The organism is Bradyrhizobium sp. CSS354 (assembly GCF_029051725.1).
Lineage (GTDB): Bacteria > Pseudomonadota > Alphaproteobacteria > Rhizobiales > Xanthobacteraceae > Bradyrhizobium.
Genome location: NZ_JAACFU010000001.1, coordinates 1 through 111,474 on the forward strand (window position 1 = coordinate 1; position 111,474 = coordinate 111,474).

The 111,474-nt window shown below is 64.3% G+C and carries 111 protein-coding genes and 1 pseudogene (1 of these 112 only partly in view); 53 read left to right on the top strand and 59 right to left on the bottom strand.

Annotated elements, in window-relative coordinates; all coding sequences use genetic code 11:
* A partial coding sequence (locus GWG67_RS00005) for a pectate lyase-like adhesive domain-containing protein (protein ID WP_342761008.1) occupies window positions 1-860 on the bottom strand: 860 nt, incomplete at its 3' end.
* 371 nt (window positions 861-1,231) lie between these two features.
* On the opposite strand from GWG67_RS00005, the gene GWG67_RS00010 reads away from it, so the two are divergent.
* Complete coding sequence (locus GWG67_RS00010) at window positions 1,232-2,029, top strand: helix-turn-helix transcriptional regulator (RefSeq protein ID WP_275167137.1); 798 nt, start codon at window positions 1,232-1,234, stop codon at window positions 2,027-2,029.
* 68 nt (window positions 2,030-2,097) lie between these two features.
* Window positions 2,098-2,448: a hypothetical protein gene (locus tag GWG67_RS00015; protein WP_275167138.1), complete on the top strand. Its 351-nt coding sequence runs from the start codon at window positions 2,098-2,100 to the stop codon at window positions 2,446-2,448.
* Between the two features lie 114 nt (window positions 2,449-2,562).
* On the opposite strand, the gene GWG67_RS00020 is transcribed toward GWG67_RS00015, so the two are convergent.
* Window positions 2,563-3,267 carry a GrlR family regulatory protein gene (locus GWG67_RS00020; protein ID WP_275167139.1) on the bottom strand — a complete coding sequence of 235 codons (705 nt, stop codon included), beginning with the start codon at window positions 3,265-3,267 and terminating at the stop codon, window positions 2,563-2,565.
* Window positions 3,268-3,597: 330 nt separating this feature from the next.
* On the opposite strand from GWG67_RS00020, the gene GWG67_RS00025 reads away from it, so the two are divergent.
* Window positions 3,598-4,056, top strand: coding sequence for a hypothetical protein (locus tag GWG67_RS00025; protein ID WP_275167140.1), 459 nt, complete (start codon window positions 3,598-3,600; stop codon window positions 4,054-4,056).
* A gap of 64 nt (window positions 4,057-4,120) precedes the next feature.
* Here GWG67_RS00025 and GWG67_RS00030 read toward each other — a convergent pair whose 3' ends face one another.
* The 4 genes from GWG67_RS00030 to GWG67_RS00045 form a co-directional block, all read right to left on the bottom strand.
* A complete protein-coding gene (locus GWG67_RS00030) occupies window positions 4,121-4,942 on the bottom strand; it encodes a tetratricopeptide repeat protein (protein WP_275167141.1) in 822 nt (273 codons plus the stop codon).
* A 32-nt stretch (window positions 4,943-4,974) separates the two neighbouring features.
* A complete protein-coding gene (locus GWG67_RS00035) occupies window positions 4,975-5,658 on the bottom strand; it encodes a substrate-binding domain-containing protein (protein WP_275167142.1) in 684 nt (227 codons plus the stop codon).
* A gap of 18 nt (window positions 5,659-5,676) precedes the next feature.
* Window positions 5,677-6,378: a GrlR family regulatory protein gene (locus GWG67_RS00040; protein WP_275167143.1), complete on the bottom strand. Its 702-nt coding sequence runs from the start codon at window positions 6,376-6,378 to the stop codon at window positions 5,677-5,679.
* A 194-nt stretch (window positions 6,379-6,572) separates the two neighbouring features.
* A complete protein-coding gene (locus tag GWG67_RS00045) occupies window positions 6,573-7,607 on the bottom strand; it encodes a glutamine synthetase beta-grasp domain-containing protein (protein ID WP_275167144.1) in 1,035 nt (344 codons plus the stop codon).
* A 538-nt stretch (window positions 7,608-8,145) separates the two neighbouring features.
* On the opposite strand from GWG67_RS00045, the gene GWG67_RS00050 reads away from it, so the two are divergent.
* On the top strand, window positions 8,146-8,349 hold the full coding sequence (locus GWG67_RS00050) for a DUF2735 domain-containing protein (RefSeq protein ID WP_007591835.1): 204 nt from the start codon (window positions 8,146-8,148) through the stop codon (window positions 8,347-8,349).
* A 114-nt stretch (window positions 8,350-8,463) separates the two neighbouring features.
* Here the strand turns inward: GWG67_RS00050 and GWG67_RS00055 are convergent, their stop codons facing one another.
* Entirely contained in the window at window positions 8,464-8,769 is a 306-nt protein-coding gene (locus tag GWG67_RS00055; protein WP_275167145.1) for an MliC family protein, read from the bottom strand.
* A 71-nt stretch (window positions 8,770-8,840) separates the two neighbouring features.
* On the opposite strand from GWG67_RS00055, the gene GWG67_RS00060 reads away from it, so the two are divergent.
* A complete protein-coding gene (locus tag GWG67_RS00060; RefSeq protein ID WP_275167146.1) occupies window positions 8,841-9,614 on the top strand; it encodes a tyrosine-protein phosphatase in 774 nt (257 codons plus the stop codon).
* On the opposite strand, the gene GWG67_RS00065 is transcribed toward GWG67_RS00060, so the two are convergent.
* Window positions 9,604-10,347 (bottom strand): SGNH/GDSL hydrolase family protein, encoded by a 744-nt coding sequence (locus tag GWG67_RS00065; protein ID WP_275167147.1) that lies wholly within the window; start codon window positions 10,345-10,347, stop codon window positions 9,604-9,606. The genes GWG67_RS00060 and GWG67_RS00065 overlap by 11 nt on opposite strands.
* A gap of 117 nt (window positions 10,348-10,464) precedes the next feature.
* Between GWG67_RS00065 and GWG67_RS00070 the strand changes: the two genes are divergently transcribed.
* The 3 genes from GWG67_RS00070 (at window position 10,465) to GWG67_RS00080 (ending at window position 12,345) form a co-directional block, all read left to right on the top strand.
* Window positions 10,465-11,145, top strand: coding sequence for an SDR family oxidoreductase (locus GWG67_RS00070; RefSeq protein ID WP_275167148.1), 681 nt, complete (start codon window positions 10,465-10,467; stop codon window positions 11,143-11,145).
* 112 nt (window positions 11,146-11,257) lie between these two features.
* On the top strand, window positions 11,258-11,944 hold the full coding sequence (locus GWG67_RS00075) for a DUF2161 domain-containing phosphodiesterase (RefSeq protein WP_275167149.1): 687 nt from the start codon (window positions 11,258-11,260) through the stop codon (window positions 11,942-11,944).
* Between the two features lie 95 nt (window positions 11,945-12,039).
* Window positions 12,040-12,345: a hypothetical protein gene (locus GWG67_RS00080; protein WP_007591844.1), complete on the top strand. Its 306-nt coding sequence runs from the start codon at window positions 12,040-12,042 to the stop codon at window positions 12,343-12,345.
* Window positions 12,346-12,424: 79 nt separating this feature from the next.
* Here GWG67_RS00080 and GWG67_RS00085 read toward each other — a convergent pair whose 3' ends face one another.
* The 7 genes from GWG67_RS00085 to GWG67_RS00115 all read right to left on the bottom strand — a co-directional run bounded on the left by GWG67_RS00085 (window position 12,425) and on the right by GWG67_RS00115 (window position 18,981).
* Window positions 12,425-13,036, bottom strand: coding sequence for a GNAT family N-acetyltransferase (locus GWG67_RS00085; protein ID WP_275167789.1), 612 nt, complete (start codon window positions 13,034-13,036; stop codon window positions 12,425-12,427).
* A gap of 168 nt (window positions 13,037-13,204) precedes the next feature.
* Complete coding sequence (locus GWG67_RS00090; RefSeq protein ID WP_275167150.1) at window positions 13,205-13,606, bottom strand: PaaI family thioesterase; 402 nt, start codon at window positions 13,604-13,606, stop codon at window positions 13,205-13,207.
* A 171-nt stretch (window positions 13,607-13,777) separates the two neighbouring features.
* A complete protein-coding gene (gene kynU / locus GWG67_RS00095) occupies window positions 13,778-14,980 on the bottom strand; it encodes a kynureninase (RefSeq protein WP_275167151.1) in 1,203 nt (400 codons plus the stop codon).
* A gap of 8 nt (window positions 14,981-14,988) precedes the next feature.
* Window positions 14,989-15,828: a tryptophan 2,3-dioxygenase gene (gene kynA, locus GWG67_RS00100; protein ID WP_027569723.1), complete on the bottom strand. Its 840-nt coding sequence runs from the start codon at window positions 15,826-15,828 to the stop codon at window positions 14,989-14,991.
* Window positions 15,829-15,861: 33 nt separating this feature from the next.
* Window positions 15,862-16,671 (bottom strand): alpha/beta hydrolase, encoded by an 810-nt coding sequence (locus GWG67_RS00105; protein WP_275167152.1) that lies wholly within the window; start codon window positions 16,669-16,671, stop codon window positions 15,862-15,864.
* A gap of 252 nt (window positions 16,672-16,923) precedes the next feature.
* Window positions 16,924-18,201: an ArgE/DapE family deacylase gene (locus GWG67_RS00110; protein ID WP_275167153.1), complete on the bottom strand. Its 1,278-nt coding sequence runs from the start codon at window positions 18,199-18,201 to the stop codon at window positions 16,924-16,926.
* Window positions 18,202-18,255: 54 nt separating this feature from the next.
* The gene (locus tag GWG67_RS00115; RefSeq protein ID WP_275167154.1) at window positions 18,256-18,981 is read right to left on the bottom strand and encodes a pyridoxamine 5'-phosphate oxidase family protein; all 726 of its coding nucleotides are present in this window, start codon (window positions 18,979-18,981) and stop codon (window positions 18,256-18,258) included.
* A 74-nt stretch (window positions 18,982-19,055) separates the two neighbouring features.
* On the opposite strand from GWG67_RS00115, the gene GWG67_RS00120 reads away from it, so the two are divergent.
* Both GWG67_RS00120 and GWG67_RS00125 read left to right on the top strand, forming a co-directional pair.
* Window positions 19,056-20,528: a PLP-dependent aminotransferase family protein gene (locus GWG67_RS00120; protein WP_275167155.1), complete on the top strand. Its 1,473-nt coding sequence runs from the start codon at window positions 19,056-19,058 to the stop codon at window positions 20,526-20,528.
* A 67-nt stretch (window positions 20,529-20,595) separates the two neighbouring features.
* Window positions 20,596-20,844: a DUF6719 family protein gene (locus GWG67_RS00125; protein ID WP_027517580.1), complete on the top strand. Its 249-nt coding sequence runs from the start codon at window positions 20,596-20,598 to the stop codon at window positions 20,842-20,844.
* A gap of 3 nt (window positions 20,845-20,847) precedes the next feature.
* Here GWG67_RS00125 and GWG67_RS00130 read toward each other — a convergent pair whose 3' ends face one another.
* Window positions 20,848-21,210 carry a hypothetical protein gene (locus tag GWG67_RS00130; protein WP_275167156.1) on the bottom strand — a complete coding sequence of 121 codons (363 nt, stop codon included), beginning with the start codon at window positions 21,208-21,210 and terminating at the stop codon, window positions 20,848-20,850.
* 35 nt (window positions 21,211-21,245) lie between these two features.
* Window positions 21,246-21,410 (bottom strand): hypothetical protein, encoded by a 165-nt coding sequence (locus GWG67_RS00135; RefSeq protein ID WP_275167157.1) that lies wholly within the window; start codon window positions 21,408-21,410, stop codon window positions 21,246-21,248.
* Window positions 21,411-21,827: 417 nt separating this feature from the next.
* Here GWG67_RS00135 and GWG67_RS00140 point away from each other — a divergent pair, with 417 nt between their 5' ends.
* Complete coding sequence (locus GWG67_RS00140) at window positions 21,828-22,037, top strand: hypothetical protein (RefSeq protein WP_275167158.1); 210 nt, start codon at window positions 21,828-21,830, stop codon at window positions 22,035-22,037.
* 11 nt (window positions 22,038-22,048) lie between these two features.
* On the opposite strand, the gene GWG67_RS00145 is transcribed toward GWG67_RS00140, so the two are convergent.
* Window positions 22,049-22,597, bottom strand: a complete 549-nt coding sequence (locus GWG67_RS00145) for a CreA family protein (protein ID WP_275167159.1) — start codon at window positions 22,595-22,597, stop codon at window positions 22,049-22,051.
* A gap of 208 nt (window positions 22,598-22,805) precedes the next feature.
* Here GWG67_RS00145 and GWG67_RS00150 point away from each other — a divergent pair, with 208 nt between their 5' ends.
* The 4 genes from GWG67_RS00150 (at window position 22,806) to GWG67_RS00165 (ending at window position 26,821) form a co-directional block, all read left to right on the top strand.
* Window positions 22,806-24,404 carry a L,D-transpeptidase family protein gene (locus GWG67_RS00150; RefSeq protein WP_275167790.1) on the top strand — a complete coding sequence of 533 codons (1,599 nt, stop codon included), beginning with the start codon at window positions 22,806-22,808 and terminating at the stop codon, window positions 24,402-24,404.
* Between the two features lie 91 nt (window positions 24,405-24,495).
* Window positions 24,496-25,065: a glutathione peroxidase gene (locus GWG67_RS00155; protein WP_275167160.1), complete on the top strand. Its 570-nt coding sequence runs from the start codon at window positions 24,496-24,498 to the stop codon at window positions 25,063-25,065.
* A gap of 167 nt (window positions 25,066-25,232) precedes the next feature.
* Window positions 25,233-26,261, top strand: coding sequence for a polysaccharide deacetylase family protein (locus GWG67_RS00160; protein ID WP_275167161.1), 1,029 nt, complete (start codon window positions 25,233-25,235; stop codon window positions 26,259-26,261).
* A gap of 8 nt (window positions 26,262-26,269) precedes the next feature.
* Window positions 26,270-26,821, top strand: a complete 552-nt coding sequence (locus GWG67_RS00165; protein WP_275167162.1) for a dihydrofolate reductase — start codon at window positions 26,270-26,272, stop codon at window positions 26,819-26,821.
* 11 nt (window positions 26,822-26,832) lie between these two features.
* On the opposite strand, the gene GWG67_RS00170 is transcribed toward GWG67_RS00165, so the two are convergent.
* Together GWG67_RS00170 and GWG67_RS00175 are read right to left on the bottom strand one after the other, a co-directional pair.
* On the bottom strand, window positions 26,833-27,285 hold the full coding sequence (locus GWG67_RS00170; protein ID WP_275167163.1) for a DoxX family protein: 453 nt from the start codon (window positions 27,283-27,285) through the stop codon (window positions 26,833-26,835).
* A 259-nt stretch (window positions 27,286-27,544) separates the two neighbouring features.
* Window positions 27,545-29,854: an NADP-dependent malic enzyme gene (locus tag GWG67_RS00175; protein WP_007609425.1), complete on the bottom strand. Its 2,310-nt coding sequence runs from the start codon at window positions 29,852-29,854 to the stop codon at window positions 27,545-27,547.
* A 244-nt stretch (window positions 29,855-30,098) separates the two neighbouring features.
* Here GWG67_RS00175 and GWG67_RS00180 point away from each other — a divergent pair, with 244 nt between their 5' ends.
* On the top strand, window positions 30,099-32,069 hold the full coding sequence (locus GWG67_RS00180; RefSeq protein ID WP_275167164.1) for a hypothetical protein: 1,971 nt from the start codon (window positions 30,099-30,101) through the stop codon (window positions 32,067-32,069).
* Between the two features lie 157 nt (window positions 32,070-32,226).
* Here GWG67_RS00180 and aspS read toward each other — a convergent pair whose 3' ends face one another.
* Complete coding sequence (gene aspS / locus GWG67_RS00185) at window positions 32,227-33,999, bottom strand: aspartate--tRNA ligase (RefSeq protein WP_275167165.1); 1,773 nt, start codon at window positions 33,997-33,999, stop codon at window positions 32,227-32,229.
* 194 nt (window positions 34,000-34,193) lie between these two features.
* Here aspS and GWG67_RS00190 point away from each other — a divergent pair, with 194 nt between their 5' ends.
* From GWG67_RS00190 to rnd, 6 genes are all read left to right on the top strand, one after another.
* A complete protein-coding gene (locus tag GWG67_RS00190) occupies window positions 34,194-35,669 on the top strand; it encodes a YdiU family protein (RefSeq protein ID WP_275167167.1) in 1,476 nt (491 codons plus the stop codon).
* A gap of 168 nt (window positions 35,670-35,837) precedes the next feature.
* The gene (locus tag GWG67_RS00195) at window positions 35,838-36,689 is read left to right on the top strand and encodes a phosphodiesterase (protein WP_275167168.1); all 852 of its coding nucleotides are present in this window, start codon (window positions 35,838-35,840) and stop codon (window positions 36,687-36,689) included.
* A 1-nt stretch (window position 36,690) separates the two neighbouring features.
* Window positions 36,691-37,641 (top strand): carbohydrate ABC transporter permease, encoded by a 951-nt coding sequence (locus GWG67_RS00200; protein ID WP_275167169.1) that lies wholly within the window; start codon window positions 36,691-36,693, stop codon window positions 37,639-37,641.
* Complete coding sequence (locus tag GWG67_RS00205) at window positions 37,638-38,507, top strand: carbohydrate ABC transporter permease (RefSeq protein ID WP_275167170.1); 870 nt, start codon at window positions 37,638-37,640, stop codon at window positions 38,505-38,507. The genes GWG67_RS00200 and GWG67_RS00205 overlap by 4 nt, the downstream gene beginning before the upstream one ends.
* 11 nt (window positions 38,508-38,518) lie before the next feature.
* The gene (locus tag GWG67_RS00210; RefSeq protein WP_275167171.1) at window positions 38,519-39,850 is read left to right on the top strand and encodes an ABC transporter substrate-binding protein; all 1,332 of its coding nucleotides are present in this window, start codon (window positions 38,519-38,521) and stop codon (window positions 39,848-39,850) included.
* Between the two features lie 411 nt (window positions 39,851-40,261).
* Window positions 40,262-41,413, top strand: a complete 1,152-nt coding sequence (gene rnd, locus GWG67_RS00215; RefSeq protein ID WP_007591909.1) for a ribonuclease D — start codon at window positions 40,262-40,264, stop codon at window positions 41,411-41,413.
* Between the two features lie 185 nt (window positions 41,414-41,598).
* Here the strand turns inward: rnd and GWG67_RS00220 are convergent, their stop codons facing one another.
* The 5 genes from GWG67_RS00220 to GWG67_RS00240 all read right to left on the bottom strand — a co-directional run bounded on the left by GWG67_RS00220 (window position 41,599) and on the right by GWG67_RS00240 (window position 45,154).
* Window positions 41,599-42,981 (bottom strand): aspartate aminotransferase family protein, encoded by a 1,383-nt coding sequence (locus GWG67_RS00220; protein WP_275167172.1) that lies wholly within the window; start codon window positions 42,979-42,981, stop codon window positions 41,599-41,601.
* A gap of 158 nt (window positions 42,982-43,139) precedes the next feature.
* A complete protein-coding gene (locus GWG67_RS00225) occupies window positions 43,140-43,310 on the bottom strand; it encodes a hypothetical protein (protein ID WP_275167173.1) in 171 nt (56 codons plus the stop codon).
* A gap of 30 nt (window positions 43,311-43,340) precedes the next feature.
* Complete coding sequence (locus GWG67_RS00230; protein WP_275167174.1) at window positions 43,341-43,904, bottom strand: isochorismatase family protein; 564 nt, start codon at window positions 43,902-43,904, stop codon at window positions 43,341-43,343.
* 25 nt (window positions 43,905-43,929) lie between these two features.
* Window positions 43,930-44,550 carry a GNAT family N-acetyltransferase gene (locus GWG67_RS00235; RefSeq protein WP_275167175.1) on the bottom strand — a complete coding sequence of 207 codons (621 nt, stop codon included), beginning with the start codon at window positions 44,548-44,550 and terminating at the stop codon, window positions 43,930-43,932.
* Window positions 44,537-45,154 carry a hypothetical protein gene (locus GWG67_RS00240; RefSeq protein ID WP_275167176.1) on the bottom strand — a complete coding sequence of 206 codons (618 nt, stop codon included), beginning with the start codon at window positions 45,152-45,154 and terminating at the stop codon, window positions 44,537-44,539. Before GWG67_RS00240 ends, GWG67_RS00235 begins: the two co-directional genes overlap by 14 nt.
* Before the next feature lie 71 nt (window positions 45,155-45,225).
* Here GWG67_RS00240 and GWG67_RS00245 point away from each other — a divergent pair, with 71 nt between their 5' ends.
* A complete protein-coding gene (locus GWG67_RS00245) occupies window positions 45,226-46,266 on the top strand; it encodes a LysR family transcriptional regulator (RefSeq protein ID WP_275167177.1) in 1,041 nt (346 codons plus the stop codon).
* Between the two features lie 78 nt (window positions 46,267-46,344).
* On the opposite strand, the gene GWG67_RS00250 is transcribed toward GWG67_RS00245, so the two are convergent.
* Window positions 46,345-47,487: an autotransporter outer membrane beta-barrel domain-containing protein gene (locus GWG67_RS00250; RefSeq protein ID WP_275167178.1), complete on the bottom strand. Its 1,143-nt coding sequence runs from the start codon at window positions 47,485-47,487 to the stop codon at window positions 46,345-46,347.
* Window positions 47,488-47,865: 378 nt separating this feature from the next.
* On the opposite strand from GWG67_RS00250, the gene GWG67_RS00255 reads away from it, so the two are divergent.
* Window positions 47,866-48,072, top strand: coding sequence for a cold-shock protein (locus GWG67_RS00255; RefSeq protein WP_007591938.1), 207 nt, complete (start codon window positions 47,866-47,868; stop codon window positions 48,070-48,072).
* Window positions 48,073-48,168: 96 nt separating this feature from the next.
* Here GWG67_RS00255 and purN read toward each other — a convergent pair whose 3' ends face one another.
* Window positions 48,169-48,822 carry a phosphoribosylglycinamide formyltransferase gene (gene purN / locus GWG67_RS00260; RefSeq protein WP_275167179.1) on the bottom strand — a complete coding sequence of 218 codons (654 nt, stop codon included), beginning with the start codon at window positions 48,820-48,822 and terminating at the stop codon, window positions 48,169-48,171.
* Between the two features lie 14 nt (window positions 48,823-48,836).
* Window positions 48,837-49,910 (bottom strand): phosphoribosylformylglycinamidine cyclo-ligase, encoded by a 1,074-nt coding sequence (gene purM / locus GWG67_RS00265; protein ID WP_275167180.1) that lies wholly within the window; start codon window positions 49,908-49,910, stop codon window positions 48,837-48,839.
* Between the two features lie 155 nt (window positions 49,911-50,065).
* Here purM and GWG67_RS00270 point away from each other — a divergent pair, with 155 nt between their 5' ends.
* From GWG67_RS00270 to ppx, 4 genes are all read left to right on the top strand, one after another.
* Window positions 50,066-50,608, top strand: coding sequence for a CDP-alcohol phosphatidyltransferase family protein (locus GWG67_RS00270; RefSeq protein ID WP_027569696.1), 543 nt, complete (start codon window positions 50,066-50,068; stop codon window positions 50,606-50,608).
* 93 nt (window positions 50,609-50,701) lie between these two features.
* Entirely contained in the window at window positions 50,702-51,379 is a 678-nt protein-coding gene (locus GWG67_RS00275; RefSeq protein WP_275167181.1) for a DnaA/Hda family protein, read from the top strand.
* Between the two features lie 127 nt (window positions 51,380-51,506).
* Window positions 51,507-53,699 carry an RNA degradosome polyphosphate kinase gene (locus GWG67_RS00280; protein ID WP_275167182.1) on the top strand — a complete coding sequence of 731 codons (2,193 nt, stop codon included), beginning with the start codon at window positions 51,507-51,509 and terminating at the stop codon, window positions 53,697-53,699.
* Window positions 53,700-53,714: 15 nt separating this feature from the next.
* Complete coding sequence (gene ppx / locus GWG67_RS00285) at window positions 53,715-55,217, top strand: exopolyphosphatase (protein WP_275167183.1); 1,503 nt, start codon at window positions 53,715-53,717, stop codon at window positions 55,215-55,217.
* Between the two features lie 5 nt (window positions 55,218-55,222).
* Here the strand turns inward: ppx and GWG67_RS00290 are convergent, their stop codons facing one another.
* The 4 genes from GWG67_RS00290 to ndk all read right to left on the bottom strand — a co-directional run bounded on the left by GWG67_RS00290 (window position 55,223) and on the right by ndk (window position 60,230).
* The gene (locus GWG67_RS00290) at window positions 55,223-56,347 is read right to left on the bottom strand and encodes a PepSY domain-containing protein (protein WP_275167184.1); all 1,125 of its coding nucleotides are present in this window, start codon (window positions 56,345-56,347) and stop codon (window positions 55,223-55,225) included.
* Window position 56,348: 1 nt separating this feature from the next.
* Window positions 56,349-58,280 carry a TonB-dependent siderophore receptor gene (locus tag GWG67_RS00295; protein WP_275167791.1) on the bottom strand — a complete coding sequence of 644 codons (1,932 nt, stop codon included), beginning with the start codon at window positions 58,278-58,280 and terminating at the stop codon, window positions 56,349-56,351.
* Window positions 58,281-58,902: 622 nt separating this feature from the next.
* Window positions 58,903-59,763: a TerC family protein gene (locus GWG67_RS00300; protein ID WP_275167185.1), complete on the bottom strand. Its 861-nt coding sequence runs from the start codon at window positions 59,761-59,763 to the stop codon at window positions 58,903-58,905.
* 44 nt (window positions 59,764-59,807) lie between these two features.
* Window positions 59,808-60,230 carry a nucleoside-diphosphate kinase gene (ndk, locus tag GWG67_RS00305; RefSeq protein ID WP_275167186.1) on the bottom strand — a complete coding sequence of 141 codons (423 nt, stop codon included), beginning with the start codon at window positions 60,228-60,230 and terminating at the stop codon, window positions 59,808-59,810.
* Here ndk and GWG67_RS00310 point away from each other — a divergent pair.
* The 4 genes from GWG67_RS00310 to GWG67_RS00325 all read left to right on the top strand — a co-directional run bounded on the left by GWG67_RS00310 (window position 60,223) and on the right by GWG67_RS00325 (window position 63,138).
* Window positions 60,223-60,399, top strand: coding sequence for a hypothetical protein (locus GWG67_RS00310; protein ID WP_275167187.1), 177 nt, complete (start codon window positions 60,223-60,225; stop codon window positions 60,397-60,399). The genes ndk and GWG67_RS00310 overlap by 8 nt on opposite strands.
* A gap of 140 nt (window positions 60,400-60,539) precedes the next feature.
* Entirely contained in the window at window positions 60,540-60,797 is a 258-nt protein-coding gene (locus GWG67_RS00315; protein ID WP_275167188.1) for a sulfur globule protein precursor, read from the top strand.
* A 232-nt stretch (window positions 60,798-61,029) separates the two neighbouring features.
* The gene (locus tag GWG67_RS00320) at window positions 61,030-61,203 is read left to right on the top strand and encodes a hypothetical protein (RefSeq protein ID WP_247434138.1); all 174 of its coding nucleotides are present in this window, start codon (window positions 61,030-61,032) and stop codon (window positions 61,201-61,203) included.
* A gap of 72 nt (window positions 61,204-61,275) precedes the next feature.
* Entirely contained in the window at window positions 61,276-63,138 is a 1,863-nt protein-coding gene (locus GWG67_RS00325) for an ABC-F family ATP-binding cassette domain-containing protein (RefSeq protein ID WP_275167189.1), read from the top strand.
* 158 nt (window positions 63,139-63,296) lie between these two features.
* On the opposite strand, the gene GWG67_RS00330 is transcribed toward GWG67_RS00325, so the two are convergent.
* From GWG67_RS00330 to GWG67_RS00360, 7 genes are all read right to left on the bottom strand, one after another.
* Window positions 63,297-64,262: a tripartite tricarboxylate transporter substrate-binding protein gene (locus tag GWG67_RS00330; protein WP_275167190.1), complete on the bottom strand. Its 966-nt coding sequence runs from the start codon at window positions 64,260-64,262 to the stop codon at window positions 63,297-63,299.
* 165 nt (window positions 64,263-64,427) lie between these two features.
* The gene (locus tag GWG67_RS00335; RefSeq protein ID WP_275167191.1) at window positions 64,428-65,882 is read right to left on the bottom strand and encodes an HlyD family type I secretion periplasmic adaptor subunit; all 1,455 of its coding nucleotides are present in this window, start codon (window positions 65,880-65,882) and stop codon (window positions 64,428-64,430) included.
* Window positions 65,869-68,001: a type I secretion system permease/ATPase gene (locus GWG67_RS00340; protein WP_275167192.1), complete on the bottom strand. Its 2,133-nt coding sequence runs from the start codon at window positions 67,999-68,001 to the stop codon at window positions 65,869-65,871. Before GWG67_RS00340 ends, GWG67_RS00335 begins: the two co-directional genes overlap by 14 nt.
* A gap of 29 nt (window positions 68,002-68,030) precedes the next feature.
* Window positions 68,031-70,877: a calcium-binding protein gene (locus GWG67_RS00345; protein WP_275167193.1), complete on the bottom strand. Its 2,847-nt coding sequence runs from the start codon at window positions 70,875-70,877 to the stop codon at window positions 68,031-68,033.
* A gap of 439 nt (window positions 70,878-71,316) precedes the next feature.
* On the bottom strand, window positions 71,317-71,808 hold the full coding sequence (locus tag GWG67_RS00350; RefSeq protein WP_275167792.1) for a hypothetical protein: 492 nt from the start codon (window positions 71,806-71,808) through the stop codon (window positions 71,317-71,319).
* Window positions 71,809-71,974: 166 nt separating this feature from the next.
* Window positions 71,975-72,427 carry a DNA polymerase III subunit chi gene (locus GWG67_RS00355; RefSeq protein ID WP_275167194.1) on the bottom strand — a complete coding sequence of 151 codons (453 nt, stop codon included), beginning with the start codon at window positions 72,425-72,427 and terminating at the stop codon, window positions 71,975-71,977.
* A 6-nt stretch (window positions 72,428-72,433) separates the two neighbouring features.
* The gene (locus GWG67_RS00360; protein ID WP_275167195.1) at window positions 72,434-73,933 is read right to left on the bottom strand and encodes a leucyl aminopeptidase; all 1,500 of its coding nucleotides are present in this window, start codon (window positions 73,931-73,933) and stop codon (window positions 72,434-72,436) included.
* Between the two features lie 340 nt (window positions 73,934-74,273).
* Here GWG67_RS00360 and lptF point away from each other — a divergent pair, with 340 nt between their 5' ends.
* From lptF to GWG67_RS00410, 10 genes are all read left to right on the top strand, one after another.
* A complete protein-coding gene (gene lptF, locus GWG67_RS00365) occupies window positions 74,274-75,443 on the top strand; it encodes an LPS export ABC transporter permease LptF (RefSeq protein WP_275167196.1) in 1,170 nt (389 codons plus the stop codon).
* Window positions 75,440-76,537 (top strand): LPS export ABC transporter permease LptG, encoded by a 1,098-nt coding sequence (lptG, locus tag GWG67_RS00370; protein ID WP_275167197.1) that lies wholly within the window; start codon window positions 75,440-75,442, stop codon window positions 76,535-76,537. Before lptF ends, lptG begins: the two co-directional genes overlap by 4 nt.
* Window positions 76,537-79,026 carry an LPS-assembly protein LptD gene (locus tag GWG67_RS00375; protein WP_275167198.1) on the top strand — a complete coding sequence of 830 codons (2,490 nt, stop codon included), beginning with the start codon at window positions 76,537-76,539 and terminating at the stop codon, window positions 79,024-79,026. Before lptG ends, GWG67_RS00375 begins: the two co-directional genes overlap by 1 nt.
* Before the next feature lie 69 nt (window positions 79,027-79,095).
* On the top strand, window positions 79,096-80,022 hold the full coding sequence (locus GWG67_RS00380; RefSeq protein WP_342761009.1) for a peptidylprolyl isomerase: 927 nt from the start codon (window positions 79,096-79,098) through the stop codon (window positions 80,020-80,022).
* Window positions 80,022-81,038, top strand: coding sequence for a 4-hydroxythreonine-4-phosphate dehydrogenase PdxA (gene pdxA / locus GWG67_RS00385; RefSeq protein ID WP_275167199.1), 1,017 nt, complete (start codon window positions 80,022-80,024; stop codon window positions 81,036-81,038). The genes GWG67_RS00380 and pdxA overlap by 1 nt, the downstream gene beginning before the upstream one ends.
* Complete coding sequence (rsmA, locus tag GWG67_RS00390) at window positions 81,035-81,895, top strand: 16S rRNA (adenine(1518)-N(6)/adenine(1519)-N(6))-dimethyltransferase RsmA (RefSeq protein ID WP_275167200.1); 861 nt, start codon at window positions 81,035-81,037, stop codon at window positions 81,893-81,895. Before pdxA ends, rsmA begins: the two co-directional genes overlap by 4 nt.
* Window positions 81,896-81,911: 16 nt before the next feature.
* Complete coding sequence (locus tag GWG67_RS00395; RefSeq protein ID WP_275167201.1) at window positions 81,912-82,970, top strand: alcohol dehydrogenase; 1,059 nt, start codon at window positions 81,912-81,914, stop codon at window positions 82,968-82,970.
* A gap of 160 nt (window positions 82,971-83,130) precedes the next feature.
* Window positions 83,131-83,292, top strand: coding sequence for a Flp family type IVb pilin (locus GWG67_RS00400; protein ID WP_007609340.1), 162 nt, complete (start codon window positions 83,131-83,133; stop codon window positions 83,290-83,292).
* Window positions 83,293-83,365: 73 nt separating this feature from the next.
* On the top strand, window positions 83,366-83,602 hold the full coding sequence (locus tag GWG67_RS00405; RefSeq protein WP_007609339.1) for a hypothetical protein: 237 nt from the start codon (window positions 83,366-83,368) through the stop codon (window positions 83,600-83,602).
* 367 nt (window positions 83,603-83,969) lie between these two features.
* A complete protein-coding gene (locus tag GWG67_RS00410) occupies window positions 83,970-84,722 on the top strand; it encodes a Crp/Fnr family transcriptional regulator (RefSeq protein WP_275167202.1) in 753 nt (250 codons plus the stop codon).
* Here the strand turns inward: GWG67_RS00410 and GWG67_RS00415 are convergent.
* Window positions 84,701-85,438 (bottom strand): Crp/Fnr family transcriptional regulator, encoded by a 738-nt coding sequence (locus tag GWG67_RS00415; RefSeq protein ID WP_275167203.1) that lies wholly within the window; start codon window positions 85,436-85,438, stop codon window positions 84,701-84,703. The genes GWG67_RS00410 and GWG67_RS00415 overlap by 22 nt on opposite strands.
* 157 nt (window positions 85,439-85,595) lie before the next feature.
* Here GWG67_RS00415 and GWG67_RS00420 point away from each other — a divergent pair, with 157 nt between their 5' ends.
* A complete protein-coding gene (locus GWG67_RS00420) occupies window positions 85,596-85,835 on the top strand; it encodes a hypothetical protein (protein WP_275167204.1) in 240 nt (79 codons plus the stop codon).
* A gap of 17 nt (window positions 85,836-85,852) precedes the next feature.
* Entirely contained in the window at window positions 85,853-86,551 is a 699-nt protein-coding gene (locus GWG67_RS00425) for a Crp/Fnr family transcriptional regulator (RefSeq protein WP_275167205.1), read from the top strand.
* 43 nt (window positions 86,552-86,594) lie between these two features.
* On the opposite strand, the gene GWG67_RS00430 is transcribed toward GWG67_RS00425, so the two are convergent.
* Entirely contained in the window at window positions 86,595-86,915 is a 321-nt protein-coding gene (locus GWG67_RS00430) for a low affinity iron permease family protein (RefSeq protein WP_275167206.1), read from the bottom strand.
* Window positions 86,916-86,993: 78 nt separating this feature from the next.
* Complete coding sequence (locus GWG67_RS00435) at window positions 86,994-87,608, bottom strand: cupin (protein WP_275167207.1); 615 nt, start codon at window positions 87,606-87,608, stop codon at window positions 86,994-86,996.
* Between the two features lie 823 nt (window positions 87,609-88,431).
* Here GWG67_RS00435 and GWG67_RS00440 point away from each other — a divergent pair.
* Window positions 88,432-89,625: a hypothetical protein gene (locus tag GWG67_RS00440; protein ID WP_275167208.1), complete on the top strand. Its 1,194-nt coding sequence runs from the start codon at window positions 88,432-88,434 to the stop codon at window positions 89,623-89,625.
* Here GWG67_RS00440 and gmk read toward each other — a convergent pair.
* From gmk to GWG67_RS00485, 9 genes are all read right to left on the bottom strand, one after another.
* Window positions 89,558-90,217, bottom strand: a complete 660-nt coding sequence (gene gmk, locus GWG67_RS00445; RefSeq protein WP_275167209.1) for a guanylate kinase — start codon at window positions 90,215-90,217, stop codon at window positions 89,558-89,560. The two genes, GWG67_RS00440 and gmk, sit on opposite strands and share 68 nt — an antisense overlap.
* 3 nt (window positions 90,218-90,220) lie before the next feature.
* Window positions 90,221-91,108: a YicC/YloC family endoribonuclease gene (locus GWG67_RS00450; RefSeq protein WP_275167210.1), complete on the bottom strand. Its 888-nt coding sequence runs from the start codon at window positions 91,106-91,108 to the stop codon at window positions 90,221-90,223.
* 118 nt (window positions 91,109-91,226) lie between these two features.
* On the bottom strand, window positions 91,227-92,501 hold the full coding sequence (mltG, locus tag GWG67_RS00455) for an endolytic transglycosylase MltG (protein WP_275167211.1): 1,275 nt from the start codon (window positions 92,499-92,501) through the stop codon (window positions 91,227-91,229).
* A gap of 125 nt (window positions 92,502-92,626) precedes the next feature.
* Window positions 92,627-93,892, bottom strand: coding sequence for a beta-ketoacyl-ACP synthase II (gene fabF / locus GWG67_RS00460; RefSeq protein ID WP_275167212.1), 1,266 nt, complete (start codon window positions 93,890-93,892; stop codon window positions 92,627-92,629).
* A 108-nt stretch (window positions 93,893-94,000) separates the two neighbouring features.
* A complete protein-coding gene (locus tag GWG67_RS00465; RefSeq protein WP_006020277.1) occupies window positions 94,001-94,240 on the bottom strand; it encodes an acyl carrier protein in 240 nt (79 codons plus the stop codon).
* Window positions 94,241-94,549: 309 nt separating this feature from the next.
* Window positions 94,550-95,287, bottom strand: a complete 738-nt coding sequence (gene fabG, locus GWG67_RS00470; RefSeq protein WP_007592006.1) for a 3-oxoacyl-[acyl-carrier-protein] reductase — start codon at window positions 95,285-95,287, stop codon at window positions 94,550-94,552.
* Window positions 95,288-95,389: 102 nt separating this feature from the next.
* Window positions 95,390-96,349: an ACP S-malonyltransferase gene (gene fabD, locus GWG67_RS00475; RefSeq protein ID WP_275167213.1), complete on the bottom strand. Its 960-nt coding sequence runs from the start codon at window positions 96,347-96,349 to the stop codon at window positions 95,390-95,392.
* 199 nt (window positions 96,350-96,548) lie between these two features.
* Window positions 96,549-97,574 carry a fatty acid desaturase family protein gene (locus tag GWG67_RS00480; protein WP_275167214.1) on the bottom strand — a complete coding sequence of 342 codons (1,026 nt, stop codon included), beginning with the start codon at window positions 97,572-97,574 and terminating at the stop codon, window positions 96,549-96,551.
* Window positions 97,575-97,587: 13 nt separating this feature from the next.
* Complete coding sequence (locus GWG67_RS00485) at window positions 97,588-98,283, bottom strand: TetR/AcrR family transcriptional regulator C-terminal domain-containing protein (protein ID WP_275167215.1); 696 nt, start codon at window positions 98,281-98,283, stop codon at window positions 97,588-97,590.
* 358 nt (window positions 98,284-98,641) lie between these two features.
* Between GWG67_RS00485 and rpsF the strand changes: the two genes are divergently transcribed.
* From rpsF to rplI, 4 genes are all read left to right on the top strand, one after another.
* Entirely contained in the window at window positions 98,642-99,157 is a 516-nt protein-coding gene (rpsF, locus tag GWG67_RS00490; protein ID WP_275167216.1) for a 30S ribosomal protein S6, read from the top strand.
* Window positions 99,158-99,162: 5 nt separating this feature from the next.
* Complete coding sequence (rpsR, locus tag GWG67_RS00495) at window positions 99,163-99,402, top strand: 30S ribosomal protein S18 (RefSeq protein ID WP_007592020.1); 240 nt, start codon at window positions 99,163-99,165, stop codon at window positions 99,400-99,402.
* A gap of 129 nt (window positions 99,403-99,531) precedes the next feature.
* A complete protein-coding gene (locus GWG67_RS00500; RefSeq protein ID WP_275167217.1) occupies window positions 99,532-100,509 on the top strand; it encodes a hypothetical protein in 978 nt (325 codons plus the stop codon).
* A 63-nt stretch (window positions 100,510-100,572) separates the two neighbouring features.
* Window positions 100,573-101,178 carry a 50S ribosomal protein L9 gene (rplI, locus tag GWG67_RS00505; RefSeq protein ID WP_275167218.1) on the top strand — a complete coding sequence of 202 codons (606 nt, stop codon included), beginning with the start codon at window positions 100,573-100,575 and terminating at the stop codon, window positions 101,176-101,178.
* Between the two features lie 38 nt (window positions 101,179-101,216).
* Here the strand turns inward: rplI and GWG67_RS00510 are convergent, their stop codons facing one another.
* The 3 genes from GWG67_RS00510 to GWG67_RS00520 all read right to left on the bottom strand — a co-directional run bounded on the left by GWG67_RS00510 (window position 101,217) and on the right by GWG67_RS00520 (window position 103,397).
* A complete protein-coding gene (locus GWG67_RS00510; protein WP_275167219.1) occupies window positions 101,217-101,684 on the bottom strand; it encodes a PaaI family thioesterase in 468 nt (155 codons plus the stop codon).
* Window positions 101,685-101,695: 11 nt separating this feature from the next.
* Window positions 101,696-102,292 (bottom strand): TetR/AcrR family transcriptional regulator, encoded by a 597-nt coding sequence (locus GWG67_RS00515; protein WP_275167220.1) that lies wholly within the window; start codon window positions 102,290-102,292, stop codon window positions 101,696-101,698.
* 103 nt (window positions 102,293-102,395) lie between these two features.
* Window positions 102,396-103,397 (bottom strand): hypothetical protein, encoded by a 1,002-nt coding sequence (locus GWG67_RS00520; protein ID WP_275167221.1) that lies wholly within the window; start codon window positions 103,395-103,397, stop codon window positions 102,396-102,398.
* A 280-nt stretch (window positions 103,398-103,677) separates the two neighbouring features.
* Here GWG67_RS00520 and GWG67_RS00525 point away from each other — a divergent pair, with 280 nt between their 5' ends.
* The 3 genes from GWG67_RS00525 to alr all read left to right on the top strand — a co-directional run bounded on the left by GWG67_RS00525 (window position 103,678) and on the right by alr (window position 108,527).
* Window positions 103,678-104,928 carry a cyclopropane-fatty-acyl-phospholipid synthase family protein gene (locus tag GWG67_RS00525; protein ID WP_275167222.1) on the top strand — a complete coding sequence of 417 codons (1,251 nt, stop codon included), beginning with the start codon at window positions 103,678-103,680 and terminating at the stop codon, window positions 104,926-104,928.
* A 758-nt stretch (window positions 104,929-105,686) separates the two neighbouring features.
* Complete coding sequence (locus tag GWG67_RS00530) at window positions 105,687-107,195, top strand: replicative DNA helicase (protein ID WP_275167223.1); 1,509 nt, start codon at window positions 105,687-105,689, stop codon at window positions 107,193-107,195.
* Between the two features lie 51 nt (window positions 107,196-107,246).
* The gene (alr, locus tag GWG67_RS00535) at window positions 107,247-108,527 is read left to right on the top strand and encodes an alanine racemase (protein ID WP_275167794.1); all 1,281 of its coding nucleotides are present in this window, start codon (window positions 107,247-107,249) and stop codon (window positions 108,525-108,527) included.
* Between the two features lie 12 nt (window positions 108,528-108,539).
* On the opposite strand, the gene GWG67_RS00540 is transcribed toward alr, so the two are convergent.
* Window positions 108,540-108,758, bottom strand: a complete 219-nt coding sequence (locus tag GWG67_RS00540) for a hypothetical protein (protein WP_275167224.1) — start codon at window positions 108,756-108,758, stop codon at window positions 108,540-108,542.
* A gap of 40 nt (window positions 108,759-108,798) precedes the next feature.
* On the opposite strand from GWG67_RS00540, the gene GWG67_RS00545 reads away from it, so the two are divergent.
* Window positions 108,799-109,569 carry an exodeoxyribonuclease III gene (locus GWG67_RS00545; protein WP_275167225.1) on the top strand — a complete coding sequence of 257 codons (771 nt, stop codon included), beginning with the start codon at window positions 108,799-108,801 and terminating at the stop codon, window positions 109,567-109,569.
* Between the two features lies 1 nt (window position 109,570).
* Here GWG67_RS00545 and GWG67_RS00550 read toward each other — a convergent pair whose 3' ends face one another.
* The 3 genes and pseudogenes from GWG67_RS00550 to GWG67_RS00560 all read right to left on the bottom strand — a co-directional run.
* Complete coding sequence (locus GWG67_RS00550) at window positions 109,571-110,386, bottom strand: hypothetical protein (RefSeq protein WP_275167226.1); 816 nt, start codon at window positions 110,384-110,386, stop codon at window positions 109,571-109,573.
* 100 nt (window positions 110,387-110,486) lie between these two features.
* Window positions 110,487-110,854: pseudogene (locus GWG67_RS00555) on the bottom strand (GFA family protein).
* Between the two features lie 321 nt (window positions 110,855-111,175).
* Window positions 111,176-111,474, bottom strand: the end of a protein-coding gene (locus tag GWG67_RS00560) for a L,D-transpeptidase (RefSeq protein WP_275167227.1). It continues 568 nt past the right edge of the window; only the last 299 of its 867 coding nucleotides appear in the window; the start codon falls outside the window, past its right edge; the stop codon is at window positions 111,176-111,178.

Genomic DNA, 111,474 nt, shown 5'->3' on the forward strand with positions numbered 1-111,474 from the left:
CCCTGATGGCCCGCTATCGAGTGCCCCCCTGCGCCGCCGCCGCCAAATCCCCCTGTGCCACCTCTGTCGTCCGCAGCGCTATGACCGCCGCCGCCGCCGAATCCGCCTTGGCCATTGCTGAATATAGGACTTCCACCGATCCCGCCGGCGCCTCCATCGCCGGCACCTCCGCCGTTAATGCCACCGGGGGAACCGCCGAAACCTTGTCCGCCACTTGCCGCGCCCACGACAATGCCCGCTCCACCTCCGACCCCTGTGTCGCCATCGGCGCCGCGTCCGACACCGCCACCGGCCCCACCCCCTGCATTGCCGCCGAGACCGCCGCCTCCGCCGCCGGCCGTTCCTGCGCCCGGCACGCCGTCACCGCCGACAGCGCCGGCGCCGCCCGTTGCGTTGTTGCCCGAAAGAACGACGTTGCTCACGGTCACATGGCCGCCGCTCGCCACGAACAGCGCGCCGCCGGCACCGAGTCCGCCAGCGCCGCCCCCGCTACCGAATCCAATGGTGCCCCCATTGCCGCCGAGCGCCTGGGTGTTCTGGATCGTCAGATTGTTGACGGCGACAGTGCCTGCGTAGACAAAGAACCCGCGCTGCACACCACCGCCGTCCAGCCTGAAGCCGCCGCCATTCACCGTGACGTTGCTGGTGGTGTTGAAGGCGCTCAGCGTGTCGGCCGCTGCGCCAGTCAGCGTTATGTTGTTCTGGAAATTGATGACATAACTCGCGCTGGCATTGCTGTCGGCCTGCGCGATCGCCGCCGACAGGCCGGCGCTGTCGGACACATTGATGACCGTCTGGGCGTGCGCACAGGTGCAACCGATCAGGGCATAAGCCGTGCCGCTCAGGAGAGCTGATCGCATTAGAAGCTCGCGGCGCTGTCGACGGGCAGGCAGATTCTTCACTTCATTGCTCCACCGCCGGCACCCTGGCCGGTGGAAGCTGCGAGTGCCGGAATAGCGCCTGAGAGGACGAAGAAAGGGTCGGGCCATCGCCTGTCCGTCCGGCCTTCGCCGGGCCATCTAAGCCGGGCGCGCCCGTCGTCGTACGCATCGCTGATCTCCCAATGTCGCTACGCTGAGAGAATCCGTCTTCCCAGTCACGCCGCCGAATATCGCGCCGCTGGATAGGTCTGAGAACTACCTAGAAAGGTGGTTCGCCGTGCTTTATGTATGCCCGCGCAGGTCGGCGACCTCTGAGGTCGGAGAAACTCTGCACGCGCACTGGGAATGACATGCTTCTCTCCACGGATCCCATCGATCCGCAAAATCAAGAAATCTATGCGCTCTGGGATCAGTTGGCCGACTTCTCGGTTGCCGATGGTGATGCGGCGCTGACCCACCTGATGTCCGCACTGCGAACCATGTTGTCGGCACGCAATGTGCTGTGGGGCGTGGTCGTGCGATTGCCTTCGCCGAAGCGGGCCGATCCCCTGCTCGGCTGGCGTCCGCGCTTCGTCAGGGTGCTGGACCCGATCCCCGCGGTCGCGGCATCCGTGCAGAAGCAGTACGATACGCTCTGGTCCGACGACGTCGACCTGTCGCAGATCCTGTCAATGTCGGGCGATGAGCCGTTCCGCGTCCGCCTGCTGTTCGAAACGCTGCCGCCGGAATGGTTCGAGGGCAAGCACTATCGGCGGCACTATCTGGATGTCGGCTTCGCCGACAGCATTTCCGTGCGCATTGCGCTCAATGACGATTTGAGGATTCGCCTGTTCGTATTTCGTGATGCGCAGCAACCCCGCTTTACGGCACAGGACGGCCAGCGTCTGGGCTTCGTGATGCGCGCCTTGAGATGGTTTCACCGTCAACAATTGCTCAGCCACGGACTGCTCATCGCCAACGCGCCCCTCACACCCGCTGAACGCCGGGTGCTGCTCGGACTGCTCGCCGGGGACACGGAAAAGCAGATCGCACAGAAGCTCGACCAAAGTCCGAACACCACGCATTTCCACGTCAAGTCGATCTACGCCAAGTTCGCTGTGCGCAGTCGCCAGTCGCTCGCCGCGCTGTGGCTCGGCAGGCTGCGATAATGGGCGAGCAAATGTATTGCTGCTCGATTGTTTCGCCGTAGGATGGGAGCACAAGCTGGAGGGGTGAAATGACTTCTTTTCGAAGGTTGGTGATGGGGATGGTCGAAGCAATGGCGGTGCTCTCGATACTTTTCGGCACGATTGTCGGAGGACTTTATGGTGCAGCGTCTGGAGCGGTTTGGTCGAGCATTTTCGGAATTTCTCCCAACGTTGACATCCGGTTGCAAGGCATGGGCCAGGTAGCGACTACTGGAGTCGTGTTCGGGGTTATCATTGGCGCTATTCTAGGATTTGTGGTCTCGTCAACATTTGGAGGCACCGTCTTCTTTTTTGCCCAAATTGAACGGAACACCCGTAGTCCATTGGAAAGAGAACGCTCTGAAGAGCCGACACAATATCGGATCGCCCCGCGCTTCTAAGCATCCGCTGACGACTCAATGTCGTAGTTGGGTCACTTGCCGATATCGGCCCAAGTCGCACGTCAGGCCTGCTCTACCTTCGCAAGCGGACACCCAGAATTCTAAGCAACCGCCCTACGCCCGCCGCATCAGCTTGAGCGAGGCCGCCAGCCGCAGGCTGCGCTTGCCGGCAAGTGCGATGCCTTCGAGCTCACCGCTGTCGGCGGTGCAGGTTCCGGAGAAGCCGATCCCGACCTCGTTGCCGCCGAACACGGGGTTCTCGCCTTTCGCCGGCGTGTGCTCCTGGTTGAGCATCTCGCCCTTCCAGCGGCCGTCCGCCGAGGAATAGGAGCCGAGGTAGTAGAAGAACGCATCTCCGCCCAGGATGCGGCCGTCCATCAGCAGCATGACGCCGGAGAGCCCGGCATCGACGCCGTCGAGCGCGCGCAGATGGATCGCATAGAGCCCGTTCACGACCCCGCCCGGACCAACCGTCCCCTGCGGCGGCAACCCCTCGTCATCGAGCCGCGTGAGATTGGCCCAGAAGCCGGCGCCCGGCATCGTGTCCGCGCTGCCCGCGAGACGGATCTGGTTGCCGACGAGCCGGCCGCGTGCGCCGATCGAGGCGACGTCAGCCCCCATCAGCGGCTGGTAGTTGGGATCGTCGTTATGCCGTTCGGTGATGACTTCGGCGATGATCTCGCCGTCGCGCTCGAAATAGCTTCCGAGATGCGCGAAGGCCGAATTGCCGCCCAGCAGCTTGCCCTCATGCATGCACATGATGCTGCGGCCGAAGGCATCGTTGACGCCGTATTCAACCTTGTAGAGCCCGTCCAGCAACGCAAGTGACCCGCAAAATCAGAAGGAAAGCACGCGCTACCTAGCACCGCCATCGCATCAAGGCCATCGGGCTTTTTCGCGCAGGGCCATTCGCGAAGCCACACCCTGCAATGATGCCATCATGCGCCTGTTTTGCCCGACGGCGCAACCGATTTCGGCATTTCCGTAGGTGGCGATTTCAACAGCATTGCAGAGCTGTGATTTCAACTACTTGGCTACTGTGCATGGGGTTGTTTTTCGACTTTTTGTTTTGGCCGGGTCGCGAACGGCCCTTAGGCACTGACCAAAGCCGGCTTCGAACCCGCCGGCTGAGGCGCACGACAAAGCAGCATGGATCAAATGGAGCCATCAGCCGAGGCGCAGATCGCAACCCTCATCGCAAGCGCGGCGAAGCTGCCGCTGCTCGATGCCGCGTTCGAGCTCTGGCTCCGACGCTATCAGCTGGACTCGATCGAGGGGCGCCCGACCGCCGCAGAGGTCCGCGTCAACCGCACCCTCACGCCGGAGCGGAGCAGCGCGAAGTACCGCCGGGATCGCGACCACGCCCATAAGGGACCGACGTTCGGTTATGTGAAGCGTGCTCATCCCGGCGCCGATGACACTGCGATCAGGCGGGCCATCATCACCGCCGTCAGGTTCGAGGACGCGACCTTCACGCATTTCAGCTGGGACGGCGATTTCTGGGACTGCGTCGTCCGCGCGGTGGCAATGGCCTCCGCGCACTATCCGGATTTTCTCGAGACGAGCTATCGCGACGCCCGCAACAACGTCGCCTACTCCTACAAGTGAAGCTAGAGCATGATCCGGAAAAGTGCGCGGCGGTTTTATAAACCTAAAGCGCGTTCATCGCGCTTTAGAAGCACAGCGTGGTGACGAGCTTGCCCTGCTTGTCCTTGATCGCATAGGGACAGCGCAGCCGCTCCAGCGCCTGCTTGGCATCCTCATCGCCGAGCGCCGCGGCGCGCTCGTAATAGGATTTCGCGGCGTCCTTGTCCTTTGGCCCGCCGCGGCCTTCCTGCGCGAAGGCGCCCATCCGCTCCAGCGCGCCGGGATGGTTTTGCGCCGCCGCCTTCTCGAACAGCGCGCGCGCCGCGGCGTCGTCCTTTGCCCCGCCCGTGCCTTCGGAGAGCATCATGCCGAGCTGATACTGCGCCTCCGCATTGGTCTCGGCGGCCTTGCCGAGCAACGCGCGCGCCTGTGCTGGATCGGCCGGCGCGGCACCGCCGGTGCCGCCGAGCGCGGCGAGATTGCTGATGCCGCGGGGATTGCCGGCCTGTGCCGCCTTCTCGAACAGTTTGCGCGCCTGCGCTTCATCTCTGGCGACGCCGGAGCCGGTGCCGTAGGCCACACCGAGCTCGACCATCGCCGCACTCGATCCCTTGTCGGCGGCCTTGCGCCAGGCAGCCATCGCTTCCGCCGTCTGCCGGTTGGCCGCATAGGCGCGGCCGAGCGCGAACATCGCGCGCCGCGATGATGGCGCAGCCTGCTTGCAGAACTTGATGGCGGTCGCAACGTCGGAGGCCGCAATCTCCGTCACGCCCCTCATATCGGCCGGCTTGTCGGGATCGCTGGGATCGGCGGCGACGCGGTCGCACAGGACGAGATCGGCCGATTGCGCATGCGCCGACAACGGCGCCGCAAGCGTGAGAAGGATGGCAACGAGGAAAGTCCGCATGGACACCACGTTGCGTTGCCGTCCCGGCGAATTCAAGGCTCGAGTCCCGATTGGCGCAGCACCGGGACGACCTCCGGCGATGCCAGATAGCGCAGCAGCCGATCCGCGGCGTCGGCGTGCTCGGCGCTTGTCATCCTGCCGGCGGAGAACACGGCCGGCGTCTGCAGATCGTGCGGAATCGGGCCGACCACCTCGATGCCTTCGACCTGCTTCAGCTCGCTGATCTGCTGCACGGCGAGGTCAGCCTCGCCGCTCACGAGCCGCTCCGCGGTAAAGCCCTGCTCGACGATGGTGGCTTTGGCGTTGATCTCTGCCGCGATCCCCATCTGCGCGATCAACCGGGCGAAATAGACCCCGCTCGCGCCCAGCCGCGAATAGGACACGGACCGCGCCGCGAGCAGCGTGTTGCGCAGCGCGGATACGGTGGCGATGTCGGGATGTGCTTGCCCTGCCCGCACCGCGATGCCGACGAAGGAGCGCGCGAGATCGGCTGCGCTCTCGGCGATCACACGGCCCTCGCCGATCATCTCGTCGAGCCCTTCGCGGGTGAGGATCACGAGATCGACAGCCTCACCGTCGTGCAACCGCTTGAGCAGTGCCAGCGTCGGCGCGAAATCGGCGTCGATGTGGACGCCGGTCGCGGTTTCGTAGGCGGAGGACAGGCTGCGCATCGCGCCCATCAGGCCGAGCGTCGAAAGCATGCGTATTTTTTCCATCAGCGATTCCCGTGGCGATCAGGCGCGGTGCATCAGCTTGAGCGCGGCGGTCAGGCGCAGACTGCGCTTGCCGGCGAGCGCCGTTGCCTCCAGCACCGCCTGCTCGGCATCATAACTGCCGGAGAAGCCGATGCCGACCTCGTGGCCGCCGAAGATCGGATCGTCCTTGGCCGGCGTGTGCTCCTGATTGAGGATCTGGCCCTTCCAGCGCCCGTTGGCGGCGGTGTAGCTGCCGAGATAATAGAACGATGCATCGCCGCCGAGGATGCGGCCCTTGTTGAGCAGCATCACGCCGGTGAGACCGCCGTCGACGCCATCGAGCATGCGCAGATGCACCGAGTAGAGCCCGTCGGCGATGCCGGCCTCGCCGACGCCGCCGGCGATAGGCATCTCGTCTTCGGTGATGGGTGTCATCAACGACTGAAAGGGTACGCCGGGCAGCTCCTTGAGCTCGCCCTTGAAGCGATAGAGATCGCCGTCGGCCCATCCCTTGGCCAGCAGGGTCGCATCGTCCGTGCCCGCCATGGCGCGATAGTTCGGATCGGGGTTGTGGCGGACGGTGTCGATCACGACATCGACGCCTCCTTCGGTCTTCGTGTAGGTGCCGATATGGGCGAAGGCCGAATTGCCGCCGAGCATCTTGCCATTGCCGGCATGCATCACGCTTCGGCCGACCACGTCGCCGAGCTGAAATCTCACCTTGTAGAAGCCTTCAAACACCAGCCGTCCCCGGCCTTGCGCGCACCCAGACGCACTCTATCCCGCTTTCGGCGGCGAAGGACAAGTTTTCCGCCATGAGGTCCGAGGAGTCTCCGCAACGGCTGTCATCAGAATGAAAAATCCGCCGAAGCCTTTCGGCTTCGGCGGATCGAAGTCCAACCCGGGCCAGCCCCCCAGCCCGGGCCGGGAGGATCTTAGGCGGCGGCCTTCTTGTCGGCCGGCACGGAGGCGATCGTCTTCAGGATCTGCGAAGCGATCTGGTATGGGTCGCCCTGCGAGTTCGGACGACGGTCTTCCAGATAGCCCTTGTAACCGTTGTTGACGAAGGAGTGCGGCACGCGGATCGAAGCACCGCGATCGGCAATGCCGTAGCTGAACTTGTTCCAGGGCGCGGTCTCGTGCTTGCCGGTCAGACGCTTGTCGTTGTCCGGGCCGTAGACGGCGATGTGGTCCATCAGGTTCTTGTCGAAGGCCGCCATCAGCGCCTCGAAGTACTCCTTGCCGCCGACCGTACGCATGTACTCGGTCGAGAAGTTGGCGTGCATGCCGGAGCCGTTCCAGTCGGTGTCGCCGAGCGGCTTGCAGTGGAACTCGATGTCGATGCCGTACTTCTCGGTCAGGCGCAGCATCAGGTAGCGGGCCATCCACATTTCGTCAGCGGCCTTCTTGGAGCCTTTGCCGAAGATCTGGAATTCCCACTGGCCCTTCGCGACTTCCGCGTTGATGCCTTCATGGTTGATGCCGGCTGCCAGGCAGAGGTCGAGATGCTCTTCGACGATCTTGCGGGCGACGTCGCCGACGTTCGAGAAGCCGACGCCGGTGTAGTACGGACCCTGCGGGGCCGGATAGCCGGAGGCCGGGAAACCGAGCGGACGGCCGTCCTTGTAGAAGAAGTATTCCTGCTCGAAGCCGAACCAGGCGCCGGAATCGTCGAGGATGGTGGCGCGCTTGTTGGTCGAGTGCGGGGTCTTCCCGTCCGGCATCATGACTTCGCACATCACGAGCACGCCCTTGGTGCGGGCGGCATCCGGGAACACCGCGACCGGCTTCAGCACGCAATCGGAGCTGTGGCCTTCAGCCTGCTGGGTGGAGGAGCCATCGAAGCCCCAGAGCGGAAGCTGCTCGAGCGTCGGGAACGACGCGAATTCCTTGATCTGAGTTTTGCCGCGCAAGTTCGGAGTCGGCGTATATCCGTCGAGCCAGATGTACTCGAGCTTATACTTGGTCATTGAGCCTCTCTGTAGATGATGCGAAAGGTGGGGGCCGCAGGCCCCCGCACGATTGTTTACCCGGCCAACATCGGCCGACCCTTTCCAAGCATTTAACGTGCCAAAAGGCCGCAGCGCGGGAGGTTTTCCACCGCAACCGGCCTCCGCTCCCACCCGGCGGGTCATCCAGTCCGCCGTGCGTCATAGCGGCGCACCTTTGCGTGAAGCTGCACCGCAAAAATCCCGCGGAAAACGCCCGATTCTGGAGCAGGCAGGCTGGCGCCTGAGGTTGCCGACTAAACGCGCATCAACGTCCGGCAATATTCGCCAAGTCTGTGCCCGTCGCCCGCAACCTTCGCAATGGCCCACGCGTTAGCCACCCGACCGCTGCCTTAGAGGAAGCAGAATGCAGTCTGCCTCCAAAATAGGCCAAGGCTGATTTCCTTTTCAGCACTTTGCATTTCGGAATGCACGGCCGATATGGGGATTCCAGTAACCACAAGCCAACGAGTCGGGCGCACCATGGAGGCCCAGCGCTGCGATCTCGGGAGATACCGCAATGATGAACAATGGACTGAGTCACGGATCTGCACAGATCTATCAATTCCCTGTCGGGGGCCGCTCGGCTCTTGGGGGGCGCCGCAACGGTGAGACCCGCCTTCCCGCCAACCACGCCTCGCTCCCCGTGAACGAGACGATTTGCAGCGGCAGCTGGTACCATCAGGAAGCAGTCGATGAAGCCAAGCCGAAATGGGATCGCTGATGCCTGCGTTCGGTTCAATACCGCCGCGCCCTCTCAAGCGTCCGGCGTCAGTTTGAAAAAGGGTCGAAACAACGAAGTTTCGGCCCTTTCTGATTTTTGTGGAAATGCCGCCGTTCAGATGCCCGCGCAGGCCGTGACCGGCCGCTTCAGATGCTTGGTGCTGCCGGTCTTGCCGATCACCAGCGTGATCCCCGCCCCCGAATAGCGCGCGCCGGAGACCGTGATCCGCTTGGCGAGCGTAACAGGCTCGCCGTCGATCTGGAGGAAGGCGCGCTTGTCGGCATCATAAAACCCAACGATGAACTGCGTACCATCGACGCACCGATAGGTCCGGAACGTCTGCGCATCGGCCTGCCGCGCTCCGATCATTGCGCCCGCCAGCATGGCGACCGTCAAAAGAATGGCCTTGTGCCGGCCCATGATCGCCCCCTGTAATAGATCTCAAGGACGCCCGTCGTGCGTCCAATGGAACCATAACGCAAGCTGATCTCATGCAAGACAAGTCCCCGCAAGACAACTCCGGACAAGACGCCCCTGCCCGCCATCTCGCCCTGCAGGGCGCCAGCAATTTTCGCGACCTCGGCGGCTATCCGACCGCAGATGGCCGTACCACGCGCTGGCGGCACATCTTCCGCTCCAACCATCTCGGCCAGCTCACTGCTGCCGATGTCGAGATCGTCCGCGCGCTGGGCGTGCGCAGCGCCTTCGATTTTCGCGGTGTCGAGGAGCGCGCGGCGGGCGTCTGCGTGATCAACGAGATCGCCGTGCATTCGCTGCCGATCGAGCCGACGGTCGTGGCTGCGCTGCGCGGCGAGCTCGCCAGGGGCAGGCTGACCGCGCCGGTCGCGCTCGAGCTCATGCGCGAGTCCTATCGCAATTATGTCCGCCACAACACAGCCAGTTTCCGCACCCTGTTCGGGCATCTCCTGGAGGACCGCGCGCCGCTGGTCATTCACTGCACCGCCGGCAAGGACCGCACCGGCTTTGCCAGCGCGTTGATCCTGCATGCGCTTGGCGTGCCGGATGACGTCATTGCCGAGGACTATCTGCTGACCAACCAGCACTACAAGCGCGATGCGACGGCTGCCACCGATCTGCCCGAAGACGTACGCAATGCCATCGGTAGCGTAGAGGCGTCGTACCTTGCCGCAGCTTTCGAAGCTGTCGGCGCCGAATATGGCGATCTCGAAACCTATCTGCGCGACGGGCTCAAGCTCGGCGCGGCCGAGCGGAGCGCGCTCAAGGAGCGCTATCTCAAGTCGTAATCAGGCATGGGCATCTTTGCGTTGCACCGGTCGCCGTTAGGATCGCCGAACGCAGAGCCCGCGCGACTTGCATGGTGCTCCAGTCGCTCTGGTGCAGCTTCAACTCGTCGTCCGGCGCGAGCAGTTGCTCAAGCGAGGCGTTGTTGTGCTCGTTCCAGTGCCGCATCAGGGCCCAGCGCTGGAACAAATTGACTTTGGCCTCTTGCGCGGCGGCCCGGATGGCCGAGACCATCTTCTCCGAGAGCTTGGCATTGTCGCCGAGCATGGCCGTGACGTATTGCGGGTTGATAAGAATGACATCTGTGGCCGGATGATCGCGCAGGCGGGCCAATCCCTCGGTGATCTTAGCCACCACCTCATCGAAGTCGAATTCGTTGCTGCGAAACACGGCGTTGGTTCCGACCTGCCAGAGCACCAGCGAAGGATTGTCGGCAAAGATGTCGTCTTTGAACCGAGCCACTTCTTGCGGCGCCTCTTCGCCGCCCTTGCCACGGTTGAGCACGTCGATCCGGATGTCCCGATGGGGATCGTCATCCTTGTAGTGCGTTCTCAAATACAACTCGAGCCGCGCAGGATATGCGACGACGTTGCCAAGTCCGGCCGTCGAAGATGACCCCATCGCCACGATGCGCACGGGCCCCCTTCCGCTCAATGCCTTCCTGAAGTTCGGCAGCGGATACTGCAAATCAACGATCGCAGCAGGAAACTCGAGGGTCGGCAAATTGTCGGTCATGAAACAGCCTCCTCCACGATCTAAAGTTGCATCTTAGCCCAATTTGGAGCCGGCCGCCATTGCAAGTCCAATTCGGGCCGCGCAATAGTCGGCGACAGGTGAAGGACGGAGAGTCTCGTGCAGGGAAAAGTCGTTGTGGTGACCGGCGCACTCGGCTCGCTCGGCAAGGTGGTCGCCGAGACCGCACTGGCACGCGGCGCGCGCGTTGCCGGCATCGACCATGCGCCGTCGCAGATCCCCGCGATGCCTGAACGCATCGAGATCGGCGGCGTCGATCTGTCCGACGCAGCACAAGCAAAGACGGCGGTCGAGGCGGCGGCGAAGCATTTCGGCCAGCTCGATGCGCTGATCAACATCGCCGGCGGCTTCGCCTTCGAGATGGTCGGCGACGGCGACGTGAAGACATGGCAGCGCATGCATGCGCTCAACCTGCTGACGGCTCTCAACGCCTCGCACGCGGCGCTGCCGCATCTGGCCGCGTCCAAGGCCGGCCGCATCGTCAATATCGGCGCCATGGGTGCGCTTCAGGCCGGCTCCGGCATGGGCCCCTATGCAGCGTCGAAAGCCGGCGTCCATCGTCTTACCGAGGCGCTGGCGAGCGAGTGGAAAGGCAAGGTGACCGTGAACGCGGTGCTGCCCTCGATCATCGACACCAAGGCCAACCGCGCCGACATGCCAAAAGCCGACTTTGCCAAATGGGTGACACCGCAGGAGCTCGCCGAAGTCATCCTGTTCCTCGCCAGCGATGCCGCCAGCGGCGTCACCGGCGCGCTGATCCCGGTCGGCGGGCGGGTGTAGTCGCATACCGGTTTGCTTGTCTCTGCGCCGGCTCCGATTCTATCGAAGCCAGGAAGGCTCTACACTGCCCGCAACTGATTCCCCGATCGGACGTAACACTCGGAAGCTTTCCTTGGAAACCACGCTCTACCTGCCTGTCAAACGGTTCCTCGAAGAGCTCGGCTTCACGGTCAAGGGCGAGATCGGCGGCTGCGATCTCGTGGGCCTCAGCGCCGGCGATCCGCCGGTGGTGGTGATCGGCGAGCTCAAGCTGAGCTTCAATCTCGAGCTGATCCTTCAGGCGGTCGATCGTGCACCGGCCGGCGACGAGGTCTGGATTGCCGCAAAGATGTCAGTGCGCGGCAAGGGACGCGAGACCGACGCGCGCTATGGCAATCTCTGTCGCCGCCTCGGCTTCGGCATGCTCGGGGTGACCGACCGCGGTCAGGTCGAGGTGCTGGTGAAGCCGCCGTCGGCAGCCCCACGCCGCGAGCCGAAGGTCCGTTCGCGCCTCGTCGCAGAGCATCAGCGCCGCCAAGGCGATCCTGTGCTGGGCGGTAGCACTCGCGCGCCGATCATGACGGCCTATCGGCAGCAGGCGCTGGCTTGCGCATCGGAACTCGCGGCGGGCCCGCGGCGGGTGAGCGAATTGCGCCAACGCTGTCCCGATGCCGGCAAGATCATGCTTAACAATGTGTATGGCTGGTTCGAACGCACCGAGCGGGGGATCTACGGGCTGACGGAAGCGGGCCATGCGGCGCTGAAACGCTGGCCACAACAGCGGGTTGAGGATGTTGCCGGTGTCCCGTCACCACCCTGACATCCAACCCGTGCATAGCTGAGATGCCACACCGATTTCATATTGCAATGCAACATAGACGGCACTAGGTATCCCGGCATCGAAACGAGGCCGTTATGAACGCAGACTGGAATACCAAATATGGCACGCGGCGCGTGCGCCACGATCCGCCGACCCTAGACGAGGCGATCTTCGCCGCCGTCGGCATCACCGACGATCAGGAGCAGCAGGCCGAGATCGCCGCAGCCCTGATGGGCATGCCGCTCGATGTCGTCCAGGCCGAGGTCAAGAAACAGGTTCGCACCAACAGCCGCATCACCTCGACCCGCGTGATCGCCGGCGAACAGGGTGCGCAGCGCTCGGTGGTGGTCGAACGCCGTGTCGTGCGCCGCTTCGGCAACGACAAGCGCACCGGCACCTGACGGCCTAGTTCCCTACATCCAATACAAAAGCGGACCGGTTTTGCCGGTCCGCTTTTTGATTCCAGTCGGCTTTTTCAGGTCAGGCGGCGCGATTGCCATAGATGCTGGAGATGATCTTCCAGCAGGTCGAGTTGAAGCTGATAAGAGCGCGGCCTGCCGTGAATGGCGAGGCCGCGAGATCAGCAAGTTCGTCCTCGGGCGCCTTGGCAAGATCAATCGTACCGGTCGATTCGCCATGACGGAATTGCAGATGCGCCCCGAATTTCCTGGCGAGCGCCCGCATTGCGTGATTCTCGGCGCCGGTGGTGATGCGCAGGCGCTTGTAGCCTTTCCAGCGCGCTTCCGCGATCAGGCGGCTGAACAGCACGGTGCCGACGTTCTGGCGCCGCGCCGAGGCTTCCACGCTGAAGGCGACCTCGGGCAGCGAATCCCCCTCGGGCGGATGCAGCTCGGCCGCACCGCGGACCACGCCGTCGACGATATAGGCGACGATCACAGTGCCGTCCTCGGCACAGCGGGCGGCGTAACGCTCGATAAAACTGTCGTCGAGAAAACCGTTGAAGCGATCGTGCCGGCTTTCGGCATCGAGCCTCAGCAGATGATCGCGCAAAAGCGGCAATTCTTCCTGCTGGCTCAAGGTGCGCACGTAGCCCTGAACGGACTTCGGGCGGTTGGTTACTTCAAGTCCCAAATCTGCTGCGAGTGACAAGTCAAAACTCCTCTTGGTGTCCCTCGAGGAGGCGTTCGAATCCCTAGGCCTCCAATATTGTGCATCGCAACAAACTTTTCAAGACGGGAACCTGCCCAAGTTTCGGGCATTGGAGGCGCCTAATTCGTTAATAAAATCAAGCCCCCGTATTCATACGAGGACCAGCTGGGTCTGCGTCACCACGGCGACCAGCTTGCCGTCCTCGGTCTCCAGCCGAGTGGTCCAGACCTGCGTCCGCCGGCCCCTGTGGATTGGGGTGGCGATCGCGATCACCGTGGTTCCCTCCTTGGCCCCGCCGATGAAGTTGGTCTTGCTCTCGAGCGTGGTCGTACCCTTGGCGTCGTCCGGCAGATTGATCACGGTGGCCGCTGCGCCGACGGAATCCGCCAGCGCCATCACCGCGCCGCCGTGGATGGTGTGATGAAGCGTGCAGAGATCGGGCCTGACCGTCATCCGCGCCACCACGCGATCTTTCCCGGCCTCGACGAACTCGACGCCCTTGAGTTCGGCAAACGGCATCTTCATCGCTTTAAGTTTCTCGAGCGGCGTCATCGGATCTCCTCCCAAATCATTCTGCTCGCAGGGTGAATTGCTCCGCGCGGCAAAGCAATGACGTCCGAGGTAATCAGTGCGAGCGCGGCGAAGCAATCCAGACTCTTTCCGCGGATACATTTCTGGATTGCTTCGCTGCGCTCGCAATGACGGGGGAGACAGCCTTCGACCTCACGTCACCGCATTCACTACCTGATACTCCGGACGCCGCCACACCTCGCCCGCAATCACCTCCTCGATGATCTCGGCTGCCTTCATCACCTCGGCCTCGCCGATATACAGCGGCGTGACGCCAAACCTCATGATGTCAGGCGCGCGGAAATCGCCGATGACGCCACGGGCGATGAGGGCCTGCATCGCGGCGTAGCCGCCGTCGAAGGCGAAGGAGACCTGAGAGCCGCGGCGCTGATGCGTGCGCGGCGTGACGAGCTTCAAGGACGGGCAGCGGCGTTCGACCTCGGCAATCAGGAGATCGCCGAGCGCCAGCGAACGCGCGCGGACTTCCCTGATATCGACGCGATCCCAGATGTCGAGCGAGGCCTCCAACGCCGCCATCGCCAGCACCGGCGGCGTTCCGACGCGCATGCGCTCGACGCCGCCGGCGGCCGCATAGGCAAGCTCGAACGCGAACGGCTTTGCGTGCCCCATCCACCCCGACAAAGCGGCGCGCACGCTGTCGGCATGGCGCGGCGCGACGTAGAGGAAGGCCGGCGCGCCAGGGCCGGCGTTGATGTATTTGTAGGTGCATCCGGCGGCGAAATCAGCGCCGGTGCCGGCAAGGTCAACCGGCAGCGCGCCGGCCGAATGCGCGAGGTCCCACACCGTGACGATGCCGAGCGCATGCGCTGTTGCAGTCAGCTTCGCCATGTCGTGGCGCCGTCCGGTGCGGTAATCGACCTCGGTGATGTAGAGCACCGCGATCTCCTCCGATAACGAAGCCTCGATCTCCTCCGGCGCCACCAGGCGCAATTGATGGCCACGGCCGAGCGTCGCGATCAGGCCTTCAGCCATGTAGAGGTCGGTCGGAAAATTGCCGGTGTCCGACAGGACGATTTTGCGCGATGCGTTCATGTCGAGCGCGGCGGCGAGCGCCTGATAGACCTTGAGCGACAGCGTATCTCCGACCATGACGGAGCCGGCTTCCGCACCGATCAGTCGCGCGATGCGATCGCCGACATGACGCGGCTGGACGTACCAGCCCGCCGTATTCCAGGCGCGGATCAACTCATCGCCCCACTCGGCGGTGATGACGCGGCTGACGCGCTCGGCGACACCAAGCGGCAACGCGCCGAGCGAATTGCCGTCGAGATAGATCACACCGTCCGGCATATGGAACAGCGCTTTGGTGTCGTCGTAGACGCGAAGCTTGGTCATGAAAATCTCTACAGGATCGTGCGCACGCGCCAGAGTTCAGGAAACAGCTCGACCTCCAGCATGCGCTTGAGATAGCTGACGCCACCGGTGCCCCCGGTGCCGCGTTTGAAACCGATGACGCGCTCGACTGTCGTCACATGGTTGAAGCGCCAGCGCCGGAAGTAATCCTCGAAATCGACCAGCTTCTCGGCGAGCTCGTAGAGCATCCAATGCGTTTCCGGCGCTTCGTAGACGATACGCCAGGCCTGCAGCACACCTTCGTTGAAACTGTGAGTCTCGCGAACATCGCGCGCCAGCACGGCCGCGGGCATCTTGAGTCCGTTGCGGTCGGCGAGCCGCAGCACCTCATCATAGAGGCTTGGCGTCGCGAGCTCGGCTTCGAGCAGTTGCGTGGTTTCCAGATCGTGCGCGTGCGGCTTGAGCATGGCGTGGTTGCGGTTGCCGAGCAGGAATTCGATGAGCCGGTATTGCCGCGACTGGAACCCCGAGGACTGGCCAAGCTGCGAGCGGAAGCGCGTATACTCGCTGGGCGTCATGGTGCGCAGCACGTCCCAGGCGCCGTTGAGCTGCTCGAAGATCCGCGACATCCGTGCCAGCATCTTCATCGCAGGCTGCACCTCATCCTTCGCGATCGAACGGCGTGCGGCGCTGAGCTCGTGGATGGCGAGCCGCATCCAGAGTTCGGTGGTCTGATGCTGGATGATGAACAGCATTTCGTCATGGGCTTCCGACAGCGGATGCTGCGCGCCGAGGATCGCGTCCAGCGCCAGATAGTTGCCATAGGACATGCGCCGGGCGAAATCGGTCTCGGCGCCTTCGCTTGCGGGATCGTACTCGCTGGACGTCATGGCAGGCCCTTTCGATCGATCGTTATGGCCTCGTCAGTCGAGGCCGATCAGGCGCGCGGTGATTGGCGACGACGGGTCCTTGAGGGCGTCGATCACGGTGAAATGGTTCAGCCCGGGATCGACGACAAGACGCGTCGGTACGTCGAAGCCAGTCCAGACATTGGCCATCAGATCGGACTGGCGGATGAATTCTGGCCGCTCATTGCCTCCGACCCAGGCGGTCACGGGGGAAGGCCCACGCGGCAGATGCAGCGCTGCGCTTTCCCGCGTCGCCTCCTCCATCGTCATGCGCAGCGTCTCGTTCATCCTGGTCTTGAGCAGCGGACGCAGATCATGCAGGCCGCTGATGGACAGCGTCCCGGCGATGCGGTTGAAGATGGCGGGATCGAGCCGGCTATCATTGCACAGCATGCGCGTGACGAGATGGCCGCCCGCGGAATGGCCGGCGAGCCGGATCGGACCCGCGACGAGAGCGGCCGCCTTGGCGATCGCTGCGGCAATTTCCGTCGTAATGTCGGAGATGCGCGCGGCCGGCGTCAGTGTGTAGCTTGGCAGTGCCACCGTCCAGCCGTGATGGCGCGCGCCTTCGGCAAGATCGGTCCATGTCGATTTGTCGAAGCGCATCCAGTAGCCGCCGTGGACGAACACGACGAGGCCTTTGCTGTCGCCGTCTGGCAGGATCAGGTCGAGGCGCTGGCGCTCGCCGGAGCCATAGGCGATGTCGGCGCGAAACTCCTTCAGCTCGGCACGATAAGCCGCCGCCCGCTCCGCCCATAACGCCGGGATCTTGTCCGAGCCTGGGATATGGGCCGAATTGGCGTAAGCGTCATCCCAATCGCGCATCGCTTCCTCGACGGACTCGGGTCTTGTGCAGCTGGCGCCAGTCTGCCACCGGCGCGGGCGGCATCCTAGTCTTTAGTTTAAGCTTAAAGGATTTGGGGCGCCGCTGGATTGGGCAGGCGGAAGATGGTTCGTTCCCCGGGCGCAGCGCGCGTGAAACGATGCGCTGCTGAACCGGGGTCCAACTGTGCGGTGACGTGGGTCCCGGCTCTGCGGCGCACCGCTTCGCGCTGCGCCGCGTCCGGGACACGAGAGCTACCCCTTCTCGACCCCGCACCAATCCGCGATGAACAGCGCCATCGCCTTGGTCGTCTTCTTCAGCGAGTCCAGATCGACAAATTCATTGAAGCCGTGCATCTCGCCGCCACTCGCGCCGAAGCACAGGCTCGGGATACCGTGATTGAGTCCGTAGAAGCGGGTGTCGGTGAGCGCGGTGAAGACGAGGTCTTCGATTTCGCCGCCATAGACGGTGTTGAAGGCCTTGCCGAACGCCGCCTCAGGCGCGGCGGCGTCGGTCAGCTCATAGCCTTCCGACAAGAAGCCCGACCATTCGACCTTCGGGGGATTGTTGGCGAGGAAGCGGTGGTTGCGCGCGGCAGCAGCAACGCAGGCCATGATCTCTTTCTGGTGATCGGCGATCGACCAGCCCGGCAACACGGCTATCCGGCAATCGACGTCGCACCAGGCCGGCACGCTGGAGGCCCAGTCGCCGCCCTTGATGATCCCGGGATTGAAGTTGATGGGATGGTTCAGCGTCTTGAAGTGACGATCGGCTTTCGCGCGCTCGTTCCACTCGATCTCAAGTTTTTGCAGCGCCTGGATCAAATGATAGGCCGCCATGATTGCGTTCGCGCCGGAGCCGGCGAAGGCGACATGGGTCGGATGGCCCTTCACGCGCAGGCGGAACCAGATCACGCCGACCTGCGAGCGCACCATCTTGCCGCCGGTCGGCTCAGGAATGAAGCAAGCATCGGCACGATAGCCGCGTTGAAGCGTCGAGAGCGCGCCGACGCCGGTGCTTTCTTCCTCGATCACGGACTGGAAGTGAATCCGCGCCGTCGGCCTGAGGCCCGCGGCCTTGATCGCATCGAGCGCAGAGAGCGCTGCGATGGTGCCCGATTTCATGTCGCAGGCGCCGCGACCGAACATCTTGCCGTCCTTGATGACGGGCGAGAATGGCGGGGTATCCCACAGTTCCAGCGGCCCCGCCGGTACCACGTCGCAGTGGCCCTGGAGTATCAGCGATTTGCCCGCCTCGGTTTTGGGCCGGTACGTGCCGACCACAGTGCGCGCCTTCGAAAAATCATGCTCGATGGGTCCGAAGCCGCGCAGATCCTTGAGGTCGTCGACATCGATGTGCCAGTCGTCGACCTCGTAGCCGCGCGCACGCAGGAGGTCGCCGATCATGTCCTGGCATGGCCCCTCCGCCCCGCGGATCGAGGGGATCGCGACGAAATCGCGTGTGGTCGCGAGCTGGGCTTCGAAGCCGGCATCGACGGCGTCAAGAATCCTCTGCTGCGTTTCGGCATTCATCAGGCAACTCCAATCGGGCATTGAGATCATCGATGGAGCGCAAGCTAGCCGATTTCAACCGTCCGGGTACTCTGCAAAATAGGCATCCCGCAATGCATCTTCGAGCAGCCGGCCCCCCGAATAGCCATTCAGTGTCGCCGGCCGGCGCACGCCGTCGAGCAGCCGCGGGCAAGGCTCCGGCGCGCCGAGCACGGTGCGCACCGGGATGCGCTCGGCATAGATCGGCAATGCATAGTCCTCGTCGTCGTCGGCGACACCCTTGGCCCGGACTTTCGCGGAGGCTTCCTCGATCTCCATCGCGATAAAGGAGGTCGCCTTGATCTCCTGCGCATTGCTCGCCCGCAGGCTCGCTGTCCGATCCGGGAAGAAGCGGTCGACCATCGCGATCACCGCGCGCTCTTTCTCTTCGGGATCGGTCACGAGATAGGCGGTGCCGAACGCCATCACGGCGCGGTAATCGGCCGAGTGATTGAACCCGCAGCGCGCCAGGACCAGACTGTCGAGATGGGCGACCGTCAGGCACACACGCTCGCCCCTTGTCTGATTGCGCAGCATGCGGCTGGCGCTCGAGCCGTGCCAGTACAGCTTCGTCCCTTCGCGCCAGAAGAAGGTCGGCGTGCAATAGGGTTGGCCGTCGATCGCGTAGGAGACGTGGCAGAGCATCGAGGAATCCAGGATGCGATGAACGGTGTCGTGATCGTAAAAGCCGCGGTCGTGACGGCGCTTCACCTGGTTGCGCGCGGACGTCGGATAGGAATTTGGGTTCTCGGTCTGGCTCACGGCCGCTCCTGTCGGATTGGAACAATTCCAGGGCAGTTGTAGCCGCGGATTTGGTCTGCGATAGTGCCAATTCCATGCGAAAAATTCCGACCAATTTCGTCCCCTCGCCGGCCAAGGCCGAGCTGCCGCTCGATCTCGCAGGTCCGCACGTCACGGCTGGCGCCTCGTCGGCGCACCGGCTGTACCAGGCGCTGTGCGAGATGATCGTTGCCGGCCTCGTCAAGCCGGGCGAGCCGCTGCCGCCGTCGCGCACGCTGGCCAAACAGACCGGCTTTCGGCGCAATGCCGTCGTCACCGCCTATGAGCGGCTGATCGCCGATGGCTTCGCCGACGCCACCGTCGGCTCTGGCACCTTCGTCGCTGCGCGTATCCCCGCGCGCGCGGCCGAGCCGAAGCGACCAAAGATCAGCGTCGAAACGCCGGGGCAAGGCGCGTTTTCGCTCGGCTGTACCCATATCGACGCGCGCGCAGTACAGCGTTTCCGCGCCTTTGTCGGCCGTCGCATGCGAGCCTTCGGCGCGGAGCATCTGCACTATGGCGACCCCCGCGGCAGCCGCGAGCTGCGTGCGGCGATCGCCGATCATCTGTTGTCGGCGCGGGGCCTGCGCTGCGATCCCGATCAGATCATGCTGACGTCAGGCACGCTGCACGCGCTACGCATCGTGCTGAGCGCGATCCTGAAGCCCAACGACCAGGTCTGGTGCGAGGATCCAGGGTACCCCGCCGCGCGCAAAACCATCGCGCATTGCGGCTATCGTGCCGTGTCCGTTCCCGTCGACGCGCAAGGCATGCGTGTCGCCAGAGGCCGCGCAGCGGCGCCGTCCGCGCGCGCAGCCTATGTGACGCCGTCGCACCAGTTTCCGCTGGGTGTGCAGATGTCGATGCCGCGGCGGCTCGAGCTGCTGGACTGGGCCAGGCAGGCCGACGCCTTCGTGCTGGAAGACGATTACGACAGCGAATTCCGTTACGACGGCGCGCCGCTGATGTCGCTGGCCGGCATCGATCACCTCCAGCGCGTGATCTACATGGGCACGTTCGCCAAGACGTTGTTTCCGGGCTTGCGCATCGGCTATTGCGCCCTGCCCGAGCGCTTGATTGCGGATGTCACCGCGGCGCGGGCCGCGCTCGACCGCTTTCCCGGCACGCTGATGGAGGGTGCGGTGGCCGACATGCTCAATTCCGGCGCGTTCGCGGCGAACCTGAAGCGCGTGCGCAAGCTCTACCGCGAGGCGCGCGACGCGCTGGCCGGGACGCTCGAAGCCGCATCCCACGGCGTGCTGTCGGTGCCGGTCCCATCGCAGGGCCTGCATCTTGTCGCCCGGTTCGATTCCTCGGTCGATCTGGCTGTGGCGGCAGACGCCAAGCAGGCCGCCGGCGCCGAAGGCTGGCTATTGGCCGACACCTATTCACGCGCGCGTCCTCTGCCCGGTTTCGTGCTGGGATTTTCCGGCCACGCGATTCCGAAGCTCGTGGCATCCGCCGAGCGGCTCGCGCGGGAATCGCGAGCGGCCTTGCGTGCGAGGCGCAAGCCGGCCCGGCGGGCATGACGAACGTTCGCTATGAGAATCGGCTGCCGCTTCCTACATTGCGGCATCGATGCTGGGAGCTCACACCATGCTGCTACGCCGTGCGACTTGCCTCTCGCTCCTGATCTTCATCGCACTCGCCGCGACGGCGCGCGCAGGCACGGTCGGACGCGAACAGGACATCGTCGATCTCAAGCTCGGCCAGCGCGTGCAAGTGGACGACGGAACCTGTCCCGCCGGACAGGTCAAGGAAGTCCGCGGCGCCAAGATGACCGACAAGGGCGTCGCACGGACGAGCACCTGCGTGTCGCGGTTTGGTCCGAAATCGAAGCGATGAGCGCTACTTCGCCGGATCGAACATGCATTGCAGGGTCGGCTTGGCGATCTTGGTGAAGGTCGGGCCGATTTCGGTCTGCTTTGAGGCCGGCACCCAGTCGGTCTCGATCGTCGGCACCCCGGTCTCGCTGATGCCCCGCAGCAGGGCCTCGCGGAGATCGCGATCCTCGACGACGGCGGCAGCATGATCGTGCAGGCAGCCGCAGACCTCTTCCGGATGCTCCCATCGTCCGAGCATGCGCGGCGCGCATTGCCTCACGAACTCAGTACGGGGATCGGGTAATCTGGAGGGAGAGCGCACCTGCGCCTGAACGGCACTGATCGTCAGAAAGGATATGAACGCCGCGGCGCAAAAACGAACAAGCATGATGGCCTTTATCGGCTGATTTTTCTTGTTGACGATCAGAAGCGCGCGGCAACCACGATCGCCTGCGGCGCCGGGGTCGTGATCGGCGAGCCGCTGTACTGGAAGGTACCGATGCCCGGGACATTGCCATCCGGCGAGCCTGCGAACGAGGAGCCGGCGAGCACGAAAGCGAAAGCAAGGATGAGGCTGAGCGTGCGCATGGAGTTCTCTCTGAATTCGGTGGCCGGCGTGCGCCGTCGTCGTTGTGAGGTTGATAACCATGGGCGGTTTCGCGCGTGATGCGCCAAAGCCGGAAAATGGTTTCATCTCCGTGAGAATTGTTTCGTCCCGCTCGCGGCGACGACATATTCGACGGAAAATCTCAATCTTTTCAGATGGGTCATGCGGCCACCCAATGTGGCCTGGCAGGTTCCGTGCGAGTTCGGATGCATGCCGGAGCGCTGGCGCCGTCATGATCCCGCCTCACACCCTTCACATGCGTTTTACGTTTTTCTGCTGAAGAGAAGCCGAACGAAGGCTGGGTCCTGTCGAACCGGGGGCGCTTCGACTGCGACCCAAGCTATCGAGACCGAGACGCCCGGGCATCGCCGAGCGCGTTCATGTGAGGAACGGCCATCATGACGGCGCAGAATCGCGCAACGACGCGCGATGCGGACCAACGAACGGACCGCTGGGAGCAACGGCCAGTTCGCAGCAGCGCCAATTCGCCTGGCGAAATGACTCTGCAATCAAGTCGTGGGTTTGAGGCCACGCCGCAGTCATTCGTGCGGCTGACCGGCTCGCATCTTGCAAAACCGCGCGCCAGCCGCGCTGACATCACTGAGTGAACGCAAGCGCGTCACTGAGTGAAAAACTCTCCGCACTTCTGGATGTTGGCGTCCGCCGGTCCCCACGGCATGATCGGCACGGTCGAGGTCGAGTTCTTCGGCGAGCCCTCGATCAGCCTGTCCGAATAGACCATGTAGACCAGCACGTTGCGCTTGGCGTCACAGCCGCGCACGATCTGCATCTTCTTGAAGAACAGCGAGCGGCGCTGGCGGAACATGTCGTCGCCCTGCTCCATTTTGTTCTTGAACTTGATCGGGCCGACCTGACGGCAGGCGAGCGAAATGTCCGAGACCTCTTCGGCAAGGCCCAGCCAGCCCTTGAAGCCGCCCTTCTCCGGTACCGTGAAATGACAGGCCACGCCCTCGACTTCAGGATCGTCGAGGCCGTAGGTCGCAAGCTTGTCGTTCGGGCTCATCCATTTGAACACGGTTGAGCGGCGGAAGATCAGATCCGGCTCGTCCGCGGCGAAGGCGGACGCTGCCGGCACGGTCAGCGCCAGGAGGAATAAAGCGAGGCCTTTCAAGCGGATGCTGGAAAGACTGGGGAAACGAGATGACATGAAGTTCTCCGGTAGCAAGTCCCAGCAATGTAGGCATCGGGCGACCGATCGGGAAGACGACCGGCAAGCCGACACGGCCGCCGTTTACCGCTCCGTGAGGCTTTTTAGCTACGCTTTGGACAAAAGTTGCTGATCGCAGAACCGCCGTGCTGGTGAACGCGTATCCCCTCTGAGAGACTAACACCTGATTTGGATTGTGGATTCGATGATGAACAGCGTGAACGGGTCTGGTTTTTCTGCCAAGCCGGCGCGATTTTGGCAGGTCGCTATTTTGACGGCGGCGGGTGCGATCGGCACGGCGAGCCAGGCGGACGCAGCATTTTATTACTGGACGGATTATTCCGACGGATCGTACGGGCGCCAGGAGCGCCATCCCGAAGTCCCGCGCCAGAAGCCCCAGAAGCGCGGTGCGGCCGGCAAGAAAGACCTCGTTTCCGAAAAAGAAGCGGGCACGAAACCGCAGGGTCCCCTCGTCATCGTCGTCTCGATCGACCGGCAGAAGGTCACGGTCTACGACACCAACGGCGTGTTCGCGGAATCCCCGGTGTCAACGGGCATGAAGGGCCATTCGACGCCGATGGGTGTGTTCAGCGTCATCCAGAAGCACAAATTCCACCACTCCAACATCTATAGCGGCGCGCCGATGCCGTACATGCAGCGGATCACCTGGTCGGGCGTCGCCATGCATGCCGGCGTACTGCCGGGCTATCCGGCCTCGCACGGCTGCATCCGTATGCCGATGGCGTTCGCGGTGAAGATGTGGAACTGGACCAGGATGGGCGCGCGCGTGATCGTTTCGCCCGGTCAGATGTCGCCGCAGAACTTCTCACATCCGCTACTTGCATCGGTGCGCGTGCCGCCGCAACCCGCGGCCAGCCTCGAGCCGCAGACCAATGCCGGCGACAAGGCCGATAAGGTCGCGGCCAATACCGGAGCCGCCGAAGCAAAGCCGGTTGAAACGAAGACCGCCAGCGCGGACGGCGTGCTCGAGCTGCGCTCGTCGGTCGGCCACACCGTGATGTCGGACGTGACCACCGGATATGGCCCGGGCCGCGAGGAGTCCGCGACATCCGCCGACCAGACCGAGACAACGGCAAAGCCCGAGACCAAGACCGCTGAGGCGGCGGACGCGGCCAAGTCTCAGGCCGGAGACGCCGCGCAGCCCGCGAGCACTGAAGCGAAGCCTGTCGAGGCCGCGGAGACGCCGAAATCCGAAACGGCCAAGTCCGAACCCGCGAAGACGCCCGATGCGCCGGCCGTGGCGCCAGCGCAGGCGGCAACGCCCGACGTCAAGAAGGACGAAACCCGCGTTGCCGATCCGGCGCCCGTGGCAAAACCTGACGCGCCCAAGCGGGCGGGCCAGATCGCGGTCTTCATCAGCCGCAAGGATTCCAAGCTCTACGTGCGGCAGAACTTTGCGCCGCTGTTCGAGGTGCCTGTCACGATCGCCGCGAGCGATCGGCCGCTCGGCACGCATGTCTTCACCGCCGAAGTCGACAAGGCCGATTCCAATGCGCTGCATTGGTCGGTGGTGTCCTTGCCCGTGTCCGTCCGCTCTGCCGCGCGCCAAGATGACGGCCGCATGACAGGCCGCCAGCGTGGCGCGGCCGTGATTCCCGTCGCTGCCAAGCCTGTGGTCACGCCGGACAGCCCGGCCGAGGCCCTCGACCGCGTCACGATCCCCGCCGACACGATCGCGAAGATCAACGAAATGCTGACGTCAGGCGGCTCGATCATCGTCTCCGACCAGGGCATCAACCAGGGCGAGACCGGCGAAGGCACCGATTTCATCGTCCGGCTGTACTAACGCGCTTTATCGCGGCAGATAACGCGGTGTTGACGACGCCGCTCGCACCGGAGGGGTAACATCCGCCCGGATCATTTCGGGGGACGCCGTCATGATGAACCGCAGGACCATGCTCATCGCCGCCTTTGCAAGCACGCTGGCGCCGGCGACGCGTGCACTGGCGGATGGCGGCATGAGCCGAATCTCCGCCTACGCCTTCTCTTTCCCGGCATTGTCAGGCGACGACATCCGGCTTGCGGCCTTCACCGGCAAGCCGCTGCTGGTGGTCAACACCGCTTCGCTTTGCGGTTACACGCCGCAATATGCCGGTCTGCAAGAAATTTGGGACGAGTTTCGCGAGCGCGGTCTCACCGTCATTGGCGTGCCCTCCAACGATTTCGGCGGACAGGAGCCCGGCGGCACCAGCGAGATCTCGGAGACCGCCCACCACCAATACGGCGTTACCTTCCCTATTGCGGCCAAGGCCGTCGTCGTCGGTGCAAAGGCGCATCCGTTTTACAGATGGGCGGCAGAGGCACGCCCGCGGGAAGTTCCGCGCTGGAACTTCCACAAATATCTGATCGGCCGGGACGGCTATATTGCCGACGTCTTTACATCCACCGTGGAGCCGGCCGACACGCGGATCAAAACGGCAATCGCCAAGGCTCTGGCCGACACTTGACGCCACACGTCTCCCCAACCCGGTTGGGCACAATTGTGTTGGGGCGCCAAACAGCCGTTGCAATGGCGAGGGCCCACCATCTAGGCTAGGATCGTTAGGGGCAGGATGGTTTTGCCGGAGGCGAAAAGCCGCGGCGGAACAACGGGATCAATCTCGAGGACAACACCATGCGTGTGGCGGCAGGACTGATTTTGGCAAGTGCGATGTCTCTTGCGATGACGGGCGCGGCATGGTCGCAGACCCCGCCTGCAAAGCCCGCTGCCGCGACGCAAGCCCCTCCGGTGGCAACGCCGGCTGCGGCTGCGCCCGCTGCGGCTCCGGCACCCGCTCCTGCAGTAGCGGCCGCCGCGCCGGCGGGTTTCGTCAATCCTCCCCCGCCCAAACAAGCTCCGCAACCCGCCCGCGCAGCCTGCAACACGCCGGGCGCGCTCGGCGTCGCCCGCACTGTCGAGATCGACACCACCGGTGGTCCCGGCTTCGGCTTCGAGCATTTCAAGGAGCTCGATTTCCTGCGCGACCACGAGGTGGTGCTGACCTTCGATGACGGCCCCTGGCCTAAAAACACGCCCGCGGTGCTGAAGGCGCTCGCCGACGAGTGCACCACCGGCATCTTCTTCTCTATCGGCAAGCACGCGACCTACGAGCCGGAGATTCTCAAACAGGTTTACGCGGCCGGCCATACCGTCGGCACCCACACCTGGTCGCACGCCAACCTCAACAACAAGAAGCTCACGGAAGCGCAGCGCAAGGAAGAGATCGAGAAGGGCCTGTCTGCCGTGAAGTGGGCGCTCGGCGGCATTTCGCCCTCGCCGTTCTTCCGCTTCCCGGCGCTCCAGCATCCGCCGGAGATGGTCACCTATCTCGGCAACCGCAACACGGCGATCTTCTCCTGCGACATCGACTCCTTCGACTTCAAGGCTTCGAAACCCGAGAAGGTGGTCGAGACCGTCATGAAGAAGCTGGATACCAAGGGCAAGGGCATCATCCTGATGCACGACTTCCAGAAGCACACTGCGGAGGCCCTGCCCGAATTGCTCAAGCGCCTGAAGGCCGGCGGTTATAAGGTGGTGGCGATGCGCGCCAAGTTCCCGGCCTCGACGCTGCCGGAATACGACCAGGAGCTGCTCAAGGACGTCAAGCTGCCGACGGTGAGCACCCGGCCGGTCAACAGCGTCGTGACGACGGTTTCCGAATAGCCGCGCCGTTGTCCTTTCGGATCGAAGGCTACGTCATCGTCTCCGCGGACGGCATGCTCGCCGACGCTGACCATGTCATGCCCGACAGCCTGAAATTCGAAGGCGACAAGCTGTTCTTCGAACAGGCGCTCGATCGCGCGGCGCTGATCGTGCACGGTCGTCACTCGCACGAGCAGCAGCCGAATTCACCCAAGCGCAAGCGCCTGATCCTGACGCGCAAGATCAAGGCGCTGACCGTCGATCCCGAGATGCCGAACGCGACCTTGTGGAATCCGGATCACGCCAGCTTCGAAGACGCCTGCGCGTTCGCCGATGTCGCTTCCGGCACCGTCGCAATCATCGGCGGGCCCGTCGTGTTCGACATGTTCATGGACCGCTACGACACGTTCTGGCTGTCGGAAGCCCCGCATCTGCGGCTGCCCGGCGGCGAAGGCTGTTTTGTCGAAGTACCGTCGCGTACACCTCGGGAAGTGCTGGCCTCACACGGGATGAAGCCGGGAGCGCCGTATCTGCTCGATGCGGCGCATGACGTGACCGTCACGCCGTGGCGCAGGACGTAGTGGTTTAACCTTCACACGTCCCCGTAGGCTGCCTCCGCCGGACGCGTGACGCGGCCGTAGCCCATGATCATGAACAGCGCGCCGATGATCGACAGATTCTTGAGGGCATCGACCAGCATCTTGCCGTTGTCGGGCGGAACCTGGTTCCAGAAGTCGTAGAACAGGAAGGTCGCGACCGCGAGATAGACGATCATCAGCATCGCGAAGAAGCGCACGCCGAAATTCAGAGCGATCATCACCCCCGCGACGATCTCGAGCACGCCGACCACGATCGCCAGCAGCTGCGGCGTGGTCATGGCCGTCGCCGTCTCGATCTGCTTGGTGTAAGGCGCGATCATGTCCGGCACGACAACCTTGGCGGCGATGAAATCAACCGTCGCCTGCATGGCAAACAGTCTTGCCGCACCCGTGTAGATGAACAGCACGGCGAACAGGATCCGCCCGAAAGTCACGAACGCTGGCATGATCGGCCTCTTTGCTCAGGCTTTTTGAAACCGGATTTTTGGCGAAAGCACTAAGGGATTATGGAGAGTCATTCGCCGGTTTACAAACGGGGAAATGGAAAACTGCGAGCAATTCAAAGTTGGTGGCGCGCTATTCGCTTGGCGCTCCCTAGCGGAATCGAAAAAAGCAGCGACCGCACCGCGCTCGGCGTCATGGCCGGGCACGACGAGCCTGCGGAACGATCGCGGCTCCGAAAGACGCCCAACGTGCCGCCCCGCCTTAGGTAAACAACGTCGGCTGTTGCCGCGACGCGCGCTCCTGCGCTTCCACCACAGCCACCGCGGTCATGTTGAGGATGCCTCGCGCCGTCACCGACGGCGTCAGGATGTGGGCCGGGCGCGCCGGGCCGATCAGGATCGGACCGACCGGCAGCGCGTCCGCCAGCGACTTGATCATCTGATAGGCGACGTTGGCAGTGTCGAGGCTTGGCATGATCATGATGTTGGCCTCGCCCTCAAGGTTGGAGTGCGGCAGCACCATTTTACGCGCAGCGGCCGAGAGCGCGGTGTCGCCCTGCATCTCGCCGTCGGCCTCGAGCTCCGGATGCTTCTCCTTCAGGAGCTGGGTTGCCCGGCGCATCTTGCGCGAGGATTCGGTATCGTAGCTGCCGAAATCCGAATGCGAGACGAAGGCGATCTTCGGCTTGATGTTGAAGCGTTGGACGTGGACCGCTGCGAGCGAGGCGATCTCGGCGAGCTCTTCGGCGCTCGGATTGGGCCGCACCTGGGTATCGGCGATGAAGAAGGCGCCCTTGCTCGTGATCAGCAGCGCCAGCGCCGCATAGTCGCTGATCCCCGGCGTAAACCCGACGATCTCGCGGACATGGCGCAGATGACTCATGTAGCGGCCCTCGACGCCGCAGAGCATGGCATCCGCCTCTCCGCGCACCACTGCGAGCGCCGCGATGACGGTGTTGTTGGTGCGCACCACCGTGCGCGCCGCATCCGGCGTCACGCCGCGGCGGCCGGCGACCTCGACATAGGACTGCACGTAGGAGCGGTAGCGCGGATCGTCCTCGGGATTGACGAGGTCGAAGTCCTTGCCGGCCTTGATCGACAGGCCGAAACGCTTGATGCGCGCCTCGACCACCGAGGGACGTCCGACCAGGATGGGCGTCGCCAGCTTCTCTTCCAGCACCACCTGGGTCGCGCGCAGCACGCGCTCATCCTCGCCTTCGGCGTAGATCACGCGCACCGGCTGGGTCTTGGCCTTGGCGAACATCGGCTTCATGACGAGGCCGGAGCGGAACGCGAAGCGCTCGAGCAGCGCGGTGTACTCGTCGAAATTGGTGATGGGCCGGGTCGCAACGCCCGATTCCATCGCGGCCTTCGCCACCGCCGGCGCGATGCGCAGGATCAACCTCGGATCAAAGGGACTCGGGATCAGCGAGCCCGGGCCAAACCCTTGCGTCTCGCCGGTGTCGAAGCCTTGCGCGACCGCATCGGACGGCGCCTCGCGCGCGAGCTGCGCGATGGCCTCCACGGCCGCGTGCTTCATCTCCTCGTTGATGGCGCTGGCGCCGACGTCGAGCGCGCCGCGGAAGATGAAGGGAAAGCACAGGACATTGTTGACCTGGTTCGGAAAATCGGAGCGGCCGGTGCAGATCATGGCGTCGGGACGCACTTTGCGCGCCTCCTCCGGCATGATCTCCGGCGTCGGGTTCGCGAGCGCCATGATGAGCGGCTTGTCGCCCATCGCCTTGGCCATCTCGGGCTTGAGCACGCCCGGTGCGGACAGGCCGATGAAGATGTCCGCGCCGCCGATCACGTCGGCGAGCGTGCGCTTGTCGGTCTTCTGCGCATAGACCGCCTTCCAACGATCCATGGTGGTGTTGCGGCCTTCGTGCACGAGGCCGTCGATGTCGCAGACCCAGATGTTCTTGCGCTGCGCGCCCATCGACACCAGCAGGTTCAGTGTCGCGAGCGCTGCGGCCCCTGCCCCCGATGCCACGATCTTGACGTCCGACAGGTTCTTGCCGTTGAGGCGCAGCCCGTTGGTGATCGCGGCGGCGACGATGATCGCGGTGCCATGCTGGTCGTCATGAAAGACCGGGATCTTCATGCGCTCCTTGAGCTGCGCCTCGATCTCGAAGCATTCCGGTCCGCGGATGTCCTCGAGATTGATGCCGCCGAAGGTCGGCTCGAGCGCGGCCACCGTCTCGACCACACGCTCGATGGTGTCGGCCGCGATCTCGATGTCGAACACGTCGATGCCGGCGAATTTCTTGAAGAGGACCGCCTTGCCCTCCATCACCGGCTTCGAGGCCAGCGGGCCGATATTGCCGAGGCCGAGCACGGCGGTGCCGTTCGAAACCACGGCGACCAGATTGGAGCGGATTGTCAGCGTCGCCGCTTCCGCGGGGTTCTTGGCGATCTCCATGCAGGCGGCGGCGACGCCCGGCGAATAGGCCAGCGCGAGGTCGCGCTGGTTGGCAAGCGGCTTGCTTGCCTGGATCTCGAGCTTGCCGGGGCGCGGCAGCCGATGATAGGCCAGCGCCGCCTGGTGGAGATCATCAGAATAGGACGACATGCGGTGTCTTGCCTCGCGTTACCGGCCTCAAACTACATTGTCCTGACCGGTCCGCCTTCGGGTGGTATTTCCGGTCATGGAAACGGGATGAAGCACGCCGGGCGCCCCGGTGGCAACATCCGATTGCGGCCCCATCAACAGGGCGCGCGGTCAAATATCTGATAGCGCTAGCTTTCCATGGACCGCGCGTTGCTTTGCGAATATGGCAAGTTGCCTCGTGCAACGCGGGCAACTGGAGCTGGGAATGAAGCGAATCCTGATCGGCCTGATCGTCGTGACCGTGGTCGCCGCGAGCGGATGGTTCGGCTTCAGCTTCTACGCAAAACATCGCGTCACTGCCGAGATCGAGGCGGCGTTCGAGCAGATCCGGGCCAGTGGCGGCAAGGCGAGCCACGGCAAGGTGGCGTTCGATCTGACGAGCCGGACGTTGACGATCGAGGATATCGCGGTTGAGCCTGCCAACCAGCCACAGGCTCATGTCAAGATCGCCGCTATCAAGGGCGTGGGCATTCGTCAGGTCGAAGAGACACGCTTCGCGGCCGACAGCATCGATATCTCGGGCTTCGAGGTCGCGCTGGACGAAATCGGCCCCGCGAAGCTGAAAGTCTTCTACAAGGTGCCGCAGTTGACCATGCGGGATTACGTCGGTCCCATTCATGCTCAGAACGCGCCGACGTCAGGCTCCCTGATCGACATGTACCGTTTCGTGCTCGATCAGTACGCAAACGTGACGGCTTCTTCCATCATAGCGCCGACCCTCGCAGTCGCCTTCGATGCGGGCAAAAGCGCCGGAGGCAGTGGCGAGGTCGCCTATTCGGGTCTTGCGATCCAAAAGCTCGGCCAGGGCAAGATCGCCACGATCAAGGCGGAGCGCGCCAGTTTCACGATCAACGTGCCGCAGCCGGGCAAGGCGGACAAGCTGACCGGCGAGGTGTCCGACATCATCATCAATGATTTCGATTCTACCGCGATGGCCGCCGCGCTCGATCCCCAGAAGGCCAACGACGACAGCTATCATCGTGTCTACGGACAGATGTCCAGCGGCACTTATGTCGTGACGTCGACGCTCGGCATCCGGATGCAGGTCGATGGGATCGCCATCACCGACATCGCGGTGCAACCGTCGAAATTCCGGCCCGCCGAGATCCTGGCGCTGCTGCCGGCGGACAGCTCGGTCCCGCCGACGCCGGCGCAATCGCGCGAGATGATGGAAAAGCTCGCCGGGTTCTATGAAGGCCTTCGCGTCGGCAAGATCGAGATCGGCACCATGTCGATGACGACCCCGCAAGGAACGCCCCGGCTGAGGGCCATCAGATACCAAGAGGGCGAGTTCGCGCTCGAGGGCCTCGATGCGCCGACGCCGCAAGGTCAAATCAAGATGGAGCGCTTCGCACTCAAATCGCTCAGCATCGCGAATTTGATGCGTTGGGCGGCAAGCCTCACCACTCCCGGGCGGGCGCCCTCGCCGGATCAGATGCTCGGGCTGTTCGGCGTGCTCGCAGGCGCGGAGATCAAGGGCGTCACGGCGCCGTTCAAGACCACCAAGAAGCTGGTCACGATCGACACGCTGAGCCTGGACTGGGGGCAGCTGGTCGGCTCGATCCCGAGCAAGGCGCATGTGGTTGCCAAACTTGTCACGCCCACCGATCCTTCCGATCCGAATCAGCTTCCATTGCTAGCCGCCGGCGTCGACAAGCTCGCCATCGACCTCGATCTCGGCGCCGCCTGGACCGAACAGTCCAACAGCTTCGCCCTGACGCCCGCGACCCTCGACATCGGAGGGATCGCAAGAGCGCAACTGCGTATCGGCCTCGGCAACGTACCACGCGAGGTGTTTTCGGCCGATCCCGCCCAGCTCATGGGCCAGGCGGCCCAGATCGAGGCGGGCACGCTCGAATTTTCATTGCGCGACGGCGGCGTCGTCGATCTCGTCGCGGCACAGTTCGCGCGCATGCAGAATGTCAGCCGCGATACCGCACGCCAGGCGCTCGTCGAGAGCATCAAGGCTAAACGCGAGCAAGTTGCTTCCGCCAATCCGGATGCAAACGCGGCCGTGGACGCGATCGCCCGCTTCGTCGAGACACCGGGCCAGACGCTTTCCATCAAGCTGTCCCCGCGCGCCAAGGCACCGCTGATGCAATTGATGCAGCTCTTGCAAACCGACCCACAGAGCGCGCTTGCGCAGTTCAGGATCGAGGCGTCGACGGGGCTGTAGGGCGAGCCGGCCCGCGCACGCCTCACTTGCCGTCATGGCCGGGCTTCTCCCGGCCATCCACGTTCTCTCATGCAATCCTAAAAACGTGGATGCCCGGGACAAGCCCGGGCATGACGAATCCGTGGCCCTCTCCCGCGTGAGAGGAGAGGCGTTGCATTCACTTCTGCGGCAGATTCACCTTCACATGCAGCTCGCGGAGCTGCTTGGGGCTGGGCTCCGACGGTGCGCCCATCAAGAGGTCCATAGCCTGCTGGTTCATCGGGAACAGCGAGATCTCGCGCAGATTGTTGGTGCCGCACAAGAGCATGACGATGCGGTCGACGCCGGCGGCCATGCCGCCATGCGGCGGGGCGCCGTACTGGAAGGCGCGGTACATGCCGCCGAAGCGATCGACGACTTCCTGCTCGCCATAGCCGGCGATCTCGAACGCCTTCACCATCGCTTCCGGCACGTGGTTGCGGATTCCGCCGGAGGCGATCTCGTAGCCGTTGCAGGTGATGTCGTACTGGAACGCCTTGATGGTCAGCGGGTCCTGACCCTTCAGCGCCTCGAGGCCGCCCTGCGGCATCGAGAACGGGTTGTGCGAGAAGTCGACCTTCTTGTCTTCCTCGTTGTACTCGTACATCGGGAAGTCGACGATCCAGGCGAGCTCGAACCGCTCCTTGTCGGTGAGGTTCAACTCCTCGCCGACCTTGTTGCGGGCCAATCCTGAAAACTTCCAGAACTTGTCGGGATCGCCGGCGACGAAGAACGCGGCATCGCCTTCCTTCACGCCGATCTGCGCGCGGATCGCGGCGGTGCGCTCAGCACCGATGTTGTTGGCGAGCGGACCGGCCCCCTCGCCGCCCTCGCGCCACATGATGTAGCCGAGGCCCGGCTGTCCCTCGCCCTGCGCCCAAGAATTCATGCGGTCGCAGAAGGCGCGAGAACCGCCGCCCGGCGCCGGGATCGCCCACACCTGGTTCTTGGGGTCCTCCAACATCCGCGCGAACACCTTGAAGCCGGAGCCGCGGAAGTGTTCGGAGACGTCCTGCATCTCGATCGGGTTGCGCAAGTCCGGCTTGTCGGAGCCGTATTTGCGCAGCGCCTCGGCGAACGGAATGCGGCGCCAGCCCTTGGTCACCGGCTTGCCCTTGGCGAACTCCTCGAACACGCCGGTGATGACAGGCTCCATCGCGGCGAAGACGTCGTCCTGCGTGACAAAGCTCATCTCGACGTCGAGCTGGTAGAACTCGCCCGGCAGACGATCCGCGCGCGGATCCTCGTCGCGGAAGCAGGGCGCGATCTGGAAGTAGCGATCGAAGCCCGACATCATCAGGAGCTGCTTGTACTGCTGCGGCGCCTGCGGCAGTGCATAGAACTTCCCGGGATGAATGCGCGATGGCACCAGGAAGTCGCGCGCGCCCTCCGGCGAGGACGCGGTCAGGATCGGGGTATTGAACTCGAAGAAGCCCTGCCCCTCCATGCGCCTGCGCATCGACTTGATGATTTCGACCCGCGTCATGATGTTCTGGTGCAGCTTCTCGCGACGCAGGTCGAGGAAGCGGTACTTCAGGCGGATGTCTTCAGGGTATTCCTGGTCCCCGAACACCGGCAGCGGCAGGTCGCCGGCCGGGCCCAACACCTCGATCTCGCTGACATAGATCTCGATCTTGCCGGTGGGCAAATCGTCATTGTCGGTGCCTTCGGGACGGCGGCGGACCTTGCCGTCCATCTTGACCACGAATTCCGAGCGCAGCTTCTCGGCCTGCGCAAACGCCGGCGAGTCCGGGTCGACCACGCACTGGGTCAGGCCGTAATGGTCGCGCAGGTCGATGAACAGCACGCCGCCGTGGTCGCGAACGCGATGGACCCAGCCTGACAGGCGGACCGTCTCGCCGATGTTGCTCTCGCGGAGCGCGCCGCATGTATGTGACCGGTAGCGATGCATGGTCGTCCCAAATTCAATGTCGGAGGATCGAATCGAACCGCCGAGACGGCAGGCCCAAAGTTGCGGCAGGGTTTACCCGACGAGGCCGGGTGCGGCAACCAATGGAACGGCCCGTTTTCGGCTGGAAGTGCCCATTTTTGCCCAATCTGGGCTCAAGCCTTTGCCATCAGGCGTTCCACGCCTATCTTGAGGCCATGACAGTCCATTTCCCGTTCCAGAACTCCTATTCGGCGCTGCCCGACAGCTTTTTCGCCCGGGTCGCACCGACGCCGGTGGCGGCGCCCCGGCTGATCAAGCTGAACCGGCCGCTGGCGGTCCAGCTCGGGCTCGATCCAGATGTGCTGGAGACCCCTGAGGGCGCCGAAATCCTGGCGGGCAAGACGGTTCCCGCCGGTGCCGATCCAATCGCCATGGCCTATGCCGGCCACCAGTTCGGACAGTTCGTGCCTCAGCTCGGCGACGGACGGGCGGTGCTGCTCGGCGAAGTCATCGACAAGGATGGCATCCGCCGCGACATCCAACTCAAGGGCTCGGGACCCACCCCGTTCTCCCGCCGCGGCGATGGCCGTGCCGCGCTCGGGCCCGTGCTGCGCGAATATATCGTGAGCGAAGCGATGTTCGCACTGGGCATCCCGACCACGCGCTCACTCGCTGCCGTCGTCACCGGCGAGCACGTCATCCGCGAAACCGCGCTGCCCGGCGCGGTGCTGACCCGCGTCGCCTCGAGCCACATCCGCGTCGGCACCTTCCAGTTCTTCGCGGTCCGCCGCGACACCGACGCCATTCGCCGGCTCGCTGACCATGTGATCGCCCGCCATTATCCGGAGCTATCAGGCGCCGAGCGGCCCTATCACGCGCTGCTGTCCGGCGTGGTCGCGCGCCAGGCCGATCTGGTCGCACGCTGGCTGCTGGTCGGCTTCATCCACGGCGTGATGAACACCGACAACAGCTCCATCTCCGGCGAGACCATCGATTACGGCCCGTGCGCCTTCATGGACGCCTACAACCCTTCGCAGGTGTTTTCCTCGATCGACGAGATGGGCCGCTATGCCTATGCCAACCAGCCGCGCATCGCGCTGTGGAATCTGACGCGGCTGGCCGAATGCCTGCTGCCGCTGTTCTCCGACGATCAGGAAAAGGCGGTCGCCGAGGCCCAGGACATTCTCGGCGCCTTCTCCGACACGTTCAGCAACGCCTATCAGGCGGGCCTGCGCAAGAAAATCGGCCTGTTCACGGAGCGTGACGGCGACGACGCGCTGATCCAGGACCTGCTGGATGCCATGGCCAAGAACCAGGCCGACTTCACCCTCACCTTCCGCAAGCTTGGTGACGCCGCTCGCGATCCGGCTGCCGACGATGCGCGCGCCCAGTTCATGGACCCGGGGGCGTTCGACGAGTGGGCCAGGCGCTGGCACGAGCGCACAGCCCTGGAGCCGCAGAGCGCAGCCGAACGGCAAGCCGCCATGCACGCCGTCAACCCCATCTTCATCCCGCGCAACCACCGCGTCGAGGCCGTGATCCAGGCCGCGGTCAACAACGACGACTACACGCCGTTCGAGGAGCTGGTGAAGGTCTTGGCCAAACCGTTTGGCGACCAGCCGGACTACGCCGCCTACGCCGATCCCCCGCTGCCAGACCAGCGAGTGCTGCAGACATTTTGCGGGACGTAGCGACGAACTCGGTGGGTAGCGTGGATTAGCCGAGGCGTACCGAGCCGAGCTTGTGGACGCCTCGCGCCACCGGAACCGCTGTCATCAAACTGAAACACTCGCGCTCTAACGGCCTGTCAGGGTCGTCTTGCCGGAGGCGCCCACCCTCCAACGATCCTGACAAGCGCCATGCCCTTTAAGTTTATCCACATCACCGACACGCATCTCGCGAACCCCGGGCTGAAGCTGTATGGCCTCGATCCGCGCGCCCGGCTTGACGCTGCGATTGCCGACATCAACAAGCATCATGTCGATGCCGCCTTCGCGGTCGTGACCGGCGACCTCACCCATTGGGGCGAGGCCGAATCCTACGCCAATTTCGCCGACGCAATGGCGGCGTTGAAAATCCCCTACATCGCCATGGTCGGCAATCACGACCGCCGCGTCACCTGCCTCGATAGTCTGAAGTCCGCCCCGCGCGATTCCAACGGTTTCGTGCAGGGCACGCGCACCACCGAGCACGGCCTGTTCGTGTTTCTGGACACGCTGGACGAGACCAGCCACGCCGGTGAGATGTGCGCCAAGCGCCTGGGGTGGCTCGCAAGCACGCTGGCAGCCGCGCCGGCGGACATGCCCTTCGTCGTCTTCATGCATCATCCGCCGTTCCCGGTCGGCGTCCACGCGATGGACGAAATCTCGCTGGCACAGAGCGCCGAGTTCGCCGAGGTGATCGCGCCCTATCGTTCGCGCATCCGCCACCTCTTCTTCGGCCACGTGCACCGGCCGATCTTCGGCAGCTACGGCAAGATCCCATTCTCGACGCTTCGCGGCACCAACCACCAGGTCTGGTTCGAGCTCGACGCTGCCGCGGCCGAGCATCTCGCCAGCCATGAGCCGCCGGCCTACGGCGTGGTGCTGATCGACGGCGAGAACCTGGTCGTGCACAGCCACGACTTCCTCGACACCAGTCTGCGCTTTCCCTTCGAGCCACCGGCGGGAGTGGACGGCCGCGACTATGCGCTCAATTTCCCGGCGCGATGAAATGAGCTTCGCAGAACCCGCGGCTCTCCCGGTCGCGGCCTCGGCGCCGCCGCGCCTGCAGATCCTGAATCGGTTGTCTCACCGCTTCAAAACCTCGCTGCCGGCCTATCTCCTGCTGCTGCCCTCGCTCGTCTTCCTCGCGCTGTTCACCTACGGCGCGATGGGCCGCGTCCTCGTCGACGCGCTCTATCAGCGCGCCACGCCCAGGGCGCCGGTCCGTTTCGTCGGTCTCGACAACATCGCAGCGGTGCTGGCGGACCCCGCCTTCACCGGCGCGGTCGTCAACAATCTCGTCTATGCCGTCGGCACCGCGGTCCCGAGCATCGGACTTGCATTGCTGTTCGCGCTGGCGCTGTCGCGCACCAACGCCGTGACCAGCGTGCTGCGCGCCGCGCTGTTTCTGCCGGTGCTGATTCCGATGGTCGCGGCCTCCGCGCTGTTCCTGTTCATCTTCCTGCCCAATGTCGGACTGCTCGACTATTACATCGGCAGCCTGCTTCCGGTGCTGCCGAACTGGCTCGGCGATTCCGACATCGCGCTTTATGCGATCATGGTCATCACGATCTGGAAGAACGCCGGCTACTACATGCTGTTCTTCCTGGCCGGCCTGCAGGCGGTGCCGGAAGATGTCATGGAAGCCGCCCATCTCGACGGCGCCGGTCCGTACCAGCGGCTGCGCCACATCATCCTCCCCGAGCTCAAGCCCACCTTCCTGTTCGTCACGGTCATCGCCACGCTCAACGCGGTCACGCAGGTCGACCACGTCTTCGTCATGACCAAGGGCGGCCCGTCCAACGCGACCAATCTTGTGCTGTTCTACGTCTACCAGCAGGCGGTCGAACATTACGACATCGGCAAGGCCTCGGCAGCCACACTGCTGACGCTTGCGGCGCTGATGGGCCTCACCGCGCTCTCCTTCCGGACGATGGCAAACCGCGAGGGCGGGTCATGAGGCTGTTCGATCGTCTGTTCAAGGACGTCCCGCTCGCCACGCGCCGCGAGATCACGCCAAAGCTCGGCTTTGCGCTGACCGTGCTGCTCGCGGTGGTCTGGCTGATCCCGTTCCTGTGGATGGGCGTGGCGACGTTGCGCCCGGCATCCGACGGCATCAACCTGATGGCCGAGCTGATGCCGAGCCTGAAGCCGACGCTCGACAACGTCAGGGACGCCTGGGAGATCGGCGATTTCCCGCGCTACACCCTCAACACTATCATCATCTGCACCGGCATCCTGCTGGTGCAGGTCGTCACGATCACGTTGGCGGGCTTCGCCTTTGCCCGGCTCGACTTCGCGGGCAAGACGCTGATCTTCTATCTGTTCCTGATGCAGCTGATGCTGGTGCCTGTGCTGCTGATCGTGCCCAATTTGAGCCTGGTGGCGCAGCTCGGCCTCTACGACACGCTCACCGGCGTGATGATGCCGTTCTTCGCTTCGGCCTTCGGCACCTTCCTGATGCGGCAAGCGTTCGAGGCTATACCGACCGAGCTGGAAGACGCTGCCCTGATCGACGGCGCCAGCCTTCTCCAGCGCATCCGCCACATCTACGTGCCGCTGTCGATGCCGAGCTTTTCGGCCTTCGCCATCATCTCGGTCACCAGCCATTGGAACGACTTCCTGTGGCCTCTGATGGTGATCAACTCGCCGGACAAGCGGCCGCTCACGGTCGGGCTCTCGGTGTTCACCGCGACCGCGGAAGGCACGCAGGCCTGGGGCACCATCGCCGCCGGCACGCTGATGGTGATCGCACCGCTGCTGATCACCTTCCTGATCTTCCAGAAACGCTTCATCAGCTCTTTCGTCACCTCAGGCATCAAATAGGAGATTTCTCGATGCTGTTTTCCCGCAGGCTCATGCTTGGCCTTGCCATCGCAGGCACTTTGGCAAGCGCCCTCACCTTCCCGGCGCTGGCCGAAGGCCCGACCGAGATCGACCTGTTCTTCCCTGTCCCCGTCGACGGCAAGCTGGCCCGCGACATGGGCACCCTGATCAAGGAGTTCAACGAGACCCATCCCGCGATCAAGGCGACCGCCGTCTACACCGGCTCTTATGACGACACGCTGATCAAGACGCGCGCCTCGATCAAGGCCGGCAAGCCGCCGGCTGCCGTGATCATGTCGGCGAACTTCCTGCTCGATATGCAGATCGAGAACGAGCTCACCAATCTCGATCCCTTGATCGCCGCCGACGGCACCACCAAGGAGCAGTTTCTGGGCCAGTTCTTTCCGGCGCTGCAAGGCAACGCGGTGATCAACCGCTCGGTCTACGGCGTGCCATTTCATAATTCGACGCCGCTGCTCTACATCAACGCCGACAAGGCGAAGGATGCGGGCCTCGATCCGAGCAAGCCGCCGCAGACCTGGGCCGAATTGACCGACTGGGCCAAGAAGCTCACCAAGCGCGAGGGTGACAAGGTGACCCAATGGGGCATTGCGATCCCCTGCGCCTACGACTATTGCGGCTGGATGATGGAAACGCTCACCATGACCAATGGCGGGCGCTACTACAACGAGGAGTTCGGCGGCGAGGTCTATTACGACACGCCCTCGATGCTGGGCGCGCTGACCTGGTGGAACGACCTCGTCACCAAGCACAAGGTTCACCCGCCCGGCGCGACGCCCGGCCCTGCCGTCAGCACCTCTTTCATCTCCGGAAATGCCGCGATGATGATGCTCTCGACGGGCTCGCTCACCTATGTGCGCGACAACGCCAAGTTCGCCTACAAGGTCGCCTTCATCCCGCGCAACGTCCGCAACGCCGTGCCGATCGGCGGCGCCTCGCTGATCGTTCCGGCGGGCCAGGAAGCCGACAAGCAGAAGGCCGCCTGGACGCTGATCAAGTGGATGACCTCGCCCGAGAAGAGCGGCTGGTGGAGCCGCGCCACCGGTTATTTCGCCCCTAACATGGCCGCCTACAAGACGCCTGACATGGTCGAATTCCTGAACAAGAACCCGGACGCCAAGACCGCCGTCGAGCAGCTCGACGTCGCAAAACCGTGGTTTGCGACCTACAAGACCGTGCCGGTGCGCAAGACGCTGGAGGACGAGGTCATGCTGGTCCTCAACGGCAAGAAGCAGCCGAAGGAGGCCCTCGTCGCCGCCCAGAAGGCCGCGGACGAGACGCTGAAGCCGTACAATGCGGAGACATCGCTGAAGCTGCCGTAAGGCCGGCGACATCGGCAAGACAAGCCTCGGCGCTCCGTCATGCGGGGCGCCGAATTCGTTGGACGGCCGCCCCCGTTAACCCAGCGTTCACCATCCGGCCCACCCCGGGCGCCGGTAACCACGAGAATTAACAAACCCTCAATTCGCCCCAGACAAGTTTAGCGATGTTTCTGAGGGGTTTTGCCGTGGATCTGTTGGTTTTCGAGTTCCTGGGGCTGGCACTGGTCGCCATGTGCGTGGTCGTGGTGGCGCTGCCTTGTGCGCGCAAACCCTCCCGGCGGGTCCGCTACGAATAGGATTTTCGTCGGAAAATGCGATTCCGGCCCAAATGCAAGGCTCGAATTCGCTTCGAGCCCCTTGACATCACAGCGCTTTCGGCAGAACGGCTGATGGACTTGTCATGGGCCGTTCATGGATTTAATTACCACCACCGCTGACCTTGCGGCTGCCTGCAGCCGGCTGGCCAAGCACCCCGTCATTACCGTCGATACCGAGTTCCTTCGCGAGACCACCTATTACCCGCTGCTGTGCGTGGTGCAGATGGCCAGCGCCGAGGAAGCGATCGTCATCGACACCCTGGCCGCGGGCATCGACCTCAAGCCGTTCTTCGAGCTGATGGCCAATGAGGCCGTGCTGAAGGTGTTCCACGCTGCCCGGCAGGACATCGAGATCATCTGGCATCAGGCGGGCATCATCCCGCACCCGGTGTTCGATACCCAGGTCGCGGCCATGGTGCTCGGCTACGGCGACAGCATCGCCTACGACGCGCTGGTCGAGAAGGTCACCGGACACCGTCCGGACAAGACCCACCGCTTCACCGACTGGTCGCGCCGGCCGCTGACCAAGGAACAGATGCATTATGCGGTGTCCGACGTCACGCATCTGCGCGACGTGTTCGCCGCGCTCGATGCCGACCTCAAGAAGCGCCGCCGCAGCGAATGGGTCTCGATCGAGATGGAGGTCCTGACCTCGCCCAAGACATACGACTTCCACCCCGAGCGCGCCTGGGAACGGCTCAAGACGCGGGTGCGCAAGCCCAAGGACCTCGCGGTCCTGATGGAGGTCGCCGCCTGGCGCGAGCAGGAGGCGCAGAGCCGCGACGTGCCGCGCGGCCGCGTGCTGCGCGACGAGGCCGTCAGCGACATCGCGACCCACGCGCCGAATACGATCGAGAAGCTCGCAAACCTGCGCTCCGTGCCGAAGGGTTTTGAGAAATCCAAATGGGGCGCCGACATCGTCGCCGCCGTCGAGCGTGGTCTGGCGCGCGATCACGCCACGCTGCCGAAGCTGGAAAAGCCGCGCAACAACAACAATGGCGCCGCGATCGTCGAGCTGTTGAAGGTGCTGCTGCGCATGACCGCGGAGCGCCATGCGGTCGCCAGCAAGGTGATTGCGACCGTCGACGATCTCGAGGAGATCGCGGCCGACGACGAGGCCGACGTGCCGGCGCTACGCGGCTGGCGCCGCGAGCTGTTCGGCGAGGCCGCACTGAAACTGAAGCGCGGCGAGCTGGCGCTGGCGGTCGAGAAAGGCCGCGTGATCGGGGTCCAGCGGGCGGAATAGGCCCGATGCCTCCTTGTCGTCATGGCGAAGGCCGGGACCCATACCACGGAATCTATCGTGGCGGGCGGTGGCTGTACCGAACGACCAATCTTCGCCAAACCACTCCCTGTGGTGATGGGGTCCTGGCTTTCGCCAGGACGACACCGAGAGCGCGGCGGATCGCTCCGCCTGCACTGACGTTTCCCTTACGCCGGCGTCAGCTTCGCCACTTCGCCCTTCATGTCGTCCAGCACGCCTGATATCGCCGTAACCAGCTCGTCGATCTGGGCCTTGGTGACGATCAGCGGCGGGCAGATGGCGATGGCGTCGAGCATGTTGCGCGAGATCACGCCGCGCTCCTGCAGCATGCGGCTGGCCATGCCGCCGACGGCGCCCGGCGTTGTCGCTGCGGTCTTGCGCGCCTTGTCGAGTACCAGTTCGATCGCTGCGATCATGCCGACGCCTCGGACTTCGCCGACCAGCGGATGGCTGGTGAGTTCACGCAGCTTGCCTTGCATGTAGCCACCGAGTTCGGCGGCGTGCGCAACCAGGCCCCGCTCCTCGATGATCTTCAAATTCTCCAGCGCAATCGCCGAGCCGACCGGATGGCCGCCCGCGGTGAAACCATGGCCGAGCACGCCGATCTTGTTGCTCTCATCGGCGATCGGTTCGAACATGCGATCGTTCATCATGATGGCCGACAGCGGGAAATAGCTCGAGGTGATCTGCTTGGAGACCACGATCGCGTCGGGCTTGATGCCGTAGGTTTCGCAGCCGAACATCTTGCCGGTGCGGCCGAAGCCGCAGATGACCTCGTCGGCGACCAACAGGATGTCGTACTTGTTCAAAACCTTCTGGATCTTGTCCCAATAGGTTGCCGGCGGCACGATGACGCCGCCCGCGCCCATCACCGGCTCGCCGAAAAACGCCGCGATCGTGTCCGGGCCTTCCTTCTGGATCAGCGCATCGAGCTCTTCGGCTCGCCGCGTCGCGAAGGCTTCCTCGCTCTCGCCGGGTGCACCGTCCTTGTAGAAATGCGGCGAGCCCGTGTGCAGGATGTTCGGGAGCGGCAAGTCGAAAGAGCGGTGGTTGTTCGGCAGGCCGGTGAGGCTGGCGGACGCAATGGTGACGCCGTGATAGGCGCGCATCCGGCTGATCACCTTCTTGCGCTGTGGCTGGCCGAGCGCATTGGAGCGATAGGCAATCAACTTCAGAACGGTGTCGTTGGCCTCCGAGCCGGAATTGGTGAAGAACACCTTGCTCATCGCAACCGGCGCGAGCGCGACCAGCTTCTCGGCGAGATCGATCGAGGGCCCGTGCGATTTGGCGGAGAACGTGTGATAGAACGGCAGCGCCTGCATCTGCTTGTGCGCAGCCTCGACCAGCCGCTTCTCGTTGAAGCCGAGCCCGACGCTCCACAGGCCTGCCATCGCCTCGAAATAGCGCTTGCCCGAGGCGTCGAACACGTAAGGGCCCTCGCCGCGTTCGATCACGAGGGGACCGGCCTGCTGATGGGCGCGCGCGTTGGTATAGGGATGGAGCTGATAGGCCACATCCCGGGCCTCTTGCGAATTGGGTAGCATGGACATTTGCAGGCATCCTTGAAAGCGTCACGTCGCCGGCGCGGCCGGCGTCATCACTCGATGATCCAGCTCCTTGGCTATTGCCACCGCGCAAAACTTGCAACGTCAATCCGTGGGCGGCAAGCGCTCAGCAGCGTTGCACAAAGCCGCACATCGGGAAGCCGTCACGCCGCGCCGTCGTCATTCCCCTCATTAACGGCGGCAGCGGCCTCCCGCACCTCCACCAGTGCCATCGAGAGCAGATACACCGTCGTGGGCAGACCAAGACGGCGCGCCGCCTCGGCGGCATGCGACAGGTCGCTTGCCAGCTCCTCGAGCTGATCTCCCCGTGACAATGTCCCACTCCATCCGTCGATCGCGGCCGCCTACACCGCAACGGCGCCGCTGGTTCTGATCAGTTCGGCGCTGGACTGGATTGTAGCAAAATTCCCGATCACATTCACTACCGCATGCTTGTAGGCGGCAGCATCGCCTGTCCCCGGCTGCCGGCAGGCCACCGCGTCGGCCACTATCTGGTAGCGATGGCTGCGGTGAAACCCGTCGATAGCGGTGGCCAGAATGGTTTCATCCAGGGAAAAGCCCGCGAGCACGCAACGGACATTGCGGATATTGGACATGTAGTCCACAAACCGCGACGAGCTGTAGGCCGACGGCAGCGGGTGCTCGAACGTCATTTCTCCCGGCCGCGGCTTCGCCTCCGCGATCCAATCGGTCAGCCTGGATGCCGGATTGAACCAGGCCGCCTGCGCGATGCGCTTCAGATGCATCACCGGCCAGAGATTGACGCGCCACAGCGTCAGCATTTCCACGCAGCGCGCGGTGGCGTCATCGCCGTCGAGGATGACGTGGCGACGTCCTGGGGTCAGGTATTCGACCTGGAGATCCGCGCAGACCAGGATCGGCGGATCGTCGGTGATGGAAACCAGCATGGTTTTGCGCGCAGCTGCACCAGTTTCAGCGGCCGGCGAGCGCGACGTCCCGCAGCGGCGACGTCACGGCCCGTCCTGCCGAGGCGTCGAGCACGCCCGGCCGGTCCCAATCGCCTTCGGGGCGGATGATCACGTATGGATCGCTGTCCAGGGTAATGGCATCCGGGCCCGGCTCGATCTCCAGCAGCATTTCCGTATAGGAGAAGTCGGAGAAGGTGATCTTGCGATTGTGGCCGAGCGGCTTGGCGCCGAAATGGGCCCAGAAATCGACCAGACGGTCCTGCGCCTGGCCGTAGATCTTGCGAAAGCCCTTGCGCTTCACATAGTCGACGCTCGCCTGTACCAGCTTGAACGAGACGCGCGAGCGCCGATATTGGTGCCGCACCGCAAGCCGTTCCACCTTGGCGAAATCGCCGAAGAACCGCACCCGCAGACAGCCCGCAGGCTCGTTGCCGACATAGCCGATGAAATGCGCGGCGACCATGTCGTTGCCGTCGAACTCCTCATCGAACGGGCAATCCTGCTCGGCGAGATAGACGGCTGAGCGGATCGAGGTGACCAGCATGAGATCGCTGAGATCGCGTGCGAGGCGAACGGTGATGGCGCGGGAATCGGGCTTCGCGAGAGGAATCCTAGTACCGTGCATCTGCAAAACTCCTTGCTTGAATGATCGCGCCGGGCATGCGCATCGGCTGCCGATGCCAGGGCCGCTCGTAGCACCACAGATCGGGTTGGAAGCTTGGAACAGGCTCGAAGCCTGTCGCCTTCATGATGTCGCGTCCGGCCACGGTTGACGGCTGCGCATAGCAATCCGAGTTGCGAAACCTTAGCTGTCTCAGATGAGCCGCGGCTTTGCCGAGACCGGCGACGCCGCGCCCCGTCGCCGCGATCGCCCAGATGTAGATGGCGGAAACGTCCTCGTTCGCGGACGCGAGATGGCGCGTCTCCGGCGCGGTGAGGCAGATCTCGTCGAGCAGCAGCGCATCATGCCCGCGATCGTTGAGAAACAGGAAAGCCATTCCGCCGACGAGGTTGCCCTTCCGGCTGAAAGTCAGGATGCTGTCGGGATCGAAGGCGAAATATTTTGCAAGCTCAGCCGCCCCGATCCGAACGCCCGGCACCAGCCGGTGCGCCAACTGCGAAAGCGCGGCTATTTCGGAAAATTGGGCGCGACGGACGTCGACATCCGGACTGAGCGGCAGCGCGTCGAAATCATGCCTTGCGGCAAACGAGCCCCTTTCCATACCCATGTCACCCCTCTATCGTTCGCGGCTTTCGTGCCCCGCTATGACAAAGAGCTTAGCGGCTGGGGATCAGGCGTATGCAGCAGTTATTGCACCGGGGTGCTGCGATGATGCAGCACCGTGAAGAAGCCCTGGACATGTCCTGGGACGATTTGAAACTGTTTTTAGCTTGCGCAAAATATAAAAGTTTCCGCAACGCCGCCGAAGAGCTCGGGCTCACCTCCACCACCCTGATGCGCAGGATCGACCGGCTCGAAGAGAGCATCGATTGCAAGCTGTTCCTGCGCGACCAGAGCGGGCTCACGCTCAGCGACGAAGGCAGCGCGATGATCGCCGACGTCGCGCACATGGAGCGTCATGCCTTCAACGTGTTCCGGCGTGCCTCGCGATCGTCCAATGACATGTCAGGCACCGTACGCGTCGCGGTGACGGAAGGCCCCGGCAATTTCTGGATCCTGCCGCGACTGATCGACTTCCAAAAGACCTATCGCAAGATCACCGTCGACCTGCGCTGCGCGATGGAACAGGCCGATGTCGCGCGGCTCGAATCCGATATCGCGATCCAGCTCGAGCCACCGACCAATCCCGATCTGATCGTCGCCAAGCTCGGCCGGCTGCACATCTATCCGTTCGTCTCCAAGGAGTACGAAAACCTCTACGGCGTGCCCGCGAGCCTGGCCGAGCTGAAGAACCACCGCATCATCAAGCAGAGCGCCCCGCAGGTCGACGACGGCGCTTATGCCCGCGTACTCGGACTTAAGTCGCTCGAGGGCATCGTCGGGATCAAGACCAATTCCTCGGTCGGCGTGCTCTATGCAGTGGAGCGCGGCGCCGGCATCGGATTCCTGCCGACGGTCTCAATCGCGCTCGGCGCCCCGCTCGTTGCCGTCGATCTCGGCGTCAGCCACCATGCCGATCTCTGGCTCACCTATCACAAGGAGTTCCGCACCTCCGAGCGCCACAAGATCGTGGTCGATTGGCTGAAGAAAATCTTCGATCCCAAGACCCACCCCTGTTTCCGCGACGAGTTCATCCACCCGAACGCGCTTGCGCCGATGATGACGGCCGCGCGCGAGGGCTTTGGATTGACGGGATATGTCGCGGCAATGCCGACCTAAAGCTTGAGCGTGATCTTTTCGGAAAACCGCTTCGCGGTTTTCCGATCCTGCTCTGGGCGGACGTGGGCAGGCTTCGCCTCACCAACGATATTCGAAGCCGACCGTGCCCTGATGCGACGTCAGTTCGTTGCGGAACTTGCCGTCGTAATTGACGTAGAGCCGCGCCGTGTTGGTCAGGCTGAGCGAGGCCGAGGCGCCGGCATCCACGCCGTAGCGGCTCTCGCCGATGCCGGGCACGACAATGCTCTGGGTCCCGAGGCTGACCTGCACCGATCCCAGGTTCTGATGGAAATTGTCGACGAACTTGCCGTAGGCGGACAGGTCCAGGATCTTCTGGTCGAAGATGAAGTAGCGCCCGATCTCGCCCCCGATCATCACACGCGCGCGCGAGAGCGCCGTCGAGCCGACATTGAGTGGATCGAGGCCGCCAACCTCCTGGAATGCGACGCTGGTGGCGCGGACATATTCCAGTGCGCCCTTGGGCACGATGCGCATCTGGTCCTTGGTCCAGTAATAGCTGATCTCGGTCAGCGCGCCGTCGACCGCGGCGCGATAACCCGCGGTCGCAAGTCCCAGACCCGTATCCCGGCTCGAGCGGACCTTGCCGAAGCCGTGCACCAGGGCGAAGGCCCAGGTCCATGGGCCCTTGTCGACCGAGCCGCTGAACCCGAGTTGCGTCAGGTCCAGCGTCGCGGACTGAAGTGCGAGCGGCACGTCGATGTCGGTGTGGCTCTGGTCGACGGAGAAGCCGAGATTGACACCCGGCGCGAGCCGCGCGCCAAGACCTGCGACACCGCCAAACGTCTTCCGCTTGTCGCCGACAAAGTCTCCTTGCGCATCCGTCCGGACCGAGATGCCGTAGCCCTCGAACCAGGTGCGGTAGCGCGGGTCTTCCGTGCTCGCCGACGCGCCCCCGCCGCCGGGATTGGTCCGAAACGCCCGGTTGACACCCCCAGATGCCTGGTTGCCGAGCCGCTCCAGGAAATTCGAGCCGAGATTGAGCGCGCTGTTGCCGGCCGACTGGTCGTAATTGGTCGCGGTCGGCATCGGCGTCGGTGACGGCGTGGGTGTCGGGGTCGGCGTGGGCGTCGGACTTTGTGCAAAACCTGACGTCGTCGACAGCACCATGATGAGCGCAAACGCCACGGCAGCCGCGATCCGGCGGACGCGGTTCAGCCTGATCGCCTGCCGTGTCTCTGAGGGCTGCGACGTGCAGCACATGGCGACAAATCCCGAAGCAAAGGGCGGCGCGCAAAAATGCAACAGGAGCGGCGCACGCGTGCCGCGATTTGTGCCGAACTGTTACTGAGGGTCAACCGGCTGGCGCGTCAAGGCAAAGGCATTGCTTTCGATTGTGGTTCCGCGGCCACAGGTCGCAAATTGCGGACGGGCACTCCGGTCGGGCTCTTGAAATTCGCGCGCGGCTTGCTAACGGGCGATTTTCATGTTGCAATATCGGACACAATCGGAATTGGCCGCTCGACTGTGCGTTTCGCGACATTGAGACTCAAGACTCGAACAGACTACCGGAAGCCCGTTTGTGGCGTGGCACGCGAAAAGCGGCCGCGTCGTTTTTGTATCTAGCGGAGGAGACTGAGGATGCCGCAAAAGGGCACCGTCAAATGGTTCAACCCGACCAAGGGCTATGGGTTCATCAAGCCGAACGGCAGTGACAAGGACGTCTTCGTCCATATCTCCGCCGTCGAGCGCGCCGGACTCTCGACCCTCAATGAAAATCAGGTGGTTGAATACGACCTCGTGGAGAACCGCGGCAAAGCATCCGCGGAGAACCTCAAGGTCTCCTGATTTCTCTCGCGGTCTGCGCAAGAGATCATGACGTTGCCCCCGGCTCTGCCGGGGGTTTTTGTTTGGGATGAGACGTATTCCGAGTGCGATGGCGCTTCACCGCACCAACGGCGCTATCAGAAAATTCTCCGACGGCCCGCCGCCCGCGGTCTTGCAGACATCGCCCTCGATCTGGACCTTGCCGGTCGCGAGCAGGCTCAGTGCTGCGGGATAGATGCGGTGCTCGACTTCGAGGATGCGCTCCGACAGCGTGTCCGCCGTGTCGTGGTCGCTGACGGGAACCGCGCCCTGCATCACGATTGGGCCGGCGTCGGTCTCGGGGATCACGAAGTGCACCGTCGCGCCGGAGAGCTTGACGCCGGCGCGCAACGCCTGGCCGTGTGGGTCGAGACCGGGGAACGACGGCAGCAGCGAGGGATGGATGTTGAGCATCCGCCCGTACCAGGCCCTGGTGAACTCGGCCGTGAACAGCCGCATGAAGCCGCCGAGGCAGATCAGCTCGATACCGTGCTGATCGAGCGCTGCTTGCAGCACCTTCTCGAAGCCGGCGCGGTCCTTGCCGAATGGCTTGCTTTCGATCACCAGTGTCTTCACGCCGCTCGCTTTGGCCCTTTCCAGCCCCAGTGCGTCGGCCTTGTTCGAGATGACGAGCGAAATCTCCGCCGGAAAATCCGGCGCGGTCGCGCCCTTGATCAGCGCAGCCATGTTGGAGCCGCGGCCGGAAATCAGGATGGCGACGCGGCGTTTCATCACAGCGCCGGTCATTACAGCGCCAAATCGAGATGGCCGTTATAGACGACGCGGTGCTCGCCCTCGGCCGGGATCACGGTACCGAGCTGGGCCACGGTCTCACCGGCATCGGCGAAGACCTCCACGACCTCGTCGACCTTGTCCGGTTCGACGATCGCGATCATGCCGATCCCGCAATTGAAGGTCCGCAGCATTTCGAGTTCGGCGATGCCGGCCTGCGCGGCCAGCCATTTGAACACCGGCAGCACTGGCAGACGCGCCAGATCGATACCCACGCCGAGATGCTTCGGCAGCACGCGCGGAATGTTGTCGGTGAAGCCGCCGCCGGTGATATGGGCAAGCCCCTTCACCGCGCCGGTCTCGCGGATCGCGCGCAGGCAGGATTTGACGTAGAGCCGCGTCGGCGTCAGCAGCGCGCCGCCGAGCGTCATGACGGGCGCAAACGGCGCCTGCGCTCCGAAGCCGAGGCCCGATTGTTCCACGATCTTGCGCACCAGCGAGAAACCGTTGGAGTGCACCCCCGACGAAGCCAGCCCGATCACGGCATCGCCGGCGGTGATGTCCTTGCGCGGCAAGAGCGTGCCCCGCTCCGCGGCACCGACGGCAAAGCCGCCGAGGTCGTAGTCGCCGTCCTTGTAGAGGCCGGGCATCTCGGCCGTCTCGCCGCCGATCAGGGCGCAACCGGATTCGCGGCAGCCTTCGGCGACACCGGCGACGATCGACGCGGTCGCCTCCGGATCGAGCTTGCCGCAGGCAAAATAGTCCAGGAAGAACAGCGGCTCGGCGCCCTGCACCACGAGGTCGTTGACACTCATGGCGACGAGGTCGATGCCGATCCCGCCATGCAGGCCGGTCTCGATCGCGATCTTGACCTTGGTGCCGACGCCATCGGTCGCGGCCACCAGGATGGGGTCCTTGAAGCCGGCGGCCTTGAGGTCAAACAGGCCGCCAAAACCGCCGATTTCGGCGTCGGCACCAGCACGCGCGGTGGCGCGCACCATCGGTTTGATCAGGTCGACCAGGCGGTTGCCCGCGTCGATATCGACGCCTGAATCGGCGTAAGTGAGGCCGTTTTTGCGGTCGGTCATGCCCGATTTCCAGTGGGTTTGCGGCTGGTTACGTCGAATTCCGGGGACACGCAATGGCTCGCATGGCGCGCCTCCGTATACTATGTAGAGATATCAACCGGTTCAGCCTCCAAAGGGCCGAATTCGAGGTCAGGCCGGGTGCCGGGAAGCGCCGTGTGAGTATACCGAACATCATCACTCTGGGCCGCATCATGCTGGTCCCGATCATCGTCTGGGCCATCGTGTCGAGCCAAATGGAGGTGGCGTTCGCCGTCTTCCTGATCGCCGGTATCAGCGACGCGGTCGACGGCTTCCTTGCCAAGCGCTTCAACATGACCAGCGAGCTCGGCGCCCTGCTCGATCCGCTCGCCGACAAGGCGCTGCTGGTCTCGATCTACATGGCCTTGGGCATCTGGGGCGCGATTCCGCGCTGGATCGTCATCCTGGTGGTCTCGCGCGATATCATGATCGTCGCTGCCGTGATCATATCTTGGCTGTTCGACCGCCCTGTGGAGATGAAGCCCTCGAAGGTATCCAAGCTCAACACTGTGGCCCAGGTGGCGTTCGCGGCGCTGGTGCTGGCCGCCCTCGCCTTCGGCTTCAAAGCCGGTCCTTATGATATCATCCTGATGGGCCTCGTCACGGTCTTCACGCTTTCCTCCGTATCGCTCTATCTCGTCGAGTGGTTGCGGCACATGAGCACGATCGAGGCCAAATGAGTTGGGAAGCGGCCCCGCAAAGGACCAACTCCCGCTCGATTAAGTCGCATCTCTTGAAACGAAGCCGGCCCGCCGGCACGGAGCAAAGCAAGCGTGCCAGGCCGCGTTCATCCCCGACAATTGGCATTTTCGCTTCCGCATGCGGAGAGCCTGAGCCGGGACAATTTCCTCGAAGGCCCCGTCAATGCCGCCGGTCTTGCCCTCATCGACGCCTGGCCGGAATGGCCGAACCGGATCATGTGGCTGGCCGGCCCGGAAGGAAGCGGCAAGAGCCATCTCGCCGCGATCTGGGCCGAGGCCTCAGGCGCCCGCTCGACCACGGCCAATGGGCTGACCGCCGAAGCCGTCCCGGCTGCGCTCGCCACCGGCGCGCTGGTGGTCGAGGATCCCAAGGCCAGGGAATTCGACGAGCGCGCCCTGTTCCATCTGATGAATCTGGCCCGCGAGGACGGCGCCTACGTCCTCTTCATCGGACGCGAGGTGCCCGCATCTCTCGAGATCGAGCTCCCCGACCTGCGCTCGCGGCTCCGCGCCGTCCCCGTTATCTCGCTGTTGCCGCCTGACGACCAGCTCTTCCGCGGCCTGATCGTCAAATTCTGCGCCGACCGCCAGCTCGCGGTGGACGAGAGCGTGGTCAGCTACCTCGCCACGCGCCTGGAGCGGTCCTCGGCCGCCGCCCGACGGGCCGTGGACCTGCTGGACAGCGAGGCCCTGCGCCTCGGCCGCCCCGTCACCCGGGCCTTGGCCGCCGAGCTGCTCCGGGATGTCTGACAAGGCGGCTTGACGCGCCCGGACGGCGGAACATCAATGTCATCGAAACGTCATCGCTCTAACACATGCTCCCGCGGGTTTTGCGCGTAAGTCGCAAATTGGGGCGAACTGGATGGATCGACTTCTGATGGATTCTGCGCAAGCTGTTGAAGTTAAAGAAAAAGCTCCGGAAGCCGAAGGCCCGCCGGCGATCGCCTCGAACCCCGAGCGGTTCATCAATCGCGAGCTCTCCTGGCTGCACTTCAACCGCCGCGTCCTGGAGGAATCGGTCAATCCCAGCCACCCCATGCTGGAGCGGGTGCGATTCTTGTCGATTTCGGCGAATAATCTCGACGAGTTCTTCATGGTCCGCGTCGCCGGCATCAAGGCCCAGGTCCGCGAGGGCATTGCCGAGCGCAGCCCCGACGGTCTGACGCCATCCGAGCAGCTCGCGCTTATCAACCGAACCGTCTCGCAGCTTGCCTCCGACCAGCAGGCAATCTGGCGCGACCTGCGCGGCACGCTCGCCGACGAGGGCATCGTGCTGGTCGAGGGCAAGGAGGTCACCAAGGCGGAACGAACCTGGGTCGAGGACTACTTCCTCAGTAACGTGTTCCCGCTGCTGACCCCGCTCGCGATCGACCCGGCCCACCCCTTCCCGTTCATTCCGAGCCTCGGCTTCACCATCGCGCTCCAGCTCACGCGCGGCGCCGACGGCAAGCAGATGAACGCGCTGATCCGCATGCCCGGCAAGATCGACCGCTTCATCCGTCTGCCGGCTGACGGCAAGGTCGTCCGGCTTATCTCGCTGGAGCAGGCCACTGCGCTGTTCATCAACCGCCTATTCCCCGGCTACAATCTGCACGGCCAGGGCGCCTTCCGTGTGATCCGCGACTCCGAACTCGAAATCGAGGAAGAGGCCGAGGATCTCGTCCGCCTGTTCGAGACTGCGCTGAAGCGCCGCCGCCGCGGCTCGGTGATCCGGCTCGAGATCGACGCCAAGATGCCGGAGCAGCTGCGCAACTTCGTGCAGCACGCGCTGTCGACCGCCGACGACGAGGTATTCCTGGTCGACGGCGTGCTCGCCATGAACGAGCTCTCGCAGCTCACCCGCCTCGACCGGCCCGATCTGGAATTCACCCCTTATGTACCGCGCCATCCCGAGCGCGTGCGTGAGCAAGGCGGCGACATCTTCGCCGCGATCCGGCAGAAGGATCTCGTCGTCCATCACCCCTACGAATCCTTCGACGTCGTGGTGCAGTTTCTCCAGCAGGCGACGCGCGACCCCGACGTCGTCGCCATCAAGCAGACGCTCTACCGCACCTCCAGCAACTCGCCGATCGTGCGCGCGCTCGTGGAAGCCGCCGAAGCCGGCAAATCGGTCACCGCGCTGATCGAGTTGAAGGCGCGCTTCGACGAAGAGGCCAACATCCGCTGGGCACGCGACCTCGAACGCGCCGGCGTGCAGGTCGTCTACGGCTTCCTCGAACTGAAGACGCACGCGAAACTCTCGATGGTGGTGCGGCGCGAGGGCGGAAGCCTCACGACCTACGTCCACACCGGCACCGGCAATTACCACCCGGTAACCGCGCGCATCTACACCGACCTCTCCTACTTCACCTCGGATCCGACCATCGGCCGCGACGCCGCGCGCGTGTTCAACTTCATCACCGGCTACGCCGCGCCGAGCGACCTGGAAAAGATGGCGGTCTCGCCGCTGACCTTGCGCAAGCGCATCATCGAGCACATCCAGGGCGAGACTGCGCATGCGCGGCACGGCCGGCCCGGTGCGGTCTGGATGAAGATGAACGCGCTGGTCGACCCCGACATCATCGACGCGCTCTACGAGGCCTCACAGGCCGGCGTGCAGGTCGAGCTCGTGGTGCGCGGTATTTGCTGCCTCAGGCCCGGCATTCCCGGCCTGTCGGAGAACATTCGCGTCAAGTCGATCATCGGACGCTTCCTCGAACACGGCCGAATCTACTGCTTCGGCATGGGCCAGGGCCTGCCGAGCGCGAAAGCGGCTGTGTATATCTCCTCAGCCGACATGATGCCGCGCAACCTCGACCGCCGCGTCGAGGTGCTGTGTCCGCTGCAAAATCCCACGGTGCATCAGCAGGTTCTCGAACAGATCATGGTCGCCAACCTCAAGGACAACGAGCAGAGCTGGCAATTGTTGCCGGACGGGTCCTCAACGCGTATGAAGACCGCGAAGGGCGAGGAGCCTTTCAACGTCCACAACTACTTCATGACAAATCCGAGTCTGTCTGGCCGTGGTAAGTCGCTCAAGGAATCCTCGCCGCGCCGCCTCACGCGCCGTAATGAACGTCATCAATCCTGATCCGGGATCGTCGACGTGAAGCGGCCGCGCAAGCGCGGCTCGAGCGTCGCGGTCATCGACATCGGCTCCAACTCGGTCCGTCTCGTCGTCTACGAGGGACTGACGCGGAGCCTGATTCCGATCTTCAACGAGAAGACGCTGTGCGGCCTCGGGCGCGAGGTGCAGAGCACGGGACTGCTCGCGCCTGACGCCGTCGACAAGGCGCTGACCTCGCTCAAGCGCTTCCGTGCGCTGTGCCGGGTCATGCAGGTCGGGCGGGTGTTTGCGATTGCGACCGCCGCCTGCCGCGACGCCTCCAACGGCCCCGACTTCATCGCGAAAGCCGAGCGCATCTGCGCGGTGAAGATCGAGATCCTGTCGGGCCCGCGCGAGGCGCGGCTGTCGGCGCTTGGCGTGATCTCCGGCATCCATCATCCCGACGGCATCGTCGGCGACCTCGGCGGCGGCTCGCTCGAACTGATCGACGTGCGCAAAAACACCGTGCGCAGCGGCGTGACGCTGCCACTCGGCGGCCTCGCGCTGCAGGACCTCGCGCATAAATCCCTGAAACGCGCCGACCGCATCGTGCGCGAAGCGCTCGACGGGGTGCCGCAGCTCAAGGCTGGGAGCGGCCGCAGCTTCTACGCGGTCGGCGGCACCTGGCGCGCGCTTGCGCGCATCCACATCATCCAGAGTGGCTATCCGCTCCAGGTGATGCACGGCTATTCGATTTCGGCTGCCGAGGCGCTCGACTTCTCGCGTCGTCTTCGCCGGCTTGCGGCCGCGGGCATGCTCGCCGACATCGAGATCGTCGCCGATGCCCGGCGCCCGCTCCTCACCTATGCCGCACTGGTGCTCGAGCACATCATCCGGGTGGCGAAGCCGAAGACCATCGTGTTCTCGACCTTCGGCGTGCGCGAGGGCCTGCTGCACGAGAAGCTGCCGGACTCCGAACGCAACAAGGACGGACTGATCTGCGCGGCCGAAGAGCTGAACCAGCTGCTGTCGCGTTCGGCAAAGCATGCGCGCGAACTGATCGCCTGGACCGACCGCCTCGCGCGCGTGGTGAAGCTGCGCGAGACCCAGGAGGACCGCCGCCTCCGCCACGCCGCGTGCCTGCTGTCCGACATCGGCTGGCGCGTGCATCCCGACCATCGCGGCGAGCAGACGCTGAGCCTCGTCGTCAACGGCAATTTCGGCGCGATCACCCACACCGAGCGCGCCTTCGTCGGGTTGTCCGTGTTCTATCGCTATGCGGGCCTCAGCGAGGAAAACCAGCCGCCCGTCGCCATGCAGGAGCTGCTGACGCCGGCGCAGCTCGAACGCGCCCGCCTGCTGGGCGCGGCCTTCCGCGTCGCGCATCTAATCTCGGCGGCGCGTCCGGGCGTCTTACCCGCGACGCATTTCCGCAGCCTGGGCCGCAAGCTGTTGCTGGTGTTCGAGCACCGCCTCGGCGACCTCGTCGCGGATCGCGTCGGCAGCCGCTTCCGCGCGCTCGCCCGGCTGATCAACCGCGCCGGCTCGATCGTCCGGCGGTAGATCGGCTAGCCTAACCTGATCCTGCCCGGACGTTTCTTGAGCCACATGATCCCGCCGCTGATGAACAGAACGAGGGGAGCGAAGCCGGCTGCGAAGACGAACAGACGCCCGACGAGTCCGAACGTCGCACCGTTGTGGATCCAGAGCTGTTCGGCCAGATAGCGATCGCCCATCGACGTGGCGCCCGAAGTGCGATCGTGCACCACCGCGCCGCTCCATGGATCGAGCCAGATCGCCCCCCGCGCACGTACCGCGGGATCAGCGCCTTCGGCCCGGAACTGCACGCGCCAGGTGTTGCGCGTTTCGGTTGGCGGATTGAACATGGCAATCGTCGTATCCGGCCTGGCCGCTTGCACGATTCGCACGATCGCATCGGCTGAGAGCTGCGGCGTCCCTGCGGCCGGCAGTTCGATCCGCGGCGAAGGATCGGGTGTCGGTTGCGACACGAGCCCAACAATGGGACGCACTACGCCAGGAAAAATGATCCCGACACCAGTGATCGAGATCATCGTGAGCGCGAGCAGCGCCCAAAAACCAGCCATGCCGTGGACGTCGAAAACAAATCGAAGAAGCGAAACGTCCTTGCTCACCGATACCGAGCGCCAGAACCGCCCCGGTTTCGGCCACCACAAGAACAGGCCCGAGACGGCCAAGCCGAGCAGTACGAACCCGACAATGCCGACCAACTCCTTGCCCCACCACTCATGGAGCAGCAGCGTATAGTGGAGACGGTAAACCTTGAGGGCGAACGCGTTTATGTAGTCACGTCGTCCGAGAACCTTCCCGTTCGATGGATCGACCATGGTCGTCCAGCGATTGGGGTATCGACCTGTAGTGGTTTCGTGTGCGTGTATCACGACCCAGACCGGCCAAGTCCGGTCCGGAGCCAGGATTGTGGAAATCGGCGCGGTATCCGCCGCCGCGGCGGCGCGCATCACCTCGCTCAAGGTGACCTTTTGTTCGGGGCCGGCGGGGACGTAGAGCGCGGAATTCAGAGCGGCGTCGATTTCCCGATAGAAAACGATGAAGCTTCCCGTAAGGCCTATCAGCACCACGACGATGCCGCTGGTCAACCCGAGCCATCGGTGAGCCCAGAGAAGCTTGCGCTTTACGCGTCCAGGCCGCTTCAACTCAGAAATCCGTGGACATCGACAACAGCAGGGTCCGCGGAGCCCCCTGTGAGAGCGCGGAGAAGCTTGCCACGCCCGACCAGTAATTTTTATCGAACACGTTCTGGACCAGCGCCCGCAACGTGACAGGCCGGTTGTTGATGCGCGTGTTGTAGCGGGCACCGAGGTCGAGCCTCGTCCACGCCGGAACGACCTGCGTGTTTGCCGCATCCAGATACTGGTATCCCGTATAGATGGTGCTTGCGACCAGCGTCAGCCCGGGCGCGAATGGGGTGTCCCATTCGGCGGACAAATTGGCTTGCACCTGAGGCACACCGATCGGCGTCTTGCCGAGATTGGAAGGCGTGCTCGTCTTCGTCAGCTCCGGGTCGATCAGCGTCACGCCGCCAAGCACGCGAAGGCCTGTCTGCACCTCTCCGAATACCGTGAACTCCAGGCCGCGATTGCGCTGTTCGGCGTCGGCCCGGAAGACTTTGTCGACACCCAACTGCCCCGATGGCTTGGTGATCTCGAACAGGCTGATCGTGGTGGCCAGCATGCCGAAATCGATCTTGACGCCGGCTTCGTGTTGCTTGCTGAAATAAGGTGCAAGAACTTCTCCGGAATTGCTCGCCGTCGTTGGTGCGACATCCCCCTTGCTCAGTCCTTCGATGTAGTTTGCGTACAGGGAGACGTGGCTCCAGGGCTTGACGACCAGACCAACCATCGGCGTGAGCGCCGTTTGATCGTAAGCAGCGCTAACGGCACCCGTGGCGGTGTTGTAGTTGTTCGACTTCACGCCTTGTTGCCGGACGCCGACGGTCAGCTGAATGCGATCCTGAAAGACCGACAAGGTGTCGGCCAGCGCGAGGCCGGTCAATTCGGTATCGGAAAGCTTTGGAACAGTCGCGGGAGCCGGAACGAGTTGCTCCGGACGGGCGACCGGAGCATAGATGTTGGACAGCACCGGCGAGCCGGAAACAGAACCTCGCGACAATTGATCGGTGTAGTAGCTCCCCTGGAAGCTCACGGCATGATTGATCGCACCGGTCCCAAACCGGGCGCGCACGCCGGCGTCGGCGACGTTCCTGTCAATATCGAATTTGAAGCGGCCGGGTGTCGAACTGGTATTGCCGACCGAGTTCAGGATCGTCGGCGTACCAAACAGACGATCGACCTGGGTCCTGCCGCCACCGCCGTCGGCGAACACCGTCACGGAATCGGTCACGTCGTATTCGGCGCGTGCTAGCAGCGAGTTGTCATGGACCTTGGCGAACTCCCAGGCCTGCGTGACATTGCGCCTCCCGACCGGAGCGGTCGGGACAGCGACGCCTGTCGCGACCAGAAACGGCCTTGCGGGCGCGTCGAACTTTTCTTCCTGGTCGATGAAGTCGAGCGAAGCCCTGAACTTCTCGCCGCGATAGTCGAACGCCGCAGAGCCGACATGCGCCTGGCGGCTCTGGTTGTCGAGCGGCGTATCGCCGTTGTGATAACTGCCATTGACGCGAATTCCGAATTCGCGGTTCTCGCCGAACCGTCGGCTCACGTCGAGATGCGTGCCGAACTGGGAGTTCGTCGCGTAGTCGGTGGTAACCCGCGTGAGATCGACGTCACCTGCGCGTTTCGGAACGATGTTGATGGTGCCGCCGACGCTGCTGTTCGGAGCCATGCCGTAAAGCAGCGCGGTCGGGCCTTTGATGATTTCGATGCGTTCGACATAGTCGGTGAACACACGGTAGTTTGGTGCAACACCATAGACGCCATTGAAGGCAATTTCTCCGACATTCCCCTCGCCGATCGGAAAGCCGCGGATGAAGAAGGAGTCGAGAATGCCACCGGTCTGGCCCGTGAAACGGACCGAGGGATCGTTGCTGACGACGTCGGCGACCGTGGTGGCCTGTTGATCTTCGATCTTCTTCGCCGTGTAACTGGTGATGTTGAACGGGGTGTCCATGAAGTCCCTGTTGCCCAGCAAGCCAATTTGCCCTCCGCGGGCCACCTGCCCGCCTGAATAGGCCGGCGGCGGCGTGCCGGGCTTCGGGGCTGCGGGAGTTCCTTCCGCTTGCGTCGTGACCCGCCCAACTGCGGGCGAGCTACCGCGGGCTGCTCTTCGGCCGGGATTGGAACGTGCGCGTGCGCGCTGCTTCGGCACGTCTGCCGTAACGGTCACCGCCGGCAACGTTGTCGCCCGCTCCGTCTCCGGCACAGCGCTCTGCGCGTTGCTGCCGTGAAGCAAGCCGTCGCTGAACAAGGCGATGGAAATCACAGAGGCCGCGAAAGCTGTCGGTCTGGAGATCCTCGGTCGGGATCTGAAGGCAACAGCAAGAACAGCAACAGGGCGGCAAGTGACTCTCGGCGGCATCTCTTAACAGCTTCCGGTTTGATTAAATGAATACCGGAGCGACGTGCAGCGGGAACAGTCACCGAGTCAACGAAAACGGTTTTGTTTTCAGTACTTTAGAATAAGACAACGTCTAATTATGGAAGGATCGCCATGGCAATGCTGCGCCGTTCCAGTCCGGCGCGGCTTCCGTAAGCGACAACAGGCTTGGTGCGGACGGAGGCTGCCGCAGAGATCACTCCGCCGATGCCTTGGCGTGGCGTTCGGAGGACTCCAGAGCGGCCGCGCTCATGCTGCGGCGGCGCCAGATGGAGCCGACGACCAGCACGACGACGACGCCGAGAGCTGCGCAGAGATATTCGCCGCCTCCGCCGCCATGGGCGAATTGCGGCGGGATGCGCAAGGCGCCGAGCATGTTGTCCAGCGAGGCGCCGAACGGACCGTCGAACAGCGTGTGCAGCCTCGGCGCGATGCCGGGATCGGTCGCAATCACCTCGCCCGCGATCCAGCCGAGTAGCGCCGCGCCGGCCCACACCAAAACCGGCAGCTTTGCAAGTAGCGCCATGATCAGCGCCGCACCGGCGACGATCAAGGGCACGCTGATGGCAAGACCGAGCACCAGCAAGGGCGCGCTGCCATTGGCGGCCGCGGCCACAGCAATGACGTTGTCCAGGCTCATGACGATGTCGGCAACGACGACGATCTGCACGGCCTGCCAAAGATGCGAAGCCGACTCGACCCCGTCCTCGTCCTCCTGTTCCGGCACCAGCAGCTTTGCCGCAATCACGATCAGCGCTAGACCGCCGACCAGCTTGAGGTACGGTAGCTCCATCAGGCTCGCGACGATGCCCGTGAAGATGATCCGCAGCAGCACCGCGGCGCCGGCACCGAAGATCATGCCCCACAGCCGATGCCGCGGCTTGAGGCCGCGGCAGGCGAGCGCAATCACCAGCGCATTGTCGCCGGACAAGAGGATGTTGATCCAGATGATCTTGCCGACCGCGACCCAGAAGGTCGGTTCGGCCATCTCAACGCGGAACTGGGTGAAGAATGCCCCGATCGTAGCGGGATCGAAGATCTGCCAGAGCCAGTTCACACTACGTCCTTTCGCCGCGTCTCGTTAAATTATCGGCTGACGGATCAGCCGACGATCTCGTTGCCCGAAAAGAACTGTGCGATCTCGATCGCGGCGGTTTCCGGGGCATCCGAACCGTGCGCGGAGTTCTCGCCGATCGACTTTGCGTAGAGCTTGCGGATGGTGCCGTCAGCCGCCTTGGACGGATCGGTCGCACCCATCACGTCGCGATACTTGGAGACGGCACCCTCGCCTTCCAGCACCTGCACCACCACGGGGCCCGACGTCATGAAGTCCACGAGCTCGCCAAAGAAGGGGCGCGCCTTGTGGACCGAATAGAAGGTCTCGGCCTGTTCCTTGGTCATGCGGATGCGCTTCTGCGCGACGATGCGCAGGCCCGCCTTCTCGATCACGGCGTTAACCGCACCGGTGAGGTTACGCGCGGTGGCGTCGGGCTTGATGATCGAGAAGGTGCGTTCGATGGCCATGATCATGTCCTTGAAGAGAAAACGGTGGTTCGGAGTTGCCGGGCTTATATCGGCGCCTTCGCCATACGGCAAGCGACCGCCAAAACCGACTCGCGGGCGCTTCGCCGCAGGCCAGGCGCCGAATTCCAACATGGATTACAACGATTTCACCCAGATGAACCCAATCTGAAGGCCTCGTCAGGGTTTGGTTCAGCCTCGCTCGGATAACCTCAGGTCCATCGAAACCAAAGCCTCTGCCCGAGGCGGACCGTTTCGGCGGCCTTTCCATCGACGCGATAGCCCCGCGCCGGCAGTTTTGAGGAGATCACCATGTTGAGGAAACTTTCGCTCGCCGCGGTCGCCGTGGTCGCGCTCGGTGCCGCGCTGGCCCCGACCTCCGCCTCCGCGCACTGGCATGGCGGCGGCTGGCATGGCGGCGGTGGCTGGCACCACGGCCACAGTTGGGGTGGACCGCGCTTTTATGCCCGCGGCCCCGTCGTCTCCTACGGCTATGGCGGCTGCTATGTGCGCCGGCTGGTCCCGACCCCCTGGGGACCCCGCTGGCGGATGATCAACCGCTGCTACTGAGCCCGACAGCACCTTTCCAAGAGCACCAACCAAGGGTACCTGTGCCCCCCAAGGTACCTTCCGAGCGAAGCCCCGGCGTCCCCCAGCGCCGGGGCTTTGTATTCGGAGCGGAATATTGCACGGCTTCACACAATTTTTGCTAGAATACCGCGCAATCGCCGCGAGTGGCGAAACCATTTGGGGGCCAAGGACTTGGTACCGTGTCGCTTCTATGAGAACACGGAACCCTGCGATGGTTAGCCTTTTCGCCGATGACAGCGAGCAAATCGACCGGCGCACCAGCCGCTCGATCCGCGATGCGGTGGGTGAACGGCTCCAGCAGAGCCTGCGGCCCGAAGCCAGGCTGCCGACGCACCTCGAGCAACTCCTCAATGAGCTGAAGCAGCGCGACCGCGATTCGCACTGACTTCACAAGAACCGGCTTGCGGACACGGAAAAACGGGGTTGCGTTTGACCCCGGCTGCGGTGACAAGGCCGCATGCTCTCGATCACCGACCTCTCCATCCGCCTCGCCGGACGCCTTCTGATTGACCAGAGTTCCGTGCAGATCACGCCCGGATCCCGCGTCGGCATGGTCGGTCGCAACGGCACCGGCAAATCGACCCTCTTCAAGGTGATCCGCGGCGAGCTTGCGGCTGAGCACGGCACGGTGACCCTGCCGCCCCGCTGGCGCGTCGGCAGCCTGGCGCAGGAAGCACCGAACGGCCCCGAGAGCCTGATCTCGGTCGTGCTCAAGGCCGACCTCGAACGCGACGCGCTGCTCACCGAGGCCGAAAGCGCGACCGACCCGCACCGGATTGCCGAGATCCAGACCCGGCTGGTCGACATCGACGCGCATTCGGCACCGAGCCGCGCCGCAGCCATCCTCTCCGGCCTCGGCTTCTCCGCCACCGACCAGCTCCGCCCCTGCGCCGAATTTTCCGGCGGTTGGCGCATGCGCGTCGCGCTTGCCGCAACGCTGTTCGCGGCTCCCGACCTGTTGCTGCTCGACGAGCCCACCAACTATCTCGACCTCGAAGGCACGCTGTGGCTCGAGGATCACCTCGCGCATTATCCGCGCACCGTAATCGTGATCAGCCATGACCGCGACCTGCTGGAAAGCTCGGTCGACCAGATCCTGCATCTCGAACGCGGCAAGCTCACCCTCTATAAAGGCACCTACTCCTCCTTCGAGGAGCAACGCGCCATGCGCGAGATGCTCGATGCCAAAGCGGTCAAGCGCCAGGAAGCCGAACGGGCGCGCCTGCAAGCCTTCGTCGATCGCTTCAAGGCCAAGGCCTCGAAAGCCCGCCAGGCCCAATCACGCGTCAAAATGCTGGAGCGGCTGAAGCCGATCACGGCGCTGGTCACCCAGGATGTGCGCGAGATCAGCTTTCCCGCGCCCGAGAAAATCCTATCGCCGCCGATCATCGCCGCCGACAACGTCGTGGTCGGCTACGATCCGAACACGCCCGTCCTTAACCGCGTCACCTTGCGCGTCGACAATGACGACCGCATCGCGCTGCTCGGCTCTAATGGCAACGGCAAGTCGACGCTGGTGAAACTGCTCGCCGGCCGCCTCGCGCCGTTCTCGGGAAAGGTGACCCGCGCCGACAAGCTCTCGATTGCCTATTTCGCCCAGCATCAGCTCGACGAATTGAACGAGGATGCCTCGACCTACGACCACGTCCGCAAGCTGATGGGTGAAGCGCCTGAGGCAAAGGTGCGCGCACGCGCCGGCGCCATCGGATTCTCCGGCAAGGCGGCCGACACCAAGGTCGGAAAATTGTCCGGCGGCGAGAAGGCGCGGCTCCTGCTGGGGCTTGCGACCTTCTTCGGCCCCAACATGATCATCCTGGACGAGCCGACCAACCATCTCGACATCGACAGCCGCGCCGCGCTCGCGGAAGCGATCAACGAATTCCCCGGCGCCGTCATCATGGTTTCGCACGACCGCTATCTGATCGAGTCCTGCGCCGACCAACTCTGGATCGTCGCCGACCGCACCGTGACCAATTACGACGGCGACCTCGACGAATATCGCCGCCTGGTGCTGTCCGCGCGCAATGGCGAGCCCGCCCCGCGCGAGCGCAACGCGGCGAGCGAGAAGTCGCAGCGCCCGAGATCGGACAATCGCGGTTCGCTGAAGAAACGTATCGCGGAAGCCGAATCCGAGATCGCCCGCGTCAGCGAGATCATCAGCAAGATCGACACTGCGCTCGCCCTGCCCGACATCTTCACCCGCGATCCCAAGCAGGCCGCGCAACTGTCGAAAGCACGCGCGAACGCAGCCGACGCGCTCGCGCGCGCCGAGGAGCAGTGGCTCGAGGCGAGCACGCAGTTCGACGCGGCGGCGGGTTGAAGCTCCACGACCGGGCCGACATCAAAATCGCGAAAACAACCCCATGCACAGTACCGGTATTTTGCTACCCGGTAATTAGCTCTTGAATAGACAGTTCTTTACCGTGTTGGCTTAGCGCGCCCACGGAGCGATGTCGGCTCAAATTGCGCAGGAATGGCTCAGTCCGCAAACTGGCCGGCGGCCTTGATCATCGGAGCCCAACGGTCGACTTCACTCGCCAGCGTCGCGGCCAGCGCCTCCGGCGTCGCCTTCTCCTGCGGGACCGGCTCCGTGTTGATGTCGTTGAACCGGGCGATCAGCGCGGAATCCCTAAGTGCGGACTGGAGCGCCGCCGTCAGCTTCTGAACGACTGCCGGCGGTGTGCCCTTCGGCGCGTAGATGCCGTGCCACACGCCAAGTTCGAACCCTTTGAGGCCGGCCTCATCAGCCGTCGGCAAATCGGGCAAGCTCTTCAGCCGCTCCTTGGTGGTGATCGCATAGGCCTTGACCTGCTTCGACATGATCGGGCCGGTCGTGTTCGTCGCCTGGTCGCAGGTGAGATCGATCTGCTTGCCGAGAAGATCGTTCATGATGGGGCCGTTGCCCTTGTAAGGCACCGCGGTGAGCTGCTTCTGGATCGCCGTCATGAACAGCATCCCGCAGAGATGCGAGGCCGCTCCGAGTCCGGCGTTGGCGTAGGTCAACTTGTCGCCCTGCTGTTGGGCGTAGGCGACCAATTCCTTCAGTGTGTCGGCCGGGAAATCCGCACGCGCGATGATGGTCATCGGCGCATTGGTCACAAGCCCGATCGGCGCAAAGGCCGTCTTCGTGTCATAGCTGAGGTTGCGGTATAGTGTGGCGGCGGTCGAGAGGCCGACATGATGGATCAGCAGCGTGTATCCGTCGGGCTGGGCTCGCGAGGCGCGGGTCGTCGCGATGGTGCCACCGGCGCCAGGCGCGTTCTCCACGATGACCTGTTGGCCGAGCGATTTCGCCATGCCTGCCGCCGTCAGGCGAGCAATGGTGTCCGTAGGTCCGCCGGCGGCGAACGGCACCAGCATGGTGACGGGCCTGACTGGATAGTCCTGGGCGAGCGCCGCGCCAAACGGCAAGAGCAGAGCCGACACGAGGGCAATGAGCCGCATAGTTTCCTCCAAATTTTTGCTTGCTCCTATGTACGCATTCCGGGCTGCGCGGCCACACGAAAACGACTTCGTCGAGAGTGGAGCGCCCGCGGCATGGTGTAGCTGCCGAAAAGCCCGATCGGTTCTCCGGGCGCCTCGCGAAGCTTCGTCGGCAACAGGCGGGAACTATCGCTCCCGCATGATCTCGTGCCGGTAGCGCTGCAGCGGCGATAGCAGGTAGCTCAGGATGGTACGCGCACCGGTCCTGATCTCGACGGTCACCGCCATCCCCGGGGACAGGTTGACGAGGCGGTCGTCCACCTGCATCTGGGTGCGATCGAGCGAGATACGGGCGCTGTAGCTCAACTCCTGCCCGCTGGGCTCGCTGCTGTCGCGTTGCGTCGCGGGCGCACGGTCGCTCCCGCGCTCCTGCGGCCGGTCACGGACGATGGCATCCTGCGAGACGCTCAGGACCCGGCCTGCGAGAAGCCCGTAGCGAGTGAAATTGAAAGTGTCGATCTTGATGGCGGCGCCCTGCCCGGCCTCGACAAATCCGATATCGCGATTCGAGATCATCGCCTCGATCTCGAGCCGCGTATCGGTCGGCACGATCACCAGCAGCGACTGTGCGGGCGTGACCACGCCGCCTACGGTGTGGACCGCGAGCTGCTGCACGACGCCGTCGACCGGCGACGTCAGTTGCTGAAGCCTCGTCCTCTGCTGCGCCTTGATCAGATCGCGTGCGACGCCGTTGGCTTTCTGTTCGCTCTTGGCAAGCTCATCGGAGAGACTTTTCCTGTACTCGGCCAAGGCCTGGATGCGGGTCTCCCGGATCGCAGCGACGGCCGCCTCGGCCTCCTTCAGGCGGCTGCTCTGGACGCGAAGCTCCTCCTGCTGCTCGATCTGGAGCTGGAGGGTCTCATAATAGGTCAGCTTCGAGCCGATCTCCTTCTCCATCAGCGTCTTGCGGATCTCGACACGCTGCTGGGTGACCGGCAGCAACGCATCAAGCTTGTGAATCGTCGCAGCAATCGTCTGATGTTCGGCCTCCTTCTGCGCTTCTTGACGCGCCAGCGCCGCGAGCTTGGCCCTGTTCTCGCTGACCTGATTGGCGAGGAGCTGCCGTTGCGTCGCGACCAGCATGGGATCGGCGTCCTCTGGTACGACGAGATCGGCGGATACCCCTTCGCCGCCCGCCAATGCGGCGCGGAGGCGCGCAACGTTGAGCCGCTCGGCCATGAGATCGTCGTGCAGACGATCGCGCTCTGCGGCGTTCACGGTCGGATCAAGCTCGATCAGCAGGTCGCCCGATTTGACCGATTGCCCGTCCTGCACGTGAATGGCGCGCACCACGCCGGTCTCGAACGGCTGGACCACCTTGCTTCGTCCGCTCGACACGACCTTGCCGGTTGCGGACGCCACGATGTCGATCGTGCCCCAGGCCGACCAGGCCAGCGCCGCGCAGACGAGAATCATCAAGGCCATTGCGATGGCGCGGCCGATCGGCGACGGCGGTGTTTCCGTGATTTCCAGCGCCGCCGGCAGGAAGGCGACTTCCTCGGGGCTCCGGCCCTTTCCATTCCGGAACGGGATCACGGTCTGCTCCGGCCGAGCGGCCGGCACAGTGCTAGCCGACCTCATAAATGCCTCCCTGGAGACGATGCAGGGCGGCGTAGCGGCCGCCGGTCTTGATCAGCGCATCATGCGTGCCGTCCTCGACCAGACGGCCGCGTTCCAGGGTGAAGATGCGATCGGCGCCGCGGACGGTGGACAGACGGTGCGCGATGATCAGGACGGTGCGGCCTTTCGCGATCTCCTTCATGTTGTCATGGATGATCCGCTCGCTTTCATAGTCGAGCGCGCTGGTGGCTTCGTCGAAGATTAGGATCCGGGGATTGCCTACCAGCGCACGGGCGATCGCGATGCGCTGGCGCTGCCCGCCCGAGAGCGTCGAGCCGCGCTCGCCGACCACCGTATCGTAGCCCTCGGGGAGCTCCAGAATGAAACCATGCGCGCCCGCGAGCTTCGCCGCGTCGATGATGCGATCCATCGGCAGGCTCGGATCGGCCAACGCGATGTTGTCGCGCACCGACCGGTTGAACAGCATGTTGTCCTGGAGCACGATTCCAATCTGCCGACGGAGCCCTGCCGGATCGGTCGTCATCAGATCCATTCCGTCGACCAGCACGCGGCCGCCTTGCGGAACGTAGAGCCGCTGCACCAGCTTGGCGAAGGTGCTTTTGCCCGAACCGGACGATCCGACGATGCCGACGGTTTGTCCGGCTGGAATGTCGAACGAGACATCGTGCAGGATCTCCGGCCCATCGAGGCGGTAGCGGAAAGAGACGTGCTCGAAGCGGATGTTGCCCCGGATCGGCGGTAGCCCCGCGCGGGCGGCGGAGTAAGCCGGCTCCGCCGCGCTGTTGAGGATGTCGCCGAGCCGCGCGATCGACAGTCGCGCCTGATGAAAATCCTGCCAGACCTGCGCGAGCCGCAGCACCGGGGCCGACACCCGCCCCGCGAAGATGTTGAAGGCCACGAGCTCGCCGACGGTCAGGGCGTCACCGATCACCAGTCTGGCTCCGACATAGAGAATGGCGGCGGTGACGACCTTGCTGACGAGCTGCACCAGCTGGCTTGCCGTGTTGCCGAGGCTCGTGACACCGAAGCTCGCGGAGACATAACCGGCGAGCTGCTCTTCCCAGCGGCGCTGCATCTGCGGCTCGACCGCCATCGCCTTCAGCGTTTCGATGCCACTGACGCTCTCGACCAGGAAAGCCTGGTTCTCGGCGCCACGGCGGAATTTCTCGTCCAGCCTGCGGCGAAACAGCGGCGTCGCCACGGCCGAGATCGCGATGTAGAACGGGAATGATGCCAGCACGATGAAGCTCATCTGCGCCGAATAGACGAACATCACCGCCAGGAACACCGAGGTGAAGACCAGGTCGATGAGAAGCGTCAGCGACGAGCTGGTGATGAAATTGCGGATGTTCTCGAGCTCACGGACCCGGGCCACGGAATCTCCGACGCGCCTGGCCTGAAACCAGGCCATCGGCAGCGCCAGCAGATGGTGAAACAGGCGTGCCCCGAGCTCGACATCGATGCGGTTGGTCGTGTGCGCAAACAGGTAATTGCGCAGGATTCCGAGCACGGTGTCGAACAGGGAGACGACGACGAGGCCGATGACGAGAACGTCGAGCGTGGACAGCGAGCGGTGCACCAACACCTTGTCAATCACGACCTGGAAGAACAGCGGCGAGACCAGCGCAAAAAGCTGGAGGAAGAACGAAGTCGCCAGCACCTCGCCCAGCAGCCGCCGGTATTTGCCGATTGCGCCGATGAACCAGGTGATATCGAAGTGCCGTCCGAGATCGGACAGGCCGGCGCGCCGGACCATCAGGATCAAGCCGCCGTCCCAGATCGCGCACAGTTCGTCGCGATCCATCAGCACCGGGCGCTGCGCCTCCGGAGACTGCACCAGCACCTTGTCGGCGGAGGCCTTTGCGATGACCATGAAGCCGCCGTCCCGCAGCATTGCGATCGCAGGCAGCGGGGTGTCCGACAGACGGCTCCACTGCGTTCGATAGGTTCGCGCTTTAAGTCCGAGAGACCTGGCGCAGCGGACAATATCCGCTGCGCCGAAGCTTGCCGCGCCCAGCCGGTGCCTGAGCTGCGCGCGATCGGCCGCGACACCTTGCAGATGCAGCAGCGTCAGCAACGCATCGAGCCCCGTATCGGAGGAGACCGCATTCGTCATCATGAGCGTTCTCCGGGCCGATGCCGCCGGCTTCAGGCGTGCTGCGGCGATGCGAGCACCTGGCTTTGCGTCGCGTGCGGATCGGGCAGCGGCATCTCGCCGTTGCCCTCACCTGCCGGGACGAAGCTGGCCGCCATGGCCTGGTTGAGCAGCATCGCGGCCGCGAACGCTCCGCCCTGGATGACAACGTTGTTGCCGGTGCCGCCGTCCAGGATGTCGAGGCCGCCGCCGCCGATCAGCACGTCATCACCGGCACCACCGGCCAGCGTGTCGTTGCCGGGGCTTCCGATCAGCACGTCGTCGCCGTTGCCGCCATTGGCGACGAGCTGGATGCCGCCGTGCAAGCCGGAAGCCGTGATGACGTCGTCGCCATCGAGGCCGTTGATGACAATCCTGTCGCCCGCGCCGGCATCGCTGATGTTGATGTCCTGGCCAAGCCCCGACACCGTGATGATGCCGTCGTGCTCGGTCACCGTGATGACGTCGTTGCCGCCGGTCGCGTTGATGGTCACGGTATCCGCGGCGCCGTCATTGGCGCCGAGATCGAGGTCGACCTGGCTCACGCCAGTGCCGGAGAGGTCGCCGACCGTAATGTTGTCGGCACCGCCGAGGGCATTGAAGTCGACATGTTCAACCCCATTCAGGTCCATCGCAATGGCGGCAACATCTCGCGTGAACAGCACCCGGCCGCCATTGGCCGAGATGTTGATGGTCTCGCTGATATTGGCGCCGTTGAATGCCAGCGTGTCGGTGCCCTTGCCGCCTTCGACGGCGTCGCTGCCGTCGCCGGGATTCCAGACGAAAGTGTCGTCGCCCGCACCGAGATTGGCGAAATCGTTGCCGCGTCCGCCGTTCACAATGTCATTGCCGGCACTGCCGGTGATGGTGTCGTTGCCGTCGCCGCCGTTGATGTTGAGGCTGAACGACTGTCCCGCCTTGATGGAAGACGCATTGATGACGTCATTGCCTTGTCCCCCGTTGATGCCGAGTACATCACCGGCGTCCGCGTGCGCAATCGTCACCTGCGCAGCGAGGCCGTTGACCACGATCGATCCGCCGGAGGTCACGACCGATATGTTGTCGTCACCATTCGTGCCGTTCACGGTCACGCGGTCCGCCGCTCCATCGCCGCTCTGGCTGCCGGGGCCGGCACTCAGGTCGATGGCAACCTGCGTGATTCCTGTCCCGGTCAGATCGTTGACGGTGATGTTGTCGGCGCCGCCTGCTGCCGCGATCTGCACGTGCTCGACACCAGCGAGGTCCATGACGATTGCACCGACGTCACGGGTGAGTAGCGCACGGCTTCCGTTCGCCGAGATCGACATGGTCTCGGCCACATTGGCGCCGTTGAACACCAGCGTATCGGTTTCCGTGCCACCTTCGACAGTGTCGCTGCCGTCACCGGGATTCCACGTGAAGATGTCGTCGCCTGCGCCGAGAAGCGCGACGTCATTGCCGCGGCCGCCAGTGACCTTGTCGTTGCCCTCGCCGCCGATCAGGGTATCGGCTCCCTGGCTGCCGGTGATGGTGTCGTTGCCCGCACCGCCGTCGATGGTCAGCCCGATCGCCGCGCCGAGCGTGGATGCATCGATCACGTCGTTGCCGCCGAGCGCCTGCACGACCAGCCGGTCGTTGCCGGCCTCTGCATTTGCGATCGTCACGACCTCCGGCAGCCCCGTGACCGTGACCGTCGTGCCCGTGGCTGTGACCTCGATTTGCTGATTGCCGTTGCTGCCGTTGACGGTCACCGTATCAGCGGCGCCGTCGCCTTGCGTCCCTCCTGGAACGGCTCCGAGATCAACCAGCACCTGTTTGACGCCGGTCCCGGTGAGGTCGCCGACGATGATGTTGTCGGCACCACCCCGCGCATCGAATTCGATCTGCTCGACGCTGTTGAGATCCATCGTGATGTTGGCGACATCGCGAGTGAAGCGCACTCGGCCGCCATTGGCCGAGATGTTGATGGTCTCGTTGATGTTGGCGCCATTGAAAAGCAGCTTGTCGCTGCCCGATCCGCCTTCGACCGTGTCGCTGCCGTCGCCGGGATTCCAGATGAAAGTGTCGTCGCCACTCCCGAGCTGGGCGACGTCGTTGCCGCGTCCGCCGCTGACGATGTCGTCGCCGCTGCCGCCGATGATGAGGTCGTTGCCGTCGCCGCCGATGATCCTGTCGTTGCCGGCGCCGCCATCGAGCGTCAGCGAGATCAGGCTGCCGAGTCCGTTGCCCGCGGTGATGACATCGTCGCCGCCGCCGCCGTGCAGGACGAGATTTTCCGTCGTGCCGATATCGAGCGAGAACGGCGCCGCGCCCGCCCCGTCGAGCCGCACGCGGGTGCCGTTCGCCGCGATCGTGAAGGTCTCGGCGCCGTTGTTGCCGTTGACCTGAGCGGTATCGTTGCCCTCACCACCCTCGAACAGGTTGGTGCCGCCGCCGGGATTCCAGATCATGACATCGTCGCCAGCCTGACCGAACAGCTGGTTGTCGCCGCTGCCGCCATCCAGGACGTCGTTACCCGCTCCGCCGAACAGCAGATCGTTGCCGCCGCCGCCCTTGATCAAATCGTTGCCGGCCTGACCAAACAGAAGGTCGGCTCCCGAGCCGCCCGTGATCTTGTCATTGCCGTCGCCGCCGAAGATGTGCACCGCGGGCATCGGTCCGTGGCACTCGTCGACGGTGATCGTGTCGTCACCGCCTTGACCGAAGATGTCGATCGCAGTGGTGTTGTCGACCGTGGGTTCGCCACCAACCGTTTTCACGTGCCCGTTATTGACCAGGATGCGGCCGGACTTGTCGCGACTTATCACGAGGCCGTTATTCGCGCTGTCGCCGAAAATGGTGAGCTGCCCCGTAACGGGGGAAAACACAGAGGTAATGGACATCCAAATGATCCTTCCGACCTAGCCCCTCCCCTCGGTGCGTAGCATTCGCGCACATGACGTTCTTGAACCGATGCTTGAGACGCGCGTGATTATTCTGGAGATTTCCTCCAGTTTTGCTTCGGGGCAGTTTTCGACAGCGGACGTGAAGGCTCGCTGATCACGAACCGCGTGATCACGGATCACGCGTAACGCCCCCGTGATTTTCAACGCGCGCGGAAGAACGCGGCCCGAGGCAATGAAGGCGCTTTGGGCGAAGGTCGGCATCCCGCGATGTCGAAACTCGCGAACGAGATCGCCGGCGGGTGCGAGCGGAGAGATAGCGGTTCACGCCTCCGCCATCGCAATCAAGGATGCAAAGCCGCTTGACGATGGGGGCAAGCATGCGCGGCTGATCGCATCGATAGCCGCAACCAGCATCAGGGTAAAAGGCCGACCCGTGTTACGCCGCCGACTTCTTCTTCGGCTTCGGCTTGGTCGCCTTCGGCATGACCGGCGCCTCCGGCGTGCCCTCGATCGAGGACAGGCGGCCGGACGTGAAGGTGTAGATGCCGGCACGCGGACCGCTCGTCCACGTCACGACCGCAACGCGTCTGCCCGCGGCATCACCGGAGAGGTTGACGCTCGAGGGCGCGCCGATGCCGCGCACCACATCGCATTCGGTGTGACCGAGCGCGACGGTGCCGCCCATGGGCGCCGGCGCGGTCGTCGACGCATTCGCATCGGCCGGTCCGGGCGGCGGCGCCATGCCGGCACAGCCCCCGTCGGCGCTGACCAGATCCTCGGCGCGAACCGGCTTGTCGGGTGTCAGCGGCGGCGACTCGATCGAGATGCTTTTGATGAACAGGCGGCTGGGCGTGTTGAACCACTGGGCATCCCTGGACAACAGATCGGTCCCCGAACAGCCCGCGACCAGCGGTGCTACGGCCACCAACGCAACTATGAGCGAGCTGGGAAGCTTTTGATGTCGCACGATAAACTAAATTCCCCGAGTGAAGGATCGGCCCTAAGCAATTGTACCAACACCACTTTGCGGCACGAAGGTGACAAAAGCCATCATCACCCGAAAAGTGCAAATTATCATTAATTGCGAGCGACCGCTAATTCCGCTTCTGCCACCGGCCCCGCTCGTCGGCCTGCCAGTAGGTGACATCAAATCCCCGCGCCTTGCAATCCGTCCAGGCGCTGCGGGCGAAAGCAAGCGCGTCCGGATCGTCGCCATCGAACAGCAGCACCATGCGCTCATAGCCCTGCGCGTCCTGCGGCAGCGCGGCGTTGTCGACGAGGAAACGGACATTGGCACCGTTCGGATTGTCCTCCTCGACCGCCAGCACGATCGGCTGATCGGCAGCGTCGCTCACCCGCCATGTCGCGTGCGGCAGGAAGGAATCGTCGCGATAGGTCCACAAATGGGCGTCGAGCGCATCGGCGCGCTCCGGCGAATTCGACTGCACCACGACGCGCCAGCCGCGCTCGAGCGATTTCTCGAGAAGCGGCGGCAACACGTTCTCCACCGTCATGTTTTGCAGATGGTAGAAAAGGACTTCAGTCATCTCGGGTCATTTGCGCTCGTAATGGTCAGCGACCAGACGGTCCAGCAAGCGAACGCCATAGCCGCTTCCCCAGCTGTGGTTGATGTCGGTCTTCGGCGCTCCCATGGCGGTACCGGCGATGTCGAGATGCGCCCAGGGCGTGCCGTCCACGAAGCGCTGGAGGAACTGCGCCGCGGTGATCGAGCCGCCATGGCGTCCGCCGGTGTTCTTCATGTCCGCGAACTGGGAATCGATCAGCTTGTCGTATTCGGGGCCAAGCGGCAGGCGCCAGACCTTCTCGCCGCTCTCGATGCCGGCCGCCAGAAGCCGCTCGGCAAGCTCGTCATTGTTGGAGAACATGCCGGCATGCTCGGTGCCGAGCGCGACCACGATGGCGCCGGTCAACGTCGCCAGGTCCACCATGAATTTCGGCTTGGTTTTCTTGGCGACGTACCAGAGCACATCGGCAAGCACCAGACGGCCTTCCGCGTCGGTGTTGATGATCTCGATGGTCTGGCCCGACATCGAGGTGACGATGTCGCCCGGGCGCTGCGCGTTGCCGTCCGGCATGTTCTCGACGAGGCCGATGGCGCCGACGACGTTGACCTTGGCCTTGCGTGCCGCGAGCGCATGCATCAGGCCGACGACGCAGGCAGCGCCCCCCATGTCACCCTTCATGTCCTCCATGCTGCCGGCCGGCTTGATCGAAATGCCGCCGGTGTCGAAGCAGACGCCCTTGCCGACGAAGGCAACCGGCGCCTCACCCTTCTTGCCGCCGTCCCAACGCATGATCACGGTACGGCTCGGCCGCGCCGAGCCCTGGCCGACGCCGAGCAGCGCGCCCATGCTGAGCTTGTCCATCGCCTTGACGTCGAGCACCTCGATCTTGACGCCGAGCTTGCGGAGCAGGCCTGCGCGGCGCGCGAACTCCTCGGGAAAAAGCACGTTCGGCGGCTCGTTGACGAGGTCGCGCGCGATGATCACGCCGTCCACGATCGCGCCGGCCGATGCGAACGCCTTCTTCGCGGCGGCGACATCGCCGACCGCAAGCGAGATGTCGGCGCGCAAGCCGCCCTCCTCGCCGTCCTTCTTCTTGGTCTTGTAGCGGTCGAACTTGTAGGTGCGCAGCCGCAGGCCCGAGGCGATCGTGACCGCCTGCTCACTCGTCATGGCGCCATTGGGCAGTTCCGCCATAATGGTCATGGCCGCCGTCCCGACCGGAAGCTTGCTCGCCGCCACGCCGCCGAACTTGAGGAGGTCGTTAGCCTTCAGGCCGGTTGCCTTGCCGGCGCCGATCACGATCAGGCGGGTGGCCTTCACGCCCTCGGGTGCAAGGATGTCGAGCGCGGCGCCGCTTTTGCCTTTGAAGGCGGCGGCGGCCGCCGCCCGCTTCACGAGTTCGGTGGCGCCGCCGAGCGCCTTTGCGGTCGCCGGGCCGAGCTTCAGAGCGTCGTCGCAGAACACGACCATGATGCCACGGACGGCGGCAGATAATGGAACGAAGCCGACCTTGATGGCATCGGACATGAGTAACTCCTCAAAAACATTGCGCTTTTACCGATCGGCGGTCCCGGTCACGGGGGCAGAGCTGAACGGCGATTCACTGAGCGTGCCGCACTATGGGCCACCGGCCCGGCAGATGCCAAGCACCCCCCGTTGCCGGGGGGCCACAACGAGGGAAATATTAACCATATATTGAGGGTGCCACGGGGCAGCCATTTTGTTGACGGATCAAAGGGATGGTACTGAGAGAGTAAGCCGGCGGATGAGATGGTTGGCCGACCTTGGGGATCCCCTTGCGGGGATTGGTTGGACAGCCGGAATTCCGGCCGGCATTGGGGACTTGGTGGGATTCGTGCGGTAGCGCATGGGGTCAATCGATAGGTATATCTTCCGCACGACGCTTGCGTCGTTTGCGCTGGTCCTGGTCAGCCTCACGGGCGTGATCTGGATTACGCAGGCGTTGCGCGGCATCGACCTGATGACGAGCCAGGGTCAGACCATCCTGACCTTCCTCGGCATCACCAGCCTCGTCGTGCCCGCGCTGGTCCTGATCATCTCGCCGATCGCGCTGATGATCGCGATCTCGCATACGCTGAACAAGCTCGCGACCGATTCCGAGATCATCGTGATGAATGCCGCCGGCTTCTCGCCGTTCCGGCTGTTCTATCCGTTCTTCTACGCCACCTGCGTCGTGGCGCTGCTGGTCGCCTTCATCGCCGCCTATCTCGCTCCCGACGGCATGCGGCGGATCAAGCAGTGGGACGCCGAGATCACCGCCGACGTGCTCACCAACATCCTGCAGCCCGGCCGCTTCGCCCAGCTCGACAAGAACCTGACGATCCGGATTCGCGAACGCCAGCCCGGCGGCATCCTCGCCGGCATCTTCATCGACGACCGCCGCGATCCGAACGAGCGGGTCTCGATTGTCGCCGAGCACGGCGAAGTCGTGAAGAACGAGACCGGATCGTTCCTGGTGCTGGAGACCGGCAATCTCCAGCGCTTCGAGGCCGGCAAGCGCGATCCGGCGCTGGTGGCGTTCGGGCGCTACGGCTTCGACATGTCGAAGTTCTCGGGCCAGGGCCGCGACGTCACCCTCGGCATCCGCGAGCGTTATCTCTGGGAGCTGCTCTCGCCGTCCGAGGACGATCCCGTCTACAAGCAGATTCCCGGCCAGTTCCGCTCGGCCCTGCATGACAGCCTGCTGGCGCCGATCTATCCGTTCGCCTTTGCCGTGCTGACCTTCGCGTTTCTGGGTGCGCCTCGCACCACGCGCCAGAGCCGCAATTTCTCGATCGGCTCCTCGATCCTCGCCGTGTTCGGCCTGCGCATGGCCGGCTTCGCCTGCTCGGTGATGGCGGTGAAATCGCCGGGCGCGGTGCTGGTTCAATATGCGATGGTCATTGGTGCCATCGGCATCGGGCTGGCGATCATCATTGGTGGCCTCGTGGTCGAACCGCCACCGCGCCTCATGGAGGCCATCAACAGGTCGAACGCGCGCATCGCGCGGCTGTTCGGACGGCCGGCCACCGCATGAGCATGCTCACCAACACACTCGGGCGGTATTTCGCCGGCCGTTTCGTGGTCGCGGCGCTCGGCGTGTTCGCCAGCATTTTCCTGCTGCTGGTGCTGGTCGATTACATCGAGATGGTGCGCAAGACCTCAGGGCTCGCATCCGCCTCCGCGGTCATGGTGGCCGAGACCTCGCTGTTCCGCGTACCGCAGCTGTTGGAGAAGCTGACACCGTTCTGCATGCTGATCGGCGCCATGACCTGCTATCTCGCCCTCTCCCGCCGGCTCGAACTCGTGGTCGCGCGCGCCGCCGGCGTCTCCGCATGGCAATTCATCTCGCCGGCGCTCGGAAGCGCGCTCCTGATCGGCGTGATCGCGACCGTCGCCTACAATCCGATGTCGGCCAATCTGCGCGAGCTCTCCAAGCGCATGGAAGCCGAGCTGTTTGGCTCGGCGCCCGGCGGCGGCATTCAGGACGCCTCCGGCTTCTGGCTCAACCAAGTCACCAATGACGGCCAGACCATCATCAACGCAGCTCGAAGCGAACAGCAGGGCGTCCGGCTCACAGGGCTCACCCTGTTCCGGTTTGACACAGAACAGCACTTCAAGGAACGGGTCGAGGCGCGCGAGGCGACGCTCGAGGCCGGCCGTTGGCTGTTCAAGAACGTCCGCCGCTTCTCGCTGGATTCGCCGCCGGTCGATCAGGCCAGCCTGGAGATTCCGACGACGCTGACGGAGGCGCAGGTCCGCAACAGCTTTTCCACACCCGAGACTGTGTCCTTTTGGCAACTACCGAGCTACATCCGCTCTTCCGAAAGCTCGGGCTTCGCGACAGCCGGATACCGACTCCAGTATCAGAAGCTTCTGGCACAGCCGTTTTTGCTTGCGGCGATGGTGATGCTCGCGGCCTCCGTGTCGTTGCGCTTCTTCCGGATGGGCGGCGTGCAGAAGATGGTTTTGAGTGGCGTGGGCGCAGGCTTTCTGCTCTACGTTCTGTCGAAAGTGACTGAAGATTTGAGCAAGGCTGAGTTGATGCATCCGATCGCTGCGGCGTGGTTGCCCGTGGTGGTGGGCGGCCTCACCGGCTTTTTGGCCTTGCTGTATCAGGAGGACGGATAGTGACGGCCGTCCACCGAGGGCCCGTGTCTCGTTTGACGCGGCGCACATTGGTGCGCGCGAACGGGTGTGGCTTGTTCATTCGCAGGTTCCTGCTTGCTGTTGCCGCCGTGGCATCGCTCGGTGGCCTGATGGACGTTGCCGCCGTGGCACCGGCCTCCGCCCAGAGCTTCACCTACAATCCGCTGCCGCCGCGTGCGAAGCCGCCGAAGGCCGTCAACGACAACCAGATGCTGGTTCAGGCGACCGAGGTCGACTACGACTACAACAATTCGCGCGTCTCCGCGGTCGGTAACGTCCAGCTGTTCTACAACGGCACCAGCGTCGAGGCCGACAAGGTCATCTACGACCAGAAGACCAAGCGGCTCCATGCCGAAGGCAACATCCGCATGACGGATGCCGACGGCAAGATCACCTATGCCGAGATCCTGGACCTTTCCGACGACTACCGTGACGGTTTCGTCGATTCGCTGCGCGTCGACACGGCCGATCAGACCCGCATGGCGGCGAGCCGCTCCGATCGCTCCAGCGGCAACTACACGGTGTTCGAGAACGGCGTCTACACGGCCTGCGCGCCGTGCAAGGACGATCCGAAGAAGCCGCCGCTATGGCAGGTCAAGGGTGCGCGCATCATCCACGACCAGCAGGAGAAGATGCTGTATTTCGAGACGGCGCAGCTCGAATTCTTCGGCGTGCCGATCGCCTATATGCCCTATTTCTCGACGCCCGATCCGACCGTGAAGCGCAAGACCGGCTTTCTGATGCCGGGCTTCACCTCGAATACGCCGTTCGGCTATGGCGTCGAGGTTCCGTTCTACTGGGCGATCGCGCCCGACATGGACGCGACCTTCAACCCGCGCATCACGTCCAAGCAGGGCGTGCTGTTCCAGGCCGAATTCCGCCAGCGCCTGATGGACGGCGCCTATCAGATCCGCGTCTACGGCATCGACCAGCTCGATCGGAGCGCGCTCGCCGGCCAGCCCGGCGACAAGCAGTTCCGCGGCGCCGTCGACACCAAGGGTCAGTTCGCGCTGAACGACAAATGGGTCTGGGGTTGGGACGGCGTCCTGATGTCCGACTATTATTTCTTCTCGGATTATCGGTTGTCGCAATATCGCGATCCGCTGGGCTCGTTCCTGTATCTGCCGACGGATGCGCTCTCGCAGCTTTACCTGACCGGTGTCGGCAATCGCAGCTTCTTCGACGCGCGCACGATGTACTGGCTGAGTTACTCCGGCAACCAGAGCCAGGTGCCGATCGTCTACCCCGTGATCGACTACTCGAACGTGCTGAACTATCCGGTCTTCGGCGGCGAGTTCAGCTACAAGACCAATTTCGTGAACCTGTCGCGTGACACCGCGGTGTTCGATCCGATCACGACGCTCGCCAACACCAACGGCTTGTGCACGACGGTGTCGGCCGATCCGCTCGCGCGCACGCCGTCGCAGTGCCTGCTGCGCGGCTTCCCCGGCACCTACACCCGTCTGACGGCCGAAGCGCAGTGGCGCAAGTCCTTCACCGATCCGTTCGGCGAAATCTGGACGCCGTTCGCCATTCTCCGCGCCGACGCGATCAACTCCTCGGTCTCCAACCAGCCGGGCGTGTCGAACTATCTTCCTGCCGGGGACACCCAGGCGCTGCGCCTGATGCCGACCGTGGGCCTCGAATACCGCTACCCCTTCGTCAACGTTCAGCCCTGGGGCTCGACCACCATCGAGCCGATCGCGCAGATCATCATCCGGCCAAACGAGACCTATGCCGGCAAGCTCCCCAACGAGGACGCGCAGAGCATGGTGTTCGACGCCTCGAACCTGTTCAGCGTCGACAAGTTCTCCGGCTACGACCGTGTCGAGGGCGGCGGCCGCGCCAATGTCGGCGTGCAGTCCACCACGCAGTTCGACAGGGGCGGCGCGATCAAGACGCTGTTCGGACAGTCCTACCAGCTGTTCGGCATGAACTCCTTCGCGGTCCAGGACTCCATCAATACCGGCGTGGATTCCGGCCTGCAAAGGCCGCGCTCCGACTACGTGGCGAGCGCCGCCTACTCGCCCAACAGCACCTATACGTTCAGCGTTCGCTCCCGCATGGACGAGCAGACCTGGAACATCCAGCGCTTCGAGGCGGAAGGCCGCGCCAACTTCAACCGCTGGTCTGTCAGCATGCTGTACGGCAATTACGCGGCACAGCCGGAACTCGGCTATCTGACCCGCCGCGAGGGCATCCTGACGTCGGGCTCGATCAAGGTCGCGGCCAATTGGGTGGTCACGGGCTCGGCGCGCTGGGACCTGGAGGCCAACAAGATCAACCAGTATGTGCTCGGTGCCGGCTACGTCGACGATTGTTTTGTGCTCGGCTTGAACTATGTAACCGCGTATAGCTATTCCGCAGGCGCGACGCCGCCCACCCTGAACCACGCGATCATGTTCCAGATCGGCCTGCGCACGCTGGCGAACACAGCGACGACCAGCAGTTCCGGCGGCGGCCTCCAGTGAACGGTTTGAAGGTGCCGGCCGCGTGTTCCCGATCGCAGGTTCACCATGGCTGACATGCGAGCGACAAATATGACGATCCCATTGCCAGTCTTCCGACTCCTCCTCGTACTCGCCGCCCTGCTCCTGGCCGGCACGCCGTTGCGCGCGCAGAACATCGTCGTGATGGTCAACGGCGATCCCATCACCGACTTCGACATCGAGCAGCGCTCCAAGCTCGACCAGTTGACGACGCAGAAGACACCGTCCCGTCAGGAGGTCATCAATGAGCTGATCGACGACCGGGTGAAGATGAAGGAAGGCAAGAAATACGGGGTCGACCCCGGCGTCTCCGACATCAACCAGTCCTACGATGGCATGGCGCAGCGCATGCGCATCTCGTCGGACCAGCTCACCAAGACGCTCGAGGTCAAGGGCGTCCGCCCCGAAACCCTGAAGAGCCGTATGAAGGCCGAGATGGTCTGGACCAGCCTCGTGCGCGGCCGCTTCAAGGAGAAGCTGCTGGTCGGCGAGAAGGACGTCGCGCAGGCCGTACAGGCCCAGACCGGCGACAAACTGCAGATCGAGGGCACCGAATACAAGATGCAGCCGATCGTGCTGATCGTGCCGCGCGGATCGTCGCAGGCGTTCCTGGAGACGCGGCATAAGGAAGCCGAGCAATATCGCTCGCGCGTCGGAAGCTGCGAGGAAGCCAATTCGTTGTTCCGCTCGACGCCGAACGCCACCATCCGCGACACCGTCACCAAGACCACGGCGGAATTACCCGAGGCGCTGCGCAAGGTCCTCGACGACACGCCGATCGGCCACCTGACCGCGCCCGAGATGACCAAGGCGGGCATCGAGATGGTGGTGCTGTGTTCGCGTAAGCCGACCATGATCGACACGCCGAAGAAGCGCGAGGTCCGCGAGAAGATGTATCAGGAGAAGTACGAGAAGACCCAGAAGGCCTATCTCGAGGACCTCCGCAAGGCGGCGATGATCGAGTATCGCAACCGCTGATGGCCCAGCAGCCTGCCAAGCCCCTCGCCCTGACGCTGGGAGAGCCTGCCGGCATCGGCCCCGACATCACCATCGCAGCCTGGCTCAAGCGCCGCGAACTGGACCTGCCCGCCTTCTATCTGCTCGGCGACGAGGCACTGATCGCCCGCCGCGCCAAGGCGCTCGGCGCCGAAATCAGGATCGCTTCGGTGAGCGCCGGCGAGACCGAGGCTGCCTTCCCCGAGGCCCTGCCCGTGGTCGCAACCGGCGAGCCCGCGAGCGCCGAGCCCGGCAAGCCCGACGCATCGAGCGCCCCGGCCGCGCTCGCCTCGATCCGCCAGGCGGTCACGGATGTCCGCGAGGGCCGCGCCGGCGCCGTCGTGACCAATCCGATCGCCAAGAGCGTGCTCTATCGTGCCGGCTTCCGCCATCCCGGCCATACCGAATTCCTCGCCGAACTCGCCGCGGAAGACGGTCGCGCGCCGCAGCCGGTGATGATGCTGTGGTCGCCGCGGCTGTCCGTGGTGCCCGTGACCATCCACGTCTCCTTGCGCGATGCACTGGCCCAGCTCACCAGCGAGCTGATCGTCTCGACCGTGCGCATTGTCGCGAGCGAACTCAAATCCCGCTTCGGCATCGCCAATCCGCGCATCGCGATTTCCGGCCTCAATCCGCACGCGGGCGAGGACGGCTCGCTCGGCCACGAGGAGCAGACCGTGATCGCGCCGGCGATCAAGACGTTGCGCAGCGACGGCATCGAGGCGAAGGGGCCGCTCCCCGCCGACACCATGTTCCACGAAGCCGCGCGCAACAGCTATGACTGCGCCGTCTGCATGTATCACGACCAGGCGCTGATCCCGATCAAGACGGTGGCCTTCGACGACGCGGTCAACGTGACGCTCGGCCTGCCCTTCATCCGCACCTCGCCCGACCACGGCACCGCCTTCGACATCGCCGGCACCGGCAAGGCCAATCCGGCAAGCCTGATCGCCGCGTTGAGGCTTGCGAGCCGGACGGCGGCTGCGAAAACCCGATGAGCGCGATCGACGACCTCCCGCCGCTTCGCGAGGTCATTCGCCAGCACGCCTTGTCGGCCCGCAAATCACTCGGCCAGAACTTCCTCCTCGACCTCAATCTTACCGCGCGCATTGCGCGTGCGGCGGCTCCACTCGAGGACTCCACCATCATCGAGATCGGCCCCGGCCCGGGCGGGCTGACCCGCGCCTTGCTCGCGCTCGGCGCCAGACGCGTCATCGCCATCGAGCATGACGAGCGTGCGATCCCTGCCTTGCAGGATATTTCCGCGCGCTATCCCGGCCGTCTCGAGATCGTGCATGGCGACGCCATGACCTTCGATCCACGCCCGCTGCTATCGGGCGAGAGAGCAAAAATCGTCGCGAACCTGCCCTACAACATCGCGACCCACCTTCTCGTCGGCTGGCTCACCACCGAGCCCTGGCCGCCCTGGTACGACATGATGGTCCTGATGTTCCAGCGCGAGGTCGGCGAGCGCATCGTGGCGCGCGAGGACGAGGAGGCCTTCGGGCGGCTCGGCGTGCTCGCCAACTGGCGCTGCGAGACCAAGATCCTGTTCGACATTGCGCCGTCTGCCTTCGTGCCGCCGCCGAAGGTCACGTCGTCCGTTGTGCGACTGATCCCGCGCGAAAATCCTCTCGCCTGCGATCGCAAGCTGCTCGAACAGGTCGCCGCCGCCGCCTTCGGCCAGCGCCGCAAGATGCTGCGGCAAAGCCTGAAGGCGCTGGGGGCCGATCCCGCGCGGCTCGCCGCGGCTGCCGGCGTCGATGCGACGCGGCGCGCCGAGACCGTTCCGATTTCCGGCTTTGTTGCCATGGCGCGTGAATTGGCCAATATACGCGGCGAAACAGAGAGATAATTTCGGAGGAAGAAATATGGCGTTGATGCGTCGGCAGTCCCTGGTCAAGTTCGATGCGCCGCTGTGCGAGACCATCGTCGACACGCCGAAGCCGCAAGGGCGAGAGGTGCTGGTGCGCATCGAGCGCTGCGGCCTCTGCCACTCCGATCTGCACATCCAGGACGGCTACGCCGATCTCGGCGGCGGCAAGAAGCTCGACACCACGCGCGGCATGACGCTGCCCTTCACGCTCGGCCACGAGATCGCGGGCGTGGTCGATGAAGTCGGTCCCGACGTGTTCGCCGGTCTCGTCGGCAGCAAGAAGGCGGTGTTTCCGTGGATCGGTTGCGGCCAGTGCCGCGACTGCGCCAATGGCGACGAGAACCTCTGCGCCAGGCAGCGCTTTCTCGGCGTCTCCATCGACGGCGGCTTCGCCACCCACGTGCTGGTGCCCGACGCGAAATATCTGCTCGACTACGATCCGCTGCCCGTCAACCGGGCCGCGACCCTGATGTGCTCCGGGGTCACCGCCTATGGCGCGCTCAAGCGCCTGGTCGATCGGCCGCGCCAGCGCAATCTCCTGCTGATCGGCCTCGGCGGCGTCGGCATGATGGGTCTTTCCTTCGCGGCGGCCATGTTCAAACAACCGATCACGGTCGCCGATCTCAGCGGTGCCGCGCGCGAGACCGCGCTGAAGAACGGCGCCGCGGTGGCCTACGATCCTGCCGAGCCCGACGTGATCAAGCGTATCCTCAAGGAAACCGATGGCGGCTTCGACGAGATCGTCGATTTCGCGGGCAACGAGAAGTCCATGGCCTTCGCGGTCGCCGTCGCCGCGCGCGGCGGCAAGATCGTGGTCTCCGGCCTGATGGGCGGCCAGTTCACGCTGCCGATGGTGCAATGGGTCTACAAGCGCATGACCATCGAGGGCTTCATGGTCGGCACGCTCACCGAGGCTCACGAATTGATGGCACTCGCCCGCGCCGGCAAGATCAAGCCGACGCCGATGCGCGAGGAGTCAATGGGCGACGTCCAGACATGGATCGACGAGCTTCGCGCCGGCAAGGTCGTCGGCCGCATCGTGCTCAAGAACTAGGATGCGCGAGAAGCCCGAGGCGGCGGGGTCGGGATCTCGCCGCCGGCTTTAATGTTCGCGATTAACTCGAAATTGACGCAAGCCGGTGTTCCAAATTGGGGAACACGCTCTCTGCGGACTATGGTCCTCGCCAGCTCTCTTTTGGAATTCTGGTAAGGCCATGCAGACCATCCGCCGCTTCCTCGCCGACGAGTCCGGCGCCACCGCGATCGAGTACGGCCTGATCGCCGCCGGCATTGCGCTGGCGATCATCGCCGTCGTCAACAACCTCGGCGCGACGCTGAACAAGAAGTTCACCTCGATCAGCAGCTCGCTGAAGTAACGCGGGCACGCGCGCTAATTCACGGCATTCGTCTGTCCCGCGGAACGGCAACGGCCGCCCCGCGTTGGCAGCCATGTCCATTCGCTGCACCGTCGAGAACGCATTCTTCATCGCCTGGAGCTTCCTGGAGCAGAGCGGAGAGCTCGGCTCTCCGGACGAGACGGCGAACGTCCTGCTCGACGCCATTGAGGCCCAGCTCAGGACCGGTGAACGCCGGCAACTGATGCTCGCCAACAGGGCGATCGATGCCTATCGCGCCCACGCGGAAAAAAGCCGGCCCGCACACGATTGCGAAGCACGCTTCGGGTGACGAACTTCGGGTGATCAATATCCTCGCCGCCCTTGGGCCCGCCGGCCCGGCGGCGTTTGAGGTATAGGCCGGCGGTCCGTCGGGCAGAGCGCACGGGGTGCGGCGCTCCGCGACGAGGACGCTACGCCGATCCGCGCCCCTGCTGTGTGCACTCCTGCACAGAGCTCGTGAAGTTGAAGGCCGCTGGGTTCGGCCGCGCCATGTGCCTCGCGTGCCATGCGCCTCGCCAGTAACTTCCGGATTTCCGCAAGCGGGAGGCCACTTTTTCAACGTCTGAAAAACGCCTTGTGTGCACTTTGGAACCGTCGGCTCCGCCACGGAAACGTAGGGTTCTGGCCGGTGCCGATTCCCGGCCAGAGCAAGACATGTGACCGGTCGGCCCCAGAACGATCTTCTCCAGCGGCTCAGCCGCCCGGATTTCGAACTGCTCGCGCCGCACCTACAGCCGGTCGAACTCGAGGCGAGCCACATCCTGTATCACGCCGGCGACGAGGTCGCGGCGCTCCATTTTCCCTGCCGCTCCACGCTCGTGTCGTTCGCCGTGCCGGTCGAGGACGATCGCGAGGTCGAAAGCCTGCTGGTCGGGCGCGAGGGCGCGGTGGGCATTGCCGCCGGCCGCAGCGTCTCGCTGGCCTATTCGCGCATCGTGGTGAAGCTGGGCGGGACCCTGGTGCGGCTGCCGCTGCGCGCGCTCGAGCAGGCCCAGCAGAGGTCGGCCACGCTCCAGCAGGTGCTCTCGCGCTATGGCGACTGCCAGTTCGCGCAGCTGCTCCAGACCGCGGCCTGCAACGCCGCGCATTCGATCGAGCAGCGCGCCGCCAAGTGGATCATCTCCGCGCAGGAGCACGTCGGCGGCCCCGAGATCCCCCTCACCCACGAGCAGCTTGCCGGCATGCTCGGCGTGTCCCGCAGCTATGCCAGCCGCGTCATCCAGATGTTCAAGGCGAGGCGGATCCTCGCGACGCGCCGTGGCGCCATCCTGATCCTCGACGCCCCGGCGCTCGAAGCCAGAGCCTGCCGTTGCAACGATTGGGTGAAGAAGCATTTCGAGGAAGTGCTGGGCGCGCGGCATCTGCCAGCGGCTGACGCTTTGCGGCCTCACGCGCGCGGCGGCGACTGACGCTTGAGGTGCAGATAGCTCGGACTGAAGTTTCCGAGCCGCTGCAGATCGCGCCATTTCAGGACGATCAGCTCGCCCTCGCGCATATCCATGGTCCCGCTCCGTCTGAGGTCGGCGAGCGTCCGGTTCACCGTCGCGATCGCCATGCCCAGCGTTTCGCCGAGCTGCGCCAGGCTGATCGGCAGACGGCAGCGATTGCCGCGGACAAGCTGCGCTGCGCGGGCGCGGTAGAACAGCTCGCAGAACAGGTGTGCCATGCGCGCGTGCATCGGCCGGGCGCTGTTGTTGGTGATGGCCTCGCGAAAGATCGCGGCATCGAGCAGCGTCTCGCGCCAGACCGACAGTGCGAAGGCCGGCCGTCGCCGGAAGGCAATAAACAATTCGCGATGCGGGATGAACGCCACGGAAGCGGGCCCGAGCGCGCAGAGGCCATGGTCCATCTGGTCGATGAACAGTCCCTGGGAGTCCGGCAGGTCTCCAGACAGATGGAACGCGAGATATTGCCGCCGGCCGCTGTCGAGCAAATGGTAGCGCGCGACCATGCCGGAGACGACCAGCGCGGAATGCTCAGGTTCGTCGCCCTGACGGATGAAATCCTCGTTCGGCGCGAACTCGCGCTGCACAAAGGTCAGCCCGCGAATTTCAGCGACATCCTCGTGTGCGAGTGCGGTGTGCTCGCCCAGGTTCCGAATCAGCACGTCATGCGCTTTTTCCATGTGACCCGCCAAAAACCCTGCCGGTTCGATCAAATGATACATCTGGCCCGCATCCAGCGGACTAGAACGCTGATCGGAAGCACAGGTTGCTACCGGTCTGCGACATTGCTGGGTCGCGGCCCCCGTCCCTCGATCGCGGACTGCGCCCGCCCTTCGCATGAGCCCTACGACGATCCTGAAACGCATTCGCCACCTGTTCGCATCGGATTCGGGCGAGCACCTGGACAGTATCCGCGCTGCCTTCCTGCATGGCACGTTGAAGGAGCCGGCGCGGCCGATGTCGGACCAGGAGCTTGCGCGCGCCATCCGCGAGTTCCAGGCGGTTCCCGTCTCCGATTGGACCATCGCAAAACTCTCACGACGCCTGCTCGAGCAGGCGATGCCGCGTGACGACTGAAACACCTCTTCCTCTCCATGCCACACCCGAAGTTCATCGCACATCTCCAGGCGATCGAAGGCCTCTCCGAAGACGAACGACGCCAGGTCGCGGGTCTGCCGTCCACGCTGCGCCAGGTTTCGGATGGCGAGATCGTGCTGCGCCAGGGTGAGGATCCCTCCCGATGCGTCTTCGTCGTCAGCGGCTTCCTCTACCAGGCTCGCATCGTCGGCGATCGCAGCCAGATCCTCGCCTTCCACGTTCCCGGGGACATGCCGTGCCTGCACATGCTGGTCTCCCCGATGGATGCGGACCTCGTCGGTCTCGGACCCTCCATCGTCGGCTACGTCGCACACAGCCAACTCAAGCAGCTGCTCGACGGCTCCATTCACCTGACCCGCGCGTTCTGGCGCGAGACGCTGATCGACGCGGCGATCTCGCGACAATGGATCGCTCGCCTCGGCGCACAGGCGGCGCTGCCGAAGGTGGCGCATCTGATCTGCGAGCTCGCTGCAAGGCTGGAGGTCGTGGGCCTCGTCAAGAACGGCCGCTTCCAGATGCCGATGACGCAGCGGCATGTTGCCGATGCATGCGGACTGTCGATCGTTCATGTCAATCGCACCATCCAGGAGCTGAGAGGGCGCCGATTGATTGCCTGGGAGGGAAGCGAGATCGAGCTGCTGCAACCCGACGAACTCCGCGCACTCGCGGATTTCACGCCGGACTATCTGACCTGACAAAGACCGGTGAATGTGCCCCCTAGTCGGGGCGCCGGACGCGCTACCCGCTCCGTCGAATCTCCTCCCGCTGCGTCTCGACCTCTTCGGCGTCCTCGTCATCGACGTTCATCTGATGGGCACGGCCGCTCGCCTTGAGCAGTTCGTCGAGCTTGGCGTGAATCGCCTGAGTATCGCGATGCTCGGCGCGCTGGATCACCAGCGTCATGCCCCATGTCGCCAGCGTGGCGAACGAGTGCCATTCGAGCCCGTTGCCCAACGTGACCCAGGCAACGGCATAGGCCGCGAACACGGCAAACGCGGCGGGCCGCGACGTGGCAACGCCAATCTCGGTGAGCCAGCCTTTTGATTTGGGAAGGGACATGCGCGGCAACTCGCGCCATGGGGCGGCGTTCCAATGGAAGACGCTCGAAACCGGCACAGCGAAAGCGATCCCCGCGCGTCACGATCGCGATGACTTTATCCGCCATGATTTGAGCAACGGGCCGCCGGCACCCAGCACGGGATCTGTCTTCGGCTTGCGGGCCTTGGCGATGCGTTTGCTGGCGTCAGGACGCTCTCGCGTGTCGGTGCACTCGTCGTACGTCCCCTCCTGCGGATACGCTCCGACGACCAGGAAGTCCCGGCTGGACTCGATCAGACGGTGTCCGGTGCCTGCGGGAAGGACCAGAACGTCTCCGGCCTTCACGCTCAAGATTCGCCCCTTGATCCCGCCGCACTCAATCCTGGCCGTGCCGCGTGCCACGCCCATTACTTCGTGGATCTGCGAATGATAGTGGACAAAGTCATAGACCGTATCGCGCCAAGAGCGGCCCCAGCCATGACTATCGAACAGCGTGTCGACGATGACCTCTGGAGCAAAACGCCGGGTCTTCAGGTTCACCGCGCCGCGATAGAGCAACACGGGAAAATGCGGGTTATTCGGCACGATGCCGTCGTCCCGGAAACGGATGGCTGTCGGTTTCCGAGCCCGCACAAGCGCCCGCAGCGTTGCCGCATCGGGATGATCCTCCACGAGCTTCTTGGCGAGATTCTTGATCTGGTCCTTGATCGGCATGGCGTCTCCTCAGCCGCAATGAAACGTCTGGCGCCTGAGGAAGTTTCCGGACTCGGGATCGGCCGGCGATGAGCCGCGGAGATGTCGGCCAGCCCGACACAGGGCGTCGGGCAAACACCTAGTCAACCCCTGCTCGCAAAACCTTTTCGTTTTTCGGAATTTCGGATTTGTGGCACACAGCGCGCATCCTGGCCCTGCCAAAGGGGCGTTCGCGACCGTCACGACATGCGGGCCGGGTGGCGGTGGACGCGGCAGCGACGGCGCGGGCGGCGTGATGACAGCGCGGGAAACCGTGAGTCCTCACGCGACGCGTACGACACGGCGCTGGAGAGCGGGCTTGTCGGTCATCGGGGGTGAGCACACGCAAGCCCTCGACGATTTGGGCGAGACCGTCCGCGGACGGAGAAGTCGTGTGGTCCTGACGCCCGGGGTCTGTGCGTCAAGCCTCGCGGTGATGTAGCGGCCCAACCGGGCGCGGGCATCTGGTCTCCTCAGGCAATGTGATAGGCCAAGGCGTCACGGGTACCGTCAGCGCGAGCGGCGCGGTCAGCACGTTCGGTCAAGGCGACGGCGTGACCTTCACCGGCTCCGGCCGCCTCGGTGGACGCAGCGGCTCCGGATCCTTCCGCCGCTCGGACGGCTGCGGCGGAACCTGGACTTCGACCAAGCATAGCAGCGAAAAAGTCTGATTCCGCGGCGGAACGAACGCCGCGCAGGCCCGATTCAGGCCACATCCTCTCCGGATTTGCGGCTCATTGCCACCTAAGTCTTTGACGAGAAAGGGAAGGTAACGAGTTGCGTCGCGCGTAATCGGGAGACCAGGATGGGCAACCGCACCGCAAAGTTCTTATCCGCCCTTGTGGGCAGCATCATTGCCGGCGCGCCACTTGCCGCCGTGTCGCAGAATGCACCGACGGCACCGAGCACGGCAAATGCCGCGAGCGACTGCCTTGCCTCGCCAAAGGGCGCCGCGCCGCAGGGCCAGCATTGGCATTATCGTCTCGAGCGCGCGACCAAGCGACAGTGCTGGTATCTGCGCGCCGAAGGCGGCAAGGCCACTCAAACCGCACAGGCTGCGCCCGACACGCCTGCAGCGGATTCAGCCGTGCCGCAGCAGCACTCGGTCCAGGACGCGCGCGCCGAATATCTGACGCCGCAGAGCATCGCCACGGTGAAGACGCCTGCACAGGCGGGACCGGCGCCGACGCAACAAACTGCGAGCCCCGCCGCCGACGCCAACGCGCAGCAGCCCGCCGTCGCCGGGCGCTGGCCCGACGCCTCCACGGCGTCCGCCGCGCCCACGGAGCAGCCGTCGCCTGCACCTGTCGCGGCCGCCGCGCAGCCGACCGCGAAACCGGCGAAGTCCCCTGCTCCGTTGGCTCTGGCTTCGGCGGACAGCACCGCCGACAAGCAGACCGGCTCGCTCCAGATGCTGCTGCTCGTGATTGGCGGCGCGCTGGCGCTTGCCGGCATCCTCGCCAGCGTCGTCTACCGCTTCGCCGGTGGACGCGCCCGCGTCCAGGGTGCCGACCAGCGCCGCGTCAACTGGGACAGTTTTGAGCCGCACGATCACGACGAGGGCCGTGCGCCCTGGCTCAACGCAGCGCCGGCCGGCGCGCCGCACGCTCAGCAGCCGCGCCCGGTGGATTTCGATGCCGTGCGTCCGCAGACAGCCAAGACCGCGCAGCTCGCCGCGATCGATCGCGAGATTGATGTGATCGACGAGCGCACCCCGCAAGCGCACCAAGATGCCGCAGAGCTCGACGATGCCGATATCTTCAACGGAGAATTCCAGATCGAGGCCGCGCCGCGGCTCGCGACCGAGGACGTCAATGACGAAGAGGCGGCCGATCGAGATAAAGATGCGGGACCCGAGGACGTTATCGACATCGACGTGATCACGACGATGCTGGAACGGCTGGCCAAGGACGGGCCGCGGCTGACGCAGCCTAACCTTGAAGCTGACCTTGCAGACCTCGCACGAAGCCCACGAGGCCGGTCTGCCGCTCGCGCTTGAGGCGTTCGGCCTTCAGGATCGACTGCACCTCGGCGAAGGCCTCGTCAACGTCGTGGTTGATGACGATGTAGTCGTACTCGGCCCAGTGGCTCATCTCGTGGCTGGCGCGGCTCATGCGCTTGCGGATCACCTCGTCGGAATCCTGCGCGCGCGAATGCAGCCGCTTCTCGAGATCGGCAGCCGAGGGCGGCAGGATGAACACGCTGACGACGTCGGCGCGTGCTTTCTCTCGAAGCTGCTGCGTGCCCTGCCAGTCGATGTCGAACAGCACGTCCTGCCCAGCTGACAGCGCCGCCTCAACCGGCGCACGCGGCGTGCCGTAGCTGTTGTCGAACACGGTCGCCCATTCCAGCAGCTGGTCGGCCTTCGCCATCGCGTCGAAGGTAGCCTTGTCGACGAACGAATAATCCCTGCCGTCGACCTCGCCCGGCCGCATCGCCCGCGTGGTCGCCGACACCGACATTCGGAGGCCGGGCATACGGTCGATCAACATGCGCGACAGCGTCGTCTTGCCCGCGCCCGACGGCGAGGACAGCACGAACATCAATCCGCGCCGCTCGACACCGTCAGTTCCGTGACCGCCAATCGTCATCGATCACTCCAGATTCTGGACCTGCTCGCGGAACTGCTCGACCACGTTCTTCATGGCGAGCCCCGTGTTGGTCAGCTCGATGTCGTTCGACTTCGAGCAACAGGTGTTGACTTCGCGGTGAAACTCCTGCGCCAGGAAATCGAGCTTGCGCCCGACCGGGCCGCCCTTGCCGATCAGCTCGCGTGCCTGCGCGATGTGCGAGGCGATGCGGTCGAGCTCCTCGCGGATGTCGGCCTTGGTCGCAATCAGGATCGCTTCCTGCATCAGGCGGTCGGAATCGAAACGGTCGGAGGTGTCGAGCAGGCTCGCGATCTGCTCGGCGAGTCTCGCCTTGATCGCCTCGGGCTTGCGGCCGGGCGCGGCCTCGGCCTTCTTCGCCAGCTGCTCGACCTCGTCGACGCGCTGGATCAGGATCTGCCCGAGCGAGGTCCCCTCACGCTTGCGCATCTCGACGAGTTCGGCGAGCGCCTTGTCGAAGGCGTCCGCGGCGGCGGTGCGCGCGGCCTTGTCCTCCTCCTCGTCGCCCTCGGGCTCGGCGACCTCGATGACACCCTTGATGGCCAGAAGCCCGTCGACGCTCGGCGCGACCGCATCGACCTTGCCGGCGATCACGGCGGCGGCCTTGAGGACGGCGTTGAGCACGTCCTCGTTGACGCGGACGCTGGTGGCGGCATTGGCGCGCTTGACGGTCAGATTGGCGTAGACAGTGCCCCGCGAGAGCAGCTCGGCGGCGCGCTTCTTGGCATGAGCCTCGAGTTCGTCGAACCCCTGCGGCAGCCGCACCCTGAGATCAAAGCCCTTGGCGTTGACCGACTTCAATTCCCATTCGAACGTATACGGCCCGCTCGCGCCGTGGCTTCGGGCAAAGCCGGTCATGGACGACAACGCCATCAGGTCAATTTCTCCAAAAGCACGGGATTCGCGCGGCCATCAAGCCACGCGAATCTTAAGACTATTTTGCAGGAAAATGTAATCCGCAAAGTCCCGCGGGGCAGGTCTGCGCGCAGGCCTAGCGCTGCACCACAGGGGGCGAGGCCTGCACGGCACCTTGCCGGGCCGGCGGCGGACCCGCGGGGCGAGCCGCCGGCGGCTTTTTCTGCTGGTTGGGCCGCGCCGGCGTGGTCGCCGTCGGCGTATCGGCGGCACCCGGCGCGGCGGCGGCCGGTGGCTGCGCGTCCTCGGCCGGCTCGACCGTGTCGTTCTGGATCTGCTTTTCCATCGCGCGCAGCTTGGCGACGTTCTTCTGGTGCGCGTCGTAGGTCTCGGTGAAGGAATGCCCGCCGGTACCATCCGCGACGAAATAGAGGTCACGGGTGCGGGCCGGGTTGGCGGCAGCCTCGAGCGAGGCACGGCCGGGGTTGGAGATCGGGCCCGGCGGCAGGCCCTCGATGACATAGGTGTTGTAGGGCGAGGGCTGCGTGATCTCGCTGCGCTTGATCGGACGGCCGAGCGTGCCCTTGCCGCCGACGAGGCCATAGATGATCGTGGGATCGGACTGCAGCTTGATCCTCTGCTTCAGGCGATTGACGAACACCGCGGCGACGCGGCTGCGCTCGTCCGGCTTGCCGGTCTCCTTCTCCACGATCGAGGCCAGCGTCACCAGTTGCTCCGGACTCTTGACTGGAATGTCCTGACTGCGGCGCTCCCAGATCTCGGTCAGCACGCGCTTGTGCGCCTGCTGCATGCGCTGGATCACCTGATCACGCGGGGTGCCGCGCGGGAACTTGTAGGTCTCGGGCAGCAAGGTGCCTTCGCGCGGCAGCTCACGTACGCTGCCGGTGAAGATGTCGTTGTCGGACAGGCGCGCCACGATCTGCTCGGAGGTGAGGCCCTCCGGGATCGTCACGGCATGCTGCACCACCTTGCCCTCGACGATGGTGGCAATGACGTCGCGCAAGGACGCGTTCTTCTGGAACGAGTATTCACCGGGCTTGAGGTCCGAGCTCGCCTTCAACGCAGCGACGCTGGCAATGAACGCCCACGGATTGACGTCGGTCACGCCTTCCCGGTTCAGCGTCTCGGAGATATCGCGCTTGCCGGCGCGCTGCGGGATGTTGACGATCTTGTCTTCCTTCAGCGGTCCCGGCGCCTCGAGCACCTGTCGGCCGTAATAGTACACGCCGCCCGCACCGATCATCGCAATCAGCAGCAGGGTGATGATGGCGTTGCCGACGATCACGAAGGGATTGCGCGCGCGGTCCGATCGCTTCGGCGGCGGCGGGACCTGCTCGGGCTCGAGCGCTGCCCGCGGGCTCCGGGGCGAAATGGGCGGCCTTTCACTCATCGAAGCAACCTGAATCCTGCCGGTTCAATCGCGACCTGACAATCGCTTGCCGAGCCAAATGCACGCGCCCGCTTCCATGACTATCGCCGAATACGGCAAAACGGTGGATTCGTCGCAACAACAAACTAATGGACCAGACGCCGGAAGATGACCGACGCGTTGGTACCGCCAAAACCAAAAGAATTCGACAACGCGACGTTGACCTCGCGCTTCTTCGCCTGATGCGGCACGAGATCGATCGCAGTCTCGACTGACGGATTGTCCAGGTTGATGGTCGGCGGCACGACATTATCGCGAATCGCGAGAATGGCGAAGATCGCCTCGATCGCGCCGGCCGCACCCAGGAGATGACCGGTCGACGACTTGGTCGAGGACATCGCGACCTTGGAAGCGGCATTGCCGAGCAGGCGTTCGACCGCACCGAGCTCGATCTCGTCACCGAGCGGCGTCGAGGTGCCGTGCGCGTTGATGTAGTCGAGATCGGACGCGGTGAGGCCGGCGCGCTTGAGCGCAGCCGCCATGCTGCGGAAGCCGCCGTCGCCGTCGGGTGACGGCGAGGTGATGTGATAGGCATCGCCCGAGAGACCGTAGCCGATCACCTCGGCATAGATCTTGGCGCCGCGGCGCTTGGCGTGTTCGAGCTCTTCCAGGACGAGAACGCCGGCGCCCTCGCCCATCACGAAACCGTCCCGGTCCTTGTCGTAGGGGCGCGAGGCCTTCTCGGGCGTTTCGTTGAAGGCTGTCGAGAGCGCACGCGCGGCGTTGAAGCCGGCAATGCCGATGCGGCCGATCGGCGATTCCGCGCCGCCGGCAACCATGACGTCGGCATCGCCGAGCGCGATCAGGCGGGCGGCATCGCCGACCGCGTGAGCGCCGGTCGAACAGGCCGTGACCACCGAATGGTTCGGTCCCTTCAGCCCATGCTTGATCGAGACATAGCCGGAGGCGAGATTGATCAGGCGGCCCGGAATGAAGAACGGCGAGACCCGGCGCGGCCCGCGTTCCTTCAGCAGGACCGCGGTTTCGGCGATGCCGTTGAGCCCGCCGATGCCGGACCCAATCATGGTGCCGGTCGCGCATTTGTCCTCTTCGGTCTCGGGGTGCCAGTTGGCATCGTCGAGCGCCTGGCCGGCTGCGGCCATGCCGAAGATGATGAAGTCGTCGACCTTGCGCTGGTCCTTCGGCTCCATCCAGATGTCGGGATTGAAAGTGTCGTTGGTGCCGTCGCCGCGCACGACCGTGCAGCCGATCTTGGTCTGAAGATCGGAGACATCGAAGCTCTCGATCTTGCGTGCGCCGCTTTCGCCGTCGAGGATGCGCTTCCAGGTCGGCTCGACACCGCAGCCGAGTGGCGAAACCATGCCAAGACCCGTGACGACAACCCGCCTCATATCCGAAAACTCCGCATCGAAAGATTCACGGCCAATAACAAGAAACCGGCTGACCGCTGTTGAGCGGTCCGTCCGGTTTCAATGTTGTCCCCGCGAAAATGAAGAGCCTTAGCTCTTCGCGTTCTTCTCGAGAAACTTGGTGGCGTCGCCGACGGTGAGAATCGTCTCCGCGGCGTCGTCCGGAATCTCGCAACCGAATTCCTCTTCGAACGCCATCACCAGCTCGACGGTGTCCAGACTGTCGGCGCCGAGGTCGTCGATGAAGCTCGCAGCGTCGACAACCTTCTCGGGTTCAACACCAAGGTGTTCGACCACGATCTTCTTAACCCGCTCGCCAATCTCACTCATTGCATAACCTCGTGTTGTTCCCTGTAGACCCGACCCCCCGGGACGATACGAGCCGTCGTGGTCGTTGACTGCCTTCGCTTACGAACTTTGATCTGGCCCCATCCTAACCGATGCAGGCCCGGCGAATGACGGCCAAGGCTCCGCATCGCCAATATACAGGGTTTCAAAAACCTGCAATGGCGTTCTTTGCCCATCCGTTGAAGGTCCGGTTATCATACTTCAATTGCGTTGACTACAAGCCTCATTTCGCTCCGGAAACGGCCGTTTGCCGCATTCCGCGCCGCCAAGGGGGCAGTGCGGCATGAAGCGTCAGATCATGGCCATGCCGCCGTTGACGTGGATGGTCTGGCCGGTGACATAGGCCGCTTCGTTCGAACTCAGGTAGACGGCGGCCGCCGCGATGTCCTCTGGCGTCCCCAGGCGATTGGCCGGAACCTTGGTTAGAATCGTTTCGCGCTGCTTGTCGTTGAGCGCGTCGGTCATCGGCGTCTTGATGAAGCCTGGAGCGATGCAATTCGCGGTGACGCCGCGCTTGGCGTATTCAGCGCCCAGCGTCTTGATCATGCCGATCAGGCCCGCCTTCGACGCGGTATAATTGCCCTGCCCCGGATTGCCGGTGACGCCGACCACCGAGGTGATGGCGATGATGCGGCCGAAGCGTTTGCGCATCATCAATTTGGTGGCGGCGCGGGCAAGCCGGAAGGTCGAGGTCAAATTGATGTTGATGACCTCCTCCCAGTCCTCGTCACGGAGCTGCACGAAGAGATTGTCGCGGGTGATGCCGGCATTGGCGACGAGGATGTCGACCTGTCCCATCGCCGCTTCCGCAGCGGGCACCAGCGCTTCGACCTCGTCGGCCTTGGAGAGATTGCAGGGCAGCACATGAGTGCGCTCGCCGAGCTTGCCGGCAAGCTCATCCAGCACTTCCTTGCGCGTCCCCGATATCGCAACGGTGGCGCCCTGCGCGTGCAGCGCCTGCGCGATGGCACCGCCGATGCCGCCGGTTGCGCCGGTGACGAGCGCCTTTTTGCCAGTCAGATCGAACATCGATAACTCCTCCAAGGCACGATCCCGAAAAGTGCGCAGCTGTTTTCCGAAAGCATCGTGCGTCAACTAAAGAACTCGCGCGCGACGACGAATGATCGCGCTTCAGGCCTGCTTGGCAGCGGCCAATGCATCTTTGGCCGCAGCAATGTCGTTGGGACCACCGACCGCAACGCCGACGGCGCCGTCCGCAATGCGCTTGACGAGGCCGGTCAGCACCTTGCCGGCACCGATCTCGAAGAAACGGGTGACGCCGTGCCCCGCCATATAGGCAACCGACTCGCGCCAGCGCACGGTGCCGGTGACCTGTTCGACCAGGCGGCGGCGGATCTCGTCGGGATCGGTGATCGCGCTCGCCAGCACGTTCGACACCAGCGGGGCCGCCGGCGCCTTGATCGTTACCCTGGCCAGCGCCTCCGCCATCGCGTCCGCTGCCGGCTGCATCAGCTTGCAATGGAACGGGGCGGACACCGGCAGCAACATTGCGCGCTTGGCTCCCCTGGTTTTGGCGATCTCGACGGCGCGATCGACCGCGGCCTTGTCGCCGGAGACGACCACTTGCCCGCCGCCATTGTCGTTGGCGGCCTGGCAGACCTGCCCCTGAGCGGCCTCGTCCGCCACCGCCACGGCCGCCTCGTAGTCGAGGCCGAGCAGAGCGGCCATCGCACCGACGCCGACCGGCACGGCTTTTTGCATTGCGAGACCGCGAGTGCGAAGCAGCCGCGCGGTGTCGGAAATCGTCAGGCTGCCGGCCGCAGCCAGTGCCGAATATTCACCGAGCGAGTGGCCGGCGACGAAGGCCGCATCCCGCCCCACGGAAAACCCGGCTTCGGCCTCCAGCACGCGCAGGGTGGCGACAGACACCGCCATCAGGGCCGGCTGGGCGTTTTGGGTGAGCTGGAGGGTTTCGGCCGGACCATCCCAGATGATCGCCGTCAGCTTCTCCCCCAGCGCGGCGTCGACCTCGTCGAACACGGCACGCGCCACCGGAAAGGCATCGGCCAGGGCCTTGCCCATGCCGACCGCCTGGGAACCCTGCCCCGGAAATGTGAATGCTGCCGTCATCGGCGCTCCTGCTTGTCGGGCGTGATCCCTGCGAGAACCGGCAGCCGTTTACGCTCGGCCTCAGGACATGGTTCCGGATCATACTCCAAAGGGGGCCGTAGACACTGTCCGGGGCCGGAATGTCAAGCCAAGTTAGGAACTTCGATCGGCCTTCAAGTGGCAGCCTTCAATTGGCAGCCTTCACTGTAGAGACGGGTCGCTAGAATCCGCCGGCCGTCTGATTGGCGTCGACCTCAGACCCCGCCTGCGCGCGGCGCGCGCTGTTGACCAATTGCCCGGGCCGGTCATCGCGGTTCGGCTTCGCGGTCGCAAGCCGCAGCACCGCGGCGTAGCTCGGTTGCACCTCCATACGGCCCGCATGCCGGCTCTCGCTCAGCAGGCGATGCACTTTCGGCAGATTGTAGCAGGGCACGTAGAACAAGAGATGATGTTCGAGGTGGTAGTTCACGTAGTACGGCGCGATGAACAGACGCTCGAGGAAATTGGCGTAGGTGGTGCGGGTATTGCGCAAGGGATCGCTGCTGTCAGGCACGACCGCGTGCTCGGCGATGTTGCGGATGCGGGTGATGACCATCATCCAGGTCAGGAGCGGCACCAGCCATAGCAGCGGATAGGCCCACCATACGCCGGCCGCCGTGAGCGCGGCGAACATCGCGCCATTGACCAGACATTGCGGGCCAAGCTTCTCCCAAAAATGCGCCGCGCGCTGCCGCAACGACCAGTCCCTCAGCCCCAGCGCATTGAGCAACTGCGCCTTGCGCTGCTGGTAGCCGGTCTGCCCGGTGAGGTCGCGAATGAACTTGCGGCGATAGCTCAGCTTCGTGATCGGGAACGGCGCCGACAGCACGAGGTCAGGATCATCCTCCTGCTGGGTGCGCGCATGATGCTGAAGATGATAGCGCCGATAGCTGCGCGTCTCCGCAAACAGAGGATAGGCGCAGAACCACTGGCTCAGGGCCAGATTGGTTTTCTCGTCGGCGGAGAGGCAGCCATGCGCGCCGTCATGCATGAGGATCGCGAGCCCGAGCTGGCGCGAGCCGATGATGGCGACCGCGAACACATAGGTGATCGGGTTGGGCCACCACGCGACCAGGGCGATTGCAGCGATGATGAGCGCCCAGGCGTGCGCGATTAGCGCGACGCCTTTCCAGGTCACGCGCCGGCGCACGTCGGCAAGTTGATCGTCGGTCAGGAAATCGCGGGCACGCATGCGAAGCGCAGTCATGGCCTAACTCTCCTCATTTCGAATCACTCGATGCGTCGCGCGCGTCGACGAGGCGCAGCCGCGCGGTGTCATTGTTGGATTTCGCCTGTTCGCCCAGTACGCGCAGCATCTCGGCGCACAGCGCCTCGGGCGAACGGCCCATAGCGTAGCCCTCGAGGATGACGCCGATGGCGACGGCCCAGAACCGCCGCGAACTCTCATCGGGCGCGCGCAGGGACCGCCAGCCGTGTCGTGCGACCTGGCTCGCATAGGCCCGCGCACCTTCGCTGTGCAGGCGCTCGATCGTGCGCTCGACCAGCGGCGCGAGATCCTGGCGCCGCCGCGTCAGCGTCAGCGCCTCGGCGAAGAAGGTCACCGAATCGCTCGCCGTAACGGTCTCGGCCAGCGCGTGGGTATAATCCTGAGGCGTGCGCGCCTTCAGCGCCGCCTGCTCGGTCGCTCGCGCCAGGTACAGCAGCTCGCGGCAGGCGCACTCGACGAACAGCGCCTCCTTGGTGCGGAAGTAATAGGTGATCTGGCTCGGGAACGCGTTCGCAGCGGCTGCGATGTCGGTGATCGCCGTACCCGACAGCCCCCGCTCTCGAAACAGCGGGCTCGCGGCATCCAGGAGCAGCGAGCGCATTTTGCGGCCGGCCGACCGCGTGGCGCGGACGGCGTGCTTGGGGTCGCCTGCCGCCTCGAGCGGCTCATGGGCCGGCTTTTCTGCCATTGGGGTTCGCTCCCGTTAGACTTGTTTGTATGATATACAAACAAACAAATCAAGCCGGTGGTGGTAGCCGGCGGCGGAGTCCGCCGCCCGCATCGAAACCCTCCGCGCTGAAGACGCCCCTGCAACCTTGCCAAAAACCTTGCCAAGTCAGCCGAAATCCGTATAACGCGCCCATCCGCAGACCCCGGCCGGGAGCTGAACGGACGGTCTCAGCAAATCATTCGTGATTTTGGTGTGGCAGGGCCAGTCGGCCCGTCGTCCCGTGTTTCCGCCTTCTGAGCTTAATCCCAGAGTCCTTTCCGAAGGCCTCTTAAGGGCTTGACGCCGGGCGATGCGCCAACATGAGGAAAGGACTTCCATGGCTCTCTATGAGCATGTTTTTCTCGCGCGCCAAGACGCGAGCACGCAGCAGGTTGAAGAGCTGACTGCGCAGATGACCGGCATTGTCGAGGGTCTCGGCGGCAAGGTTGTCAAGACCGAGAATTGGGGCGTGCGCTCCCTCACCTACCGCATGAACAAGAACCGCAAGGCGCATTTCGTGCTGCTCAATATCGACGCGCCGTCCGCGGCGATCGCCGAGATCGAGCGCCAGGAGCGCATCAGCGAAGACGTGATCCGCTATCTCAGCGTCCGCGTCGAGGAGCTCGAGGAAGGTCCGTCCGCGATGATGCGCAAGGCCGACCGTGACCGCGAGCGTGACGACCGTGGCGGCGGCTTCCGTGGCGATCGCGAAGGCGGTGGCTTCCGTGGCGACCGCGAGGGTGGTTTCCGTGGTGGCGATCGTGAAGGTGGCGGCTTCCGCGGTGACCGCGGTCCGCGCCGTCCGCGCGAAGACGCTGAAACCACCACCACCACCACGACGGATGGGGAGTAAGAACAATGGCTGAAGCTGGTGCACGCCGTCCGTTTTTCCGTCGTCGCAAGAGCTGCCCGTTCACGGGCGCGAATGCTCCGAAGATCGACTACAAGGACTCCAAGCTGCTGATGCGTTACGTCTCCGAGCGCGGCAAGATCGTGCCGAGCCGCATCACCGCGGTGTCCGCGAAGAAGCAGCGTGAGCTCGCCCGCGCCATCAAGCGCGCGCGGTTCCTGGGCCTGCTGCCCTACGTCATTCGCTAAGACGAATACGGCCGGCGGCGACATCGCCGCCGGCCGTACGACCTAGTTTCTCATAAGGCTTCCGGGTCGTCCGGTCGCCGATGGTTGGGGCGAGATGCCTCTAACCGCTCGAAGGGAGCGGGACAGCTGATGATGGCCTTTGGACTGATAGCCCTGATCGCCGGCGCTGCGTCGGCCCTGATGTTCGCCTCGATCATTTCGGGCGCGCTGATCTCGCTCGTCCTGTTCTATCTCGCACCGCTGCCGCTGATGGTCGCCGCGATCGGCTGGGGACCGCTTTGCGCGAGCCTCGGCGGCATCGCCGCCGCAGTAGGCCTCGGCGCGCTGTTCGGCCTGCCCTACTGCATCGCCTTCGCCCTCACCGTCGCATTGCCGGCCTGGTGGCTCGGCCATCTCGTCCTGCTCAGCCGGCCGGTCGGACCTGCCGCGCCGGAGGCCGCCGCCGAGCCGCCCAATGAGCCTGTGCTCGAGTGGTATCCGGTCGGCCGCATCCTGCTGTGGATCGCGGGCTTCGCCACACTGACCACGATGGCCGCCCTGCTCACGCTCGGCACCGACGCCGAGACCATCACCGGAACGCTGCGCCGTGGCCTGATGCGCCTCCTCCGCGCCACCGACCCGCAGAGCTCCGGCGAGACCGACCAATTCGTCGGCGCACTGCTGCGGATCTTGCCGGCCGGCGCCACCATCGTCGCGATGATGACGCTGACCCTCAACCTCTGGCTCAGCACCAAGGTGACGGCGACGTCGGGCCGGCTGCGGCGCCCATGGCCGGACCTGATGACGGCGGAGCTGCCGCCGATGACGCTCGTGGCGCTCTGCATCGCGCTCGCCTTCTGCTTCACCGGCGGACTGCTTGCGATCGTGGCGCAGATCGCGACGGCGGCGCTGATGATGGGATATGCGCTGACCGGCTTTGCCGTACTGCATACGCTGACGCTGGCGCTGAAGAGCCGCACCTTCTGGCTCGGCTCGACCTACGCCGTCGTGGTCGTGTTCGGATGGCCCGTCATCGCGATGGTGATCCTTGGCCTCGCGGATGCCGTGTTCGGCCTCCGCGAACGCTTCCTTCGTACGCGCCAGCCGCCGCCGCTGCCGACCTCTTGAGTTTAAGTCCGAAAGTTCAAATTCGAAATTCCAACTCACCCAACACATCAAAGGAGAACGAATATGGAAGTCATTTTGCTGGAGCGCGTCAACAAGCTCGGTCACATGGGCGAAGTCGTGAAGGTTCGCGACGGCTATGCCCGCAATTTCCTGCTCAAGCGCGGCAAGGCGCTGCGCGCCACCGCCGACAACCGCGCCAAGTACGACGGCATGAAGGCCGAGCTCGAGGCTCGCAACCTTGAGTCCAAGGGCGAGGCATCCAAGGTCGCCGAGAAGATCCAGGGCAAGAACATCATCGTGATCCGTCAGGCTTCGGAAGCCGGCCAACTGTTCGGCTCGGTCAACGTGCGCGACATTGTCGTGGCGTTCGAAGCCGACGGTGTTTCGCTGTCCCGCCCGCAGGTTCAGCTCGACGCGCCGATCAAGACCATCGGCAAGCACACCATCACGGTCGCCATCCACCCCGAGGTCGAGGTCGAGATCAGTGTCACCGTGGCGCGCAGCCAGGACGAGGCAGAGCGCATCAACCGCGGCGAGGATATCTCGACCCGCAACGAAGACCGGGATGCTGCGGCCGAAGCGATCGCAGCCGCCGGCGAGTTCTTCGACCCGGAAGCACAGCAGGACGACGCCGAACCGGCGCCGGCTGCGGAAGAGACCGAGAAGTAAGCTTCGCGTCCGCGCAAGGCTTGCGAAGCCCGGCCGCCTCAGGCGGCCGGGCTTTTCGTTTTGGCGGCAACGTCCTCGCCCAGCATCGCGATCGAAGCGAGCGCCGTTGCCGTATGCTTCTCGACGCCGTCGCTGACGCAGAAAACGTCGGCTGCGACCACGGAGACCTGACGCCCCGGCTTGATCACCCTCGCCCGGCAGATCAGCTTCTCGCCGGCCGCGGGCGACAACAGATTGAGCTTGTATTCCGCCGTCAGCGCCGGCTGGCCGCGCGAAGTCGCGGCTGCGATCGTCGTGGCGTTGTCGATCAGGAACGCGGTGACGCCGCCATGGAAGAAGCCGTGCTGTTGCAACAGCTCCGGCCGGCGTTGCACCGCGATCGTGCAGGTGCCGCGCGACAATTCGGACAGCTCGGCGCCGACCAGATTCATAAAGCCCTGCCGGCCGACATTGGCGTGGATGCGCTCGGCGATTGGTCCGAATTCGGGATCTGCTTCGGGGCGCATGAGGCCTCTCCTTATTGCTTGTTGATTCGATCGAGCGGCCGTAGCGCGCGGCTGGCGCAGGCGATCAACGTGTCGGTCTCGGCGCGCGGATCGGCGCGGTCGCGTCCCGACAGGAAAGCGCGGCAAAAAATCTGCGCCGGACCGATGAGCTGGCTGACGAACATGACCGGCGTCATCGGCAAGAGCTCTCCGCGTCTGACCAGCGGCGCGCGCCAGCACTCGATGCCTTCGGCAAGGCGCGCATTCTGCGCGCGCTGGGCATCGCGAACGTTCTCGCCCCATTCGCCGCGTGAGATCTCGAAGAGATAGCGCGCCTCGCGCCGGCTGGTGACGACCCAGTCCAGATGCGCCCGGATCAAGCGATCGATGCCCTGCTCGGCATCGGGAAGAGGATCGAGTGCTGCCAGCATCGCGGCGTGATAGTGCCGCAGCACCTCCAGGAACAGCGCACCCGCCAGCTCCTTCTTCGAGCCGAAGACGTGGAAGAAGCTGCCGTTGGAAGCGCGCGCCCGGGCGCGGATCGCAGCCACCGTGGCAGCTTCGAAGCCGACGCGATCGAAGACGAAAAGCCCCGCCGCCAACAAATCCTCGCGCACACCAGCCGCCATGAACGCTCCTAGAGAGCTACTCTAGAGCAACACTCTAGATACGGTCAAGACGACGAAGGCCGCGCCAGAGCGCGGCCTTCGCATGTCTAAAAAACGTGTTCGTTTATCGCGAAATCGGCGGCGTTGGCGGACCCGACGATTCGGCTGGCGCCGGTGGCGCCGCAGCGGTCGCGGGCGGCGCCGGCTCCTGCGACTTCGCTGGCGGTTCGGACCTCGCGGCGGGCTTGGGAGCAGCCTCTTCCGTCGCCTTGGGCGCAGCCGGCTCGGCGGGCTTCGCGGCGGACGGTGCCGCCGGCGTCACCTGCGGCACCGGATCGGGCCGCAACGCCGGAGCCTCGCTGCCGCGCGGCTCAACCTTGGCGCTTTCCGGCTTGGCCTCGGCGGGCTTCTCGGACGGCTTGCTGCCGTCAGATTTGCTGCTTTCGGATTTGGCCTCGCCGGTGTCCCCCTTTGCAGTCTCGGGCTTGGGCTCGACCTTCGGCTCGCTCTTGTCGTCTGCCGCCGGCGCCGCGGCATCGACCTTCGGTGCCTCATCACTTCCCGGCTTGCCGCGCTTGCCGAGACGCTTGGCCTTGCGCCCTTCGGGTGCAGCCTGGCCCTCGGGCTTCGCGCCTTCCTTCGTTCCTTCTTCAACCGGCCGCGCCGCGCGCTTCTGACGCGCGCCCTCGGCGGCGGGAGCGGCAGCTTCGCCTTCCGGCTTGGCGGATTCCTGAGAACGTTGCCGACGGCCCTGATGTTCAGGGGGCTGCGCGGGATTGGTATTGGCTTCCTTGTCCTTGTCCCTGGCCCCGTCTTTCTTGTCCTTGCCGTCTTTGGCCTGGTAGCGGGTGTCGGTGGCTCCATTGGAGACAAGGTAGGAGGCGAGCACGCCGGCCATGTCGGAACTGGTCGTGTAATGCTGACGCAGGAAGCCCGGCAGCGAGCCCGGCGCCACCGTCTTCAACAGGCCACGCGGGCTCTTGTGACATGCATTGCAGGTCTGCGCGAAAAGCTGGGATGGGGCCTTGCCGGCCTCGAGGTTCGTCGCCTGCGCGAGAACGGTCTCGGTCGAGCCGAAGCCGATCAGAAGCAAGATCATCGCGAGGCTGAGCGCTCGGCTCGACATTCCCATCATCTCCATTGAATTCCGAGAGGTGCAGCCGGCAGGCGGCGCCACGGCGGGTCACCTTTTATCCGATTGAGCCGCGAATGGAAGCAGGCTCCGCGCGCAAGGATGTGATTAAGCGGTTTTGGAATATCCGCTTTGAGCACAGCGCAATAGCGGGCCCCGGACACCTCACTAGATTTGGATGCAAACGCATAGGAACCGCTGAGATTGCCGGGCGTAGGGTGTGAAGGCCGGGTTAGTCGCATCTCTTCGGGTTCGCTCGAGAGGATGGGTGCCGATGGACCGATTGTTGCGTCAATTCCTGTCTCAGTTCATCCGCCGCGGGTCGATGACGGTGACCACGGCGAACGGCTCGAAGTTCACCGTCGGCGACGGCTCGGGCCAACCGGTTTCGGTCCGCTTCGTCACCGCGGACGCAGAGCGGAAGATCCTCGTCAATCCCGAACTCGGGCTTGGCGAGGCCTACATGGACGGCGAGTTCATGGTCGAGCGCGGCACCATAGCTGATGCCCTCGCGATCCTGCTCGATCAACCCGACCTATTGCCGCACTGGGCAAAACCCTGGTGGCACCTGCGCTATCTGGTGCGGCACCTAAAGCAGTTCAATCCGCGCCCGCGCTCCCGCAGCAACGTCGCACATCATTACGATCTCGATGCAAGGCTCTATTCGCTCTTCCTCGACGCCGACAAGCAATATAGCTGCGCCTATTTCGAGACGCCGGAGAGCACGCTCGACGATGCGCAGCTCGCTAAGAAACGTCACGTCGCCGCAAAGCTGCTCGTCAAAGGCGGCCAGCGCGTCCTCGACATCGGCTCGGGCTGGGGCGGACTTGGGCTCTATCTCGCCGAGATCGCAGGTGCTGACGTCACCGGCATCACGTTGTCGACCGAGCAGTTGCAGATCGCCAATGCGCGCGCAGCCGAAAAGGGCCTGACCAGATCGGCCAAATTCCTGCTGCAGGACTATCGCGACATCGCCGGCCCGTTCGATCGCATCGTCTCGGTCGGCATGTTGGAGCATGTCGGCGCTCGCTTCTACGAGACCTACTTCCAGCGCTGCGCCGAGCTGTTGGACAAGGACGGCGTCATGCTGCTGCACTCGATCGGCCGTTCGCAGGGCCCGGACTCCACCAATCCATGGATCGCCAAATACATCTTTCCCGGCGGCTACATCCCTGCTCTCTCGGAGGTGCTGCCAGCCATCGAGCGCGCGGGCCTGCTGGTCTGCGACATCGAGATTCTTCGCCTGCATTACGCCGAAACGCTGAAGGCATGGCGCGAGCGCTTCATCGCGCGGCGCGAAGAAGCCGTGCAGCTGTATGACGAGCGCTTCGCGCTGATGTGGGAATTTTATCTGGCTGCCAGCGAGATGACGTTCCGCAAGCAGGATATGATGAACTTCCAGATTCAACTCACGCGGCGTCAGGGCGTCGTGCCGATGACACGCAATTACATCGCGCGTGAAGAAGCCCGGCTGCGGGCCATCGAAGCCGGCGCCAAGCCGAGGCTGAAGCTGGCTGGTGAATAAATCCTAGTGGCGCAGGGTCGAAATCGGAGCGGACCGGAAAGACGCCGTTAAGGCCAATTGCATCCGCAGCGCCTTCAGGATTTCGGGGGCGACCGGCTCCCGACGCACTTCCGGCCGCTCAGCGTGCTCCATGGCCGCGATCAGCCCCGACAGCCAAAGTCGGCTGCCTGCTTCGCTTCGCCAATTCCGGGGCTGCCGTTCTGGCCGCATCGCTTGCCTCATTCCCTGATGGCAGACGGGGAGACAACCCCCCGCCCGCTTGCCTGTTCCCGGCTCTACTCCCGAAAGAATCCGGGGAGATGTGATCTGCTTCACATAAGTCTCGTCGGCCCTGGCTTAGACCGTCGCCATGAGCAACGAGACCAAAACCTCATTCGACGTGCAGGACGACCTCCGCACCGATTACGCCCTGATCGCTACGGGCGTCGGGGCGGCCCTGGTTGCGCTGGTCTACCTCCTGCTGGTCTGAACCGAGCCGAAAGCGCCCAGCGTGCGTCATTTCGCGCGCGTCTCGATATGTCGGCCCGTCAACCTATCAGGTTCACTTCATCCGACGTTTTCCGCGGCGCGGTAGCCGCCGCTTCCAAGCTGCGACCTGGTTCCACGAAAGTCCGTCAAGCGCGGCGCATGCTGCGGCGGCCAATCATCCACCATTTTAATGATCGGTTGATAGCGGCGAGCTTTTGCTTCCGCTTTGGGCTGAGGCGGCGCTTTATCCCGGCCCCGCATCCGCCCCAGAAAATTGCTATCGCTCGACCATGGCCCTGACTGATTCGAACATTCTCAAACTCGCGCCCGAAGCCGGAACTCCCGCCTATCGAAGCGCGCCGCATAATATTGAAGCGGAACAGAGCCTTCTGGGCGCAATCCTGGTCAACAACGACGCGTTTTACCGCGTCTCCGACTTCCTGGAGCCGAAGCATTATTTCGAGCCGCTGCACCAGACCATCTTCGAGACCGCCAGCAGCCTGATCCGGATGGGCAAGATCGCGACGCCCGTCACGCTGAAGACCTTCCTGCCCGCCGACACCGATATCGGCGGCATGACCATCGGGCAGTATCTGGCACGCCTCGCCGCCGAAGCGACCACCATCATCAATGCGCAGGATTATGGGCGCACCATTTACGATCTAGCATTGCGACGCGACCTGATCGGCATCGGCGAGGACATGGTCAATGTCGCCTATGACGCCCCAGTCGACTTCGCGCCGCGGGCGCAGATCGAGGATGCCGAGCGCCGCCTCTACGAACTCGCCGAATCCGGCCGCTATGACGGCGGCTTCCAGAAATTTTCGCAGGCGCTGACGCTTGCGGTCGATCTGGCCGCGAAAGCGTTCCAGCGCGACGGAAAGCTGTCGGGCATCTCGACGGGCCTGCGCGACCTCGACACCAAGATGGGCGGGTTGCAGCACTCCGACCTCATCATCGTCGCCGGCCGTCCCGGCATGGGCAAGACGTCGCTTGCAACCAACATCGCCTACAACGTGGCCCGGGCCTATGTCGGAGAACTCCAGGCCGACGGCACCATGAAGGCCGCCCATGGCGGCGTCATCGGCTTCTTCTCCTGCGAAATGTCGGCCGACCAGCTCGCCACGCGTATCGTCGCCGAGCGCACCGGCATTCCCTCCTCGTCGATCCGCCGCGGCGGCATCTCGGAGGCCGATTTCGAGAAGATCCGCGAGGTCTCGATCGAGCTCCAGTCGCTGCCCTTCTATGTCGACGAGACCGGCGGTCTCTCGATTGCGCAGCTCATGGCGCGCGCGCGCCGGCTGAAGCGGCAGAAGGGCCTCGACCTCATCGTCATCGACTACATCCAGCTCTTGTCGGGTTCGGGCAAGCGCAGCGAAAACCGCGTGCAGGAAATCACCGAGATCACGACCAGTCTGAAAGCGCTCGCCAAGGAGCTCAGCGTGCCCGTGATTGCGCTCTCGCAGCTCTCGCGCCAGGTCGAGTCGCGCGACGACAAGCGGCCGCAGCTCTCGGACTTGCGCGAATCGGGCTCGATCGAACAGGACGCCGACGTCGTGCTGTTCGTCTATCGCGAGGAATATTACCTCGGAAACAAGGAGCCGCGCCCGGGCACGCCCGAGCACGAAAAATGGCGTCTGGACATGGATCTTGCGCATGGCAAGGCCGAAGTCATCATTGGCAAGCAGCGCCACGGCCCGACCGGCACCGTCGATGTGGCCTTCGAAGCGTCGATCACACGGTTCGGCGACCTCGCGCCGGACAGCCAGGTGCCGGACCGCAGCGGCAACGACTACTGAGTTCTCTGGGTTGAACCCGACCGGCCTCTTGCGTAAAACGGCGCCATGACAATGGCGTCCGACCCGAAAATCATTCCGCAATCCGGCCTCCTCTCCGCGGAGGCCAATCAGGCAGCCGCGCTCGCGACCTTCGGCGGCGTGCTCACCGTCGATCTCGACGCCATCATCGCCAATTGGCGCAAGCTCGAGAAGACGGCGGTGCCGGCCGAATGCTCGGCGGTGATCAAGGCAGATGCCTATGGCTGCGGCGCCGAGCAGGTCGCGCGTGCCCTGAACAAGGCCGGCTGCAAGACCTTCTTCGTCGCCACCATCGAGGAAGCGCGCAAGGTGCGCGCGGCGGTGCCGGAGCCTGCGATCTACGTGCTCGGCGGCTATTTCCAGAACACCGGCGAGCACTACGCCCAGATCAACTGCCGCCCCGTGATCGGCGATCTCAACGAACTCGCCGAATGGGACGTGTTCTGCCGCCGCACCGGCTGGACCGGTGGCGCCGCCATCCACATCGACACCGGTATGAACCGGCTCGGCCTGACGCTTGCGGAAGCGCAGGCCATCATCCCCCGCATCAACGCCGGCGATCACGGCATCACGCTGGTGATGAGCCATCTGGTTTCGGCCGAGCAGCTCAACAACCCGGTGAACGCCAAGCAACTCGCGGCCTTCCGAGGCATCGCCAGCGAATTCTCCGGCGTGCCGGCGGCACTCGCCAATTCGTCCGGCGTCTTCCTCGGCGCGCCCTTCCAGTTCGACATGGTACGGCCGGGCGCCGCGCTCTACGGCGTGAACCCAACGCCGGAGGCCGACAATCCGATGCAGCCGGTGGCCGATCTCAAGGCCCGCATCGTGCAGATCCGCAACGTCGAGCGCGGCGAGAGCGTCGGCTATGGCGGCACCTGGACCGCACGGCGGCCGACGAAACTCGCGATCATCGCGGTCGGTTATGCCGACGGCTATTTTCGCGCCGCAAGCTCCAGTGACGGCACCCGCGGCGCCGAGGTCATCGTCGCCGGCAAGCGCTGTCCGGTCGCCGGCCGCGTCTCGATGGATCTGATCGCGATCGACATCACCGATCTGCCGCCCAACGCGGCGCGGCGCGGCCACATGGTGACGCTGCTTGGCGAGGGCATCACCGTCGACGAGCTCGCGCATCATTTCGGAACGATCGGCTACGAGGTGCTGACCAGCCTCGGCCGCCGCTACGCCCGCATCTACAAGGGGGGGAATGTTGTGGAGCCGCTGGCCAAGCCGACTCCCGCGCAGGCGGTCGAGCAGCAGACGCCCGCGCCGCCGCCGATCGAACAGCCCGCAAGCCCGCCGCCGCTGCCGGGCTGAGCGGCTCGCCGCCTACTTCTTTTTCCTGCTGTCCAGCGCCGTCTTGCAGGTCGCGCTGAGCTGATCGCGCTTGCTGTTGAGGCAAGCGACGATGCCGCCGCCCGGCGCAAGGCCGGCGCAGAATTTGTCATAGTCCGCCTTGCACGCGCCGCGCGGATCGGATGATTGTGCCGAGGCGCCCCCGGAGAACGCAACGGCGACGGCGATAGCGGCAAAGCTCAACTTGGACATTGTTTCTCCGGTAACGGAAGGCAGGAGCCGGTAGCTCTACATGAAGATCGCGACGTTCAACATCAACAACATCAATCGCCGTCTGCCCAATCTGTTGGCATGGATGCGAACGGCGAAGCCCGATGTCGTCGCACTTCAGGAGTTGAAGGCAAGTGATGGCGAATTTCCGGCAGCCGCGATCGAAAAGGCCGGTTACGGCGCAGTGTGGTGTGGACAGAAGACCTGGAACGGCGTCGCCATCCTGGCCCGCAATGCCGAGCCCATTCTCACCCGCGATCGCTTGCCGGGAAAGCCCGGCGATCACGAAGCCCGCTACATCGAGGCCGCGGTACGCGGTGTCATCGTCACCAGCATCTACCTGCCGAACGGCAATCCGCAGCCGGGACCTAAATTCGACTACAAGCTCGACTGGTTCGCGCGCCTCAAGCGCCATGCCAGAACGTTGATCAAGCAGAACCTGCCCGTGGTGCTCGCCGGCGACTACAACGTTGCGCCTGATGAGATCGACATCTATCCGACGCGCTCGTGGGACAAGGATGCCTTGATCCAGCCGAAGAGCCGTGCGGCCTTTGCCTCGCTGGTGGCACAAGGCTGGTGCGACGCGATCCGCGAACTGCATCCGGAGAAGCGCATCTACACCTTCTGGGATTACAAGCGAAACCGCTGGCCGCGCGATGCGGGCCTGCGGCTCGATCATCTCCTGCTCAGCCCTGCCCTCGCCTCACGACTGGCAAAAGCCGGCGTGGACAAGAAGGTTCGCGGCGAGGAAGGCGCGAGCGATCACGCACCGGCATGGGTCGTGCTGCGCTAGGTCAACGCCCGTAATACTCTTGCACCGTGTCCCACGCTGCTTTCTGCAGCAGCTCCACCGTCGGTGCATCGAGTCCCATCGTGTAGGAATTGCCGACCGGTGAGCGGCCCGTCAGGGCAGCGAACGTCACGCAGGTCGACAGATACGTGCCCGCGGGGCTCGGGTGCCGCTTGTCCGGCGCATACAGATTGAGCTCGGGCTGCAGCTTGCGCACGCGCGCGAAAGCAAGGCCCGCGGGGATCACCAGCGCATCGTTGGCATTGCCTGCGATCGTGTAGGCCTCGGCCAACTCTTCCGTCATCTCAGGCTTGTCGGCGTAAGCCCAGGACATGAACAGGACCGGCCGCATGCCATGGGCGCGGACGATCTCGCTATCCTTCTTTACGAACGTCGCGAACGCGTCCTTCAATTGCGGATGGATCGGGCACTGGCTGCAATCCATCATCACGACGGCGTCGTACTGCCTGCCCGGCTTGTTGAAGACGACGCTGTTCTGCTCGTCGAACGAATAGGCGCCGAGGCCGCCTGCCCGCAGCAGGTTCTCCATGTCGTGCCAATCGAGGCCGGAGCCGCCGATCGTCGCCATGGTGTTGCGATAGGCCGCCTTGTTTTCGGGATAGGCAGCCCGCTCCATGAAGGAGAGATGCCCGGGCATGCCGTTGTTGTAGTAGAAAAAGCTGTTGCCGACGAACAGCGTGGCTTTGGGGAAATCCGGTCCTGATGTGGTGACCTTGGGCTTGGTCTGCGCCTGCGCATTGAAACCGGCTACAACGGCCAGACACATCGCGAGCATCACTCGCGCGAAAAGACGCATCATCGGCATCCTCCCCGTTTTCCGTCAGGCCGGAAACAGATCAGCTTTTCAAGAGTGCCTCAAGAGCACGGACGATCAGCAGACATGCGTGAGAAGCCCATGCTCACCACAAATTCTTGCCGTCGATCATGGTCACCGGCACGGCCTCCAGATCGAACTCGTCGAACAGGCGCGCGTTGACGCCAACCCTGGGATTGTCGAAATCGGGCTTGCCGGTCGACCAGTCCGGCGACTCCGAATAGGTGCCGCAGCCGCAGCTTGCGCAGAAATGGTGTTTGACCGTGCGGCTGCCCAGAGATAGGTCGCAACGTTTTCCGGCGGCGACAGCAGCCGAAACTGCGCCGGCGTGTAATAGGCCCACAACGCGCCGCGCTTGGCGCAGAGCGAGCAGGTGCAACGGGTCACGCTCGAGGGCGCCTCCGTCACTTCGAACACCGTCTCACCGCAATGACAGCTTGCCTCGATCGGCATGATCCACTCTCCGTTTTGTCAGGAGATGGTCGTAGCCGGCCCCTGCTGCCAACATGCTGTCAGCAGCGCGCGGCCGGCCTTGTCCCAAGTGCTGCGAGCCCCGACTTTGCGCGCCAACTCACCAAAAACCTGAAAAACAACCCCATGCACAGTAGCCGACCGCTGGCGAATCAATGGGTTACGCATACTCCGAAACGCAGGTTTTCACCGGTCGAGACACTTCGCCCGACACGCAAACGGTGCGATGGGCCAGGAGCTGACCTCGTAGGCGCCTTGCATTGGCGCCTTGTCCTCAGTTGCAGGATGGCGATGGAGGACGCGTTACTGGGCCTCGGCGATCTTCGGCCCAGATGACGGCATCTGCGCGTGAGTTGCCGAGGGCCGGTTCGACGGCGATGCCGGGTCCGGTAATCGGAAAGCGGCGTCGGCCGGCGCTCCCTGGGGTGGTCGGCGGGCAACGGTCGTCGGAAGCACGATCACCTTCGCGCCGACTTTCACGCGATCATAGAGGTCAACGACGTCCTCATTGGTCAGCCGGATACAGCCGGACGAGACACGCTTCCCGATCGTATCGGGCTTGTTGGTGCCGTGAATTCTATATTCCGTTTCGCCCAGATACA

What these genes read in the sequence shown, in the direction of transcription:
- GWG67_RS00310 (WP_275167187.1), top strand. Translation starts at nt 60,223, where the DNA reads ATGGCCATGATCATGTCCTTGAAGAGAAAACGGTGGTTCGGAGTTGCC.
- GWG67_RS00355 (WP_275167194.1), bottom strand. Translation starts at nt 72,427, where the DNA reads ATGACTGAAGTCCTTTTCTACCATCTGCAAAACATGACGGTGGAGAAC.
- GWG67_RS00205 (WP_275167170.1), top strand. Translation starts at nt 37,638, where the DNA reads ATGAGGCTGTTCGATCGTCTGTTCAAGGACGTCCCGCTCGCCACGCGC.
- GWG67_RS00405 (WP_007609339.1), top strand. Translation starts at nt 83,366, where the DNA reads ATGTCCATTCGCTGCACCGTCGAGAACGCATTCTTCATCGCCTGGAGC.
- GWG67_RS00190 (WP_275167167.1), top strand. Translation starts at nt 34,194, where the DNA reads ATGACAGTCCATTTCCCGTTCCAGAACTCCTATTCGGCGCTGCCCGAC.
- GWG67_RS00010 (WP_275167137.1), top strand. Translation starts at nt 1,232, where the DNA reads ATGCTTCTCTCCACGGATCCCATCGATCCGCAAAATCAAGAAATCTAT.
- GWG67_RS00545 (WP_275167225.1), top strand. Translation starts at nt 108,799, where the DNA reads ATGAAGATCGCGACGTTCAACATCAACAACATCAATCGCCGTCTGCCC.
- pdxA (WP_275167199.1), top strand. Translation starts at nt 80,022, where the DNA reads ATGGCCCAGCAGCCTGCCAAGCCCCTCGCCCTGACGCTGGGAGAGCCT.
- GWG67_RS00440 (WP_275167208.1), top strand. Translation starts at nt 88,432, where the DNA reads ATGGGCAACCGCACCGCAAAGTTCTTATCCGCCCTTGTGGGCAGCATC.
- GWG67_RS00435 (WP_275167207.1), bottom strand. Translation starts at nt 87,608, where the DNA reads ATGCCGATCAAGGACCAGATCAAGAATCTCGCCAAGAAGCTCGTGGAG.
- lptG (WP_275167197.1), top strand. Translation starts at nt 75,440, where the DNA reads ATGAGCATGCTCACCAACACACTCGGGCGGTATTTCGCCGGCCGTTTC.
- aspS (WP_275167165.1), bottom strand. Translation starts at nt 33,999, where the DNA reads ATGCATCGCTACCGGTCACATACATGCGGCGCGCTCCGCGAGAGCAAC.
- alr (WP_275167794.1), top strand. Translation starts at nt 107,247, where the DNA reads ATGGCGTCCGACCCGAAAATCATTCCGCAATCCGGCCTCCTCTCCGCG.
- GWG67_RS00145 (WP_275167159.1), bottom strand. Translation starts at nt 22,597, where the DNA reads ATGTCATCTCGTTTCCCCAGTCTTTCCAGCATCCGCTTGAAAGGCCTC.
- GWG67_RS00430 (WP_275167206.1), bottom strand. Translation starts at nt 86,915, where the DNA reads ATGTCCCTTCCCAAATCAAAAGGCTGGCTCACCGAGATTGGCGTTGCC.
- GWG67_RS00065 (WP_275167147.1), bottom strand. Translation starts at nt 10,347, where the DNA reads ATGACCGACAATTTGCCGACCCTCGAGTTTCCTGCTGCGATCGTTGAT.
- GWG67_RS00120 (WP_275167155.1), top strand. Translation starts at nt 19,056, where the DNA reads ATGCGAAAAATTCCGACCAATTTCGTCCCCTCGCCGGCCAAGGCCGAG.
- rpsF (WP_275167216.1), top strand. Translation starts at nt 98,642, where the DNA reads ATGGCTCTCTATGAGCATGTTTTTCTCGCGCGCCAAGACGCGAGCACG.
- kynA (WP_027569723.1), bottom strand. Translation starts at nt 15,828, where the DNA reads ATGACGTCCAGCGAGTACGATCCCGCAAGCGAAGGCGCCGAGACCGAT.
- ndk (WP_275167186.1), bottom strand. Translation starts at nt 60,230, where the DNA reads ATGGCCATCGAACGCACCTTCTCGATCATCAAGCCCGACGCCACCGCG.
- GWG67_RS00420 (WP_275167204.1), top strand. Translation starts at nt 85,596, where the DNA reads ATGAGCCCTACGACGATCCTGAAACGCATTCGCCACCTGTTCGCATCG.
- GWG67_RS00195 (WP_275167168.1), top strand. Translation starts at nt 35,838, where the DNA reads ATGCCCTTTAAGTTTATCCACATCACCGACACGCATCTCGCGAACCCC.
- GWG67_RS00175 (WP_007609425.1), bottom strand. Translation starts at nt 29,854, where the DNA reads ATGTCGTCCTATTCTGATGATCTCCACCAGGCGGCGCTGGCCTATCAT.
- purN (WP_275167179.1), bottom strand. Translation starts at nt 48,822, where the DNA reads ATGAAACGCCGCGTCGCCATCCTGATTTCCGGCCGCGGCTCCAACATG.
- mltG (WP_275167211.1), bottom strand. Translation starts at nt 92,501, where the DNA reads ATGAGTGAAAGGCCGCCCATTTCGCCCCGGAGCCCGCGGGCAGCGCTC.
- kynU (WP_275167151.1), bottom strand. Translation starts at nt 14,980, where the DNA reads ATGACCAAGCTTCGCGTCTACGACGACACCAAAGCGCTGTTCCATATG.
- purM (WP_275167180.1), bottom strand. Translation starts at nt 49,910, where the DNA reads ATGACCGACCGCAAAAACGGCCTCACTTACGCCGATTCAGGCGTCGAT.
- GWG67_RS00210 (WP_275167171.1), top strand. Translation starts at nt 38,519, where the DNA reads ATGCTGTTTTCCCGCAGGCTCATGCTTGGCCTTGCCATCGCAGGCACT.
- GWG67_RS00315 (WP_275167188.1), top strand. Translation starts at nt 60,540, where the DNA reads ATGTTGAGGAAACTTTCGCTCGCCGCGGTCGCCGTGGTCGCGCTCGGT.
- GWG67_RS00500 (WP_275167217.1), top strand. Translation starts at nt 99,532, where the DNA reads ATGATGGCCTTTGGACTGATAGCCCTGATCGCCGGCGCTGCGTCGGCC.
- GWG67_RS00015 (WP_275167138.1), top strand. Translation starts at nt 2,098, where the DNA reads ATGACTTCTTTTCGAAGGTTGGTGATGGGGATGGTCGAAGCAATGGCG.
- GWG67_RS00515 (WP_275167220.1), bottom strand. Translation starts at nt 102,292, where the DNA reads ATGGCGGCTGGTGTGCGCGAGGATTTGTTGGCGGCGGGGCTTTTCGTC.
- GWG67_RS00035 (WP_275167142.1), bottom strand. Translation starts at nt 5,658, where the DNA reads ATGGAAAAAATACGCATGCTTTCGACGCTCGGCCTGATGGGCGCGATG.
- GWG67_RS00415 (WP_275167203.1), bottom strand. Translation starts at nt 85,438, where the DNA reads ATGGAAAAAGCGCATGACGTGCTGATTCGGAACCTGGGCGAGCACACC.
- GWG67_RS00155 (WP_275167160.1), top strand. Translation starts at nt 24,496, where the DNA reads ATGATGAACCGCAGGACCATGCTCATCGCCGCCTTTGCAAGCACGCTG.
- rsmA (WP_275167200.1), top strand. Translation starts at nt 81,035, where the DNA reads ATGAGCGCGATCGACGACCTCCCGCCGCTTCGCGAGGTCATTCGCCAG.
- GWG67_RS00335 (WP_275167191.1), bottom strand. Translation starts at nt 65,882, where the DNA reads ATGAGGTCGGCTAGCACTGTGCCGGCCGCTCGGCCGGAGCAGACCGTG.
- GWG67_RS00530 (WP_275167223.1), top strand. Translation starts at nt 105,687, where the DNA reads ATGGCCCTGACTGATTCGAACATTCTCAAACTCGCGCCCGAAGCCGGA.
- GWG67_RS00090 (WP_275167150.1), bottom strand. Translation starts at nt 13,606, where the DNA reads ATGACGCCGCTCGAGAAACTTAAAGCGATGAAGATGCCGTTTGCCGAA.
- GWG67_RS00360 (WP_275167195.1), bottom strand. Translation starts at nt 73,933, where the DNA reads ATGTCCGATGCCATCAAGGTCGGCTTCGTTCCATTATCTGCCGCCGTC.
- GWG67_RS00540 (WP_275167224.1), bottom strand. Translation starts at nt 108,758, where the DNA reads ATGTCCAAGTTGAGCTTTGCCGCTATCGCCGTCGCCGTTGCGTTCTCC.
- GWG67_RS00320 (WP_247434138.1), top strand. Translation starts at nt 61,030, where the DNA reads ATGGTTAGCCTTTTCGCCGATGACAGCGAGCAAATCGACCGGCGCACC.
- GWG67_RS00105 (WP_275167152.1), bottom strand. Translation starts at nt 16,671, where the DNA reads ATGCGCGATTGGGATGACGCTTACGCCAATTCGGCCCATATCCCAGGC.
- rnd (WP_007591909.1), top strand. Translation starts at nt 40,262, where the DNA reads ATGGATTTAATTACCACCACCGCTGACCTTGCGGCTGCCTGCAGCCGG.
- GWG67_RS00510 (WP_275167219.1), bottom strand. Translation starts at nt 101,684, where the DNA reads ATGCGCCCCGAAGCAGATCCCGAATTCGGACCAATCGCCGAGCGCATC.
- rplI (WP_275167218.1), top strand. Translation starts at nt 100,573, where the DNA reads ATGGAAGTCATTTTGCTGGAGCGCGTCAACAAGCTCGGTCACATGGGC.
- GWG67_RS00485 (WP_275167215.1), bottom strand. Translation starts at nt 98,283, where the DNA reads ATGGCAGAAAAGCCGGCCCATGAGCCGCTCGAGGCGGCAGGCGACCCC.
- fabD (WP_275167213.1), bottom strand. Translation starts at nt 96,349, where the DNA reads ATGACGGCAGCATTCACATTTCCGGGGCAGGGTTCCCAGGCGGTCGGC.
- GWG67_RS00400 (WP_007609340.1), top strand. Translation starts at nt 83,131, where the DNA reads ATGCAGACCATCCGCCGCTTCCTCGCCGACGAGTCCGGCGCCACCGCG.
- GWG67_RS00200 (WP_275167169.1), top strand. Translation starts at nt 36,691, where the DNA reads ATGAGCTTCGCAGAACCCGCGGCTCTCCCGGTCGCGGCCTCGGCGCCG.
- GWG67_RS00135 (WP_275167157.1), bottom strand. Translation starts at nt 21,410, where the DNA reads ATGCGCACGCTCAGCCTCATCCTTGCTTTCGCTTTCGTGCTCGCCGGC.
- GWG67_RS00245 (WP_275167177.1), top strand. Translation starts at nt 45,226, where the DNA reads ATGCAGCAGTTATTGCACCGGGGTGCTGCGATGATGCAGCACCGTGAA.
- GWG67_RS00425 (WP_275167205.1), top strand. Translation starts at nt 85,853, where the DNA reads ATGCCACACCCGAAGTTCATCGCACATCTCCAGGCGATCGAAGGCCTC.
- GWG67_RS00220 (WP_275167172.1), bottom strand. Translation starts at nt 42,981, where the DNA reads ATGTCCATGCTACCCAATTCGCAAGAGGCCCGGGATGTGGCCTATCAG.
- GWG67_RS00450 (WP_275167210.1), bottom strand. Translation starts at nt 91,108, where the DNA reads ATGGCGTTGTCGTCCATGACCGGCTTTGCCCGAAGCCACGGCGCGAGC.
- GWG67_RS00060 (WP_275167146.1), top strand. Translation starts at nt 8,841, where the DNA reads ATGCAAGACAAGTCCCCGCAAGACAACTCCGGACAAGACGCCCCTGCC.
- fabG (WP_007592006.1), bottom strand. Translation starts at nt 95,287, where the DNA reads ATGTTCGATCTGACTGGCAAAAAGGCGCTCGTCACCGGCGCAACCGGC.
- GWG67_RS00180 (WP_275167164.1), top strand. Translation starts at nt 30,099, where the DNA reads ATGAAGCGAATCCTGATCGGCCTGATCGTCGTGACCGTGGTCGCCGCG.
- GWG67_RS00280 (WP_275167182.1), top strand. Translation starts at nt 51,507, where the DNA reads ATGGATTCTGCGCAAGCTGTTGAAGTTAAAGAAAAAGCTCCGGAAGCC.
- GWG67_RS00235 (WP_275167175.1), bottom strand. Translation starts at nt 44,550, where the DNA reads ATGCACGGTACTAGGATTCCTCTCGCGAAGCCCGATTCCCGCGCCATC.
- GWG67_RS00550 (WP_275167226.1), bottom strand. Translation starts at nt 110,386, where the DNA reads ATGATGCGTCTTTTCGCGCGAGTGATGCTCGCGATGTGTCTGGCCGTT.
- GWG67_RS00380 (WP_342761009.1), top strand. Translation starts at nt 79,096, where the DNA reads ATGACGATCCCATTGCCAGTCTTCCGACTCCTCCTCGTACTCGCCGCC.
- gmk (WP_275167209.1), bottom strand. Translation starts at nt 90,217, where the DNA reads ATGACGATTGGCGGTCACGGAACTGACGGTGTCGAGCGGCGCGGATTG.
- GWG67_RS00340 (WP_275167192.1), bottom strand. Translation starts at nt 68,001, where the DNA reads ATGATGACGAATGCGGTCTCCTCCGATACGGGGCTCGATGCGTTGCTG.
- GWG67_RS00045 (WP_275167144.1), bottom strand. Translation starts at nt 7,607, where the DNA reads ATGACCAAGTATAAGCTCGAGTACATCTGGCTCGACGGATATACGCCG.
- rpsR (WP_007592020.1), top strand. Translation starts at nt 99,163, where the DNA reads ATGGCTGAAGCTGGTGCACGCCGTCCGTTTTTCCGTCGTCGCAAGAGC.
- GWG67_RS00170 (WP_275167163.1), bottom strand. Translation starts at nt 27,285, where the DNA reads ATGCCAGCGTTCGTGACTTTCGGGCGGATCCTGTTCGCCGTGCTGTTC.
- GWG67_RS00150 (WP_275167790.1), top strand. Translation starts at nt 22,806, where the DNA reads ATGAACAGCGTGAACGGGTCTGGTTTTTCTGCCAAGCCGGCGCGATTT.
- GWG67_RS00160 (WP_275167161.1), top strand. Translation starts at nt 25,233, where the DNA reads ATGCGTGTGGCGGCAGGACTGATTTTGGCAAGTGCGATGTCTCTTGCG.
- GWG67_RS00345 (WP_275167193.1), bottom strand. Translation starts at nt 70,877, where the DNA reads ATGTCCATTACCTCTGTGTTTTCCCCCGTTACGGGGCAGCTCACCATT.
- GWG67_RS00395 (WP_275167201.1), top strand. Translation starts at nt 81,912, where the DNA reads ATGGCGTTGATGCGTCGGCAGTCCCTGGTCAAGTTCGATGCGCCGCTG.
- GWG67_RS00325 (WP_275167189.1), top strand. Translation starts at nt 61,276, where the DNA reads ATGCTCTCGATCACCGACCTCTCCATCCGCCTCGCCGGACGCCTTCTG.
- GWG67_RS00130 (WP_275167156.1), bottom strand. Translation starts at nt 21,210, where the DNA reads ATGCTTGTTCGTTTTTGCGCCGCGGCGTTCATATCCTTTCTGACGATC.
- GWG67_RS00520 (WP_275167221.1), bottom strand. Translation starts at nt 103,397, where the DNA reads ATGTCGAGCCGAGCGCTCAGCCTCGCGATGATCTTGCTTCTGATCGGC.
- GWG67_RS00525 (WP_275167222.1), top strand. Translation starts at nt 103,678, where the DNA reads ATGGACCGATTGTTGCGTCAATTCCTGTCTCAGTTCATCCGCCGCGGG.
- fabF (WP_275167212.1), bottom strand. Translation starts at nt 93,892, where the DNA reads ATGAGGCGGGTTGTCGTCACGGGTCTTGGCATGGTTTCGCCACTCGGC.
- GWG67_RS00230 (WP_275167174.1), bottom strand. Translation starts at nt 43,904, where the DNA reads ATGCTGGTTTCCATCACCGACGATCCGCCGATCCTGGTCTGCGCGGAT.
- GWG67_RS00250 (WP_275167178.1), bottom strand. Translation starts at nt 47,487, where the DNA reads ATGTGCTGCACGTCGCAGCCCTCAGAGACACGGCAGGCGATCAGGCTG.
- GWG67_RS00025 (WP_275167140.1), top strand. Translation starts at nt 3,598, where the DNA reads ATGGATCAAATGGAGCCATCAGCCGAGGCGCAGATCGCAACCCTCATC.
- lptF (WP_275167196.1), top strand. Translation starts at nt 74,274, where the DNA reads ATGGGGTCAATCGATAGGTATATCTTCCGCACGACGCTTGCGTCGTTT.
- GWG67_RS00140 (WP_275167158.1), top strand. Translation starts at nt 21,828, where the DNA reads ATGACGGCGCAGAATCGCGCAACGACGCGCGATGCGGACCAACGAACG.
- GWG67_RS00125 (WP_027517580.1), top strand. Translation starts at nt 20,596, where the DNA reads ATGCTGCTACGCCGTGCGACTTGCCTCTCGCTCCTGATCTTCATCGCA.
- GWG67_RS00480 (WP_275167214.1), bottom strand. Translation starts at nt 97,574, where the DNA reads ATGACTGCGCTTCGCATGCGTGCCCGCGATTTCCTGACCGACGATCAA.
- GWG67_RS00030 (WP_275167141.1), bottom strand. Translation starts at nt 4,942, where the DNA reads ATGCGGACTTTCCTCGTTGCCATCCTTCTCACGCTTGCGGCGCCGTTG.
- GWG67_RS00295 (WP_275167791.1), bottom strand. Translation starts at nt 58,280, where the DNA reads ATGGACACCCCGTTCAACATCACCAGTTACACGGCGAAGAAGATCGAA.
- GWG67_RS00255 (WP_007591938.1), top strand. Translation starts at nt 47,866, where the DNA reads ATGCCGCAAAAGGGCACCGTCAAATGGTTCAACCCGACCAAGGGCTAT.
- GWG67_RS00465 (WP_006020277.1), bottom strand. Translation starts at nt 94,240, where the DNA reads ATGAGTGAGATTGGCGAGCGGGTTAAGAAGATCGTGGTCGAACACCTT.
- GWG67_RS00110 (WP_275167153.1), bottom strand. Translation starts at nt 18,201, where the DNA reads ATGAATGCCGAAACGCAGCAGAGGATTCTTGACGCCGTCGATGCCGGC.
- GWG67_RS00240 (WP_275167176.1), bottom strand. Translation starts at nt 45,154, where the DNA reads ATGGGTATGGAAAGGGGCTCGTTTGCCGCAAGGCATGATTTCGACGCG.
- GWG67_RS00055 (WP_275167145.1), bottom strand. Translation starts at nt 8,769, where the DNA reads ATGGGCCGGCACAAGGCCATTCTTTTGACGGTCGCCATGCTGGCGGGC.
- GWG67_RS00080 (WP_007591844.1), top strand. Translation starts at nt 12,040, where the DNA reads ATGAACGCAGACTGGAATACCAAATATGGCACGCGGCGCGTGCGCCAC.
- GWG67_RS00050 (WP_007591835.1), top strand. Translation starts at nt 8,146, where the DNA reads ATGATGAACAATGGACTGAGTCACGGATCTGCACAGATCTATCAATTC.
- GWG67_RS00330 (WP_275167190.1), bottom strand. Translation starts at nt 64,262, where the DNA reads ATGCGGCTCATTGCCCTCGTGTCGGCTCTGCTCTTGCCGTTTGGCGCG.